Annotated in this window: 109 protein-coding genes, 3 tRNA genes and 1 other RNA gene (1 of these 113 only partly in view); 67 read left to right on the top strand and 46 right to left on the bottom strand. The window is 69.9% G+C overall.

Annotated features, from left to right (window positions below):
- A protein-coding gene (locus AC4FS1_RS16960) for an HAD-IC family P-type ATPase (protein ID WP_491156942.1) crosses the window boundary here: on the top strand, positions 1-933 show its 3' portion. Its footprint begins 1527 nt before the window's first position; 933 of the gene's 2460 nt are visible here — the last part of the coding sequence; the start codon falls outside the window, past its left edge; the stop codon is at positions 931-933.
- Here AC4FS1_RS16960 and AC4FS1_RS16955 read toward each other — a convergent pair.
- Genes AC4FS1_RS16955 through AC4FS1_RS16945 form a run of 3 tightly spaced genes read right to left on the bottom strand, consistent with a single transcriptional unit; the run spans position 878 to position 2683 of the window.
- Complete coding sequence (locus tag AC4FS1_RS16955; protein ID WP_491156941.1) at positions 878-1279, bottom strand: hypothetical protein; 402 nt, start codon at positions 1277-1279, stop codon at positions 878-880. The two genes, AC4FS1_RS16960 and AC4FS1_RS16955, sit on opposite strands and share 56 nt — an antisense overlap.
- Positions 1276-1959: a DUF305 domain-containing protein gene (locus AC4FS1_RS16950; protein ID WP_491156939.1), complete on the bottom strand. Its 684-nt coding sequence runs from the start codon at positions 1957-1959 to the stop codon at positions 1276-1278. The genes AC4FS1_RS16955 and AC4FS1_RS16950 overlap by 4 nt, the downstream gene beginning before the upstream one ends.
- A gap of 7 nt (positions 1960-1966) precedes the next feature.
- Positions 1967-2683 (bottom strand): thioredoxin-like domain-containing protein, encoded by a 717-nt coding sequence (locus AC4FS1_RS16945; RefSeq protein WP_491156938.1) that lies wholly within the window; start codon positions 2681-2683, stop codon positions 1967-1969.
- A gap of 209 nt (positions 2684-2892) precedes the next feature.
- Between AC4FS1_RS16945 and AC4FS1_RS16940 the strand changes: the two genes are divergently transcribed.
- On the top strand, positions 2893-4236 hold the full coding sequence (locus AC4FS1_RS16940) for a multidrug effflux MFS transporter (RefSeq protein WP_491156937.1): 1344 nt from the start codon (positions 2893-2895) through the stop codon (positions 4234-4236).
- Here AC4FS1_RS16940 and AC4FS1_RS16935 read toward each other — a convergent pair.
- Positions 4172-4714 (bottom strand): nitroreductase family deazaflavin-dependent oxidoreductase, encoded by a 543-nt coding sequence (locus tag AC4FS1_RS16935; RefSeq protein ID WP_491156936.1) that lies wholly within the window; start codon positions 4712-4714, stop codon positions 4172-4174. The genes AC4FS1_RS16940 and AC4FS1_RS16935 overlap by 65 nt on opposite strands.
- A gap of 77 nt (positions 4715-4791) precedes the next feature.
- Between AC4FS1_RS16935 and AC4FS1_RS16930 the strand changes: the two genes are divergently transcribed.
- The 4 genes from AC4FS1_RS16930 to AC4FS1_RS16915 are packed head-to-tail and all read left to right on the top strand — an operon-like array spanning position 4792 to position 7913.
- The gene (locus AC4FS1_RS16930; protein ID WP_491156933.1) at positions 4792-5454 is read left to right on the top strand and encodes a phosphatase PAP2 family protein; all 663 of its coding nucleotides are present in this window, start codon (positions 4792-4794) and stop codon (positions 5452-5454) included.
- Between the two features lie 9 nt (positions 5455-5463).
- Positions 5464-6993 carry an SDR family oxidoreductase gene (locus tag AC4FS1_RS16925; RefSeq protein ID WP_491156931.1) on the top strand — a complete coding sequence of 510 codons (1530 nt, stop codon included), beginning with the start codon at positions 5464-5466 and terminating at the stop codon, positions 6991-6993.
- A gap of 9 nt (positions 6994-7002) precedes the next feature.
- Complete coding sequence (locus AC4FS1_RS16920; protein ID WP_491156930.1) at positions 7003-7488, top strand: MogA/MoaB family molybdenum cofactor biosynthesis protein; 486 nt, start codon at positions 7003-7005, stop codon at positions 7486-7488.
- A complete protein-coding gene (locus AC4FS1_RS16915) occupies positions 7485-7913 on the top strand; it encodes a molybdenum cofactor biosynthesis protein MoaE (protein ID WP_491156928.1) in 429 nt (142 codons plus the stop codon). The genes AC4FS1_RS16920 and AC4FS1_RS16915 overlap by 4 nt, the downstream gene beginning before the upstream one ends.
- A 6-nt stretch (positions 7914-7919) precedes the next feature.
- Here the strand turns inward: AC4FS1_RS16915 and AC4FS1_RS16910 are convergent, their stop codons facing one another.
- Genes AC4FS1_RS16910 through AC4FS1_RS16895 form a run of 4 tightly spaced genes read right to left on the bottom strand, consistent with a single transcriptional unit; the run spans position 7920 to position 10637 of the window.
- Entirely contained in the window at positions 7920-8153 is a 234-nt protein-coding gene (locus AC4FS1_RS16910; protein ID WP_491156927.1) for a MoaD/ThiS family protein, read from the bottom strand.
- Entirely contained in the window at positions 8150-8632 is a 483-nt protein-coding gene (gene moaC / locus AC4FS1_RS16905; protein WP_491156925.1) for a cyclic pyranopterin monophosphate synthase MoaC, read from the bottom strand. The genes AC4FS1_RS16910 and moaC overlap by 4 nt, the downstream gene beginning before the upstream one ends.
- The gene (locus AC4FS1_RS16900; RefSeq protein ID WP_491156923.1) at positions 8629-9861 is read right to left on the bottom strand and encodes a molybdopterin molybdotransferase MoeA; all 1233 of its coding nucleotides are present in this window, start codon (positions 9859-9861) and stop codon (positions 8629-8631) included. The genes moaC and AC4FS1_RS16900 overlap by 4 nt, the downstream gene beginning before the upstream one ends.
- Positions 9858-10637, bottom strand: a complete 780-nt coding sequence (locus tag AC4FS1_RS16895) for a HesA/MoeB/ThiF family protein (protein ID WP_491156922.1) — start codon at positions 10635-10637, stop codon at positions 9858-9860. Before AC4FS1_RS16895 ends, AC4FS1_RS16900 begins: the two co-directional genes overlap by 4 nt.
- 93 nt (positions 10638-10730) lie before the next feature.
- Between AC4FS1_RS16895 and AC4FS1_RS16890 the strand changes: the two genes are divergently transcribed.
- The 5 genes from AC4FS1_RS16890 to AC4FS1_RS16870 are packed head-to-tail and all read left to right on the top strand — an operon-like array spanning position 10731 to position 14350.
- The gene (locus AC4FS1_RS16890) at positions 10731-11120 is read left to right on the top strand and encodes a TOBE domain-containing protein (RefSeq protein WP_491156920.1); all 390 of its coding nucleotides are present in this window, start codon (positions 10731-10733) and stop codon (positions 11118-11120) included.
- 1 nt (position 11121) lies between these two features.
- Complete coding sequence (modA, locus tag AC4FS1_RS16885) at positions 11122-11883, top strand: molybdate ABC transporter substrate-binding protein (RefSeq protein ID WP_491156918.1); 762 nt, start codon at positions 11122-11124, stop codon at positions 11881-11883.
- On the top strand, positions 11880-12662 hold the full coding sequence (gene modB, locus AC4FS1_RS16880; protein ID WP_491156917.1) for a molybdate ABC transporter permease subunit: 783 nt from the start codon (positions 11880-11882) through the stop codon (positions 12660-12662). The genes modA and modB overlap by 4 nt, the downstream gene beginning before the upstream one ends.
- Entirely contained in the window at positions 12638-13744 is a 1107-nt protein-coding gene (locus AC4FS1_RS16875) for a sulfate/molybdate ABC transporter ATP-binding protein (RefSeq protein WP_491156915.1), read from the top strand. The genes modB and AC4FS1_RS16875 overlap by 25 nt, the downstream gene beginning before the upstream one ends.
- 9 nt (positions 13745-13753) lie before the next feature.
- Positions 13754-14350 carry a GNAT family N-acetyltransferase gene (locus AC4FS1_RS16870; RefSeq protein ID WP_491156913.1) on the top strand — a complete coding sequence of 199 codons (597 nt, stop codon included), beginning with the start codon at positions 13754-13756 and terminating at the stop codon, positions 14348-14350.
- Positions 14351-14357: 7 nt separating this feature from the next.
- Here AC4FS1_RS16870 and AC4FS1_RS16865 read toward each other — a convergent pair whose 3' ends face one another.
- From AC4FS1_RS16865 to AC4FS1_RS16845, 5 genes are read right to left on the bottom strand one after another with little or no spacing between them, the layout of a single operon-like run.
- Positions 14358-14897, bottom strand: a complete 540-nt coding sequence (locus AC4FS1_RS16865) for a GNAT family N-acetyltransferase (protein WP_491156911.1) — start codon at positions 14895-14897, stop codon at positions 14358-14360.
- Between the two features lie 33 nt (positions 14898-14930).
- Positions 14931-16607, bottom strand: a complete 1677-nt coding sequence (gene cydC / locus AC4FS1_RS16860) for a thiol reductant ABC exporter subunit CydC (RefSeq protein ID WP_491156910.1) — start codon at positions 16605-16607, stop codon at positions 14931-14933.
- Positions 16604-18241: a thiol reductant ABC exporter subunit CydD gene (gene cydD, locus AC4FS1_RS16855; protein ID WP_491156908.1), complete on the bottom strand. Its 1638-nt coding sequence runs from the start codon at positions 18239-18241 to the stop codon at positions 16604-16606. The genes cydC and cydD overlap by 4 nt, the downstream gene beginning before the upstream one ends.
- Before the next feature lie 32 nt (positions 18242-18273).
- Positions 18274-19287, bottom strand: a complete 1014-nt coding sequence (gene cydB / locus AC4FS1_RS16850; RefSeq protein WP_491156906.1) for a cytochrome d ubiquinol oxidase subunit II — start codon at positions 19285-19287, stop codon at positions 18274-18276.
- 9 nt (positions 19288-19296) lie between these two features.
- Complete coding sequence (locus AC4FS1_RS16845; RefSeq protein WP_491156904.1) at positions 19297-20718, bottom strand: cytochrome ubiquinol oxidase subunit I; 1422 nt, start codon at positions 20716-20718, stop codon at positions 19297-19299.
- A 162-nt stretch (positions 20719-20880) separates the two neighbouring features.
- On the opposite strand from AC4FS1_RS16845, the gene moaA reads away from it, so the two are divergent.
- From moaA to AC4FS1_RS16830, 3 genes are all read left to right on the top strand, one after another.
- The gene (moaA, locus tag AC4FS1_RS16840; protein WP_491156902.1) at positions 20881-21942 is read left to right on the top strand and encodes a GTP 3',8-cyclase MoaA; all 1062 of its coding nucleotides are present in this window, start codon (positions 20881-20883) and stop codon (positions 21940-21942) included.
- A gap of 62 nt (positions 21943-22004) precedes the next feature.
- The gene (locus AC4FS1_RS16835) at positions 22005-22568 is read left to right on the top strand and encodes a PadR family transcriptional regulator (protein ID WP_491156901.1); all 564 of its coding nucleotides are present in this window, start codon (positions 22005-22007) and stop codon (positions 22566-22568) included.
- Between the two features lie 92 nt (positions 22569-22660).
- Entirely contained in the window at positions 22661-22912 is a 252-nt protein-coding gene (locus tag AC4FS1_RS16830) for a hypothetical protein (RefSeq protein ID WP_491156899.1), read from the top strand.
- An 18-nt stretch (positions 22913-22930) separates the two neighbouring features.
- Here the strand turns inward: AC4FS1_RS16830 and AC4FS1_RS16825 are convergent, their stop codons facing one another.
- Both AC4FS1_RS16825 and AC4FS1_RS16820 read right to left on the bottom strand, forming a co-directional pair.
- Entirely contained in the window at positions 22931-23254 is a 324-nt protein-coding gene (locus AC4FS1_RS16825; RefSeq protein ID WP_491156897.1) for a heavy-metal-associated domain-containing protein, read from the bottom strand.
- A 13-nt stretch (positions 23255-23267) separates the two neighbouring features.
- Positions 23268-23549 carry a metal-sensitive transcriptional regulator gene (locus tag AC4FS1_RS16820; protein ID WP_491156895.1) on the bottom strand — a complete coding sequence of 94 codons (282 nt, stop codon included), beginning with the start codon at positions 23547-23549 and terminating at the stop codon, positions 23268-23270.
- 73 nt (positions 23550-23622) lie between these two features.
- Here AC4FS1_RS16820 and AC4FS1_RS16815 point away from each other — a divergent pair, with 73 nt between their 5' ends.
- From AC4FS1_RS16815 to AC4FS1_RS16785, 7 genes are all read left to right on the top strand, one after another.
- Positions 23623-24120 carry a MarR family winged helix-turn-helix transcriptional regulator gene (locus AC4FS1_RS16815; protein WP_491156893.1) on the top strand — a complete coding sequence of 166 codons (498 nt, stop codon included), beginning with the start codon at positions 23623-23625 and terminating at the stop codon, positions 24118-24120.
- Positions 24121-24295: 175 nt separating this feature from the next.
- The gene (locus AC4FS1_RS16810) at positions 24296-24472 is read left to right on the top strand and encodes a hypothetical protein (RefSeq protein ID WP_491156891.1); all 177 of its coding nucleotides are present in this window, start codon (positions 24296-24298) and stop codon (positions 24470-24472) included.
- 292 nt (positions 24473-24764) lie between these two features.
- A complete protein-coding gene (locus AC4FS1_RS16805; RefSeq protein WP_491156889.1) occupies positions 24765-25238 on the top strand; it encodes a hypothetical protein in 474 nt (157 codons plus the stop codon).
- A gap of 11 nt (positions 25239-25249) precedes the next feature.
- Positions 25250-27754 carry a DEAD/DEAH box helicase gene (locus AC4FS1_RS16800; protein ID WP_491156887.1) on the top strand — a complete coding sequence of 835 codons (2505 nt, stop codon included), beginning with the start codon at positions 25250-25252 and terminating at the stop codon, positions 27752-27754.
- Between the two features lie 23 nt (positions 27755-27777).
- The gene (locus AC4FS1_RS16795) at positions 27778-27993 is read left to right on the top strand and encodes an SCO4848 family membrane protein (protein WP_491156886.1); all 216 of its coding nucleotides are present in this window, start codon (positions 27778-27780) and stop codon (positions 27991-27993) included.
- 113 nt (positions 27994-28106) lie between these two features.
- Complete coding sequence (gnd, locus tag AC4FS1_RS16790) at positions 28107-29168, top strand: phosphogluconate dehydrogenase (NAD(+)-dependent, decarboxylating) (protein WP_491156885.1); 1062 nt, start codon at positions 28107-28109, stop codon at positions 29166-29168.
- A gap of 102 nt (positions 29169-29270) precedes the next feature.
- On the top strand, positions 29271-29768 hold the full coding sequence (locus tag AC4FS1_RS16785; RefSeq protein WP_491156883.1) for a bifunctional nuclease family protein: 498 nt from the start codon (positions 29271-29273) through the stop codon (positions 29766-29768).
- Between the two features lie 102 nt (positions 29769-29870).
- On the opposite strand, the gene AC4FS1_RS16780 is transcribed toward AC4FS1_RS16785, so the two are convergent.
- The 3 genes from AC4FS1_RS16780 to AC4FS1_RS16770 form a co-directional block, all read right to left on the bottom strand.
- Complete coding sequence (locus AC4FS1_RS16780) at positions 29871-31268, bottom strand: DUF222 domain-containing protein (RefSeq protein ID WP_491156882.1); 1398 nt, start codon at positions 31266-31268, stop codon at positions 29871-29873.
- Between the two features lie 738 nt (positions 31269-32006).
- The gene (locus AC4FS1_RS16775) at positions 32007-33044 is read right to left on the bottom strand and encodes an LLM class flavin-dependent oxidoreductase (protein ID WP_491156880.1); all 1038 of its coding nucleotides are present in this window, start codon (positions 33042-33044) and stop codon (positions 32007-32009) included.
- A 69-nt stretch (positions 33045-33113) separates the two neighbouring features.
- Positions 33114-33299, bottom strand: coding sequence for a hypothetical protein (locus AC4FS1_RS16770; RefSeq protein ID WP_491156878.1), 186 nt, complete (start codon positions 33297-33299; stop codon positions 33114-33116).
- A gap of 234 nt (positions 33300-33533) precedes the next feature.
- On the opposite strand from AC4FS1_RS16770, the gene AC4FS1_RS16765 reads away from it, so the two are divergent.
- Positions 33534-34706, top strand: a complete 1173-nt coding sequence (locus AC4FS1_RS16765; protein ID WP_491156876.1) for an alcohol dehydrogenase catalytic domain-containing protein — start codon at positions 33534-33536, stop codon at positions 34704-34706.
- Here the strand turns inward: AC4FS1_RS16765 and AC4FS1_RS16760 are convergent.
- The 4 genes from AC4FS1_RS16760 to AC4FS1_RS16745 form a co-directional block, all read right to left on the bottom strand.
- Complete coding sequence (locus tag AC4FS1_RS16760; RefSeq protein ID WP_491156874.1) at positions 34684-35691, bottom strand: glycosyltransferase family 2 protein; 1008 nt, start codon at positions 35689-35691, stop codon at positions 34684-34686. The two genes, AC4FS1_RS16765 and AC4FS1_RS16760, sit on opposite strands and share 23 nt — an antisense overlap.
- Complete coding sequence (locus AC4FS1_RS16755) at positions 35688-35888, bottom strand: CDGSH iron-sulfur domain-containing protein (RefSeq protein ID WP_491156872.1); 201 nt, start codon at positions 35886-35888, stop codon at positions 35688-35690. Before AC4FS1_RS16755 ends, AC4FS1_RS16760 begins: the two co-directional genes overlap by 4 nt.
- Positions 35885-36925, bottom strand: coding sequence for an iron-containing redox enzyme family protein (locus AC4FS1_RS16750; RefSeq protein ID WP_491156871.1), 1041 nt, complete (start codon positions 36923-36925; stop codon positions 35885-35887). The genes AC4FS1_RS16755 and AC4FS1_RS16750 overlap by 4 nt, the downstream gene beginning before the upstream one ends.
- Before the next feature lie 114 nt (positions 36926-37039).
- Positions 37040-37978 carry an SDR family NAD(P)-dependent oxidoreductase gene (locus AC4FS1_RS16745; protein WP_491156869.1) on the bottom strand — a complete coding sequence of 313 codons (939 nt, stop codon included), beginning with the start codon at positions 37976-37978 and terminating at the stop codon, positions 37040-37042.
- Between the two features lie 189 nt (positions 37979-38167).
- Between AC4FS1_RS16745 and AC4FS1_RS16740 the strand changes: the two genes are divergently transcribed.
- Positions 38168-38926, top strand: a complete 759-nt coding sequence (locus AC4FS1_RS16740; RefSeq protein ID WP_491156867.1) for an MBL fold metallo-hydrolase — start codon at positions 38168-38170, stop codon at positions 38924-38926.
- Between the two features lie 33 nt (positions 38927-38959).
- Here the strand turns inward: AC4FS1_RS16740 and chrA are convergent, their stop codons facing one another.
- A complete protein-coding gene (gene chrA, locus AC4FS1_RS16735) occupies positions 38960-40156 on the bottom strand; it encodes a chromate efflux transporter (RefSeq protein WP_491156865.1) in 1197 nt (398 codons plus the stop codon).
- Positions 40157-40287: 131 nt separating this feature from the next.
- Here chrA and AC4FS1_RS16730 point away from each other — a divergent pair, with 131 nt between their 5' ends.
- Positions 40288-41295, top strand: coding sequence for an arsenic resistance protein (locus AC4FS1_RS16730; RefSeq protein WP_491156863.1), 1008 nt, complete (start codon positions 40288-40290; stop codon positions 41293-41295).
- Positions 41296-41342: 47 nt separating this feature from the next.
- A complete protein-coding gene (locus tag AC4FS1_RS16725; RefSeq protein ID WP_491156861.1) occupies positions 41343-41876 on the top strand; it encodes a pyridoxamine 5'-phosphate oxidase family protein in 534 nt (177 codons plus the stop codon).
- Between the two features lie 26 nt (positions 41877-41902).
- Here AC4FS1_RS16725 and AC4FS1_RS16720 read toward each other — a convergent pair whose 3' ends face one another.
- Both AC4FS1_RS16720 and AC4FS1_RS16715 read right to left on the bottom strand, forming a co-directional pair.
- Positions 41903-43423: a SulP family inorganic anion transporter gene (locus AC4FS1_RS16720; protein WP_491156859.1), complete on the bottom strand. Its 1521-nt coding sequence runs from the start codon at positions 43421-43423 to the stop codon at positions 41903-41905.
- 40 nt (positions 43424-43463) lie between these two features.
- Positions 43464-43862 carry an arsenate reductase ArsC gene (locus AC4FS1_RS16715; protein ID WP_491156857.1) on the bottom strand — a complete coding sequence of 133 codons (399 nt, stop codon included), beginning with the start codon at positions 43860-43862 and terminating at the stop codon, positions 43464-43466.
- Positions 43863-43890: 28 nt separating this feature from the next.
- Here AC4FS1_RS16715 and AC4FS1_RS16710 point away from each other — a divergent pair, with 28 nt between their 5' ends.
- From AC4FS1_RS16710 to bsh, 5 genes are all read left to right on the top strand, one after another.
- Positions 43891-44583 (top strand): hypothetical protein, encoded by a 693-nt coding sequence (locus AC4FS1_RS16710; RefSeq protein WP_491156855.1) that lies wholly within the window; start codon positions 43891-43893, stop codon positions 44581-44583.
- Between the two features lie 138 nt (positions 44584-44721).
- Complete coding sequence (locus AC4FS1_RS16705) at positions 44722-45234, top strand: hypothetical protein (RefSeq protein WP_491156853.1); 513 nt, start codon at positions 44722-44724, stop codon at positions 45232-45234.
- 167 nt (positions 45235-45401) lie between these two features.
- A complete protein-coding gene (locus tag AC4FS1_RS16700; RefSeq protein WP_491156851.1) occupies positions 45402-45839 on the top strand; it encodes a DUF2255 family protein in 438 nt (145 codons plus the stop codon).
- Positions 45840-45867: 28 nt separating this feature from the next.
- Complete coding sequence (locus AC4FS1_RS16695; RefSeq protein WP_491157084.1) at positions 45868-46884, top strand: aldo/keto reductase; 1017 nt, start codon at positions 45868-45870, stop codon at positions 46882-46884.
- A gap of 103 nt (positions 46885-46987) precedes the next feature.
- Positions 46988-47962 carry a choloylglycine hydrolase gene (gene bsh / locus AC4FS1_RS16690; RefSeq protein ID WP_491156850.1) on the top strand — a complete coding sequence of 325 codons (975 nt, stop codon included), beginning with the start codon at positions 46988-46990 and terminating at the stop codon, positions 47960-47962.
- A 71-nt stretch (positions 47963-48033) separates the two neighbouring features.
- Here bsh and AC4FS1_RS16685 read toward each other — a convergent pair.
- The 4 genes from AC4FS1_RS16685 to AC4FS1_RS16670 all read right to left on the bottom strand — a co-directional run bounded on the left by AC4FS1_RS16685 (position 48034) and on the right by AC4FS1_RS16670 (position 52747).
- Positions 48034-48121: transfer RNA gene (locus tag AC4FS1_RS16685), tRNA-Ser, on the bottom strand.
- 61 nt (positions 48122-48182) lie between these two features.
- On the bottom strand, positions 48183-50507 hold the full coding sequence (locus AC4FS1_RS16680) for a transglutaminase TgpA family protein (RefSeq protein WP_491156848.1): 2325 nt from the start codon (positions 50505-50507) through the stop codon (positions 48183-48185).
- Positions 50497-51741 (bottom strand): DUF58 domain-containing protein, encoded by a 1245-nt coding sequence (locus tag AC4FS1_RS16675; RefSeq protein WP_491156846.1) that lies wholly within the window; start codon positions 51739-51741, stop codon positions 50497-50499. Before AC4FS1_RS16675 ends, AC4FS1_RS16680 begins: the two co-directional genes overlap by 11 nt.
- Before the next feature lie 7 nt (positions 51742-51748).
- Positions 51749-52747: an AAA family ATPase gene (locus AC4FS1_RS16670; protein WP_491156844.1), complete on the bottom strand. Its 999-nt coding sequence runs from the start codon at positions 52745-52747 to the stop codon at positions 51749-51751.
- 145 nt (positions 52748-52892) lie between these two features.
- Here AC4FS1_RS16670 and ffs point away from each other — a divergent pair.
- The 12 genes from ffs to galE all read left to right on the top strand — a co-directional run bounded on the left by ffs (position 52893) and on the right by galE (position 69476).
- Positions 52893-52989, top strand: an RNA gene (gene ffs, locus AC4FS1_RS16665) — signal recognition particle sRNA small type.
- Between the two features lie 81 nt (positions 52990-53070).
- Complete coding sequence (pta, locus tag AC4FS1_RS16660; protein ID WP_491156842.1) at positions 53071-55260, top strand: phosphate acetyltransferase; 2190 nt, start codon at positions 53071-53073, stop codon at positions 55258-55260.
- Positions 55257-56498 carry an acetate/propionate family kinase gene (locus AC4FS1_RS16655; protein ID WP_491156841.1) on the top strand — a complete coding sequence of 414 codons (1242 nt, stop codon included), beginning with the start codon at positions 55257-55259 and terminating at the stop codon, positions 56496-56498. The genes pta and AC4FS1_RS16655 overlap by 4 nt, the downstream gene beginning before the upstream one ends.
- Positions 56499-56640: 142 nt before the next feature.
- Positions 56641-57381, top strand: coding sequence for an HAD family hydrolase (locus AC4FS1_RS16650; protein ID WP_491156840.1), 741 nt, complete (start codon positions 56641-56643; stop codon positions 57379-57381).
- A gap of 42 nt (positions 57382-57423) precedes the next feature.
- Positions 57424-59955 carry a glycoside hydrolase family 65 protein gene (locus AC4FS1_RS16645; protein ID WP_491156838.1) on the top strand — a complete coding sequence of 844 codons (2532 nt, stop codon included), beginning with the start codon at positions 57424-57426 and terminating at the stop codon, positions 59953-59955.
- A gap of 83 nt (positions 59956-60038) precedes the next feature.
- Positions 60039-62219, top strand: coding sequence for a DNA polymerase III subunit gamma and tau (locus AC4FS1_RS16640; protein ID WP_491156836.1), 2181 nt, complete (start codon positions 60039-60041; stop codon positions 62217-62219).
- A gap of 3 nt (positions 62220-62222) precedes the next feature.
- A complete protein-coding gene (recR, locus tag AC4FS1_RS16635; RefSeq protein ID WP_491156835.1) occupies positions 62223-62816 on the top strand; it encodes a recombination mediator RecR in 594 nt (197 codons plus the stop codon).
- A 312-nt stretch (positions 62817-63128) separates the two neighbouring features.
- Positions 63129-64415 (top strand): aspartate kinase, encoded by a 1287-nt coding sequence (locus AC4FS1_RS16630; RefSeq protein ID WP_491156833.1) that lies wholly within the window; start codon positions 63129-63131, stop codon positions 64413-64415.
- A 769-nt stretch (positions 64416-65184) separates the two neighbouring features.
- Positions 65185-66255 carry an aspartate-semialdehyde dehydrogenase gene (locus AC4FS1_RS16625; protein WP_491156831.1) on the top strand — a complete coding sequence of 357 codons (1071 nt, stop codon included), beginning with the start codon at positions 65185-65187 and terminating at the stop codon, positions 66253-66255.
- 70 nt (positions 66256-66325) lie between these two features.
- Positions 66326-67801: a malate:quinone oxidoreductase gene (locus tag AC4FS1_RS16620; RefSeq protein ID WP_491156830.1), complete on the top strand. Its 1476-nt coding sequence runs from the start codon at positions 66326-66328 to the stop codon at positions 67799-67801.
- Positions 67802-67808: 7 nt separating this feature from the next.
- The gene (locus AC4FS1_RS16615; protein ID WP_491156829.1) at positions 67809-68414 is read left to right on the top strand and encodes a thymidine kinase; all 606 of its coding nucleotides are present in this window, start codon (positions 67809-67811) and stop codon (positions 68412-68414) included.
- A 39-nt stretch (positions 68415-68453) separates the two neighbouring features.
- Positions 68454-69476, top strand: coding sequence for a UDP-glucose 4-epimerase GalE (galE, locus tag AC4FS1_RS16610; protein ID WP_491156828.1), 1023 nt, complete (start codon positions 68454-68456; stop codon positions 69474-69476).
- Between the two features lie 81 nt (positions 69477-69557).
- On the opposite strand, the gene AC4FS1_RS16605 is transcribed toward galE, so the two are convergent.
- The gene (locus AC4FS1_RS16605; protein ID WP_491156827.1) at positions 69558-70400 is read right to left on the bottom strand and encodes a DUF1295 domain-containing protein; all 843 of its coding nucleotides are present in this window, start codon (positions 70398-70400) and stop codon (positions 69558-69560) included.
- Between the two features lie 69 nt (positions 70401-70469).
- Between AC4FS1_RS16605 and AC4FS1_RS16600 the strand changes: the two genes are divergently transcribed.
- Both AC4FS1_RS16600 and AC4FS1_RS16595 read left to right on the top strand, forming a co-directional pair.
- Complete coding sequence (locus tag AC4FS1_RS16600) at positions 70470-71201, top strand: FadR/GntR family transcriptional regulator (RefSeq protein WP_491156826.1); 732 nt, start codon at positions 70470-70472, stop codon at positions 71199-71201.
- Positions 71195-72460, top strand: a complete 1266-nt coding sequence (locus AC4FS1_RS16595; RefSeq protein WP_491156825.1) for an alpha-hydroxy acid oxidase — start codon at positions 71195-71197, stop codon at positions 72458-72460. Before AC4FS1_RS16600 ends, AC4FS1_RS16595 begins: the two co-directional genes overlap by 7 nt.
- An 82-nt stretch (positions 72461-72542) precedes the next feature.
- Here AC4FS1_RS16595 and AC4FS1_RS16590 read toward each other — a convergent pair whose 3' ends face one another.
- The 5 genes from AC4FS1_RS16590 to AC4FS1_RS16570 form a co-directional block, all read right to left on the bottom strand.
- A complete protein-coding gene (locus tag AC4FS1_RS16590) occupies positions 72543-73313 on the bottom strand; it encodes an HAD-IIB family hydrolase (protein ID WP_491156824.1) in 771 nt (256 codons plus the stop codon).
- A 209-nt stretch (positions 73314-73522) separates the two neighbouring features.
- Positions 73523-73599 (bottom strand) — tRNA-Pro (locus AC4FS1_RS16585).
- Between the two features lie 56 nt (positions 73600-73655).
- Positions 73656-75131, bottom strand: a complete 1476-nt coding sequence (locus tag AC4FS1_RS16580; protein ID WP_491156823.1) for a hypothetical protein — start codon at positions 75129-75131, stop codon at positions 73656-73658.
- 177 nt (positions 75132-75308) lie between these two features.
- Positions 75309-76235, bottom strand: a complete 927-nt coding sequence (locus AC4FS1_RS16575; protein WP_491156822.1) for a metallophosphoesterase — start codon at positions 76233-76235, stop codon at positions 75309-75311.
- Positions 76236-78923 (bottom strand): transglycosylase domain-containing protein, encoded by a 2688-nt coding sequence (locus tag AC4FS1_RS16570; protein ID WP_491156821.1) that lies wholly within the window; start codon positions 78921-78923, stop codon positions 76236-76238.
- 94 nt (positions 78924-79017) lie between these two features.
- Here AC4FS1_RS16570 and sp36 point away from each other — a divergent pair, with 94 nt between their 5' ends.
- Positions 79018-79236 (top strand): Sp36 family protein, encoded by a 219-nt coding sequence (sp36, locus tag AC4FS1_RS16565; RefSeq protein ID WP_491156820.1) that lies wholly within the window; start codon positions 79018-79020, stop codon positions 79234-79236.
- Positions 79233-79700 (top strand): RidA family protein, encoded by a 468-nt coding sequence (locus AC4FS1_RS16560; protein WP_491156819.1) that lies wholly within the window; start codon positions 79233-79235, stop codon positions 79698-79700. Before sp36 ends, AC4FS1_RS16560 begins: the two co-directional genes overlap by 4 nt.
- 73 nt (positions 79701-79773) lie before the next feature.
- On the opposite strand, the gene acs is transcribed toward AC4FS1_RS16560, so the two are convergent.
- Both acs and AC4FS1_RS16550 read right to left on the bottom strand, forming a co-directional pair.
- The gene (gene acs / locus AC4FS1_RS16555; protein WP_491156818.1) at positions 79774-81744 is read right to left on the bottom strand and encodes an acetate--CoA ligase; all 1971 of its coding nucleotides are present in this window, start codon (positions 81742-81744) and stop codon (positions 79774-79776) included.
- Between the two features lie 298 nt (positions 81745-82042).
- A complete protein-coding gene (locus AC4FS1_RS16550; protein WP_491156817.1) occupies positions 82043-83011 on the bottom strand; it encodes an MsnO8 family LLM class oxidoreductase in 969 nt (322 codons plus the stop codon).
- A 216-nt stretch (positions 83012-83227) separates the two neighbouring features.
- Here AC4FS1_RS16550 and AC4FS1_RS16545 point away from each other — a divergent pair, with 216 nt between their 5' ends.
- From AC4FS1_RS16545 to AC4FS1_RS16480, 14 genes are all read left to right on the top strand, one after another.
- Positions 83228-84262 (top strand): TadA family conjugal transfer-associated ATPase, encoded by a 1035-nt coding sequence (locus AC4FS1_RS16545; RefSeq protein ID WP_491156816.1) that lies wholly within the window; start codon positions 83228-83230, stop codon positions 84260-84262.
- A complete protein-coding gene (locus AC4FS1_RS16540) occupies positions 84253-85146 on the top strand; it encodes a type II secretion system F family protein (RefSeq protein ID WP_491156815.1) in 894 nt (297 codons plus the stop codon). Before AC4FS1_RS16545 ends, AC4FS1_RS16540 begins: the two co-directional genes overlap by 10 nt.
- A 41-nt stretch (positions 85147-85187) precedes the next feature.
- Positions 85188-85424, top strand: a complete 237-nt coding sequence (locus tag AC4FS1_RS16535) for a DUF4244 domain-containing protein (RefSeq protein WP_491156814.1) — start codon at positions 85188-85190, stop codon at positions 85422-85424.
- Positions 85421-85765: a TadE family type IV pilus minor pilin gene (locus tag AC4FS1_RS16530; protein ID WP_491156813.1), complete on the top strand. Its 345-nt coding sequence runs from the start codon at positions 85421-85423 to the stop codon at positions 85763-85765. The genes AC4FS1_RS16535 and AC4FS1_RS16530 overlap by 4 nt, the downstream gene beginning before the upstream one ends.
- Positions 85765-86085, top strand: a complete 321-nt coding sequence (locus AC4FS1_RS16525; RefSeq protein WP_491156812.1) for a helicase — start codon at positions 85765-85767, stop codon at positions 86083-86085. Before AC4FS1_RS16530 ends, AC4FS1_RS16525 begins: the two co-directional genes overlap by 1 nt.
- A gap of 78 nt (positions 86086-86163) precedes the next feature.
- Positions 86164-88881: a type I DNA topoisomerase gene (gene topA, locus AC4FS1_RS16520; RefSeq protein ID WP_491156811.1), complete on the top strand. Its 2718-nt coding sequence runs from the start codon at positions 86164-86166 to the stop codon at positions 88879-88881.
- On the top strand, positions 88878-89513 hold the full coding sequence (tmk, locus tag AC4FS1_RS16515) for a dTMP kinase (RefSeq protein ID WP_491156810.1): 636 nt from the start codon (positions 88878-88880) through the stop codon (positions 89511-89513). Before topA ends, tmk begins: the two co-directional genes overlap by 4 nt.
- Positions 89514-89626: 113 nt before the next feature.
- Positions 89627-90781 (top strand): DNA polymerase III subunit delta', encoded by a 1155-nt coding sequence (locus AC4FS1_RS16510; RefSeq protein WP_491156809.1) that lies wholly within the window; start codon positions 89627-89629, stop codon positions 90779-90781.
- Positions 90778-92298: an alpha/beta hydrolase gene (locus AC4FS1_RS16505; protein WP_491156808.1), complete on the top strand. Its 1521-nt coding sequence runs from the start codon at positions 90778-90780 to the stop codon at positions 92296-92298. Before AC4FS1_RS16510 ends, AC4FS1_RS16505 begins: the two co-directional genes overlap by 4 nt.
- A gap of 71 nt (positions 92299-92369) precedes the next feature.
- A tRNA-Thr gene (locus AC4FS1_RS16500) sits at positions 92370-92445 on the top strand.
- 23 nt (positions 92446-92468) lie between these two features.
- Complete coding sequence (locus AC4FS1_RS16495) at positions 92469-92864, top strand: hypothetical protein (protein WP_491156807.1); 396 nt, start codon at positions 92469-92471, stop codon at positions 92862-92864.
- Between the two features lie 48 nt (positions 92865-92912).
- Complete coding sequence (locus AC4FS1_RS16490) at positions 92913-95207, top strand: MMPL family transporter (protein ID WP_491156806.1); 2295 nt, start codon at positions 92913-92915, stop codon at positions 95205-95207.
- Positions 95208-95320: 113 nt separating this feature from the next.
- Positions 95321-95902 carry an isochorismatase family protein gene (locus AC4FS1_RS16485; protein ID WP_491156805.1) on the top strand — a complete coding sequence of 194 codons (582 nt, stop codon included), beginning with the start codon at positions 95321-95323 and terminating at the stop codon, positions 95900-95902.
- 51 nt (positions 95903-95953) lie between these two features.
- The gene (locus AC4FS1_RS16480; protein ID WP_491156804.1) at positions 95954-97537 is read left to right on the top strand and encodes a hypothetical protein; all 1584 of its coding nucleotides are present in this window, start codon (positions 95954-95956) and stop codon (positions 97535-97537) included.
- Between the two features lie 5 nt (positions 97538-97542).
- Here AC4FS1_RS16480 and AC4FS1_RS16475 read toward each other — a convergent pair whose 3' ends face one another.
- Positions 97543-99210 (bottom strand): alpha-amylase family protein, encoded by a 1668-nt coding sequence (locus AC4FS1_RS16475; RefSeq protein ID WP_491156803.1) that lies wholly within the window; start codon positions 99208-99210, stop codon positions 97543-97545.
- Complete coding sequence (locus AC4FS1_RS16470; RefSeq protein WP_491156802.1) at positions 99207-100172, bottom strand: TIGR03885 family FMN-dependent LLM class oxidoreductase; 966 nt, start codon at positions 100170-100172, stop codon at positions 99207-99209. The genes AC4FS1_RS16475 and AC4FS1_RS16470 overlap by 4 nt, the downstream gene beginning before the upstream one ends.
- 104 nt (positions 100173-100276) lie before the next feature.
- Here AC4FS1_RS16470 and AC4FS1_RS16465 point away from each other — a divergent pair, with 104 nt between their 5' ends.
- Positions 100277-101167 (top strand): hypothetical protein, encoded by an 891-nt coding sequence (locus tag AC4FS1_RS16465; RefSeq protein ID WP_491156801.1) that lies wholly within the window; start codon positions 100277-100279, stop codon positions 101165-101167.
- Between the two features lie 23 nt (positions 101168-101190).
- On the opposite strand, the gene AC4FS1_RS16460 is transcribed toward AC4FS1_RS16465, so the two are convergent.
- The 4 genes from AC4FS1_RS16460 to AC4FS1_RS16445 all read right to left on the bottom strand — a co-directional run bounded on the left by AC4FS1_RS16460 (position 101191) and on the right by AC4FS1_RS16445 (position 104395).
- A complete protein-coding gene (locus AC4FS1_RS16460; protein ID WP_491156800.1) occupies positions 101191-101994 on the bottom strand; it encodes an MOSC domain-containing protein in 804 nt (267 codons plus the stop codon).
- An 88-nt stretch (positions 101995-102082) separates the two neighbouring features.
- Entirely contained in the window at positions 102083-102904 is an 822-nt protein-coding gene (locus AC4FS1_RS16455; protein ID WP_491156799.1) for a MetQ/NlpA family ABC transporter substrate-binding protein, read from the bottom strand.
- 43 nt (positions 102905-102947) lie between these two features.
- Positions 102948-103619 (bottom strand): methionine ABC transporter permease, encoded by a 672-nt coding sequence (locus AC4FS1_RS16450; protein WP_491156798.1) that lies wholly within the window; start codon positions 103617-103619, stop codon positions 102948-102950.
- The gene (locus AC4FS1_RS16445; protein WP_491156797.1) at positions 103616-104395 is read right to left on the bottom strand and encodes a methionine ABC transporter ATP-binding protein; all 780 of its coding nucleotides are present in this window, start codon (positions 104393-104395) and stop codon (positions 103616-103618) included. The genes AC4FS1_RS16450 and AC4FS1_RS16445 overlap by 4 nt, the downstream gene beginning before the upstream one ends.
- Before the next feature lie 76 nt (positions 104396-104471).
- Here AC4FS1_RS16445 and AC4FS1_RS16440 point away from each other — a divergent pair, with 76 nt between their 5' ends.
- Entirely contained in the window at positions 104472-104888 is a 417-nt protein-coding gene (locus AC4FS1_RS16440; protein ID WP_491156796.1) for an OsmC family protein, read from the top strand.
- Positions 104889-104907: 19 nt separating this feature from the next.
- Here AC4FS1_RS16440 and AC4FS1_RS16435 read toward each other — a convergent pair whose 3' ends face one another.
- Positions 104908-105300 carry an ester cyclase gene (locus tag AC4FS1_RS16435; protein WP_491156795.1) on the bottom strand — a complete coding sequence of 131 codons (393 nt, stop codon included), beginning with the start codon at positions 105298-105300 and terminating at the stop codon, positions 104908-104910.
- 292 nt (positions 105301-105592) lie between these two features.
- On the opposite strand from AC4FS1_RS16435, the gene AC4FS1_RS16430 reads away from it, so the two are divergent.
- Together AC4FS1_RS16430 and AC4FS1_RS16425 are read left to right on the top strand one after the other, a co-directional pair.
- Positions 105593-107740, top strand: a complete 2148-nt coding sequence (locus AC4FS1_RS16430) for a heavy metal translocating P-type ATPase (protein ID WP_491156794.1) — start codon at positions 105593-105595, stop codon at positions 107738-107740.
- 84 nt (positions 107741-107824) lie between these two features.
- Positions 107825-108325 carry a hypothetical protein gene (locus AC4FS1_RS16425; RefSeq protein ID WP_491156793.1) on the top strand — a complete coding sequence of 167 codons (501 nt, stop codon included), beginning with the start codon at positions 107825-107827 and terminating at the stop codon, positions 108323-108325.
- A gap of 28 nt (positions 108326-108353) precedes the next feature.
- Here the strand turns inward: AC4FS1_RS16425 and AC4FS1_RS16420 are convergent, their stop codons facing one another.
- Complete coding sequence (locus AC4FS1_RS16420; protein ID WP_491156792.1) at positions 108354-109082, bottom strand: phage baseplate assembly protein V; 729 nt, start codon at positions 109080-109082, stop codon at positions 108354-108356.
- A 53-nt stretch (positions 109083-109135) separates the two neighbouring features.
- Between AC4FS1_RS16420 and AC4FS1_RS16415 the strand changes: the two genes are divergently transcribed.
- The 3 genes from AC4FS1_RS16415 to AC4FS1_RS16405 all read left to right on the top strand — a co-directional run bounded on the left by AC4FS1_RS16415 (position 109136) and on the right by AC4FS1_RS16405 (position 111860).
- Positions 109136-109936 carry a lysophospholipid acyltransferase family protein gene (locus tag AC4FS1_RS16415; RefSeq protein ID WP_491156791.1) on the top strand — a complete coding sequence of 267 codons (801 nt, stop codon included), beginning with the start codon at positions 109136-109138 and terminating at the stop codon, positions 109934-109936.
- A 557-nt stretch (positions 109937-110493) separates the two neighbouring features.
- A complete protein-coding gene (locus AC4FS1_RS16410) occupies positions 110494-110988 on the top strand; it encodes a hypothetical protein (protein WP_491156790.1) in 495 nt (164 codons plus the stop codon).
- A gap of 185 nt (positions 110989-111173) precedes the next feature.
- On the top strand, positions 111174-111860 hold the full coding sequence (locus AC4FS1_RS16405) for a hypothetical protein (RefSeq protein WP_491156789.1): 687 nt from the start codon (positions 111174-111176) through the stop codon (positions 111858-111860).
- A gap of 232 nt (positions 111861-112092) precedes the next feature.
- Here AC4FS1_RS16405 and AC4FS1_RS16400 read toward each other — a convergent pair.
- A partial coding sequence (locus tag AC4FS1_RS16400) for an oxygenase MpaB family protein (RefSeq protein ID WP_491156788.1) occupies positions 112093-112554 on the bottom strand: 462 nt, incomplete at its 5' end.

Below are 112554 nucleotides of genomic sequence, written 5' to 3'. Positions count from 1 at the left end.
CGGCATCTCCCCGACGACCAGGCCGCGCTGGCCGACGTTCTCGAGGACCACATCGTGTTCGGCCGCGTGACGCCGGACCAGAAGAAGCGCATCGTCCTCGCCCTCCAGAGCCGTGGGCACACGGTGGCGATGACCGGCGACGGCGTCAACGACGCGCTGGCCATCAAGACGGCCGACATCGGCATCGCCATGAACTCGGGAGCGGCGGCGACGAAGGCGGTGGCCCGCCTCGTTCTGCTGGACGGTCGGTTCTCGCATCTGCCTGCCGTTGTGGCCGAAGGCCGGCAGGTCATCGCGAACATCGAGCGGGTCTCGATGCTGTTCCTCACCAAGACCGCCTACGCCACCGGGTTGGCGCTCCTTTTCGGTGTTCTGGTGATGGAATTCCCCTTCCTTCCGCGGCAGCTATCCATCACGGACGGCCTCACCATCGGGATCCCGGCCTTCTTCCTGGCGCTGATGCCCAACACGCAGCGGTACGTACCGGGCTTCCTGCGACGATCCCTCACGTTCGCGATCCCCGCGGGCGTTCTCATCGCGGTGGCCCTCACTGTCTACGCGCGGATGGCGGCGACCTTCGGGGTGACGCAGGAGCAGATCCGCACCGGGGCGACGATCATCCTGGCCGTCGTCGGCATCTGGGTCCTGGCGGTGCTGTCGCGACCGATCCATCGGGTCGTGGCCCTCGTCATCGGCGGCATGTTCGTCGCGCTGCTCGCCATCTTCACCGTGCCGCTCACGAGTGCCTTCTTCCAGCTCGCCGATCCGGGGGAGGAGACGTCGACGCTCGTGGCGATCGTGTCGGTGTCCACGATCGCCGGCATCGAGGTCGTGCGCTGGGTGCACCGGAGAATCGTCGCGCAGGCGCTGAACGCTCCTACGACGCCTGCCGGGCGAAGAAGCGAGAGCCCGGCGGAACCCACAGTGCGGTGAGGACGAACGCCTGGACCACGATCTGTGCGATCGCGGCGCCGTCCCACTCGGTCGTGGCGATCGCGGTCACCTGAAGCGCGGCTAGCGCGGCGATCACGACGGACGCCAGCGCCCGGGCGAGCCGGCTTCCGCGCCCGGTGGCCCCGGCAACGGCGAGCGCCAGCAGACCGGCGAGGATGATCGCCACGCCGAGGAGTGAGATCGTCAGCACCGCGTCGGCGGCCGCCTCGTACCGGCTGAGAAGCACGACGATCCCGATGGCGGCATTCAGCAGCCCGCTCCCGTAGAGGAGCACGACCGCAATGGTCACGATGACCGGGCGTCGCCCGGGCGGGGGGCTGGTCACCGGAGCGAGGCGGTGCAGCCCAGGCGGGAAGCGATGGACTCCATCGCGCCGATCTCGCCCGTCTGTGCGGCGATCATCCCCTCCGCGACGGTGTCGACCCGCGGGTCGGAGCCCAGCTCGACGACGGCCTCCGCCATCGGAATGGCGCCGCGGTGGTGGCGGATCATCAGGTCGAGGAACAGGCAGTCCGCGTCCGCCCCCGTGGCGTTCCGGAGCTGGGCGAGCTGCTCCGGCGTGGCCATCCCCATCTCGGCCTCGAGCTCTTCCTCGGTCACGGCTGCGGCGTCATGCCCGTGCTCGGCGGAGTCCGCCATCCAGGACATCAGCGGACCGCCCGACTGGGGGAGCCCCCACTGGACGAGCCAGCCGTACATCTCGCCCCGCTGGCCGGCCTGCGCGGTGGCGATGTCGTACGCGAGTACCCGCAGCTCCGGATCTTCGGTCTTGCGGTAGATCTCCATGGCCATCTCGATGGCCTGCCCGTGATGAACCTGCATGTCGCGCGCGAAGCCGGCCTCCGCCGACGACGTGCTGGGGTGCACCGGCGCGGCGCTCGCGCCGAAGGCGGTGAACCGGCCGACCGCGAACGCCGTGGCGGCGACCGCGATCGCGACGAGCAGAACGGCGACCCACGGCGCGGCGCGCCGGACGGGTGCGGCGTCGCCGGTGCCTCCGCTCATCGTCAGGTCAGGACTTCCCGGGGCCGTCGGTGGCGCCGGAGCAGCTCGCGTTGGGCTCGGGGACGTCTTGGCTGCGCCAGTACTCCTCGAAGAACTCCGGGATGCGCTCGTCGGACGCGGAATCCAGCTTCAGCTGATGGTTCCACGAGCTGAGGACGATCGGGGAGTCCAGGCCCTCGAACGGGGAGAGGATGACGTAGGTCGAGGGAAGGTGGGTCTTGAGGGTGTCCAGGTCTTCGCCCGACACCGCTGCGGCGTCGTAGGTGACCCAGACCGCCCCGTGCTCCATGGAGTGCACGGCGTTCTCGTTGACCTGCGGCTCGGTGTAGATCCCGCAGTTCAGCCAGATGGAGCTGTGCGGGCCGCCCGCCGGGGGCGACTGGGCGTAGTCCACCGCACCCTCCACGTGTGTGGTCTCGTTGTCGAAGGTCTCGACCCCCTCGATCTCGAGCCCTTCGCTGTCGAGGGCACCGTAGGTCGGGGCGCTGCGGGGAGCGAAGACGAAGGATGCGACGACCAGGGCGAGGATCGCCACGGCAGCGGTGGAGCCCACGACCCACCAGACGATCTTCCCGCGCCGCCGCTTGGCGAGCTGGCGCTGGTACTCCGCCAGCTTTTCTTGGCGTTTCTGCTCGCGCTGCTGCTTGACGGTCTGATTGATGGTCGCCTGGGCGGCGGGGTTCCCGCTCGCGCGGCGGTCGGACGGGCTTGACGAAGGAGTCATGTGCGGCGTGTGCGTTCCGTTGGTGAGCGAGGACACGTCGGACGGGCGCCGACAGGTACAGCCTATTCGCGCGCATGCGGGGGAGGCTGTGAGGCTCCCCATACGCCGCTATCATGGATGCGTTCCGAATCGATTCGGAACGTCCCCTCCCCTCTGTGAGACGCGGACCTTCTCCGGGTCTTGTCGCTGACTCTCCGAACGAAGGCTTCGTGCTCGACACCGCATCCAACCCGATCGTCCCTCCGGCCGCCGGAACCCGTCCGGAGCGGCCGGCCACGGGCGCGATCCGCACCCTGGGAAAGAACCCGGCGACCGCGCCGATCATGCTGCACCCGGGGGACTCGCTCCCCATGGGTCGTCGCGTGGTGTACATCATCCTGCTCGGCGCGTTGACGGCGCTCGGGCCGTTCACGATCGACCTCTACCTGCCGGCGTTCCCCGCGCTGGAGAGCGACTTCCGCACCACGGCCACGGCTATCCAGCTCACCCTCACCGGCACGATGGTCGGATTCGCGCTGGGTCAGCTCATCGTCGGCCCCCTCAGCGACAAGGTCGGCAGGCGCATGCCGCTCCTCGCCGTCACCGCGTTGCACGTCGTGGCCAGTACGGCCGCGGCACTGGCCCCCTCGCTCGAGCTGCTCTCGGTCGCACGCGTCCTCATGGGCGCGGGAGCGGCAGCCGGGGGCGTCGTCGCCGCGGCGATCGTGCGGGATCTCTTCGGCGGGCGGCGTCTCGTGGTGATGCTCTCGCGCCTGGCGCTGGTCTCGGGCGTCGCGCCGGTGCTCGCGCCGCTGGTGGGGTCGGGGCTCCTGCTGGTGACGTCGTGGCGCGGGATCTTCGTCGTCCTCGCGGTGTACGGCGCCGTCATGCTCGTCTCGGCGATCTTCCTCCTCCCCGAGACGCTTCCCCGGGAGCGGCGGGCCGAGCAGGCCAGCACAACCATCTGGGCCCGGTACCGCAGCGTCCTGACCGACCGGGTCTTCCTCGGGGTCCTGGTCATCGGCGGGATGACCTTCAGCGGCATGTTCTCCTACCTCTCGTCGTCGTCGTTCCTCTTCCAGGGCGCCTACGGGCTGGATCCGCAGCAGTACGGGATGCTGTTCGCGGTCAATTCGCTCGGCGTCATCGTCGGCGTGCAGTCGGCGTCGCGGCTGGCGGCGCGGTTCGGTCCCCAGTGGGTGATGGCGTGGTCCACCGCCTTCCTCCTCATCGCCAGCATCGGCATCATCGTCACCGACCAACTGGGCCTCGGCATGTGGGGCACCATCGTGCCGTTGTTCTTCTTCATCACCGCGTGCGGGTTCACCTTCCCGTGCGTGCAGGTGCTGGCCCTCGACCGGCACGGCAAGGCGGCCGGCACCGCACAGTCCCTCATCGGGGCGACCAACTTCGGCGTCGCCGGTTTCATCTCTCCGGCGGTGGGGTGGATCTCCGGTTCCGCCGGCATCACCGCCACGACGATGGCTTCCGTGATGGTCGGATGCGCCGTTATCGGCGTCCTCGGGCTATGGCTCCTGGTGCGGCCGAAGACGGTGGGCCTTCTGGCGCCCTGACGGGCTGCAGCCGGAACAGCCGCACCACGCGACCGGATTCGCGCTCGTAGGTGCGGTACCCCGGCCACTGCCGTTCGATGCGCGCCCAGACGGCGTCGCGTTCGTCGTCGCCGATGAGGGTGGCGTGCACGGGCATCCGGCGGCCGCGAACCGTGATCTCCGCGTCGGGGTGCGCGAGCAGGTTCGTCGTCCAGGCGGGATGCTGCGACCCGGCGAAGTTCGAGCCGGCCACGATCGCCCGGCCGTGACCGTCGGGCGTGTACATCAGCGGCACGTCGCGGGGCTGTCCGGAGCGGGCACCGACGGTGTGGAGGACGAGCGAAGGCACGAGGAGCCCGCTGATCTGCACGCGCCCCTTCGTCGCACGAGCGATCGCGCGCTCGACAGGCGGAAGCGCGGTCGGGGCGAAGCGGCGGAACACCCGCGTGCGGGTGAAGGGCGCAATGGCGCGGCGCACGACGTCGACGGCACGACTCATCCCGACATTCTTGCGGGATCGTCGTCGCTGCACGCAACCCCCGGCGCAAATCGGTGACTCCCGGAGACAATGGCGTGATGGAGATCGCAACCGTGCGGGCGTGGCGTCTGCAGGCCCTGATCGGTGCGGTGCTGGTCGCGCTCGCCTGCGGACTGGGAGCGTGGGTGCTCGCCCGCGGCAATGAGCCCTTCGTCGTCGACGTGTGGTGGAACAGCCTGTGGGCGGACTCGGCGGGAAACAGCGTCCTGTTCACCTTCGCGCTGGTGATGAACCGGCTCGGGGGGACATGGGTGGGGGTCTACCTGATCCCGATCGCCTCGGCGGTCGGGCTGCTGCTCCTCCGACGGCCGTGGGGAGCCGCGTACTTCCTGGCCGCCTCGATCCTCAGTGCCGCCGCCGTCCAGGTGCTCAAACGTACTTTCGGGCGTGCGAGGCCCGAAGACATCCTCATCACGAGCGACTATGGGTCGTATCCGTCCGGTCACGCCGCGAATGCGGCGACCATCGCGGTGGTCGCTGCGGTGCTCTTCGCCCGGGCCTGGGTTCTCATCGTGGGGGCGGCATGGGTGGTGCTGATGGCCTTCAGTCGCACGTATCTGCACGCGCACTGGCTGAGTGACACGATCGGCGGCGCTCTGGCCGGCGCCGGGGTCGCCCTCCTGGTCGCCGCGGCCTTCTCCGCCCTGCTCGCCCGGGACCGTGCGCGTCAAGCCCTCCGCGCGACGCCCGGGCGCACCTAGCGTCAGAGAGTGAGCGCGCTGACCACCCCCACCGGCCGGGAGGCGGCGTTGCGCGCCCGCCCGCGATCCGATGGCTCGGCCCCCCGCGCCCTCGTGATCGGTGCGACCGGGTATATCGGCGGAAGGCTGGTGCCGCGGCTGGGCGCCGCCGGGTATCGCGTGCGCGTCCTGGTGCGCTCGCCCGAACGCGCACGCGCCTTCGATTGGGGCGAAGACGTCGAGATCGTCGAGGGTGACGCGACGGACGCCGCTGCCATGGCGCGGGCCGTGGCCGACGTCGACGTGCTGTACTACCTGGTCCACTCCATGTCGGCAGGACGGGATTTCGAGGATTCCGACCGGCGAGCGGCACAGACCGTGGCCGATGCCGCGTTGGCCGCCGGCGTTCGTCGGATCGTGTACCTGGGCGGGCTGCATCCCTCTGGCACGGAACTCTCGCCGCATCTGCGATCGCGGGTGGAAGTGGGCCGGATTCTCCTCGACAGCGGCGTGCCGACACTCGTCCTGCAGGCGGGAATCGTCATCGGATCGGGATCGGCGTCGTTCGAGATGGTCCGTCACCTCACCGAGGTGCTGCCGTACATGCCGGCGCCCCGGTGGGTGCGCAACCGCATCCAGCCGATCGCCGTCCGCGACGTGCTGCACTACCTCCTGGGGGCGGCACGGGTGGGCGAGGATGTCAATCGCACGCTCGACATCGGTGGACCCGACGTGCTGCGGTACGGGCAGATGATGAACGGGTATGCGGTGGAAGCCGGCCTCCGCCAGCGCGCGATCGCCGCTCTGCCTGTCCTGACGCCCCGGCTGGCGTCGCACTGGGTGAACCTGGTCACGCCCATTCCGCGGGCGATCGCCCGGCCGCTCGTGGAGTCGCTGCAGAACGACTGCATCGTCAAGGACGGTGCCGTGGACGATTTCATCCCGCCCCCGGAGGCCGGTCTCACCCCCTACCGGCAGGCCGTCGCGCTGGCCCTCGGCCGCCTTCGAGCGGACGAGGTAGAGACGAGCTGGCAGGATGCCGATCTCTCCGGGGTGCCGAGCGACCCCCTGCCGAGCGACCCGGACTGGGCGGGCCGGACGGCGTTCACCGACGTTCGGACGGCGTTCACGTCGGCACCGCCGGAGCGCCTCTGGGCCGTTGTCGAAGGGATCGGCGGGGAGAACGGGTGGTACTCCTCGCCGATCCTCTGGGCGATTCGCGGGTGGATGGATCGTCTCGTGGGGGGAGTGGGCCTGGCCCGCGGACGCCGCAGTCGTGGGCGGATCGCGGTGGGGGACGCACTGGACTTCTGGCGTGTCGAGGCACTCGAGCGTGGGCGGCTTCTGCGGTTGCGCGCGGAGATGAAGGTGCCGGGGCAGGCCTGGCTGGAGCTTCGGGTGACCCCGCACGACGGTGGGGCGCGCTTCGACCAGCGCGCGGTGTTCTTCCCGCGCGGGCTCGGCGGCAGGCTCTACTGGCTGGGGGTGCTCCCCTTCCACGGGTTCATCTTCCGCGGGATGGCCAACCGGATCACCGCAGCGGCCGCGCGTGCCTCGTAGGCTGGGCGGATGCAGCGCATCGCCCGGGTGATCACGGTGTCCGACCGATCGGCTGCGGGGGAGCGCGAGGACCGCGGTGGTCCGCTGGCCGTCGGGATGCTGCGCGACGCCGGCTGGGACTGCGCCGACGCCGAGATCGTCCCCGATGGTGCCGACAGCGTCGAGGAGGCCTTGCGGCGCTCGCTTTCCGGGCCCCCGGTGCTGATCGTGACCACGGGCGGCACCGGTGTCGGACCGCGGGATGCCACGCCCGAGGGCACCGCGCGGGTCCTCACGCGCGAGCTCCCGGGGATCGCGGAAGAGATTCGCCGCGGAGGGCTCGCAGACACTCCGCTGGCCGTCCTCTCCCGTGGGCTTGCCGGGGTCGTCGACCCGGCGGGTGGTTTCGTGGTGAACCTTCCCGGCTCCCCGCGCGCCGTGGTGGCCGGCATCCCCGTCGTGCTGTCGGTTGCTGCCCATGTGCTCGACCAGCTGGCGGGGAGGGACCACGCGTGAACCCGGTGCGGATCGCAGCGATCTCCGATGCGCCCCTCGACGTGGCGGCCCACCTCGATGCCGTCGACGACCCGCGCTTCGGCGCGACGACGAGCTTCGTGGGACGCGTGCGCGATCATGACCCGGATGCCGCCGGCGCCGTGGTGGCGCTCGAGTACAGCGCGCACCCGGACGCTCCCGACACGCTCCGGCGGCTCGCCGAGCAGGCCGCCGACGGGCTCGATGCCGTCGTGGCGGTGAGTCACCGCGTCGGCCGGCTGTCGGTGGGTGACGCGGCGGTCGTGATCGCCGTGGCCTCGGGGCACCGGGCGGTCGCCTTCGACGTGTGCCGCGCTCTGATCGAGGCGATCAAGACCGACCTCCCGGTGTGGAAACGTCAGGTCGAAGCCGACGGCACCACGGCCTGGAAGGGCCTCGGCGGCTGATCCGGCTCAGCCGCCGGCGAACGGGGGCAGAACATCCACGAGGGACGCCGCGGTGAGATCGGCGTCGCCGTCCGTGCGGACGCCGTCGACGAGGATCGCGCAGCGAGGCAGGATGTCCGCCAGGGCGGGATGCTCGGCGAGAACCGCGTTGCGCAACGCCGTCAGCGTCGGCTCGGTGCGGTCCTCCGCATCCGCACCTGCGGCCTCGGCTGCGGCCGCGAAGTAGCGGACGTGGGTCACGCCGACGCCTCCCCGGGGCGCGTCCAGTCGCCGGAGCGCCCACCCGATTTCGCCACGATGCGCACGTTCTCGATCAGCGCGCTCCGGTCCAGTCCCTTGATCATGTCCACGATCGCCAGGGCGGCGACGGAGACCGCGGTGAGAGCCTCCATCTCCACGCCCGTGCGGTCCGCCGTCCCCACGGTGGCCTCGATCGCGACGCCGTCCGCCGTGATCTCCAGGTCGACCGATGCGCGGTGCACGCCGATGACGTGGGCAAGGGGAAGGAGGGAGGAAGCCGACTTGGCGCCCTGGATGCCGGCGATCCGGGCCACCGCCAGCACGTCGCCCTTCGGGGCCGTGCCGTCGATCAGCGCCGCCACGACCTCGGGCGCACAGCGGACGAAGCCGCGGGCGGTGGCCGTCCGCACGGTCGGCTGCTTCGCCGTCACGTCGACCATGTGCGCCTGTCCGGCCGCGTTCAGGTGGGGAAAGCTCATCCCACCAGCATGACATCGACGCCGTCGCCGGGTGCGACGGCGTCGACCTCGGCGGCGACCACGGCGAACGCCGAGGCGCGGGCCAGGCCCCCCGCGAGGTGGGATCCCGAGCCCCCGGCAGTCGCGGGGCGCACGGCGCCGCCGGCGAGGTCGACGGCGGCGGGCAGGTATTGGCGCCGTCCCACCGGCGTACGCCACCCTTCGCTGGCGAGGAGCGTCGCGTGCGGCCGGGCGAGGTCGTTCCGGCCCTGCAGGCGAAGCAGTGCCGGGCGCACGAAGACCTCGAAGGACACCGCCACACTCACCGGGTTGCCGGGCAGCCCGAAGACGAGGCAGCCCGAGGGGAGCACGCCGAACGCCTGCGGCTTCCCGGGTTGCATGGCCACCCCCACGAACTCGATGTCGCCGCCGCCGTCGAAGGCGCCACGTACCGGCTCGTAGGCACCGGCGCTGACCCCGCCGGTGAAGACGATGACGTCGGCACCGACGGCCTGCGCCTCGGTCGTCACGCGTGAGACGGCGGCGGGATCATCTCCCACCCGCGCGAGGAGCACCACGTCGGCGTCGGTGGCGGCCACCAGCGCCTCCAGGAGCGGCCCGTTGGAATCGGGGATGCGGCCACGGCTCGGGATCTCCCCGGGGCCGGTCAACTCGCTGCCCGTGGAGACCACGGCCACGCGCGGCGCCCGGGTCACGGAGACCGAGTCGACGCCGGCGGCCACGGACGCGGCGATCTGGAAGGCGCCCATTCGCGTGCCGGCGGCAACCACCTCGTCGCCCGCGCGGAGGTCGCTCCCACGGCGGCGGATGAAGCTCCCCGGCTTCGGTGCCCGCGTGACTCGGATTCCGCCGAGCGAGTCGGCGAGTCCTCCGGCGGTGTCTTCGAACGGCACGACCGCGTCGGCGGCGGAGGGGACCGCCGACCCCGTCATGATCCGCGCGGCCTCCCCGGGCGCGAGGGCCGGGTCCGTGTCGGTGCCGGCAGGAAGGTCGGCGACGACGCGGAGGAGGGCGGGATGCTCCGCCGAGGCGTCCGCGACGTCGCTCGCGTGCACGGCGAACCCGTCCATCGCGGAGTTGTCGAAGAGCGGGATGTCGAAGGTCGCCCGCACCGGCGCCGCAAGGGCGCGGCCGGCTGCGGCACGCACAGGGCGCGACTCGGCGCGGACCGGGCGCACGGCGGCCAGCACCCGGGTGAGCTGATCCTCGACGCTGCGGAGCGCCGTCACGCGACGATTCCCGTCGGAGCGGCCCGCAGGGGCACCTCGGCCACGCGGGCCCGGAGCGCATCGACGGTGATCATGCGACCGAGGAGCGGCTCTCCTGCTCCCGTCACGAGCTTCACCACCTCGGTGGCCAGCATGCCCCCGACCTGCACGCAGAGCGCGCCGAGCACACCGACCTGTGCGCATGTGGGCGGCTCGCCCTCACTGCCTTCCGGGAACAGATCGCCCAGGCGCACGGCGTCGACGCCCACAGGGGGCCGCGACCAGAACACCGTCACCTGCGCGTGCCATTCCTGAACCGCGCCCCAGACGAGGGGCACGCCGAGCGCGTCGGTCGCATCGGCGACAGTGCGGCGGGTCGGAAACGCGTCGCTGCCGTCGACCACGATGTCGGCGCCGCGGAGGATGTCCCGAGCGTTGTCGGTCGTCAGTCGCTCACTCACCGTGACCACCCGGGTTCCGGGGGCGAGGTCGGCGATCGCGCGGGCCGCAGACGCGGTTTTCGGGGAGCCGACGTCGCCGACGCGGTGGAGGATCTGACGCTGGAGGTTCGTCAGTTCCACCACGTCGTCGTCGATGACGACGAGTTCGCCGACACCGGCGGCGGCCAGAGCGAGGATCGTGGGGGAGCCCAGCCCCCCGGCGCCCACGACGGCGACACGTGCGGCGGCGAGTCGCCGCTGCCCCTCCTCGCCGATCCCGGCCAGCACCGCGTGCCGGGCGGTGCGGATGAGCTCGGTGGGGGCGAGGCTGTCGATCGGTTCGACCAGCGGCTTCATCCCCTCAGGCTACGGCCTCGGGATCATCGGCGAGGGATCCGCGGAAGCGGGGATTTTATAGGTCATGAGCCGCATCTGCGGTAACTTACTGCGATGACGAGCTATCGGATCTCCCAAGCCGCCCGTCTGCTGGGGGTCAGCGACGACACCGTGCGGCGGTGGATCGATGCGGAACAGCTCCCGGCCGGCGGATCGCCCGCGGAGATCCCCGGCGCGGCGCTCGCCGACCGTGCCGTTCGGCTCGCTGCCGAGGCCGACGACCCGACCGACGTGCTCTCCAGCGCGCGGAACCGGTTCGTGGGCATCGTCACGCGCGTCCAGGTGGACGGCGTCATGGCGCAGGTCGACCTGCAGAGCGGGCCGCACCGGGTGGTCTCGTTGCTGTCCGCCGAAGCCGTGCGCGAACTGCAGCTGGAGGTCGGTTCGCTCGCGGTGGCATCGGTCAAGGCCACGCACGTCGTGGTCGAGACACCGCGGGATTGACGTGGCTCGGCGCATCGCGGCCCTCGTCGCCGCATTGGTCGTGGCCGTCCTTCCCCTCGGGGGATGCTCCACCGCCGACCGCGCCTCGTCTCCCGGCCACGGCCTCACCGGCACGGTGACGGTCTACGCCGCCGCATCCCTGAGCCGCGCCTTCGATGAGATCGCGGAACGAGTGGAATCCGACAATCCGGGCGTGCGCGTCCGCGCGGTGTACGACGGCTCGAGCACCCTCGCCGCCCAGATCCTCGAGGGGGCACCCGCCGACGTCTTCGCCTCCGCGGACGAAGCGAGCATGGCGAGCCTCGCCGGCGTGGCGACCGACCCGGCCGTCTTCGCCACGAACACGCTCGTGATCGCCACCCCGGCGGACAACCCCGCGGGCATCGAGACGCTCGCCGACCTGACTCGCGCGACCGTGGTGCTGTGCGCCCCCGAGGTCCCTTGCGGCGCGGCATCCGAGGCCCTTCTGGAACGCGCCGGTGTGACGGTGACGCCCGCGAGTCTGGAGCAGAACGTCACCGCGGTCCTCACGAAGGTCGCCGCCGGGGAGGCCGACGCGGGGCTGGTGTACGCCACTGACGTGAGAGGGATGGATGGGGTCGCAGCGACCGTGCCCGAGGGAGCCGAGGAGATCGTGAACCGGTACCCCATCGCCACGATCGACGGCGCCTCGCATCCGGATGCGGCGGCCACGTTCGTCGCGTTCGTCCGATCGGCGGAGGGCGAACGCATCCTTGCGCGCCATGGATTCGGGGCGCCGTGAGCACTCCGGATGGATATGCGCCGCGCTGGCTCGCCCTCCCCGCCGGCGTGGGCCTGGTCTTCCTCGTGCTCCCGCTCATCGCCCTGGTCGCACGGGTCCAGTGGGACACCCTCTGGAGCGACGTCACGTCTCCGGCGGCGCTGTCGGCGCTGGGGTTGTCGTTGCAGACCGGTCTGACCGCGACGGCCGCGTGCATCGTCGTCGGCGTTCCCCTGGCACTGCTGATCGCCCGGAGCACGGCACGGACGGCCGCGCTGCTGCGCGCGGTCGTCACCGTGCCGCTCGTGCTGCCGCCGATGGTCGGCGGGGTCGCGCTGCTGTACCTCTTCGGACGCAACGGCTGGCTGGGAGCTGCGGGGCTGCCGTTCACGACCACCGCTGTCGTGCTGGCGCAGACCTTCGTCGCGCTCCCCTTCCTCGTGCTGGCCGTGGAAGGGGCTCTGCGCACCTCCGGCGTAGCGTACGAGCGCACCGCCGCAGCGCTGGGGGCCGGGCGCTGGACGATCCTCCGCCGGGTCACCTTGCCGCTGGCGGCGCCGGGGATCGTGGCCGGCGTCGTCCTGTGCTTCGCCCGCGCCATCGGGGAGTTCGGGGCGACCGCCCTGTTCGCCGGCAACGCCCCCGGGGTGACGCAGACCATGCCGCTGGCGATCTACACGGCATTCAACGGTGCCGGGGTGACGCAGGGCACCGCCGTCGCGCTGTCGCTGCTGCTCCTGGTCACCGCCATCGCCGTCCTGCTTCTGGTCCGCGGATGGCGACCGGGGGCAGCGCGATGACCCAGCTGTCGGCGCGGGTGGTCGTGCAGCGCGCCCGGTTCGCCGTCGACGTGTCGCTCGATGTTTCCGCGGGGGAGACGGTGGCGGTCATGGGTCCCAGCGGAGCGGGGAAGTCCACCCTCCTGGGCGCGCTCGCCGGGCTCGTGCCGCTGGACGACGGCGAGATCCGGGCCGGCGACCGGGTCCTCGAGCGCACGGCCCGCCCCCGTGTCCGCATCGCCCCGATGGGGCGCGGGATCGTGCTGCTCGGCCAGGAGCCGCGGCTCTTCCCGCATCTGACCGCGCGCGAGAACGTCGCGTTCGGACCTCGCGCGGGGAGGATGCCGCGCGCGCAGGCCCGCGCGGAGGCGGACGCGTGGCTGGACCGCGTCGGGTTACCCGGCGCCGGCGACCGGCGTCCTGCCGACCTCTCCGGCGGCGAGCAGCAGCGGGTCGCGGTCGCCCGCGCGCTGGCTGCGTCGCCCCGCGCGGTGCTGCTCGACGAGCCCCTGGTCGCGCTCGATCCCGACACGGCCGCCGGCATCCGGGCGATGCTGCGCGCCCAGCTGGCCGGAACGACGACCGTCGCGGTCACCCACGACGCGGTGGATGCCGCGGCCCTGGCCGGACGCCTCGTCGTGATCGAGGACGGTCGCGTCACCCAGTCCGGACCCGTACGCGACGTGCTGTCCCAGCCCGGAACCCGCTTCGTGGCGGCGATCGCGGGGCTCAACCGCGTCGAGGGGCGTGGGTCCGGCGGCGCCTGGCAGCGCGACGGAGTGCGGCTGGACTCCGAGGATGCACCGTCCCGCGCGATCGCGGCATCCGAGGGTGGGCCCCTCGCGGCCGTTTTCCGGCCGTCGTCCGTCCGGGTTGTTCCGGACACCGCCTCGCCCGCCCCGGGCGGCAACACCTGGACGGCACGGGTCGACCGGCTCGAGCCCACGCCGTCGGGTGTGCGGGTGCAGGCGGGATGGTGCGCCGTGGACGTCGATGCGGCGGCCGCCGCATCCCTTTCCCCCGGCGCGTCGGTGTCGTTGACGGTCGCTGCGGCCGACGTGCGATTCCTGCCGGCGGGGGAACCGGGCAAACGACGCGGATAGGCTCGGGGAATGGGCGGGATACGACCATTCCGGGCCGGCGACGAACCGGCGCTCGCCGAGATCTGCCTACGGACCGCCGATGCCGGGGGTGATGCCACGGGGATCCTCGAGGACGACGCGATCTGGGCGGAGATCTTCGTCCTCCCGTACGTGGCGCGCCATCCCGAGTTCGCTTTCGTCGTGGAGGCGGGGGAGGGGCGCGTCGTGGGGTATGTGGTCGGCGCCCCGGACACCCGCGCGTTCGAGGCATGGTTCCGCGACGAGTGGTGGCCGCAGTTCGGCGGTCGCTGGCCGCAGCCGCCGCAGGAGCGCACCCGGCAGGACGGGGTCCTCCGGTACGCCTACGATCGGGCGCCGGGTCGCGAGCCGTATGGCGACACCTATCCCGCGCACCTGCACATCGACCTGCTTCCCGAAGCGCAAGGGCAGGGGTGGGGGCGACGGCTGATCGACACGCTCACCGACGCCCTGCGGGCGGCGGGTGTGCCGGGCGTGCACCTCGTCGCCGGCGACGCCAACACCGGCGCACTGGCGTTCTACCGCCGGCTCGGCTTCACCCCTCTGCCTTCGCATGAGGGTGCGCAGGCATTCGCCCGCGACCTCTGACGCGCGCTCAGGCGAGTTGACGGGTGCGGCGGCGCTCGCGCAGCACATAAGCCGGACGAGAGGCGGTCGCGGGCCAGGCGTCATCGCGCGCCGCACCGTCCTCGCGCCAGCCGTGGGCTTCGTAGAACCTGGCGGCGCGGTCGTTCCCCTCGAGGACCCAGAGGTACGCAGCCGTCGACCCGGTCGCGCGCAGCCATTGCTCGACCGCTTCCATGAGCGCGTGACCGACCCCGCGCGACCAGGAGGTCGGGACGGCGTAGATCGCGCGCAGTTCTCCCCACTGCGCCCACTCCTCTTCGCGCGCCGGTCCCACGTTCGCCCATCCCACGACGGCGTCGTCGTCGACGCTCGCCAGCAGGTCGACGGACCCGTCGCGGTGATCCGTCGTCCACCGATCGGCGCGCAGCACGCTCTCGCGGTCGACGTCCATCGCGCCGAGGACATTGTCGGGGATCAGTCCGGCGTAGGCCGTTTGCCACGACTCCACGCGGATGCGGGCGATCGCTGCCGCATCCGACCGCGTCGCGACCCGCACATTCACACCCATCCTGGAACTGTGCCACACCGCGTCGCGTGGTCGTCAGCCGACGAGCCGGCCGGATTCCAGGCGCACGGTGCGGTCCACAAGCGCATTCGGCACCTCTACATGCGAGATGAGCACGACCGCCCGGTCGCCCGGTACGGCTCCGAGGAGGTCGCGCAGGAGGGCGTCGGATGCGGCCGGATCCACCCCCGCGGTGGGTTCGTCGAGCACGAGCACAGGGAAGTCGCGGAGCAGGGCGCGGGCCACCGCGATCCGCTGCGCCTGCCCGCCCGACACGAGCGCGCCGCGGTCACCGACACGCGCGTCCAGGCCGCCGCGCTCGCGCACCCAGGTGCCCAGACCCACCCGATCCAGCGCCGCGAGCAGCTCGGCGTCGTCCGCGGTGTCGCGGGCGAACAGGATGTTCTGGCGGATCGATTCGTCGAAGAGGTACGGGCTCTGCTCGCACAGGCCGATCGCGCGGCGGAGGTCCTCCCCGGCGATCTCCCGCGCCTCGACCCCACCCACGGTGTACGAGCCGGCGTAGTCGAGGAAACGCACGAGCACATGGGCGAGGGTCGTCTTGCCGGCCCCGCTCGGACCGGTCACGAGCACGCGCTCACCGGCCCCGATCCGCAGATTCAGGTCGGTGAGGCGCCCCGCGTCTGCGCCCGACCGCTCGGGCCAGCGTGCGCCGAGCCCGGTCAGGACGATGCCTTCGCCCAGCGCCGGAGCTGCCCCGGTGGCGCGGGGCTCGTCCGAGGGGAGCCCTGGGGGGATGCGGTCGGGTACCGCGGCGGCAATGCGCTCGGCCGCCGCACGCACCTGCCGCCAGGACGCCAGGGCCAGCGGCACCGGCCCGAAGATCTCGAACACGGCCATCGGGAGGAGCACGACGACGGCGAGGCCCGGACCGCTGAGCGTGCCCTCGACCACGCCGGGCGCGGCCACGATGAGGGCGAGCAGCCCGGCGATTCCGGCGAGGAGGGAGACGGCCGCCGCGGTGGCGCCTTGCGCCACGCCGCGGCGCACCACGGCGCGGCGTAACCGCTCGTCGGCTCCGCGCAGACGTGCGTGCGCAGCATCCAGCCCGCCGAAGGCCGTCAGCACGTCGAGGGAGACGAGGAGGTCGTACACGGCGTCGGCCACGGCCGCACGCAGCGGCGCGATCGCCCGTTCCGCCCGCGCACCTGCCGCCCAGCCCAGACCCACCGCCAGAACGAAGGCGACCGCGAGGCACACCAGGAGCGAAAGCGCGGCGGGCACCGACACGAAGGCGACGAACACCACGCTCGCGAGCGACGCGAGCGCGGCCACCGCGAGAGGGTGGACGACCCGGAGCGGAAGGTTCTGCAGCTCCTCCACGTCGTCGACGAGGCTCGAGAGCATCTCACCGCGGCGGGCGCGACCGAGTCCATCCGGTGCCAGCGGCACGATGTCGCGCACGAGCCCCGCGCGCACGGTCGCCAGCTGGCCGAGCGCGGCGTCGTGCCCTGCGAGGCGCTCGAGGTAGCGGAAGACCCCTCGCCCCAGCGCGAAGGCGCGCACCGCGACGACGGCGGCCGAGAGGTAGAGGAGCAGCGGCTGCTCCGCCGCGCGGGCGATGAGCCATGCGCTGGCGGCGAGGAGCGCGATCGCGCTGGCGGCCGTGCCCACCCCCGCCAGTACCGACGGCGCGAACCGTCGCGTGCTCGGCTGCGCGGCCCGCAGCATCTCCCGCGTCCTCCGGTTCATGCGGCACCCACGCCGATGGCCAGGGGGAGCGTCACGACGTCGTCGGCGATGGCCGCAGCCGACGCGCGGTGCGAGACCAGCAGCACGCCGGCACCGCTGTCGGCCACGCGGCGGATGCTGCGCCACAGCGCGGCCTCGATCTCGGTGTCCAGGGCGCTCGAGGGTTCGTCGAGCACGAGCAGGCGCGCACTGCCGGAGCGGAGGCGGTACAGCGCCCGGGCGATCGCGACCCGCTGCGCCTGTCCGCCTGACAGCCCGGAGCCGCCCGCACCGAGATCCCGGCCGGGATCGACATCTCCCGCCTGCGCGTCGGCGAGGCAGGTGCGGACGAGGGCGGCGTCGGCCTCGGCGGCGCCGAGAGCGACGTTGGCGGCGACCGTTCCGGCGACCAGGCCCGGCCGCTGCCCGACCCACGCGATCGACTCACGGGCATCGACGGCGGGGGACCCGTCCACGAGGATCGTGCCTTCGTAGGGTGCGAAGCCCAGCAGGGCCGCGACAACGCTGGACTTTCCCGCACCGCTCGGACCCTGCATCCACACCACGCGCCCCGGTTCCAGCGCGAGGTCGACCGGCGGCAGCATCCGCTCGCCCCGGCGCACCGAGAGCCCGCGCGCGTGGACCCGCGACCCGGGGGCACGGTGCGCCGGAGCCACCGGGGCGGATGCGGCGGCGTCGAGCACGCCGAAGATCTCCTCGGTGGCGGCCACGCCCTCTGCGGCGGCGTGGAATTGCACGCCGACCTGGCGCAGCGGCAGGTACGCTTCCGGCGCCAGCAGCAGCACGAAGAGTCCGACGAGCAGGTCCATCTCGCCGGCGAGCAGGCGGAATCCGATCGTCACGGCGACGATGGCGACCGAGATCGACGCGAGGAATTCCAGCGCGAATCCCGAGAGGAACGACACCCGCAGCACCGACATGGTCTCGCGCTGATACCGGTGCGTGACCTCCCCGATCGCGTCGGCAGCGCGGTGCTCGCGCCCGAAGGCCTTGAGGGTTCCGAGGCCATCCACGGTATCGGCCAAGCGTGCGGCGAGGCGCCCGAGCGTGTCGTACTGGCGACGCTGCACGGAGCGCGTGGCCAGGCCGATGAGCACCATGAAGAGCGGGATGAGGGGGATCGTGAGGATGACGGTCAGCCCCGACAGGGGATCGGCGAGCGCGATCGCCCCGATCAGGATCGGCGTGGTCACGGCCGTTGCGACCAGCTGCGGGAGGTACCGGCCGAAGTACGCGTCGAGCGCTTCCAGTCCGTGACCGGCGGTGACGGCGAGGGATGCGGCGTTCCGGCTGCCCAGCCATCCCGGTCCGAGCTTGCCGACGGCGCGCACCAGCGCGTCGCGCAATTGCAGAGACGCCGCCGCACCCCCTCGGGCGCTCACGCGCTCGGAGACGAGGACGAGGACCGCGCGCAGGACCACGAGGCCTGTGGCGGTGCCGACCAGCGGCCACAGCTCCGACACGGGAACCCCGTCGATCGCGCCTCCCAGCGCCGCGGTGAGGGTCCACGCGAATCCCACGATCACGCCGGTCTGGGCGAGCACGATCGCCGCGGTGATGGCGAGGAATCCGCGAGAGGCGCGCGCGTACGTGAGCAGCCGGGGGTCCACCGGCCCGCGCCGGCCCCCGCTCACCGCAGCGACTTTCTCATCCGAACGCACGTCGGTCAGTGCGCGGACAGCGCGGCCTTCTCGATGTGCGAGCGCGTGACGCGGCGCCGGAAGACCCAGTACGTCCACCCCTGGTACGCCAGCACGAGCGGGAGGAAGATCAGCGCCGCCCAGCTCATGATCGTCAACGTGTAATCGGTGCTCGACGCGTTCTCGATCGTCAGGGTGTTCGCCGGGTCGGTGGAGGAGGGCATCACGTTGGGGAAGAGGGCGAACCACAGCATGAGCACGCTCGAGATGATCGTGACTGCGCCGAATCCGAATGCCCGTCCTTCCCGGTCGCGCAGGTTGGACACGACGGAGGCGATCAGCGCGACAGCCGCGACCGCGCCCAGCACCAGCACCGGGATCGACATGTGCACGAGCACCGTCCAGCTCACGAACACGGCTGCCACCGCGACGGCGAGGAGCCCCGCGCGGGTGGCCAGGCGCCGCGCATCCGCATGCACCGGACCGTCCGTCTTCAGGGCGACGAAATACACCCCGTGCACGAAGAAGAGCAGCAGGGTCGTCAGTCCGCCGAGGAGCCCGTACGGGTTCAGCAGGGTGAGGAGCGACCCGGTGAATTCGAAGTCGGCGTCGATCGGCACGCCCTGCACGATATTGGCCACCGCCACGCCCCACAGGAACGCCGGCAGGGCCGAACCGATGACGATCATGCGGTCGAAGCCGCGCCGCCACCGGAGCGAGTCGCGTTGATGCCGGTACTCGAACGACACACCGCGGGCGATGAGGGCCAGGAGGATGAGCAGCAGCGGCAGGTAGAAGCCGCTGAACAGCGTGGCGTACCACTCCGGGAACGCCGCGAACAGGCACGCCCCGGCGACGATGACCCACGTCTCGTTGAGGTCCCAGACCGGACCGATGGTGTTGATGATCTGGCGGCGCGAGATGTCGTCCTTGCCGAGGAAGGGCAGCGACATCCCGACGCCGAAGTCGAACCCGTCGAGGACGAAGTAGCCGACGAACAAGAACCCGACGATCCAGAACCAGAGGTAGGCGAGATCCATTTTCCGCTCCTAATAAACCGTCGTCGGGGTGTTCTCGATGGAGTCGGGCTCGGCCGGCGCATCCGGATCGGGAAGCGGGTCGGGGCCCTTCTGCGCGTACTTGAGGATCAGGCCCAGCTCCACCACCGCCAGGGCGGCGTAGATCGCCGTGAAGGACACCAGCGAGATGAGGACGTTCCAGCCCGGGACACTGGGCGACACCCCGTCTTCGGTCAGCATGAGGCTGAAGACGATCCAGGGCTGACGGCCCATCTCGGTGAAGACCCACCCGACGAGGCTGCCCAGGAGCGGAAGGGGCGCCGACCAGATGAGTACACGCCACATCCACGGGCGCATCTGGACGGTGGACTTCTTGCGCGTGAGCCACAGCCCGGCCACCGAGAGGAGAGCCGCGACCCCGCCCAGACCCATCATCCAGCGGAACGCCCAGTACGTGATCCAGATGACGGGGGCGTAGTCGCCCGGGCCGAACTGCTCGGTGTACAACGCCTGCAGGTCGTTGATTCCCTCGACGCAGCCGTCCAGGGTGTGCGTCGACAGCAGTGACAGCAGGAAGGGCACACGCAGCGACCAGACCTCCTGAGAGCCGTCCGGCGTTCCGATGGAGAAGAGCGAGAAGGAGGCATCGGCCCCGCACGCGGTGTCGTAGATCGCTTCGGCCGCGGCCATCTTCATCGGTTGCGTGGCGACCATCGTGAGGCTCAGCTGGTCGCCGGAGAGCGCGACCCCGGCGAAGGAGATCACCATGAACCACATCCCGAACCGCAGCGATGTGCGCATGGTCTCGATGTTCTGCTTGCGCAGGAGATGCCAGGCGGACACGGCGATGAGTACGGCGGCGGCGAACATCCACGCCGACGTGATCGTATGCGGAAAGGCGGCCAGGGCGACGGGATTCGTAAGCAGCGCCCCGAAGTCCACGAGCTCCGCCCGTGAGCCGTCCGCGGCCATCTCGTAGCCGACCGGATTCTGCATGTACGCGTTCGCGGCGAGGATGAAGTAGGCCGACAGTGTCGCGCCGATCGCCGCCATCCAGATACTCGCGAGGTGCGCGAGGCGCGGCAGGCGGTCCCAGCCGAAGATCCACACGCCGATGAACGTGGCCTCGAGGAAGAACGCCAGGAGACCTTCGAAGGCCAGCGGGGCGCCGAACACGTCGCCGACGAAGCGGGAGTACGCCGACCAGTTCATCCCGAACTGGAACTCCTGGACGATGCCGGTCACCACGCCCATGGCGAAGTTGATCAGGAAGATCCGGCCGAAGAAGCGGGTGAGGTGGAGCCACTTCACCGACCCGGTCCGGTACCAGACCGTCTGGAAGATCGCCGTGACCAGCGCCATACCGAGCGTCAGCGGAACGAAGAGGTAGTGGTAGAGCGTCGTGAGACCGAACTGCCATCGGGCGAGAAGTAGCGGGTCGAGCAGCTCCACGGGGTCCTCCGATTCCGCGCCACCGGCTGTGGTCTGACCACAAGCTAACACCCGGGATCAGTGCCGCGGCCGGCGATCTCTCGTCATCGAATCAACCCCGGCCCGCCGCTGCGCCGGTGTGAGCCCGTACGCTCGGAACATGTGCGATCCGGTGGTGGTGGGATGACCGCGGTGCCGGTCGTGCTGCGCCTCCCCGGGCATGCTCCCGTCGCGGACACCGGCGCGCTCATCGACACGCATGGACGCGTGCACCGTGATCTGCGGATCTCCCTCACCGACCGTTGCTCCCTGCGGTGCACCTACTGCATGCCGGAACAGGGCAACGAGTGGCTCGCGCGGTCCAGCATCCTCACCGCCGACGAGATCGTCGAGGTCGCGACCGCCGCCGCGGCGCTGGGCGTGACCACCTTCCGGCTGACCGGCGGTGAGCCGCTCCTGCGCGCCGACATCGTGGAGGTCGTCGGCCGTCTCGCCGCGCTCCGCGGCCCGGCCGGTCCGGTCGAGATCGCGATGACCACGAACGGGATCAGCCTGCCGAAGTTCCTCCCCGGCCTCGTGGCAGCGGGGCTGACGCGACTGAACATCAGCATCGACACGATCCGCCGAGACCGCTTCGCCGCGCTCACGCGCCGTGATCGACTCGATGACGTGCTGGCCGGCATCGCCGCGGCCGCCGCCTCCCCGCTTCGGCCACTGAAGCTCAACGCTGTGGCGATGCGGGGGGTCAACGACGACGAGCTCGTCGACCTCGTGCAGTTCGCCGTCGACGCGGGTGCGCAGATGCGCTTCATCGAGCAGATGCCTCTCGACGCCGGACACACCTGGGATCGCACCACCATGGTCACCCGCGGAGAGATCCTCGCCGCGCTCGGCGAGCGGTGGAGCCTGACCCCCGTGCCGGGCCGCGGGGGCGCGCCGGCGGAGACCTGGGTGTTGGACGAAGGCCCGCACCGGGTCGGGGTGATCGCATCGGTGACGGCGCCGTTCTGCGGCGCGTGCGACCGCCTGCGCCTCACCGCGGACGGTCAACTGCGCAATTGCCTCTTCTCGGTCGCCGAGTACGACCTCCTCCCCGCCCTGCGCACGACCGGGTCCTCGGCCGCGCGCGCCGCGGGCATCGGCGAGGTCCTCCGGGCCTGCGTGCACGGCAAGCTGGCCGGCCACGCGATCGACGACCCCGGGTTCCTCCAGCCGCCGCGGGGAATGAACGCGATCGGCGGCTGACCGTCGCGGCCTCCACTCTCCCTATACTCGGTAATACATACTCGATATTCATTGGGGGTCGCATGTCGGTACGTCGGGGGCTGCTGGCGATCCTCGATCAGGACGCGTGCTACGGCTACCAACTCCGCGCGGAATACGCCCGGCGTACCGGCGCGGCGCTGAACGTCGGGCAGATCTACACGACGCTGGACCGGCTCGAGCGCGACGGTCTGGTCGAGAAACGCGGTACCGACGAGCGCGGCCAGACCTACTGGGGGATCACCTCCGCGGGACGGGACGAGACGCAGCGGTGGTTCTCGGAGGCGGAGCTGCCCGCCGGACGCGACGAGCGGGCATTCAAAGTTGCGCTGGCCGCGACGCTGCCGGGCGTGGATGCAGCCGGGCTGGTCGCGGCCGAACGGCGCGCGGCCGTGACCCGCCTGCATGCGATCGACGACGACGAGCAGGACGACGTCGCCGTCGCCATCCTGCGGGAGGCCGAGCGTTCCCGCGTGGCCGCGGAGATCGCGTGGCTGGATGCCGTCGCACCACTGGTCGCCGGGGTCGACGACGAGCGCGCTTTCGCGCTGTCATCCGAGCGGCCCCGCCGGGGTCGGCCGGCGCGCGCCGACGCCTCGGCCGGCTAAGGCATTTACCGCCCGTAAACGCTTACCGTCAAGCCCTACGCGCTTCCGCGATTTCCGGCGCACCCTGTACCTAGGAGCGAAAGGGGCCGGCGGTGGTGATGGAAGCACGTCACATCGAGTCCACCCCTCTGGCGGCACCGCAGCCGTGGACGCGCATCGACCTCGACCTGTACGAGATCGCGTGGGACGGCGACGTCGCGGGATACATCGAGGTCGTCGGGCACGTGTTCGTGGCGCTCTCCGGATCCCGGTACCACCGGGCCGTCGAAGTGTGCCAGGCACTCACCTTCCCGGATGCGGTCGATGCGCTGCGTCGCGCGACCGGTCATTCCGCCGCGGTGTAGCGCCGGTGCAGCAGGGTCTCAGCGGGCGAGGGTGTAACCGGCCTCGACGACGGCGGTGCTGAGGGCCTCGGCCGGTACGGGCACGGTGCCGCGCACCGTGACACGCGATGTCCCGCCGGCCACGAGCTCGACCTCCACGCCGCTCACCCCGTCGAGGGCGCTGATCTCGTCGGTCACGGCGCGCACGCAGTGGCTGCACGTCATGCCCTCCACGCCGAGTTCCGCGACGACTGCGGAGGGGGATGACGCCCCGGTCGTCGCGGGCGAACCGCACATGCACGAATCACCGCCGCATCCGGCAGCGGGGGCGGTCAGTCCGAGGTCGAGGCGCTGAACGGTCATGGTCTTCTCCTTCTCAGGAGCGGACGAGGCGCGCGATCGCCTCGTTCGCTTCGCGGATCTTCTCTTCGGCGACAGGCCCGCCCTGGGCAGTGGCCTCGGCCACGCAGTGGCTGAGGTGATCGCTCAGCAGTGACAGGGCGACGGTCTCGAGCGCCTTGGTGGCGGCAGAGACCTGGGTGAGGATGTCGATGCAGTACTTGTCGTCTTCGACCATCCGGCCGATGCCGCGCACTTGGCCTTCGGCGCGGCGGAGGCGCGTGAGGAGGTCCTCCTTGCTGCCTTCGTACCCGTGCATGGTGGCCATGATACCCCCGGTGGGTATGGCGCGCCCGAGGCCTGTGCGGCGCCGGAAGCGTTACGGTCGGAGCATGACTTCCTTCGACCGCGACGACGAGGTCGATCTGCTGATCGACGCCTGGTCGCGCCGACTCCCCGAGGTGGATCTCACCCCGCTGGATGTCATGTCGCGGTTGCGTCGCGCGTCGCACCGGCTGGGACGACTGCGGGCGGGGGCGTTCGCGCATGCCGGCCTGTCGGCATGGGAGTTCGACGTGCTCGCGGCGCTCCGCCGGGCCGAAGATCCTCACGAGATGAACCCTGCCCAGCTGATCGACGCCACCATGATCGGCTCGGCCGCGATGACCAACCGCCTGGAGAAGCTCACGGCACGCCACCTCGTCGAGCGTCGCCCGAACGAGCTCGACCGGCGCAGCATCCTGGTGCGCCTGACCGCGGAAGGGTCAGCGCGCGTGGATGCGGCGATGACCGAGCTCGTGCGCCGGGAAGCAGAGGAGCTGCAGACACTCAGCCGCGCCGACCAGGCCGCGCTGGCCCGCATCCTCCGGCTCCTCGTGGAGCCGTCCTGAGACCGTGACAACTCCGTCGCCGAACGGCGCGGGGCCGTGCCTGAGCCGGCGCGGCGGTGAGATCTGCACGCGGGAGGCGGGTCATCGTGGCCTGCATCACCGGATCGGAACGGGACTCCTGTGGAGTGACCGTGACGCCGATCCACCGCGATGCCCCGGGAGCGGCCGACCGGCCGTGCCCGCCCCGACGCTCCCCGACGGGTACCCCGGGGGACGCGCACTGTGCGACGCGTGCTGGGGGTTCGTCCGGCTCGTGGCCGGCGCGCTCGCCGAGCACGACTCGTGGCGCGGGGACGCCACCCGCGCGGAGTTCGACCGCCGCCAGGAGTGGTTCAACACCCACGGCTGGTGACCACGAGTGCCCTGACCGGAGATCGACCCATGGACGACGAAGACGAACTCAGGATGCTGCGCTCACGCGCGTACGGCCCCGCATCCGACATCCACACCGACCCGCAGGCGCTGGCGCGCCTGGAGGAGCTGAGCGTGAGCAGCGCCAGGCAGAGATGCCGGACGCCGAGGCCCCGGCCACTCCGGACGCGGGTGCTTCCGGCGATGCCTCGGAGCCCCGTCAACCGGACGCGCCCGACCGGGAGCCTCGCGAGTCGGATCCGCCGCCCGCGGCCCAGCGGTCGCGCCGGTGGGTGGCGATCCTCTGGTTCGTCTCGGTGCTCGCCGCGCTCGCCGTGGGTGCCGCCATCGCTTCGGCTCTGATGCCGTTGGTCTCGCGGGGGGCCGGGGCGGTACAGGTGGCCACGCTTCAGCCGCACCCGGCATTCCCGTGGCCGGAGAACTTCCTGGGTCCCGAAACCGAGGACGCCACCGGATATCAGGATTTCTTCGGCCTGACGGCGATCACGGCGAAGAGCGGGCCATGGCTGCCCGACGGCACCGACACCTGCATCCTGGTGATGCCCACGACCGACCTCCGCGACGGCGGCGCGCTCACCGGCGGCTCGCAGTACGGCTGCGGCGCGGGCGCCTTCCCCGCCACGGTCGTGGTGACGGTGGGCACGGAACTCCCGGAGGAGCTGCGCGGGCGCTTCCCGCTCGGCAGTGCCCTGCAGTTCGTCTTCGACGGCGAGCGGGTGGGGGTCTTCACCGACGCTCCGGAGTGAGAGGGTGGAGTGTGCCCCCCACCCTGCTCGACCTCATCCCGGTCGGCGCCGACGACGACGCCGTGTACGCCGGGTTCGTGCAGTGGGCGGGCGATCGCGGACTGACGCTGTACCCGGCTCAGGACGAGGCGGTCATCGAGCTCGTGTCCGGGGCGAACGTCATCCTCTCCACCCCGACGGGGACTGGCAAGTCGCTGGTCGCCGTCGCCGCCCATGCCGCCTGTCTGGTGAGGGGCGGACGCACCTACTACACGGCCCCGATCAAGGCGCTCGTGAGCGAGAAGTTCTTCGCGCTCGTGGATGTCTTCGGCGCCGAGAACGTCGGGATGGTGACGGGCGACTCGTCCGTCAACGCCGACGCGCCGATCGTCTGCTGCACGGCGGAGATCATCGCGAACCTCGCCCTCCGGCAAGGATCCGCCGCCGCCGTCGACCAGGTCGTGATGGACGAGTTCCACTACTACGGCGACACCGAACGCGGGTGGGCATGGCAGGTGCCCCTCCTGCTGCTGCCGCGTGCGCAATTCCTCCTGATGTCGGCGACCCTCGGCGATGTCACGCCCATCGCGGACGACCTCGCCCGGCGGACCGGTCGCCCCACGGCCCGCGTGACCGGCGTGGACCGGCCCGTCCCGCTGCACTTCTCGTACGCCCGCACGCCCGCTCACGAGACCGTGCAGGAGCTGCTCGACACTCGTCAGGCGCCGATCTACATCGTGCACTTCTCCCAGGCGGCGGCCATGGAGCAGGCCCAGGCGCTGTCCAGCATCCGTGTGATCGCCCGCGAGCAGCGCGACGAGATCGCCGACGCCATCGGCGGCTTCCGCTTCACGACCGGGTTCGGGCGCACCCTCTCCCGGCTCGTGCGCTCGGGCATTGGTGTGCATCACGCGGGCATGCTGCCCCGCTACCGCCGGCTGGTCGAAACGCTCGCCCAGCGCGGACTGCTCCGGGTCATCTGCGGCACCGACACCCTCGGCGTCGGGATCAACGTCCCCATCCGCACGGTGCTGCTCACGGCGCTGTCGAAGTTCGACGGGCAGCGGATGCGGCACCTCTCGGCCCGCGAGTTCCATCAGATCGCCGGTCGTGCCGGGCGGGCCGGGTTCGACACGGCCGGGACCGTGGTCGTCCTCGCGCCCGAGCACGAGATCGAGAACGCCGCTGCCGTCACCAAGGCGGGCGACGACCCCAAGAAGCTTCGGAAGATCGTGCGGAAGAAGCCGCCGCAGGGCTTCGTCAACTGGAGCGAAGCGACGTTCGAGCGGCTCGTGTCCGCGGAGCCCGAGCCGTTGGTGCCGCATCTGCACATGAGCGCGGCCATCCTCATCAACCTCATCGCGCGGGGCGGCGACGTGTTCGCCAACGTCCGCGCGCTCGTGTTCGACAACCACGAGCCGCGTGCCCGGCAGCGTGACCTGGCCCGGCGGGCTCTGGCGATCTACCGCACCCTGGTCACGGCGGGGATCGTCGAGGTCGTCGAGGGACAGGTGCGGCTCACCGTCGATCTGCAGCCGAACTTCGCACTCAACCAGCCGCTGTCGCCGTTCGCGCTCGCCGCGATCGAGCTGCTCGACCCCGACGATGGTCCCGGTGCCATCGGCTCCGGGCACTACGCGCTCGACGTCGTCAGCATCATCGAAGCCACCCTCGACGACCCCCGGCCCGTCCTCTCCCAGCAGGAGTTCCTCGCCCGCGGCGAGGCGGTCGCGGCCATGAAGCGCGAGGGGCTCGACTACGACCAGCGCATGGAGGCGCTCGAGGACGTCACGTATCCGAAACCGCTCGCTGAGCTGCTCGCGCAGACGTACGAGGTCTTCGCATCCACTCAGCCCTGGGTGCGCGACTTCGCGCTGTCTCCGAAATCGGTCGTCCGCGACATGTTCGAGCGGGCTCTGTCGTTCGGCGAGTTCGTGTCGCTGTACTCGCTCGCGCGGAGCGAGGGACTCGTGCTCCGTTACCTCAGTGACGCGTATCGTGCCATCCGCCAGACCGTCCCCACCGAGGCGCAGACCCCCGACCTGCTCGACCTCATCGAGTGGCTCGGCGAACTCGTCCGGCAGGTCGACTCCAGCCTCATCGACGAGTGGGCGGCGCTCATCGCCCCTCCGCTGGACGAGGATGCACCGGTGGTGCCGCCGGCGCCGCCGTCGGTGCTCACGAACCGACGCGCCTTCGGTGTGCTGGTGCGCAACGAGATGTTCCGCCGCGTTCAGCTGGCGGCTCTCCAGCGCGACGACGACCTGGCGGCACTGGATCCGGACGTCGACTGGTCGGCGGCGTTGGACGCGTACTACGCCGAGCATGACGAGATCCTCACGGGTGGTGCCGCCCGTTCCGCCGCGCTCGTCACGATCGATGAGACGGATGCGGCGACCGGCACCTGGCGGGTGGAGCAGACCCTCGATGACCCGGCCGGCGATCACGATTGGCGGATCCGGGCGGTCGTCGACCTTGCCGCATCCGAGGAGGAGGGCACCGCCATCGTGCGCGCCACCGAGGTCGTCCGGCTGTAGCCGGCGCCTCTAGGCTCGGACCCGTGGAAGTTGCCCTCGCCGTCCTCCTGTTCGTGAACGCCGCCTTCAATGTGATCGTGTGGCCTCGGTTCTACGGCCGGGTCGCCAAGGACCCTCGATCGCGGGATGCCGCCGGCAAGCCCACGCGCTTCCTGATCGTGCATGCCGTGCTGATCGCGGTCGCCCTCGTGCTGGCGCTCGTCTCGGCTCTCGCCGGCATCGCGGCGTTGATGAGCTGAGTTGCGATGGCGCCGGTGCGGGTGGGCGTGATTCCGGGTCCTGGGGTATCGGGGACTGCCTAGACTCGCGGTGGAGGCGTCCGTCTCCGCACGACCCCTCGGAGGAGCACAAGATGCAACTGGCCATGGTGGGACTCGGGAGAATGGGCGCCAACATCGTGCGCCGCCTCATGCGCGACGGACACGAGACCATCGTCTACGACGTGAATCCGCAGGCCGTGGCGACTCTCACCGGCGAGGGCGCGGTCGGCGTGAACGACTTCGCCGACCTGGTCGCCAAGATGACGGCGCCTCGCGCCGTGTGGCTGATGATCCCCGCGGGCCTGACCGGCGGTGTCGTCGAAGAGCTCGCTGCTGTGCTCGAGCCGGGCGACATCATCATCGACGGCGGGAACTCGAACTACCGTGACGACGTGCGCCGCGCGAAGGCCATGAAGGAGCGGGGCATCCACTATGTCGACGTCGGCACGAGCGGCGGTGTCTTCGGCCTCGACCGCGGATACTCCCTCATGGTGGGTGGCCCGGATGAGGCGTTCGCGCACATCGAGCCGGTGCTGCGCACGATCGCACCCGGGCCGGGGAACATCCCGCGTACGCCCGGACGCGAGGGTGACTACGCGCCCGAGGAACGCGGCTACCTGCACTGCGGGCCGTCGGGAGCGGGTCACTTCGTGAAGATGGTCCACAACGGCATCGAGTACGGCATCATGGCGGCGCTCGCCGAGGGTCTGAACGTCCTGCACAACGCCGACGCCGGCCTGCGCGAGACCTCGCACTCCGCCGAGGTCGCGCCGTTGGAGGAGCCGGAGTACTACCAGTTCAACATCGCGACGCCGAAGGTGGCCGAGCTCTGGAGACGCGGCTCGGTCATCTCCTCGTGGCTCCTCGATCTCACCGCCGCAGCGTTGCAGGAAACCCCGACCCTCGACGGCCTGGCCGGTCGGGTGTCGGACTCCGGCGAAGGCCGCTGGACCGTCAAGGCCGCCGTCGATATCGGCGTGCCCGTCCCGGTCCTGGCCGCATCGCTGTTCGAACGATTCGCGTCGCGTGACGAAGACCACTTCGCCAACCAGGTCCTTTCGGCGATGCGCCTGCAGTTCGGCGGACACCAGGAGCTTCCTGCCGGTGACGTGCTGGAGGCGGGCGGCGCGACCGCCGACAGCGCCGGCTCCTGAGCGGTTTCCGCGCACGCTTTCGCGACGTCCCGCTCCGCACCCCGTGACGGATGCGGAGGCCGGTCGTAGGCTGAGTCGCATCTCACCGCACGGGGGGCCAGCATGGTTCGAGTACACGTCGCCGGCGTCGCACTCGACGCCGCGCAGCAGCATGTGATTCTGCTGAAGCCCATCGGTCCGTCAGAGGCGGCCGGATCGGTGCTGTGGATCGGGGCACAGGAGGCCACGGCCATCCTGGTCGCCGTCGAAGGGGTGGTTCCGCCTCGCCCGCTCGCGCACGATCTCATGGTGCGACTGCTGGCGGCGCTGGACGGCACGGTCGACCGTGTCGAGGTGACGCGGGTGGATGGCGGAACGTTCTACGCAGAGGTCACCCTGCTCACCCCGCACGGATTGCGCGCCATCGACGCGCGACCCTCGGATGCGATCGCGTTGGCGTCTCGAGTGAACGCGCCGATCTGGGTGGCGGATGCCGTCTTCGCTGAGGCCGGCGTGCCCGAGTCGCTGACCGAACCGGCGGAGGAAGTGGACGAGGAGGAGAAGGTGGACGAGTTCCGCCGATTCCTCGACGACGTCGACCCCGACGACTTCGTCCCCTGACGCTTCGTCTCGCTGCGCCCGCTCCCTGTCCGGGGTTCCGCTTTCGGACCCTGAGCGAGGAGCGCAGCGACGAGACGAAGGGTCGGCCCGGTCGGCTCGGCATCAGAACGGCGGTGGGTCGCCGTCGGGCAGGAACACGACCCGTTTGGGTGGTTCGTCGGTGTACCTGTTGCCGAGCGGGCTGGTGAATTCGAGGACCCCGTCGGGGAGCTGCTTCACGGTCCATTCCGTTTCCGTCTTCAGTGTGTGATGTCGGAGACAGAAATGGGACAGGTTGCAGATGGCGGTGGGTCCGCCCTCATGGTGTTCGTGGTTGTGGTCGAGTTGGCAGCGGTGGGCCGGGGCGCGGCATCCGAACCCGCGGCAGTGTTGGTCGCGGGCTTGGAGGAAGCGCTTCTGGTCGGGTCGAGGAGTGTACCGGTCGACCTCGAGCACGGTTCCGGTGATCGGGTCGCACATGACCCGGTCCCATCCCGGGGCGTCACCCGCGAAGCGGCGGGCCGTGGCCGGGTCGATGGGGATCTGCCCGTGCAGGCTGGCTCCGGCGTCAGTCGTTCCGGTGAGGGTGGTCACCGGCACGAGGATCTGCACGTGGGCGCGGATCGCCCCCAGGCCGCCGGGACTCTTATCCGCGATGGGATCGATGGCCGGGGTGCCCGTGAGGATCATGTCGGCGACGAGATCCGCAGAGATCTGCGCGAGCGTACGCGTGTCATCCACCACGTCGCATCCCGCGTGCTCGGGGCCGGCCCCCGGAGTGCCCTCGTCGGCCAAGCCACCCGAGGTCGCTTCGTTGGTGGCGAACTCTCCCGATGCTCGGCGGGCACGTTCGGTCGTGGCGGCGTCGCGGATGAGGCGGGCCTGCTGGGTGATCCGGTCGCGCGCCCCGTGCGCGAGGGTCGCCGGAAGAAGGATCTGAAGGAGTGCCATTCCGTCGTCGAGGTCGAGCACACTGACACCTCGCGCCTCACAGGCGCGGGCGTGGCGCTCGGTCATGCCGAGGGGGTTGACGCGCTCGGCCAGTTCCCGCGCACACCCTTCGGTGCGCCCTGGGGTTTCCCGCTCTGCGTACGCGAGGACCGTCTTCTCCCAGGCGCCCCGCACGTCGTCATCGTCGATCGGGGTGCCGGTCTGCAGGATCACGTCGACGTGGCGCTTGGATATCCGCGCGTCCTCCAACGCGTCCACCGTCGCGGGGAACCGGGTGACCAGGACGTACGCGTCGTTGAGGTCTTTCTGCACGGTCCGGTCATGCGCGTGGGTCGCGAACGCGACCTCCGCCGCGATCGACCGCATCGGCATCTCCCGCTTCCGCGACAACTGGGCGGATGCTCGGCCGATCTGTTCCACGGCGACCTCGGCGAGGGCCGCCTGGTGACGGATGAGACCCGCCTGGGCTTTGGCGATGATCGCTTTCTGTTCGAGCACCCCGGCCAGACGCGCACGCAACCGCGCGGTGTCATCGGGCCCGTTTTCCCCAGGCCGGGAGCTGTTTTCCATGACCCAAACCTACTCCGGGCCTCCGACATTGCTCTGGCGCGGCCCTGGGTCCCTGAGCGAGGAACGGAGCGACGACACGAAGGGTAAGAGCCCGCGCGGTTGGACACTTCGTCTCGCTGCGCTCGCTCAGCGTCCGAGGGTCCGCTTCCGGACCCTGAGCGAGGAGCGGAGCGACGAGACGAAGGGTCGCGGGTCGGGCGGGTGGACGCTTCGTCTCGCTGCGCTCGCTCAGCGTCCGGGTGTTCGCTGCGCTCGCTCGATGCCCGGGGGTCCGCTTCCGGACCCTGAGCGAGGAGCGGAGCGAAACGAAGGGTAAGAGCCCGCGCGATCGGGCACTTCTTCTCGCCGCGCTCGCTCGGTGTCCGGGTGTGCGTTGCGGTCGCTCAGCGTCCGGGGGTCCGCTTCCGACCCTGAGCGAGGAGCGCAGCGACGAGACGAAGGGTGAGAACCCGCGCGGTCGGACACTTCGTCTCGCTGCGCTCGCTCGGTGTCCGGGTGTGCGTTGCGCTCGCTCAGTGTCCGGGTGTTCGCTTCCGGACCCTGAGCGAGGAGCGGAGCGACGAGACGAAGGGTCGCGGGTCGGGCGGGTGGACGCTTCGTCTCGCTGCGCTCGCTCAGCGTCCGGGGGAGTGCTGCGCTCGCTCAGTGTCCGGGAGGTCGCTGCGCTCGCTCAGTGTCCCGGGGGAGTACTCCGATCGGCCCGGCGCGGCAGCGCGCTCCGGTTGGTCAGCGCCGGGCTCAGACCGTGGGGGCCAGGGTGCTCTTCCAGCCGAGCGCGGGAGCGACATACCGCGCGAACGACTCCATGAGCCGCAGGTTCCACTCCACCCCGAGCTGGCTCGGAATGGTCAGGACGAGCGTGTCGGCGCTGCGGATGGCGGCGTCGGCGAGGAGCTGCTCGATGAGCACGTCGGGTTCGTCAGCGTAGGTGCGCCCGAACGTCGAGCGCATGCCGTCGATGATGCCGACCTGATCGGAGTCCTGGCCGCCGCGCAGGAGCATCGCGTCGCGCTCCGACGTAATCGGGAAGATGCTGCGACTCACCGATACGCGAGGCTCGCCGGCGTGACCTGCCTCGCGCCACGCCGCGCGGAAGGCGTCGATCTGCTGTGCCTGCAGTTCATCGAAGGGGATGCCGAGGTCCTCGCTGATGAGCGTCGACGACATGAGGTTCACCCCGATGCGTCCCGCCCACTCTGCTGTGGCGATGGTGCCCGCGCCCCACCACACGCGGGAGCGGAGTCCCGGCGAGTACGGTTCGATCCGCTGCATCCCGCGGCCTCCGCCGAAGGGGCTGGAGTCATCGCGCTCGGCGAGCCCTTCGCCGTCGATCGCCCGGAGGAAAAGGTCGAAGTGCTCGCGGGCGATGTCCGCCCCGCGCGGGTCGTGCGACCCGGTGTAACCGAACGCTTCGTACCCGCGGACGACCGTCTCCGGTGACCCTCGGCTCACGCCGAGCGCGAGCCGGCCGTCGCTGAGCAGGTCGACGGCGGCCGCTTCCTCCGCGAGGTACAGGGGGTTCTCGTACCGCATGTCGATGACGCCCGTACCGATCTCGATGCGCTGGGTGCGGGCCGCGATCGCAGCGAGCAGCGGCATCGGCGAGGAGTGCTGGCGGGCGAAGTGGTGCACCCGGAAGTACGTGCCGTTGACGCCGAGGTCGTCCAATCCCTGGGCAAGGTCGACCGCCTGGATCAGCGTGTCGCCCGCGGTGAGCTCACGCCCGCCGCCCAGGGGACCGTAGTGCCCGAAGGAGAGGGTTCCGAATCGCTGCATGTCAGGCGCAACCCGTCGACCGTCGCATCCATTCCCGTGAATGCAGGAGGCGGCGGCCGATGGGTCGACTCACTGCGCCGCGGTGGGGTCGTCGTGGTCGTCGGGGTCGTCGCCTTCGGCGAGGTGTTCGGCGATCGCTTCGTCGTCGGCCAGCGCCGGCGCCTGGTCGGCGAGGTCTGCGCGGTCACGGTTCGGGTACCCGGAGTCCGTGCGGAGTTCGCTCTCGGGGTTCTGCGGTGCGGCGGGATCGGACATTCCGCTTTCCTTTCGTCGGGATTCCATCGCACCGCAGGTCACCGGCGGGAAGGACGGGGTTGACAGCATCCCCAACCCTGGACAGGCGCGCGCTCGCCGCCGGCTGAAGCAGCATCCGCGTACTGCCTCTGTTCGAACGCTGTCAATCCCCGCGCCCCACACCGGCATGCCCGCGAAGCTCAGCATGACGGGGCGCGCCGGATCGCGCCCCGCGAGTCAAGGGAGCGGAACGGCATGAGAGCACTGACGTGGCAGGGCAAGCGCAAGGTCTCCGTGCAGGATGCACCTGACCCCCGCATCCAGGAACCCACCGATGCGATCGTGCGCATCACCTCGACGGCGATCTGCGGGTCGGACCTCCACCTGTATGAAGTGTTCGGGCCGTTCCTGGACGCGGGCGACATTCTCGGCCACGAGGCGATGGGCATCGTGGAAGAAGTCGGCGCGGATGTGACCACCCTCGTCCCCGGCGATCGGGTGGTGGTGCCGTTCAACATTTCCTGCGGGCACTGCTTCATGTGCCGTCGCGGGCTGCAGTCGCAGTGCGAGACGACGCAGGTCACGGAGTACGGTTCGGGTGCATCCCTCTTCGGCTATACGAAGCTCTACGGACAGGTCCCAGGGGGACAGGCGGGGATGCTGCGGGTGCCGCTCGCCGAGTACAACACCGTGCTCGTGGGCAAGGAGCTCCCCGACGATCGGTACCTCTTCCTCAGTGACATCCTCCCGACGGCCTGGCAGGGCGTCGAGTACGCGAACCTGCCGGAGAACGGCACGCTCGTCGTGATGGGCCTCGGCCCGGTCGGGCAGTTCGCCTCGCGGATCGGCGTGTACCGGGGGCACCGGGTGATCGGCATCGACCCCGTACCGGAGCGGCGCGAGATGGCAGCGCGGTTCGGGGTGGAGGCGTGGGGGGATGAGGCGGCGGTCGAGCGCATCCGCGAGGCCACCGAAGGACGCGGCGCGGACGCCGTCATCGACGCGGTGGGCCTCGAGGCGCACGGAAGTCCCGGCGTTCACCTTGCCCACCAGGCCATCGGGGTGCTTCCCGACGTCCTGGCGCGGCCGCTCATGGAGAAGGCAGGCATTGATCGGCTGGCGGCGCTGCACTCCTCCATCGACATGGTGCGCCGTGGCGGCACCGTGTCCATCAGCGGCGTGTATGCCGGTGACGCCGACATCCTTCCCATGAAGACGATGTTCGACAAGCAACTGACGCTCCGGATGGGGCAGTGCAACGTCAAGCGCTGGATCGACGACCTGCTTCCGCTGGTCGAAGATCCCGCCGACCCGCTCGGCACCGAACGCCTGGTCACGCACCGGGCGCCGCTGGAGGACGCGGCTGCGCTCTACGACACCTTCCAGCGCAAGGCCGACGGCTGCATCAAGGTCGTGCTGGAGCCGTAGGGTCCTCTCCCGGGGTGATCGCATTCCCGTGCCGTGCCCGGAGCACGCGCGCGGGGGTTGCGGCGCGCGAGAGGCGCCGGCCCGAGTAACGCACGCCGCCTCCGACGCGCAGGAGCAACGCGAGCCACGCCGTGACGCCCCGCTCCACCGCCCACAGGGGAGCCCATAACGCGCTCGATGCCGGGAACACCGCGCGCCCCCCGCGCCGACGGCGGCCGAACTCGGCCAGGGCCACGAGCGCTGTCGCTCCCGCGACCAGGCGCAGCGGCCGCCTCGCGGCGGAGAGCAGCGCGGGGAGGATGGCGAGTTCCGCGGCGAAGCGTCCGGGCTGAGCGAGGCTGTCATAGGCCTGGCGCACGCGCTGCGACAGGAAGAGCCGCGAAGACGGCGGCCGCCGGACGACGAAGATGTCGTCGCGGGCGGCGACGCGTCCCCCCGCCGCGCGGATGGTGCGCTCCATCTCCAGATTCTCGAAGAGGACGTCGCCGTCATAGCCGCCGGTGGCGAGCAACGCCGACTGGCGCACCCCGTAGGTCCCCGGGTAGTCGGCACCCAGCGCGCGGTTCAGGAGAGTGCGAGCGGTGTCCCAGCGAGCGTGCCACGGCAGAGGACGGAAGTGGTTCTGCGGCTTCACCAGTTCCGCGTGATCAAGCGACCCGACGACTGCCGCGAGGACCGCCTGGTCGTACCGGACGTCGTCGTCGGCGAGCACGATGCGCTCGTGTCGAGCGGCGCGCACCCCGGTGAGAACCCCGCGCACCTTGCCGTTCGCCCCCGAGCGTTCGCTGACGGGCAGATGGCGCACCATCCCACCCCACGCGGCGGCGTGCGCGGAGAAGCTCGACGGATCCGACCCGTCGACCACGGTGACATCCACCGCCGCGCTGAGCCCCCGCAGATACGCGGTCAGCTCGTCCAGCGCGGCATCGTCATTCCACTTGAGTGGAAGGACATACTCCGCGGTCAGCCGCGGGGAGCGGTTCATTCGTCCGTGCGGAATCCAGCGGCCTTGTGGGTCCCGTCGCAGAATGGCTTGATCGCCGACAGCCCGCACCGGCACAGTGCCACCGTCCGGCGCTTGCGGGGGATGGGGTGGCCTTCGGCGGTGCGCAGGTCGACGTCGCCGCGCAGCAGCAGCGGGCCGTCGGGGTAGGCGGTGATGGTGACTCGGTCGTCGGTCATTCCGGGCCTCGCAGGGAGGTCTCCGACCGGGACCACGCCTCCATCATGTGGGCGCCGACCCACTCGTCTGCGACCATACAGGCGGCGGCACCGAAGAGGATGTCGGGAAGCAGGTCGGGACGGTCCTCCGCCAGCGCGCCGGCCATGTCGCGTCCGGCGATCTGCTCGTGCACGGCGTCGGCTTCGACGTGCTCGTCGAAGTAGTCGGTCACCTCTGCCCCGTATCCCAGCCGGCGCAGTCCGTCGGCGTACTTGGCGTTCGGGATGGACGACGTCATCTCGAACGCGGCGAGGTGGCCCACCACGGCGCCCAGAAGGCGGCGGTTGAGCCCGAACATCGACATCACGTTGTGGGAGGCGAGCGTGACCGCCGGCACGCGGTCGACGTAGGTACCGTACGTGTCGTCGAGGCCGGCTCCCCGCATCGCCGCCGCGAAGATGGCGGCGTGGACGCGCTCCGGCCGGCCGCCGCCGTACTCGTCCGACTGAATCTCGACGAGTGCGGCCTTCGGGCGTCCGGTCAGCCGCGGGATGGCCCACGAGTGCGGATCGGCTTCGCGCAGCGTGTAGATCGAGCGCTGGATCAGGAACTCCTGGGCCTGCTCCTTCGTAGCCTTCTTGTAGAGGTACCGCGAGAGGCTCGGGCCGGCGTCGGCCGACGTCATCTCGAACAGCAGCCGGGCCACGGCATCCGCTGACGCTTCCGGGGTCACCGGAACGTCGACGGTCGAGCGCAGCTCCGCTTCGAACGCCTCCTCCAGCAGCCGCCGTGTGCGGACGAGCTCGGGATCCCACTCGAGGTCGGCGGAGAACCCGTCGATCGAGCCGTAAGCGGACGCGTACAGGGCGAACAGGGCGAGCTGGATGTCATCGTCCTGGGCGATCACGGTCGAGCGGGCGAGCGCCTCGGCCGCGCGATCGGTGTGCTCGTTCCCCGCATCCTCGCCGGTGAGGCGGCGCAGCACCGCTTCGCTGAGGGGGCCCCGTGCGGAGAACGGGACGGCGAGGGTGGAGGGGGCGAATTCGACGACGGACACAGATTCTCCGTTCGGACGTGGACGCGACATCCTCACTCTCTCCCGCGGAGGGCAGAGGCCGGGGGCCCTTGACAACGGACGCCCGTCCCGAGACACGAAGCGGGGGTGTGGGCGTCAGCCGCGGCGCCGTCGTCCCCACAGTGCGGCGGCGCCGAGCGCTGCGCTCGCCGCGAGCATCGCCCGCCGGCGCGGAGAGCGCCACCCACCCGTGACGGTGCTGGGGCCCGGCTGGGCCGACTGCAGTGCCCCGAGCGAGTCGGGAGCCGGATCCCGCGAGAGGCCGAGCGTTTCCACGAGGACGAGGATGACGCGGTCGTACACCCGGGGGAGCGCCCTGGCGAGGAGGATCATGGATGACTGCACCCGCCCCACCGTGGCTACGCGGGGACCGAGGCCGCGCGAGGACCGCTCGATCACGCGCGCCACGCGGTAGGGAGACGTGACAGGTGGCAGCGGCCGCGGCGCGCGACCGGTGAAGTTGCTCGCCCGCTGATAGATCGGCGTATCGATGCTGGCGGGAAGCACCATGCGCACCTCGATGCCGGGCGACCCGAGGAGCTCCTGCTGCAGCGAGCGCGTGAACCCCAGCAGCGCGAACTTGCTCGCCGCGTAGGCGGATGCGTAGGGAGCGGTCACCACGGAGAACAGGGACCCGATGAGGATGATCCGGCCCGATCCTTGTGCCCGCAGCTGCGGGAGCACCGCGCGAACGCCGTCGATCTGCGCAACGACATTCGTCTCGAAGACCCGCCGATAGACGTCGGTGGGGGTCTGCTCGACACGTCCGTAGACCAGCGCCCCGACGGCGCCGATCCACACATCGACGCAACCGAAGCGCTCGACCGCGCGGGTGACCACCTCGGCGGCGGTGCCTTCCACCGTGACGTCTCCGGGGATGACGAGGACCTGAGCACCGAGCGCGCGGCATTCCGCGGCCGCCTCGAGAAGGGCGGCTTCGTCGCGGGCGACGAGAACCAGACGCGCCGATCGGCGCGCGAACCGGTACGCCGCGGCGCGCCCCATGCCGCGCGACGCACCGACGATGACAACCACCCGACCGCTTCTGCGCATACGCCGATGCACCTCCTCGTTCGGGGTGACGCTAAGGCGCGGGTCCCCGCCGTCCGAGAGGCTTGACACGAGGGGGAGGGGACACGCCTGCCGCGCGTCGTCGCTACCAGGACGTCCCGATGCTGGCAACCCCGTCCGCGCGGCACACTCCGGTGGCGCACAGTGTCCGGCATGGCTCGAAACCCCGATGGCGTGTTCCCTGTCGCCGACGGCGTCGTCCGCATCAGCCGCGCCGCAGTCAACTGTTATGTGGTCGAAACCGGCGACGGTCCGGTGCTGATAGACGCGGGCCTGCCGAGAAGCTGGCCGCTCCTGCGCCAGGCGCTGCAGTCGCTGGGGCTGACCCCCGACGACCTCGCCTCGGTCTACCTGACCCATGGGCACTTCGACCACGTCGGGATGTGCGACCGCCTGTTGCACGATCATCACGTGCCCCTGCACATCCACGAGAAAGACGTGCGTCTGGCTCGGCATCCGTACCGCTACGCCCACGAGCGGCCGCGATTCCTCTACCCCGCTCGTCACCCCGGTGCCCTCCCCGTTCTCGCGCGGATGGTGGGTGCCGGCGCCCTCGGAGTGCATGGTGTCGACGCGCACGGCGACGTCCTCCCGGGCGAGGGCGCGTCTACGCCGGGGGGCCTCGTCCCCGTCTGGTCGCCCGGCCACACGTACGGCCACTGTGCGTTCTTCCTGCCCGATCGAGGCATCCTGTTCTCCGGCGATGCGCTGGTGACGTACGACCCCTATACCGGCGAGACCGGTCCGCGCGTCGTCGCCCGTGCCGCGACGGCCGACGGAGCTTCCGCTCTCGCTGCTTTGCGCGCCCTCGGTGCCACCGATGCGCGGCTGGTCCTTCCGGGCCACGGTGACCCGTTCGACGGCGGGGCACGCGAGGCGGCGTCGCGCGCGACGGAGGTCGGGATCGCCTAGAGAGGGGTACCGGCCCGTCACAGGCCGCCGCCGTCAGTGGGGGAGCAGACCGAGGATCACGCCGCCCCCGGCCCCTCCGAACACCACCACCGCCCAGGGTGGGAGCCGGCACACGGTGAGCAGTACGAAGCAGAGCAGGGCGAGCGCGAACTCGGAGACACCGGTGATCGCGGTGGTGAACACCGGTGTGTACAGGGCAGCCGCGAGAATCCCCACGACCGCCGCATTCGCGCCTCGCAGCGACGGCTCCGCCCACCACCGCCGGCGTAGCGCGTTCCAGAACGGCAGCACCCCGGTCAGGAGCAGGAAGCCCGGAAGGAAGATCCCCACCGTGGCGATCGCGGCGCCGGGGATGCCGCCGGGGCCGCCATCGGCGAGCGCCCCCAGGTATGCGGCGAAGGTGAACAGCGGACCCGGAACGGCCTGGACGGCCCCGTACCCCGTCAGGAGCTGGTCCACGCTCACCTGTTCGGTCTGCACCATGGCCGACTCGAGGAGAGGCAGGACGACGTGTCCACCGCCGAAGACCAGCGCGCCCGCCTGGAAGAAGGCCGCGAACAAACCCACGTCGGCACCTCTCGTGAACGAGGCGACGAGAGGCAGCCCGATCAGCAGGACCCCGAAGGCAGCCAGGCACACGATGCCCGCCGCGCGCGACACGGGAAACCGCACACCGGGCGTTCCCGCTGATGCGCCGTCGTGCCGGCAGAACAGCAGCCCGGCTGCTGCGCCGAGGATGATCGCGAGGATCTGCCCGATCGAACCACCCAGCAGGAGCGCGAGGACGGCCGCGCCCAAAGCGATCGTGGCGCGCGGCCGGTCCGGCGTCAGCGTGCGCGCCATCCCCCACACCGCGTGCGCGACGATGGCAACCGCCACGATCGTGAGTCCCTCGACCACGCCCGCCGCGACCACCCCGGTCAGAGAGGTCGCGCCTGCCGCGACCGCCACCATGAGCGCCGCCGAGGGCAGGGTGAAGCCCACGAATGCCGCCAGGGCGCCCAGCCACCCGGCCCGCAGCATCCCGAGGGCGAATCCGACCTGGCTGGAGGCCGGGCCCGGCAGGAACTGCCCGAGCGCCACGACGTCGGCGTACTGCTCGTCGGTGACCCATCCCCGACGCGTCACGAGTTCGTCGCGGAAGTACCCCAGGTGGGCGATCGGACCGCCGAAAGAAGTGAGGCCCAGCTTCAGAAAGGCGCCGAACACCTCGCCTACGGGATGGTGCACGTCACGACCTCATCATCGAGCGGTGAACGGCGTGTGAACCGCCGCGCCGGCACACCGACATGCCGGAGTCCGAGACCGCCCACGTCCCGCCGCATTCGCACGAGGAGCCCCGGAGCGGTGAGGATGGGGCCATGCGGCGGGTGATCGAGTGGATGGGCGCGCGTCAAGTCGCGCTCTCCCTGCTCGCGATCGCCCTCGGGGCCGTACTGGGCCTCGCGCTGCCGGCGGCGGCTTCGCCCCTCGAGCATGCGATCACACCGGTGCTCGCGGCGCTCTTGTATGTCACGTTCCTCTCGGTCCCGTTCGGACGAGTCGCCCGCAGCTTCGCCGACCTCCGTTTCCTCGGTGTCCTCCTCATCGTGAACTTCGTCGTCGTGCCGGCCGTTGTCTTCGGGCTCAGCAGGTTCGTCGCGGCCGACCCGGCCCTGCTCGTGGGCGTCCTCCTCGTCCTCCTCACCCCCTGCGTCGACTACGTCATCGTGTTCGCCGGCCTCGCCGGAGGTGATCGCGAGCGGCTTCTGGCGGCCACGCCGCTGCTCATGGTGGCCCAGCTCGCGCTTCTCCCGGCTTACCTGTGGCTCATGGCCGGACCGGCGGCGGCAGCCGCGATCGAGGTGGCCCCCTTCGTTGCGGCGTTCGTCGGTCTCATCGTCGTGCCCCTCGTCCTGGCCGTTCTCTCCCAGGTCACCGCCGTCCGCTTCGGCCCGGCGCGGCGCCTTTCCGCCGGCGCCATCCACCTGATGGTGCCGCTGATGATGCTCACGCTCGTGGTCGTGATCGGTTCACAGATCGCTCGGGTGGGGGGAGCTTTCGCTTCGGTGGTCGCTGCCGTGCCGATCTTCGTCGCATTCATCGTCGTGATGGCGCCTGTGGGAGCACTCGCCGGCCGCGCGGTCGGACTGGAGAGGCCCGGCCGCACGGCCATTGTCTTCGGTGGTGTGACCCGCAACTCCCTCGTGGTGCTTCCGCTTGCTCTCGCCCTGCCGTCGGCATTGCAGCTCGCTCCGCTCGTGGTGGTGACGCAGACCGTGGTGGAGCTGGTGGCGATGGTCGCTCTGGTGGCGTTCTTCCGGCGTCGGTTGCGGGACGGAAGGATGCCGCGGGCGCAAGCGGTGGCGGGACGGAGCGAGGCGACGTAGATTTCCCCCAGGGACCACAGCCGAGAGCAGCGATGAAGGAGGCGGACATGGTCAATTTCCTCCCCGTACCGGCCGACGGCGCCGTCGAGAAACTGAGCGCGGCGCAGTGCTGGGGCCATCTCGAAGGGACGCGCATGGGGCGACTGGCTCTGCTCGACGCGTCAGGCGAGCCGGAATTGTTTCCCGTGAACTTCCTCACCAGCGAGGGACTGCTCTACATCCGCACTGCCAACGACAGCAAGCTGCGCCACATCCGGGCGCGCCCGACCGTCGCCTTCGAAGCCGACGGCAATGAGCACGACCTTCACTGGAGCGTTCTGGTGCGAGGCGATGCGGTCCAGGTGGTCATCGATGAGGAGATCCGCCGCAGCGGCGTTGCGCAGCTGAGCACGGCGAGCCCGGCGGCGAAGCCGTTCTACATCCGCGTCACACCATCGTCGATCACCGGGCGGCGGTTTCGTGAAGGCATCGACGTGCGAACCCGGTTCCCGTTGCCCACCGGCCCGGTGGATCGTCCGGCCGTCGTGCCGCGGTCGACGCGGCCGAACCCCATCCCGCACCTTCCCCCGTTCGAGGAATGACGAGGGTGTGCCTTCGCATCCGCGGGTCAGTGCTCGGCGCCGAGCCCACCGGTGAGTCGCCCGTGGAATCCGCTCGTCGCGGCGTTCATCCCCTCGAAGGTGACGGTCGTCCCCAAGCGTTCGTACTTCGTCTGGATGGCGTCGAGCGCAGCAACGGTCGACGCGTCCCACACGTGTGAACGGGAGAGATCGATGATCACGCGGTCGGGATCGCGGGTGTAGTCGAACTGGGTTGTGAGGTCGTTGCTGGAGGCGAAGAAGAGCTCGCCGTCGACGGTGTAGCGCGCCGTCGGTCGATCTCCGTCGGTGACGTCGCGCGTGACCGTGGTGAAGTGCGCGACCCGCCGGGCGAACAGCAGCATGGCCGCCACGACGCCCGCGCCCACCCCGAGGGCGAGATTGTGCGTCCAGACGGTGACCGCGACCGTCACCACCATCACGGCGGTCTCGCTCTTCGGCAGGCGGCGAAGCGTGGAGGGGCGGATGCTGTGCCAGTCGAAGGTGGCCGCGGAGACGACGATCATGACGGCCACCAGCGCCGCCATCGGGATGATCGCCACGATGTCACCGAGGGCCACGACCAGGATCAGCAGGAAGACCCCGGCGAGGAACGTCGATATGCGGGTCCGGGCACCGGACGCCTTCACGTTGATCATCGTCTGACCGATCATCGCGCAACCGCCCATGCCGCCGAACAGGCCGGAGAGGATGTTGGCGGTGCCTTGGCCGAGCGCCTCGCGGGTCTTGCGCGAATGCGTGTCGGTGATGTCATCGACGAGCTTCGCGGTCATCAGAGACTCCAGGAGACCGACGATCGCCATCGCCGCAGCGAACGGGCCGATGATGCCCAGCGTCTCCCAGGTGAGCGGGACATCGGGGAGGAACAGAGAGGGCAGGCTCGTGGGGAGCTCCCCCTGATCGCCGACGGTCGGCACGCTCCAGCCCAGGAGCACCACCGCGCCGGTCAGCAGCACGATCGCCACGAGCGGCGCCGGCACCGCCTTCGTCACGCGCGGCATGAGGTACATGATCGCCAGGCCCGCGGCCACGAGCGGGTAGACCAGCCACGGCACGTCGATGAGGTGGGGCACCTGGGAGACGAAGATGAGGATCGCCAGCGCGTTGACGAAGCCGACCATGACGCTGCGGGGGATGAACCGCATGAGCCTCGCCACACCGAGCGCGGCGAGCACGAGCTGGATGACACCTCCCAGCAGAACCGTCGCGATGAAGTAGTCGATGCCGTACTCGCGCGCCACAGGCGCGATGACCAGAGCGACGGCGCCGGTCGCTGCGGTGATCATCGCCGGGCGTCCACCGAGGAAGGCGATGGCGACGGCCATGACGAACGAAGAGAACAGCCCGTACCGCGGGTCCACCCCCGCGATGATCGAGAAGGCGATCGCCTCCGGGATCAGGGCGATGGCGACCACGAGCCCCGCCAGCACCTCGCGGGTGAGCAGGCGAGGGCTCCGCACGGCCTGCCACACCGTGGGTTCGATGCGGTACCGGGCGGCAGCATCCTGCGCCGGAACGACAGCGGTCATCGTGCTCCTGGAAGGGGGGAGGGGCCGGGGGTCCGGCGGGTCAGGCCGTCAGGTCGCCGATCAGGGCCTCGACGCGGGAGCGGATGTCGTCGCGGATGCGGCGCACCGCGTCGAGTTCCTGGCCTGCCGGGTCGTCGAGTACCCAGTCTTCGTATCGCTTGCCGGGAAAGATCGGGCAGGCGTCGCCGCATCCCATGGTGATCACGACATCGGATTCGCGTACGGCGTCGACCGTGAGGATCTTCGGGGCGTTCGCTGCGATGTCGATCCCTTCCTCCGCCATCGCCTGAACGGCGGTCGGGTTGACCGCGTCCTTCGGTTCGGACCCGGCCGATCGCACGTCGATCCGGTCGCCGGCGAGTGCTTCGAGGTAGCCCGCGGCCATCTGCGAGCGTCCGGCGTTGTGCACGCACACGAACAGCACGGTGGGTCGGGACATGGGGTTTCCCTTGATCGGCGGAGGTGTCATGACAATCATGCTCGATGTGGAGGGGCTGCGCACTCCGGTGGCGGTGCAGCGCTACCCTGGCCGCATGCGAAGCCGCCGCCGGACATGGGTCGTCGGCGGGGCGGGCCTCCTCGCCTGCGGGGTCCTCGGCGCGCTCCGCTCCAGCCTGGCGGGGTCTCCGGGAGCGGTGTGGGGCGTCGCCATGACGGCCGACGTCATCTACGCGGCGGCTGTCCTGCTCTTCGCCGTCGGTGCCTCACAGGCGGCGAGCGTTGTGGCGCGCGGCCCGCTCGGCGTCACAGCCCTGTCCATCGTCGCGGTGTGGCCGCTCGCGGACACCCTGGTGGGCGGGCTGCTGTCGACGCAACTCTCCTCAGAGACCGGCAGCTGGGCCGTCTACGGTTACATCTCGCTGATCGTGCCGGTCGGGGCCGGCCTGATCGCCGCGATGCGGATCGCGCGGGCCGGCACCGTGCCGTCGCCGTGGTGCTGGGCGCCGCTGGCCGTGCTTCTCCTTCAGGCGGCGGTGTGGGCGATCCCGCAGATCCTGTTCACCGCCACCGGCGCCGCCGGGATCCAGGCCTTCTACGCTCCTTTCGCCGCCCTCGGGATGCTGGGATTCCTGGCGCACACCCTGGGGCTCGGTATCCTCGCGGTCGTGCTCGCCGCACGCGAGCGACCGGACAGCGTGGAGGTTTACCGTTCCGCGTGAAGAGCGCGTGGGTCGCGGCATCCTCGCGAACCGGGAGTAGGCTCGCCCTCCGTCAGCAGCGTTGCGCCGGACAGTCCGGCCGACGGCGATCCTCCGGGGTCGTCCCGCCCACGGAGAGAGCCCGACATGGTCCGCCCGATGATCTTGATGGGAGACGTGCTCGACACGCTCCGCGAGTGTTCCGCCGGCGACGGCGTGGCCTATCTCACCGGCGGCGCTCCCGAGAGCCGCGTTCCCGCCGATGCCCGTACGGTCGTCGTCGGGGTGGACCTGCGCGATGTCGCCTCGCGAGGGGTGGCGAAAGCCCGGCTGAAGATCGCCGGGCAGCTCGCGGCCGAAACGGTCCGGCACGGCGGCGCCGTCCGCCACGCGGTGATCGCTACCACCTTGGATCCGCACATGGTGCGCTACTTCGACCGCCTCGCCTCCGCCCTGGCCACTCGTCTTCACTCCGAACTCGAGCGCGCGGCCGGTCGCGACGTGGAGGTCACTCTGCTGGATGTCTCGCGCTGCGAAAACGGGCGTGCACTGTTCGATCGGCTGCGCGAGCGCTCCGACGACCCGTCCGGCTCGCACGGAGTGGTCGTCCTCAACTGGGATGACATCCGCTCGCGCTCCATCGCCCGTGCCGCGACCCTCCAGTACGTCTGAGCCGTTCGTCTCCTCGCACCCGCACACCGCGGTGCCCTTTCGGCCTGCTCCCCACGCGCCCTCGCGCGGGAGATGCGCGGGCAGAGGTCGCGCTACCCCTTCCCGATCACCGACCGTACGCCCTAGCGTGAACGCGTCCCGCCACTTCACATCCCGAGAGGACCCCCATGAGCAACTGGAGCGCTGACGAGCTCGACCTCATCGGTCGGGCGGACGAGCTGCGGGTCTCCTCGCGGCGTCCCGACGGCACCGACCGGCCGTACGTGACCATCTGGTCGGTCCGCGCGGGGGACAGCATCTACGTCCGCTCCGCCTACGGCACCGGGAACCCCTGGTATCGGCGCGCCGTCCGATCGGGCACCGGTCGCATCCAGGCGGGTGGAATCGAACGGGCCGTGGCATTCACGCCGATCGATCCTGGCGACTCCGTTCTTCAGAAGGCGGTGGACGACGCTTACCACGCGAAGTACGACCGGTACGGGCCGCGGACCGTCGGGCCGGTCGTCGGCCCGAACGCCCACGGGTCGACTCTTCGCCTCGATGCCCGGACGGAAACGGACACACCGCCTGGACCAGCGGACGGACGGGGCGACGGCGAGCCGTGACCCCGGCATCGCAGAAGGAGACCACGTGATGGACTATCGCCCGCTCGGACGCACCGGCGTGCAGGTCAGCCCCCTGTGTCTGGGCACGATGATGTTCGGCCCCTGGGGGAACGACGATGAGGCCGACTGCATCCGCATCATCCACCGTGCCCTGGACGCCGGCATCACGTTCGTCGACACCGCCGACGTGTACTCCGCCGGCGTCTCCGAGGAGATCACCGGTAAGGCGCTGCGGGGCCGTCGCGACGACGTCGTCCTCGCCACGAAGTTCTTCATGCCGATGGGGGACGAGCCGAATCACCGCGGCGGGTCTCGGCGGTGGATCATCCGGGAGGTCGAGGATTCCCTCCGTCGCCTCGGCACCGATTGGATCGACCTCTACCAGGTGCACCGCCCCGACCCGACGGTCGACATCGAGGAGACGCTCGGTGCGCTCAGCGACCTGGTCCATCAGGGCAAGATCCGCTACATCGGCTCGTCGTCGTTCTCCGGCGCCCAGATCGTCGAAGCCCAATGGGCGTCGCGGGAACGCAACCTCGAACGTTTCGTCACCGAGCAGCCGCCGTACTCGATCCTCGTCCGTGGCATCGAAGAGGACATCCTCCCCACCACCCAGCGGTACGGGATGGGCACGCTCACGTACAGTCCGCTGTCGGGCGGTTGGCTGTCGGGGAAGTGGCGGAAGAGCGCCCCGGGCTCGCCGACATCGTCGGCGCGGCCCGGCGCCCGGTTCGACATGAGCAGCCCGGCGAATCAGCGCAAGCTCGATATCGTCGAAGAGCTCGCCCAGCTGGCCGAGCGCAACGACATGACGCTGATCGAGCTGGCGATCGCCTTCGCGATCAACCACCCGGGGGTCACTGCCGCCATCGTCGGACCGCGGACGAGAGAGCAGCTGGAGTCGTACCTGCCCGCCGCGGACAGGCGACTGCCGACCGAGGTCCTCGACCGTATCGACGAGCTCGTCGCGCCCGGGGTCACGATTAATCCCGACGACAACAGCTACGGCACCCACGAGCTGCAACCCGCATCGCGCCGGCGCTGAGCGGCTTCCGTGTGTTTGTCACCGGGGTAGCCAGCGGCCGCTCATCGGCATAGCGTCGGCCTCCCGTTCCCCAGACGGACAACGCCGCATCGGAGGCAGTCACATGTGCACAGGAGCGAACTACACCACGCGCGATCATTACTTCGGTCGCAATCTCGACCTGGAGTTCTCTTACAACGAGACGGTCACCGTCACGCCTCGGAATTTCCCTTTCGAGTTCCGAAAGGCGCCGTCGCTTGCGACACACCACGCCATCATCGGGATCGCGACCATCGCGGACGGCTATCCGCTGTACTACGACGCGACCAACGAGAAGGGCCTCAGCATGGCGGGGCTCAACTTCCCCGGGAACGCCGACTACAAACCCGAGGCGGAAGGCAAGACGAACGTCACACCCTTCGAGTTCATCCCCTGGGTTCTCGGGCAGTTCGAGACCGTGGATGAAGTGAGGACGGCGCTGGCGGAGCTGAACCTCGTGGAGATCAACTTCAGCGAGACCTTCCCCCTGTCGCCGCTGCACTGGATCATCTCCGACCGGGATCAGTCCCTCACGGTGGAGAGCGTGAAGGAGGGGCTCAAGGTGTACGACAACCCGATCGGAGTCCTCACCAACAACCCCACCTTCGACATCCAGTCCTGGAACCTGAACAACTTCATGCATCTGTCGAAGAACCCCCCGGAGAACAACTTCTCCGACGACCTCGAGTTCGACGTCTACAGCCGCGGAATGGGTGCGATCGGCCTTCCGGGCGATCTGTCGTCCGCGTCCCGTTTCGTCAAGGCCGCCTTCACGAAGATGAACTCCGTCTCGGGCGACTCCGAGTCGGAATCGATCAGCCAGTTCTTCCAGATCCTGGGTTCCGTCGCGCAGCAGCGCGGATGCGTGGAGGTCTCGCCGGGCAAATTCGAGATCACGATCTACTCCTCCTGCTGCAATACCGACAAGGGGATCTACTACTACACGACCTACGAGAACAGCCAGGTGACCGGCGTCGACATGCACAAGGAAGACCTGGACGGGAGCGGGCTGGCGGACTACCCGCTGATCAAAGGCCAGCAGATCCACATGCAGAAGTGACCGAGCGCAGCCCGGAATGGGAAGAGCCGCCGATGCGGGACGAAAAGTCCAGGTCGGCGGCTTATTCCGTGTGGCGGAGGATGGGGGATTCGAACCCCCGAGGGCTTGCACCCAACACGCTTTCCAAGCGTGCGCCATAGGCCACTAGGCGAATCCTCCTCGGCCCCGGAGGGCCGCCGACCATCCTACCTGCAACCGCGACGCGGCCCGCACCGCGGGTTCACCGGGCCGTCGCGGGCTCCGGCGGATGCGCATACGCAGAGCCGGGGCGGATGACGAGAGATCGCGGCACGACGGCGGCAAGGATGCGGCGCCACGGGGCGACACCTCCGGCCAGCGCCCGCCGGACGGAGGTCAGCGCGGCGCTCAGATCGTCCCCGGATCCCGGTCTCGAGGAAGGTCCGGCATAACTGGCCCGTTCGATCGCCGCGACGAGCACGTCGATCGCCGGGGCCGGGGCGCGGTGGTCCGCCACCAGGCGCGCACCGAACGCACGCGGAGACTCCGCACCGGGCACGGGGATGGCGAGGTCTATCGCCGACTCTTGGACGGCGAGCCATGTCGCCCCGGCCTGGCCTGAGCGGGCAGCGGCCAGGAGGCGGCGACGGCGGATCTCCCGGAGCACGCCCGGGAGCGCGAGCACGGCCAGAACAAGCAACGCCGTCCCGATTCCGGGCCACGCGCTGCCGCCGTCGTTCCCCCCGAGACTCCCGGCGCCGGCCTCCAGGTCCTCGTCGAGGCGCGTGCCGGGTGCGGATGTCGCCGACGGACCCGTCGTCGGCTGTGCGGCCTCCTGCGGCGCTCGGTCCGCGGGCGTCGCGCCGCCAGGGGTGAGGGCGGACGTGAAGCTCGTCGGCACTCCGAGACTGTTGGTCGGCTCGAACGGCACCCAGCCGATCCCCTCGAAATGCACCTCCGGCCAGGCGTGCAGTTGGCTGCTGGAGACGGTGTAGATCGTCTGCCCCTGCGTTGCCGCACTCGTGTTCACGCCCGGGAGGTACCCGACGACGATCCGTGACGGCATCCCCAGGGTGCGCGCCATCAGCGCGAAGGCGGACGCGAAGTGGACGCAGTACCCCTCCCGCGCGACGAGGAACTCCGCGACGGCAGCGGCCCCCGAGCCGTCGAACCCATCCTCCACCGGAGCCTCGAGCGAGTACGCGAAGCCCGACCCGCGGAACCATGCCTGTAGCGACTGCAGGGCGTCGAAGTCGTTCACGGTGCCGCTGGTCACCTCGCGCGCCGTCGCCTCGATCACCGGAGGCATGCCCTCGGGGAGGGCGAGCGACTCTTCGCGCACCTCACCGCCGGATCCGCGCGCGCGGATCTGCTCGAGAGTGGGCCGGGGAACCGAGGTGACGACCTCGTAAACCTGCCCCTGGGAGGAGCCCGTGCGGGAGACGACGGTCCGGTTCTGCGAGAGAGCGCCCCAGGTGCCGTCCAGGCCCGTGACGGAGACGGCGGGGTACGGCACCGGAAGCCACGGCGAGTTGAGGTCGGTGATCTCCACGGTCGTGCGGTACTCGGATACGGCTACCTCGGAATCGACCTCGACGGCCGGGAGCGCCGCATCCTCCTCGGAGATCGGCAGTGTGCGCCCTGCATCGGGCTCCCACACCGCGCCGTCGAACTCGGAGAGCGTGACCGCCCGCAGGTAGGGCGGGCTCGGGGCGGTCGACCGGACCGACAGCACCTCGGTATCGCGTGGCTGTCGAAGATCATCACCGAGCTCGAGGGTGGGGTCGATCGTGGCCCCCGTACCGATGCCGCTGCCTCCGGCCCGCGCGACGGGCGAGGGAAGCAGGGGGCTCGCCACGAGCGCCACCACGACGGCGATCGCACCGATCGCCGTCGCCGTGGCTGTGGCGCCGCTGGCGCGCGGGGGGCGTTCGCCGGAGAAGTCCGGGCCAGGGTCGCGCGGGGGAGCCTCGGGTCGGCGCTGCCGTGCGCGCGTGTCGACCCGCAGGAGGAAGAGGATGCTGGCCGACAGGATCACGAACCCGACGATGTCGATCTCGTCCGGGACGGCGATCGAGGGGATCAGGGAGATCGCGACCAGACCGACGCCGGCCAGCAGGGGCATCCGTGCGGTGAGTACGACATGGTCGATCGCCAGGGCGACGAGCCCGATGGCGGCGATCAGGATGAAGGCGAGGGCGGTACCGGCTTCCAGAGGCGCTGCGCCCAGCACGATCTCGTCGATTCCTGCGGATACCAGCACAGGCACCATCGCGAAGGAGTCCGGCGTGGGGATGACCCACACGAACGCGGTCGACCGGCCGAACATGGCGGTGAGGGCGAGTACCCAGACGGCGGCTTCCAAGGCTGCCACGGCGACACCGGGGAGCCGGAACCACCGCGCGACGACTCCGGTGGCGAGGACCGCTGCGGCCAGCACGAAGGCCCCGAGCACCCACGGCCCGCGGTCGATGACGCGCAGCAACGGGGTACTGGCGCCCACGAGAGCCGTCAGCACCCCGGCGGCGAGCAGGATGTCGGTGCGCCGGCGCCCGGGGAGCGCGCGGCCCCACGGGTCAGTGGACACGGGCGCCTCCCCGCGCGATGGTGGTCTCCCACGCCCGCGGAAGGTCGGCATCCGGCGCGATGGAGCCCGCCGACCATCCGAACCCGCGGAGGCGATCGACGGCGTCGGCCGCCGCACCGACGGCGAGCAGCACCGGGAGGGAGGAATGATGAGCCAGGGGCGCCAACGTCTCAGCGTCGGCGGGGGAGAGGCGGCCGGTCACGACGACGACGGGGCCGGTGAGGATGCCGGCGAACAGCCCCGACACGCCACCGAGGTCGTCTCCCTTCCGGGTGGTGAGCGTGGCCAGCTGCGCGGCGAGGGCCTCGACGTCGAACACCTCGCCCCCGGCCAGCGGATCGGACAGGGGCGAGCCGTCGGAGTCGAGGATGGTGACGGTGTACCCCTCGCGGACGAGCTGCATGACCGCCGACACCGCCGCGGAGACGCCGGTCTCGAAGGCGGGGTCCTTCCCCGGCGCGAGCAGGGCCTCGGTACCCCACCGCAGCGCGCCCCGATCGAGCACGACGGTGGCTTCCGGGCTCGCTTCCTGTTCCTCCTGCCGGACCATGAGGGTGTCGCGGTGGGCGGTGGCCCGCCAATGGATGCGCCGCATCGAGTCACCCGACGCGTACGGACGCGCCACGAGGTTGTCTGCGCCCTGCCCGAGCTGCGCGGTCGCCGTCTGCAGCATCCCGCCGGATTCTCCCGGAGCCGTCGGCAGCAGGGACAGCTCGACGATCGCGGGGGCCACCGTCACGCGTGTGCGCCCCCCGAGGGAGAACCGACGCCGGGCCAATCCGAACGGGTCGGTGGCCGTGACGATCAGCGGACCGAGCGTGTGGATGCCTCGGGTGCGGCCCTCGACGGTGTACCGCAGTTCGATCGTGCCATCGCCGCCGCGCAACCCCGATCCCATCGCCGGGAAGATGCCGCGGGCACGCCCGGCCAGACCCGAGGGCAGCGTGTCTGCCCACGTCCCCGGCGCCGTGGGGAGTGCCGACCGCATGCCCACCCGCACGCGGACGGCCGTCGCCCGCCCGACGGAGGCGACATCGGGCACGAGGGAGCGTGCCACCGCCTGGGTGCGCCGTGCGGCGAAGAGCGACACGACGCTCCCGGCGACGACCGCGAGCAGCAGCACCCCGAAATACACCAGCTCTTGCAGCCCGGCCTCGGCGGCGATCACGAAGGACAGGAGCGCCAGGACCACCGCGCCGGTACCCCGGGCGGTCAGCGGCCACAGGCGTTTCATGTTCGTGTCACACGCGCGCCGCGAGAGGGACCCGCACCGACGCGGCGATCCGGTCGAGCGCGGCGGAGATGACCTCCACCGACGGGCGACCGCCGGCGGCGGCGCGGCTGGGAATCAGGCGGTGGGCGAAGACCGGGCCGAGCAGCGCCGTCACGTCATCGGGGATGACGAAGGCGCGGCCGTCCAGCGCTGCCCAGACCTTCGCCGCGCGCACCAGCTGCAAGGTCGCGCGGGGGCTTGCGCCCAGCCGCAGATCCGGGTGCGAACGGGTCGCATGGGCCAGGGCGACGGCGTAGTCCTCGACGGCCGGTGACACGTGGACCGCGCGGGCCCACGCGATCAGCTCCGTGACGCGCGCGGCGGTGACCACCGGCCGGATGGCTTCGAGTGGATTGACGGTGTCGCGCTGGCGCAGCATGAGGGCTTCGCTGCGGGCATCCGGGTACCCCATCGAAATGCGCATCATGAACCGGTCGCGTTGCGCCTCGGGAAGCGCGTAGGTGCCCTCCATCTCGAGCGGGTTCTGCGTGGCGACCACCAGGAACGGGTCGGGGAGGAGGTGGGTCCGTCCGTCGACCGTGACCTGCTTCTCCTCCATGGCCTCCAGCAGTGCCGACTGCGTCTTGGGGGAGGACCGGTTGATCTCGTCGGCGATGACCACGTTGGCGAAGATCGCCCCCGGCTTGAACTCGAATTCGCGGTCGACCGGGTTGAACACCGACACACCGGTGACGTCTCCGGGGAGAAGGTCGGGGGTGAACTGGATGCGGCGGACGCTCGCGTCGATCGAGGCGGCCAGGGCGCGGGCGAGCATGGTCTTGCCCACACCGGGGACGTCTTCGATGAGGAGGTGTCCCTCGGCGAGAAGGGTGACGAGAGCCGAGCGCACCGCATCCGGTTTCCCGTCGATGACGCGCGAGACCGAGGCCAGGATGCTGCCGGTGACCTGTCCGAAGTCCTCGGGAGTCAGCGGCTGCAGAGAGGGGGCGGTCACGGTGTCGTTCATGGTTCCCTCGGGTCGGGGGGAGGGGCACCATCGCCCGTCGTTACCCGATCGTAACCCCGGTTTCCGGGCCTGGGGCTGGGAAAAGCCTGCCGCTTGCGGTGACCCGTCGAAGTCGACGTGTCACCGCTCGGCCGGTTAGAGTGGAGGTGGCTCTCCGCGTGGCGGCATCCAGGCCAACTCCCCCAGGACGGAAACGTAGCAAGGGTAACCAGGCTCTGCTGGGTGCGCGGAGAGTCTTTCTTTGCCCCGGTGGCGCCGTGGGGGATGTCTCGACGGTGGTGCAACCCCGCGAAGAACAGGCCCGACCGTCCTAGGGTGGAGCCGTGGCGCAGAGCATCTACATCACCTCCGCAGAAGGCCACTCCGGAAAGTCCACCGTGGCGCTCGGAGTGCTCGACGCGCTCAGCCACGCCACGCCCCGTGTGGGGGTGTTCCGGCCCATCGCCCGCTCCACCGCTGAGCGCGACTACGTGCTCGAGATGCTGCTCGACCATGACGGCGTCGACCTGGACTACGACGAGTGCGTGGGTGTCGGGTACGACGACGTGCGCGCCGACCCGGATGCGGCGCTCGGACGCATCGTCGAGCGGTACAAGGCGGTCGAGGCGCAGTGCGACGCCGTGGTGGTGATCGGCAGCGATTTCACCGATGTGTCCAGCCCCGCCGAGCTCGGCTACAACGCGCGCATCGCCGCGAACCTCGGCGCACCGGTCCTTCTCGTCGTCGGTGGCCGCGCGGGACAGGGACAGGGGGAGCAGCTCGGCACCAGCACCGCCCGCAGCGCCGAGGAAGTGGGACAGGCGGCTTCCCTTGCCCTCGTCGAGCTCGCTCACGAGCGCGCCGAACTCTTCGCCGTGGTCGTCAACCGCGCCGACCCCTCACAACTGGACGAGGTCGTCGCCGTGGTGCACGGCGTCGTCGACACGGAGAGCGCCCGCACGGTCCCCGGCGGGAACATTCCGGTGTGGGCGCTGCCCGAAGACCGCTTCCTCGTCGCACCCTCGGTGCGGGGGGTGATGCGGTCGGTGGGGGGAGAGCTCGTCAAGGGCGACCCTGCCCTTCTCACGCGCGAGGTGCTCGGGGTGGTCGTCGCCGGGATGTCGATGGTGAACGTCCTGCCCCGGCTCACCGAGTCGGCGATCGTGGTGATCCCCGCGGACCGGACAGAGGTCCTTCTGGCGACCCTGCTCGCCAACTCCTCGGGGACGTTCCCGTCGCTGGCCGGCATCGTGCTCAACGGCCCGTTCCCGCTTCCCGAGGCGATCGATCGACTCATCGACGGGCTGGGGTCATCGCTGCCGATCGTTGCCACCGACCTCGGCACCTACGACACCGCGGTGCGGGTCATGAACACACGAGGGCGCCTCGCCGCCGACTCGCAGCGCCGCTACGACACCGCGCTGGCGATGTTCGAGCAGTACGTCGACACGGCCGAGCTCACCCGCGCACTCGGGGTCGCCCAGCCCAGCGTGGTCACGCCGCTGATGTTCGAGTACGGCCTCGTCGAACGCGCGCGCCACGATCGCCGCCACATCGTGCTGCCGGAGGGGAACGACGACCGGGTCCTGCGTGCGGCGGCGACCGTTCTCGCGCGCGGCATCGCCGATCTCACGATCCTGGGCGAGGAGGCCGAGGTGCGAAACCGGGCGGTCGAGCTGGGCATCGACCTGGGGGCGGCGAACGTCGTCAGCCCGTTCGATGCGGCGTATGTCGACCGCTTCGCGCACGAGTACGAGAGGCTCCGTGCGCACAAGGGCATGACCTACGCCCGCGCCGCCGACACGGTCACCGATGTGTCGTATTTCGGCACGCTCATGGTGCATCTGGGGTTGGCGGACGGGATGGTGTCGGGCGCCGCGCACACCACCGCCCACACCATCCGGCCCGCGTTCGAGATCATCAAGACCCGCCCGGGCGTCTCCGTCGTCTCCAGCGTCTTCCTCATGGCCCTTGCCGATCGCGTGCTCGTGTACGGCGACTGCGCGGTCATCCCCGACCCCACGAGTGAGCAGCTCGCCGACATCGCCATCTCCTCGGCCGCGACCGCCGACCAGTTCGGGATTCCGCCGCGGGTGGCGATGCTGTCCTACTCCACCGGCGAATCCGGCACCGGTGCCGACGTCGAGAAGGTGCGTGCGGCGACCGCGCTCGTCCGGGAGCGGGCGCCCCAGCTCCTCGTGGAGGGACCCCTCCAGTACGACGCGGCGGCCGATGCGGCGGTGGCCGCCGCGAAGATGCCGGGGTCGGATGTCGCCGGCCGCGCGACGGTGTTCATCTTCCCCGACCTCAACACCGGCAACAACACCTACAAGGCTGTTCAACGCTCGGCCGGCGCGGTGGCGATCGGCCCCGTGCTGCAGGGGCTGAACAAACCCATCAACGACCTCTCGCGCGGTGCGCTCGTCGATGACATCGTCAACACCATCGCGATCACCGCGATCCAGGCGCAGGCCGACGCATCCGACCTTCTCGACCCGCCGGATTCCCGCAGGTCGGGGGAGGACCGGTCATGACCGCGGTGCTCGTGATCAACTCGGGGTCATCCTCGTTCAAGTACCAGCTGCTCGACCCCGAATCGGAGCACGTCCTGGCGATGGGGCTCGTCGAGCGCATCGGCGAAGCATCCGGCGTCGCCAGCCACACCGTCACGGCCGCGGCACTCACCGGCGGTGGGGGCAGCGGGCCCGCGCTCACCGTGACGGATGCGACGTACCGGATCGAGCGCGCGATACCCGACCACACCGCGGGCTTCCAGGCGATGCTGGACGCGCTGGCGCAGCACGGGCCGTCGCTGACGGAGCATCCGCTCGTCGCCGTCGGGCACCGTGTCGTGCACGGCGGGGCGCGCTTCTACGAGCCGACGCTCATCACTTCGCTGGTCGAGATCAACATCGACGAGCTCTCCGTCCTCGCGCCGCTGCACAACCCGGCGAACCTCGCCGGGATCGTCGCTGCCCGCAAGACCTTCCCCGATGTGCCGCACGTCGCCGTCTTCGACACAGCCTTCCATCAGACCCTCCCGGCGCCGGCGTACACCTACGCGATCGATGCGGCGCTCGCCGAGGCTCACCGCATCCGCCGGTACGGGTTCCACGGGACGAGTCACAAGTTCGTCAGCGAGGTGGCCGCCGGCTTCCTCGGCAGGCCGCTGGGAGATCTCAAGCAGATCGTCTTCCACCTGGGCAACGGCGCATCCGTCACCGCGATCGACGGAGGACGCTCGGTCGACACGTCGATGGGCCTCACACCGTTGGAGGGGCTGGTCATGGGCACCCGTTCGGGTGACCTCGACCCGGCCGTCCTGTTGCAGCTCGGGCGGCGCGCGGGGATGTCCATCGACGACCTCGACACTCTTCTCAACAAGAGGTCGGGGCTCCTGGGCCTCGCCGGAGTGAGCGACATGCGCGACATCCATGCCGGCATCGAGCGCGGCGACGCCAGGGCCACCCTCGCGTGGGATGTGTATATCCACAGACTCCGCGCCTATGCCGGGGCGTATCTGGCCCAGCTGGGCGGTGTGGATGTCATCTCCTTCACCGCCGGCGTCGGCGAGAAGGATCCCGCCGTGCGGGCGGCGTCCCTCGCCACGCTCGGGTTCGCCGGCATCGAGATCGACGCCGAGCGCAATGCCGCCCCCGATCGCGGCGTCCGCATCATCTCGACCGATGCCTCCGCGGTGACCGTCCTCGTCGTCCCCACGAACGAGGAGCTCGAGATCGCGCGTCAGACGCTCCGCGTCGCGGTGTCCTGACCCACCCCCGGACCGCGAAACTGCACCTCCGCCACGAAACAGCGTCCCTCGGCGGCGGTCTCGTGGCGGAGATGGAGTCTCACTGCCCGATTAGCCCGCAACCCCGCGACGCTGCCCGGCGCGGCGCAACTACGCTGGACCCGTGCCCGCCGGAACCTCCACGCCGCTGCCCGACCTGACCACCTACGACGCCGTCCTGTTCGACCTCGACGGCGTGCTGACCCCCACCGCCGAGGTGCACATGCACGCCTGGCGAACGATGTTCGAGCAGCTGTTCGCGCAGTGGAACATCCAGCCGCCATACACCGAGCGCGACTACTACGAGTACCTCGACGGCAAGAAGCGGTACGACGGCGTCGCGAGCCTTCTGCGCAGTCGCGACGTCGAGGTGCCGTGGGGCGACCCGTCGGACCCGTCGACGGCCGACACGGTCTGCGGCATCGGCAATCGCAAGAACGACGTGTTCGCGGCGGTGCTGCGGTCGGAGGGGATCGCGCCCTACCCCGGGTCGGTTCGGCTCGTCGACAAGCTCCGGGCTGCCGGCGTGCCCATCGCCGTGGTGTCGAGCTCGAAGAATGCCGAGGAAGTGCTCGCCGCGGCGGGAATCCGCGATCTCTTCCCGGTCGTCATGGACGGTGTCATCGCCGAGCGCGACCATCTCGCATCCAAGCCCGCGCCGGACGTCTTCGTCGAAGCCGCCCGGATGCTGGGTGTCGATCCCGCGCGTTCGGTCGCCGTCGAAGACGCGCTCAGCGGCGTCCAGTCGGCCGCCGCGGGGGGCTTCGCGGTCGTCGTCGGGGTCAATCGCGGCGCCGGCGGCGAGGATCTTTCCGAAGCCGGGGCCACCGTCGTCGTCGATGACCTCGCGGCGTTCGTAGACTGACCTTCCGAGACATCCCGAATCTCCGGCAGTGGAAGGCAGCACATGATCGATCGCGGTCGGTTCCCCGTCGACGAGTGGCGCCTCATCGAGACCGAGGGTTCCCTCGACGACGCCGGTGTCACTGAGACGCTGTTCGCGGTCGGCAACGGCTACCTCGGCTTGCGGGGCAACTACCCCGAGGGCCGCTTCGCGCAGGAACAGGGCACCTTCATCAACGGGTTCCACGAGGTCTTCCCCATCCGTCACGCGGAGCAGGCGTACGGCTTCGCCGAGGTGGGGCAGACGATCATCAACGCGCCCGACGCGAAGGTCATGCGCGTGTACGTCGATGATGAGCCGCTGTCGTTCGACGTCGCCGACGTCCGCCACTACGAGCGTGTTCTGGACATGCGTGACGGTGTGCTGCGTCGCCGCCTCCTGTGGGTCACCCCGTCGGGCAAGCATGTCGAGATCGAGGACGAGCGGCTGGTGTCGTTCGAGGAGAAGCACCTCGCCGTGATGCGGCTGACCGTGACCGTCCTCGACTCGGACGCCGCGGTGACGATCAGCTCGCAGCTGATCAACCGGCAGGACGGCGAAGGCATCTACGGCGGCTCCTCGATGCCGGGCAAGAAGGGCGGCTTCGACCCGCGCAAGACCGAGAAGCTGCAGGAGCGGGTGCTGCAGCCGCAGGAGTACTGGCAGGACGGTGACCGTTCCGCACTGACGTACCGCGTCGCCGAGTCGGGGATGACGTTGGCCGTCATCGCCGACCATCTCCTTGAGACCGACAACGACTACACGGCCCGGCGCCTCATCGAACCCGATATCGCCAAGAACGTCTTCCGTGTCGAGGCCCGCGCGGGGGTTTCGATGACGCTGACCAAGCTCGTGAGCTATCACACGTCGCGCGGTGTGCCCACCGGTGAGCTCATCGACCGCTGCCGCCGGGGTCTGGATCGCGCGGAGACGCTCGGCGTCGACGAGCTGTTCGTTCGTCAGCGGGCGTGGCTCGACGGGTTCTGGGAGCGCTCCGATGTGCGGATCGAGGGTCACCCCGACCTGCAGCAGGCAACGCGGTGGTGCCTGTTCCAGCTCGCGCAGGCCTCCGCCCGTGCCGACGGGCAGGGCGTGCCGGCCAAGGGCGTAACGGGGTCGGGGTACTCGGGCCACTACTTCTGGGACACCGAGATCTACGTGCTGCCGTTCCTGGCGTACACGACCCCGCTGTGGGCGCGCAACGCGCTGCGGATGCGGTACCTGATGCTTCCGGCGGCACGCAAGCGTGCGCACCAGTTGAACGAGGCCGGGGCGCTCTTCCCGTGGCGCACGATCAACGGCGAGGAGGCATCGGCCTATTACGCCGCCGGCACCGCGCAGTACCACATCAACGCCGACGTCAGCTATGCCGTCGCCAAGTACGTCCGCGCCACGGGTGATGTGGACTTCCTCGACTCGGAGGGCGTGGACATCGCCGTGGACACGGCGCGGCTGTGGGCGACGCTGGGGTTCTGGCGCTCCAACGACGGTGTCATCGACGGGGAGGGGGAGTCGTTCCACATCCACGGCGTCACCGGCCCCGACGAATACACGACCGTCGTCAACGACAACCTCTTCACGAACGTCATGGCGCGGTTCAACCTCCGCTTCGCCGCGCGCACGGTGCGCGACATGGAGGAGGCCGACCACGACGCGTACCTGCGGATGGTCGCCCGGATGAACCTCGATCCGTCGGAGCCGGAGATGTGGGAGCGGGCCGCCGAGGCCATGCACATCCCCTACAGCGAAGCTCTCGGCATCCACCCCCAGGATGCGGTGTTCCTGGAGAAGGAGATCTGGGACCTCGAACACACCCCGGCCGACCAGCGGCCCCTGCTCCTGAACTTCCACCCGCTCGTCATCTACCGGTACCAGGTGCTCAAGCAGGCCGACGTCGTGCTGGCGCTGTTCCTCCAGGGCAATCACTTCACCGCTGACGAGAAACTCGCCGACTTCGAGTACTACGACCCGCTGACCACGGGCGACTCGACGCTGTCGGCCGTGGTGCAGTCGATCCTCGCCGCGGAGGTCGGGTACCAGAACCTCGCGCTGGAGTACTTCCGTGATGCGCTGTTCGTCGACCTCGGCGACCTGCACCACAACGCCGCCGACGGTGTGCACGTCGCCTCGGCCGGCGGGGTGTGGACCGCGCTCGTGTCCGGATTCGGCGGGATGCGCGACCACTTCGGCGAGCTGACCTTCGACCCCCGCCTGCCGGCGGAGTGGCCGTCGCTGTCGTACGTGCTGCACTGGCATGGCACTCGGCTCGACATCGCTCTCACGCGCAACCTCCTGACGGTCGAGGCGGGGGAGGGTGACCCCGTCCAGTTTTCGGTGCGCGGCGTCGGGTACACCGTGCACGGGGGCGACCGTGTCGAGGTTCCGCTGCTCGGCCAGGGTCCCGTCCGGCCGGGAAAGCCCTCGCTCCGTCAGTTCGCCGACGCTCGCCGCGAGGACGGAACGCTGCTGTCGGTGTCGTTCCCGACGGTGTCGGCGACGATCCCCACCGTCAACGACGGCGCCGACGCGGATGACTCCGTCCGCGTCGAGAGCTGACCCACCCCCGGGATGGGCGGGTGGGCCCTCAGGGTGGGCGCTCGCTCAGCGCGAGTGTCGGCGGCACACCGTAGGCTTGTGGCGTGACGACCGCCCTGTACCGCCGCTACCGCCCCGAGGCGTTCGGCGAGATGATCGGGCAGTCGCAGGTCACTGAACCGCTGATGACGGCCCTGCGCAGCGACCGCGTCGGCCACGCGTACCTGTTCTCCGGTCCTCGTGGATGCGGAAAGACCACGTCGGCGCGCATCCTCGCCCGCTGCCTGAACTGCGCGGCGGGTCCGACCGACACCCCGTGCGGCACCTGCGACAGCTGCGTCGAGCTGGGTCGCGGCGGCGGAGGCTCGCTCGACGTCGTGGAGATCGACGCGGCCAGCCACAACGGCGTCGACGACGCGCGCGACCTCCGCGAACGCGCGATCTTCGCCCCCGCGCGAGACCGCTTCAAGATCTTCATCCTCGACGAGGCGCACATGGTGACGCAGCAGGGCTTCAATGCTCTGCTCAAACTCGTCGAAGAGCCGCCCGACCACGTGAAGTTCATCTTCGCGACCACCGAGCCGGAGAAGGTGCTCGGCACCATCCGCTCGCGCACGCACCACTACCCGTTCCGCCTGGTGCCGCCGGCGGCGATGCTCGAGTACGTCCAAGAGCTGTGCGAAACCGAGGGTGTGGCCGTCGAGCCCGGGGTGCTGCCCCTGGTCGTCCGCGCCGGGGGCGGCTCGCCGCGCGACACGCTGTCGCTCCTCGACCAGCTCATCGCCGGTTCCGAGGATGCCACGGTGCGGTACGAGCGCGCCGTCGCCCTCCTCGGCTACACGCACGCCGAGCTGTTGGACGAGGTCGTCGACGCCTTCGGTTCGGGCGATGCCGCCGGGGCCTTCGCGGCCGTCGACCGTGTCATCCAGACGGGGCAGGATCCTCGGCGATTCGTCGATGACCTGCTGGAGCGGCTCCGCGATCTCATCGTCATCGCCGCGACCGGTCAGGGCGCATCGGCGGTTCTCCGCGGCGTACCTGCCGAGGAGCTCGAGCGGATGGGCCGACAGGCGACGCTCTTCGGCGCCGGCCGTCTGTCCCGCACGGCCGACCTCGTCGTCGCCGCGCTCGACGAGATGACCGGAGCGACCTCCCCGCGTCTGCAGCTCGAACTGCTCGTCGCACGCGTGCTCGCCCGCACGGGCGCGCCGGCCGCATCCGCTCCGGCTGCGTCCGCTCCGCCCGCCCCTGCTCCGCCCGCCCCGGCAGCGGCTGCATCCGCTCCGCCCGCCGCTGCTCCGCCCGCCACCGCGGCGCCTCAGCCGGCGCCGGTCCCGCCCGCGCCCGCTGCGGCCCCGAGTGCGGATCGCGTCGCCGAGGGTTCGCCGGATCCGGCGCCGGTGCGGCGCGACGATGTGCCGGCGACCCCCATCGAGGCGCCGACGCCCATCGCCGAGCCCCCCGCCGCTTCGCCGCCCGAGCCGGAGTTCGCGCAGCCCGCGGCGGCCGGCGCGTACACCGCCCAGCGCATGCGCGACGCCTGGCCCGAGGTGCTGGCACGCCTGCAGGAACTCAGTCGGTCGTCGTGGCTTCTCGCATCCGGCGCACGGGTGATCGACCTCGACGACGACGTCCTCACGCTGTCCTTCGCCAGCGAGCGCGACCTCGCCTCGTTCAAGAAGCGCGGGGCGGGCACCGGTCCGAGCGAAGACCTGCGTCAGGCGATCCTCGGGGTCCTCGGCATCCGGGTGAAGTTCATCGCCCGGCATGACGGCGACGGTCCCGGCGGTGAGCGCCCCGCGCCCCCGGATGCTGCGCCGCCGGCCCCCGAGCAGCGTTCCACGCCGCCCGAGAGCCGCCCGGCGGCCGCCTCTGCCGCGCCGGTGACCGAATGGGCCGTCGCATCCATCCCGTCCACCCCCGACGAGGTCGACGCGCCCGCGCCGCCCGCTGCGGCTGCCCGCTCTCTGGGGCAGTTCGCCGTCGACGACGAACCCGAAGACGCCGCGCCGGCCGCGCGACCGATCGCCACGCTCGCACGCGTGCGCGAGGGCGACGTGCTCCCGGATGAGTACCCGACGGATGCTCCGCCCGAGGACGAGGCAGATGATCTGCCCGCGCCCGAAGAACTGCGCGATGCCCCGGTGCCGCCCGTGGTGGCGCCACGCATCACGCCGCCGCGCGGCGGAGTGCAGCGATACGGCGAGGCCGTGGTTCGCCAGGTGCTCGGCGCGACGTTCGTCCGCGAGGAGCCCCACCAGTCGCCGACGACGAGGTTCAGTTAAGCCATGTACGACGGCATCGTTCAAGACCTCATCGACGAATTCGGCCGGCTCCCCGGAATCGGTCCGAAGTCGGCGCAGCGCATCACGTTCCACATCCTGCAGTCGCCCTCCTTCGATGTGTCGCATCTGGCCCAGCTGCTCGCCGAAGTTCGCGAGAAAGTGCGGTTCTGCGAGATCTGCGGCAACGTGTCGGAGCAGGATCGGTGCTCCATCTGCCGTGATCCGCGTCGCAACGCCTCACTGATCTGCGTCGTCGAGGACGCCAAGGACGTCGCGGCGATCGAGCGCACGCGGGAATTCCGGGGCCTCTACCACGTGCTCGGTGGCGCGATCAGCCCGATCGCGGGCGTCGGTCCCGACGACCTGCGGATCACGCAGCTCATGCAGCGCCTCGCCGACAGCACGGTGCAGGAAGTCATCCTGGCCACCAACCCCAACCTCGAGGGCGAGGCGACGGCGACCTACCTCAGCCGTCTGCTGCACACGCTGGAGATCCGCGTCACGCGCCTCGCGTCGGGGCTGCCGGTCGGCGGCGACCTGGAGTACGCGGATGAAGTGACCCTGGGCCGCGCGTTCGAGGGTCGACGCACCCTCTAACCCGGGTCGACTCGCCATAAAATGTCCGGGTTTCGGCCAGACTCCCGCGTTTTGTGGCGAGTCGACCGGGGTGGGGGCACCTGGAGCGAACCCGGGGCGAAGGCGACGAACCCGTGCGGCGGCCCGTAGCATCCCGCCACGACGGTAAGCGAGCGCTGACCATCCCTCCGTGCGTCCCTGGCCCGATGCCCTCGCCCAACCGCGGGCGTATGTCGGTCGCGGCATCCCCGCGTCCGTAAGATGGTGCGTCGGGCGTGGCATCCGCGCGCTCAGTGTCGCCTGCACCAGGCGACAAGTTTCGGGAGTACGAACGTGGCGCTGATCGTCCAGAAGTACGGCGGTTCGTCGGTCGCCGACGCCGAGAGCATCAAGCGCGTCGCCAAGCGCATCGTCGACACCCGCCGGGCCGGCCACGAGGTCGTCGTCGCCGTGAGCGCCATGGGAGACACCACGGACGAGCTCCTCGAACTCGCCGGCGAGGTGGCGCCCATCCCCGCGCCACGCGAGCTCGACATGCTGCTCTCCAGCGGTGAACGCATCGCTATGGCGCTCCTCGCGATGGCGATCCACTCGATGGGCTTCGAGGCCCGCTCGTTCACCGGCAGTCAGGCGGGCATGATCACGGATGCGACGCACGGCGCTGCACGCATCATCGATGTGACCCCCATTCGCCTGCGCGAGGCGCTGGACGAGGGTGCCATCGTCATCGTGGCGGGTTTCCAAGGCTTCAACCGCGACACGCGCGACATCACGACCCTCGGTCGAGGCGGCTCCGACACCACGGCAGTCGCGCTGGCGGCCGCCCTCCAGGCCGACGTCTGCGAGATCTACAGCGACGTCGACGGCATCTTCACCGCCGACCCCCGTGTCGTTCCCCGTGCGCGCAAGCTCGACCGCATCTCGAGCGAGGAGATGCTGGAGCTCGCCGCGAACGGCGCGAAGGTGCTCTACATCCGCGCCGTCGAGTATGCCCGCCGCCACGGCGTGATCATCCACGCGCGTTCGACCTTCAGTTCGGGTGAGGGCACGTGGGTGCTCGACCCCTCCCGCACGTCCCACCTCATCCCCGAGGGAGCCCCCATGGAAGAGCCCATCGTCGCCGGTGTCGCCACCGACCTCAGCCAGGCGAAGATCACGGTCATCGGCGTGCCCGACGTCCCGGGCAAGGCCGCGGAGATCTTCAAGATCGTCGCGAAGTCCGGCGCCAACGTCGACATGATCGTGCAGAACGTCTCGGCTGCGGCCACCGGCCGCACCGATATCTCCTTCACCCTGCCCAAGACGGATGCGGCGACCGCTCTCAAGGCACTGGCCGCCGACCAGTCCGCGGTGGGCTTCGAAAGCCTCGTGCACGACGACCAGATCGGCAAGCTCTCCGTCGTCGGTGCGGGCATGCGCACGCATTCGGGTGTCTCCGCGACCCTGTTCGAGGCGCTGAGCGTCGCGGGCGTCAACATCGAGATGATCTCGACGTCGGAGATTCGGATCTCTGTCGTGCTGCGCGGCGACGACCTCGCCGATGCGGCCCGCGTCGTGCACAGCGCCTACGGCCTGGACGGCGACGTCGAGGCCACCGTCTACGCCGGCTCCGGGCGCTGACCGCGCGCTGACGGCCCGACCGGCGCTGACCGCGCGCCGACCGGGCGCCGACCGCGGCCTGCTCGTCCGCCGCATCCGGATCAGGCGTTTTCGCGGACGCAGGACGATTCCGGGCGCAATGGCCTGTCCTCGCCGCATCACCTGATCTCGGCACGGGGCGGCCTCCGGGCGCGACCGCGCGCTGCTCGACCGGCGCCGCCGCCGACCCCGGCCCCCGCCCGCCGACCCCGGCCCGCCGCCGCGCCCCCAGCGCCGAGCCCGGCCCGTGGGTCGACCGCAGCCGAATGCCCCGCCGCATCCGGATCAGGCGTTTTCGCGGACGCAGGACGATTCCGGATGCAGCCGCCTGTGCTCGCCGCATCACCTGATCTCGGCACGGGGGCGGACCCCGGGCGCGACCGCCCGTTCCTCGACAGGCCCACCGCCGCCCCGGCCCTTCCGGCCCCGCCCCGCCCCGCCCCAGCGCCGAGCCCGGCCCGTGCGTTGACCGCGGCCGAACGCCCCACCGCATCCGGATCAGGCGTTTTCGCCGACGCAGGACGATTCAGGGCGCAGCGGCCTGTCCTCGCCGCATCACCTGATCTCGGCACGGGGGCGGACCTCCGGACGACGACCGTGCGCTGCCACGATCCGGCGGGGACGCGCCACATCGGGGCCACCGGGGGAGTGCCTGGCTCACCCGCCGGTAGAATCGGGCCACCGCGATTCCGCGGCATCCCGACCCGCGCGGCCCTGAAGCCGACGCATCCGAGGCTCCCGAGGTATCGCCATGACCCGCATCTCCGATTCCGGAATCTCCCTCGCCGTCGTCGGCGCCACCGGCCAGGTCGGCGGGGCGATGCTCGACATCCTCGAGGAGCGCGGATTCCCCGTACGCGAGCTGCGCGCCTTCGCCACGGCTCGCTCGGCCGGGTCGGACGTCATCTTCCAGGGGAAGGCCGTGATCGTCGAGGATGTCGCCACCGCCGACCTCGAGGGGATCGACATCGCCCTGTTCTCGGCCGGCGCGACCGGTTCACGGGAGCATGCCCCGCGCTTCGCCGAGGCCGGCGCCACCGTCATCGACAACTCCAGCGCATGGCGGATGGACCCCGATGTGCCGCTCGTGGTGAGCGAGGTCAACCCGCACGCCATCGACGAGGCGCGCAAAGGCATCATCGCCAATCCCAACTGCACGACGATGGCGGCGATGCCGGTGCTGAAGGTTCTGGATGCCGAGGCAGGTCTCGAGCGCCTCATCGTGAGCACGTATCAGGCCGTCAGCGGGTCGGGGATCTCCGGCGTGCAGGAGCTCCTCGGCCAGATCGAGGGTGTGATGGCGCAGGGCGATGTGGAGCGTCTCGCGCGCGACGGCTCGGCCCTGGACTTCCCGCAGCCGGACAACTACATCGCGCCGATCGCCTTCGATGTCATCCCGTTCGCCGGCAACCTCGTCGACGACGGGACCAACGAGACCGACGAGGAGAAGAAGCTCCGCAACGAGAGCCGCAAGATCCTCGAGCTCCCCGACCTGCGCGTCGCCGGCACGTGCGTGCGCGTGCCGGTGTTCACGGGCCACTCGCTCAGCATCAACGCCGAGTTCGCCCGCGACATCACCCCCGACCGCGCCCGCGAACTGCTGGCGTCGGCCCCGGGCGTCGCGCTCGAAGAGGTGCCCACCCCGCTCCAGGCCGCCGGCCACGACCCCAGCTATGTCGGCCGCATCCGCGCCGACCAGTCCGCTCCCGAAGGCAAGGGGCTCGTCCTCTTCATCAGCAACGACAACCTGCGCAAGGGTGCGGCGCTGAACGCGGTGCAGATCGCGGAGATCGTCGTCGCGCGCCTGGGTGCGACCGCCTGAGTCTCTCGATATCGAGCGGTCGAATATCTCGATGTCAAGAGAGCGGGGTCTGCCCGCCTAAGATTGTCGGGTGAGCGAAAACGTCGACGTCCTGCTCATCGGTGGCGGGATCATGAGCGCCACCCTGGGGACGCTGTTGAAGGAACTCCAGCCCGATTGGAAGATCGTGGTGTGCGAGCGGCTGAGCCAGGTCGCCCAGGAGAGTTCCAACGCGTGGAACAACGCGGGCACCGGTCACGCCGCCCTGTGCGAGCTGAACTACATGCCCGAGGGCCCGAACGGCGCACTCGACCCCGCCAAGGCGGTGGCCATCAACGAGCAGTTCCAGCAGAGTCGCGAGCTGTGGTCGTCTCTCGTGCAGGAGGGGGTGCTGGATGCTCCGTCCACGTTCATCAACTCCACCCCGCACATGACGTTCGTCCGCGGCGAGAAAGACGTCGCCTACCTCCGCAAGCGCTACGAGGTGCTGAAGAAGGAGCCGCTGTTCGCCGGCATCGAGTACAGCGAGGATTCGCGGGTCATCCACCAGTGGGCACCGCTGCTCATGAAGAACCGCCTGAAGACCGACGAGCCGTTCGCTGCGACACGCGTCCCCTCGGGCACGGATGTGGACTTCGGCGCGCTCACGCGCCAGCTCTTCGATCACCTGGAAGAGGCCGGCGCCGATGTCGTCACCAACTGCGAGGTGCGAAAGCTCAAGCGCCAGAAGGATGGCACGTGGCTGGCCACCTACCGGGGGACGGTGGGCAACACGCCGGGCACCATCCGCGCACGGTTCGTCTTCGTCGGAGCCGGCGGGTGGGCGCTGAAGCTCCTGCAGCGCTCCGGCATCCCCGAGATCAAGGGCTACGGCGTGTTCCCCATCGGGGGCCAGTGGCTCAAGACCTCCAACCCCGCGCTCGTCGCGCAGCACCGGGCGAAGGTGTATTCGCAGGCATCCGTCGGCGCGCCGCCCATGTCGGTGCCGCACCTGGACACCCGGGTGGTGGATGGGGAGACGTCGCTGCTGTTCGGCCCTTTCGCGACGTTCAGCCCGAAGTTCCTGAAGAACGGCTCCGTCCTCGACATCGTGACGCAGGTGCGGGCTCACAACCTCTGGCCGATGCTCAAGGTCGCCATCGACAACCCGAGCCTCATCCAGTACCTCGTGGGTGAGCTGCTGAAGAACCACGCGAAGAAGGTCGACAGCCTCCGCACGTTCGTGCCCACGGCGAAGGACGAGGACTGGGAGCTGTTGAACGCCGGTCAGCGCGCGCAGGTGATGAAGCGCGACCCGAAGAAGGGTGGCGTCCTGCAGTTCGGTACCGAGGTCGTCACGGCGGAGGATGGCTCGATCGCCGGCCTCCTCGGCGCATCGCCCGGCGCCTCGACGGCCGTCTCGATCATGCTGGGACTGCTGAAGACGTGCTTCCCCGACCGGATGCCCGGGTGGGAGGGGCGGCTGAAGGAGCTCATCCCCACCTACGGCGAGACCCTCAATTCGCGGCCGGAGGTCGCGGGCGCGGTCACCGCTGAGACCGCACGGACTCTCGCGCTCACGGCCTGAACCTCGCATGGCGAAGCTGTACTTCCGCTACGGCGCGATGAACTCCGGGAAGTCGACCGGACTGCTGCAGGCGGCGTACAACTACGAGGAGCGCGGGCTGCAGGTGCTGCTGGCCAAGCCCACCGTCGACACCAAGGGCGCTGAGCAGATCGAGAGCCGCCTCGGGGTCGCCCGGCGGGCGGACTTCCTCCTCGCCCCGGAAGACGACGCGCGGGCCGTGTTCGCCGCCGTCGCGGGCGACCGACCGATCGCCTGCCTGCTCGTGGATGAGGCGCAGTTCCTCACGCCCACCCAGGTCGACGACCTCCTGCGCGTCGCCGTGCTCGATGACATCCCCGTGATCGCGTACGGCATCCGGACCGACTTCCGCACCGAGGCCTTCCCCGGCTCGCGGCGGCTCCTCGAACTGGCACACAGCCTCGAGGAGCTGAAGACGATCTGCCGCTGTGGGCGGAAGGCGATCTTCAACGCGCGCCTGGTCGACGGCCGGTTCGTCTTCGACGGCGACCAGGTGGCGATCGACGAGGGGGCGGCGGCCGGGGTCGTGACCTACGAATCGATGTGCGCGGTGGACTACCTCCGTGAGTCGGGCGGGCGCCTCGACGGCCGCTGACCGCCGACCACGCGGCGCCCCGACGGATACGCTGGATGCATGCGAGTACTCCTGGCCGGCGGCGCCGGATATATCGGCGCGCACACCGCGGTGGCGCTCTTGGATGCCGGACACGACGTGGTGCTCCTCGACGATCTGTCGGGCACCTCTGCGGTCGCGGCCGATCGTGTCGCGCAGATCACCGGTAAGCCCGCGCCGCTGGTGGTGGGGGATGCTGCCGACCGCGACGTGGTGGAGGCTGTGTTCGCCGAACACGGCCCGATCGACGCGATCATCCACCTGGCCGCCTTCAAGGCGGTGGGGGAGTCGACCCAGATCCCGCTGGAGTATTACCGGAACAACCTCGACACCACATTCGCCCTCGTCGAGGTGGGCGTGCGGCACGGCATCCGCTCCTTCGTGTTCTCCAGCACGGGCACGGTGTACTCCGATCCCGCGGACCTTCCGTTCACCGAGGAGTCGACCACGAGCGTCGACCTCTCGAATGCCTACAGCAAGTCCAAGCGCATGAACGAGGTGGTTCTCGCCGACGTTGCCCGCGTGAACCCCGACCTCAACGTGACCGTTCTGCGGTACTTCAACCCGGTGGGGGCACACCCGAGTGGTCTGATCGGGGAGGGCCCCACCGGCATCCCGAACAATCTCATGCCGTATGTCTCACGCGTGGCGATCGGGGCGCTGGACGAGATCGGCGTGTTCGGCGACGATTACGACACCCCCGACGGCACCGGCTTGCGCGATTACATCCACGTCGTCGACCTCGCCGAAGGGCATGTCGTCGCGCTGGAGAAGGCCCAGCCCGGGCACGCGGTCTACAACCTCGGCACGGGATCGCCGGTGAGCGTGCTGGAGCTCATCGCCTCGTTCGAGAAGGCCGTCGGACGGGAGCTTCCCCGGAAGATGCTGCCGCGGCGTCCCGGGGATGTGGCGGCGACGTACTGCGACCCGTCGAAGGCGGCACGGGAGCTGGGCTGGCGCACACGGCTGACCATCGACGACGCGAGCCGCGACTACTGGAACTGGCAGAGCCGCAACCCGGCCGGTTACGCCACTCGCCCCTAGCCCTCGTCCCTCCCCGTCGACTCGCCACAATCCGGCGCGTTTTCGCACGGAACCCGACGTTTGCTGGCGACTCGAAGGGGACTAGGCGCGGGCGGTCGCAGCGGAGCTCCGCGGCGGCCACGGGATCAGCATCGACGTGCGGCGCTGGTAATCGGCGTATGCGGGGTACTTGGATGCGCTGAGGGACTCGGTGAAGATCGTCGAGCCGATGAACAGGACCGTCAGCAGCGCCGGTCCCACGATCGTCCAGTTCAGCAGGCCGCCCCACGCGCCCAGTCCCGCGGTGACGGCCGCGACAGCCCCGATGAGGTAGAACACCCACCACTGAGCCTGCTCGAAGAAGAAGTTCGGGTGTCGGCTGACGCGGAACAGCCCGGTCGTGACGAAGCCGGGTTCGAGCGTGCCGCCGGCGCGCTTCTTGGCCTGGTGGAAATCCCACTGCTGCTGATCGGCGGCGAACTCCCCGCCGAGGAACGCGACGAACAGCACCGCCAAGGCCGCATCCCACCCGGTCAGGGGCGCGGGATGCTGCCACGCGATGAGGGCCGGCAGGGAGATGAGGACGAGCAGCGCGTTCTGATAGAGCACGATGAACAGCAGGTTGAAGATCTGGAACTGCGCCGGCGTCATCCGCTTCCGCAGGACCCCCCACCGGTAGTCCTCCATGCCGGTGTAGCCGCCCTTGCGGGCGAAGTTGAACGTCAGCCGCGCCCCCCACGCCGTGACGAGGAGGGCCATGAGGATCAGCCGGCCCGCGTCCCGGCCGTCCGTGATGGCAGCGATCGCAAAGATCCACACGTAGGCGATCGGCACGATCGACCAGATACGGTCCACCCAGGACGTGTCCTTGGTGATCAGCGAGAGAACCCAGCACGCGGCGGAGACCGCGGCCGCGAGGAGCAGGACGATCAGGAGCGGGTCCATGCGCCTCAGGCTAGTCCGGTTGCCCGCGCTGTCGGCAGGCGGTACTGTGGTCCGACCACAGGAGGTCGCATGGAATCACCGCCGACGCCGCGCGCGTGGCAGCTCGTGCTGGAGCGCATCGAGGGAGATCTCCGCGAGGGGCGCCTGGCTCCGGGCGACCGACTGACCCCCGAGCGGGAGCTCGCGGTGCAGCTGGGCGTGGGCCGCTCGAGCGTTCGTGAGGCGCTGCGTGTTCTCGAGGTCCTGGGGCTCATCCGCACGGCCACAGGCTCCGGCCCCACGGCGGGCGCGATGATCGTGGCGACGCCCCGCGGGGGACTCTCGGCGCTCCTGCGGCTGCAGGTGGCCGCCAACGGCTTTCCGGTCGGCGACGTCGTCCGCACCCGCCTCGTCCTCGAGACCGCTGCCGTTGAAGCTCTGGCCGGCGCTCGCGAGCGGGACACCGCATCCGCCCATGCCGTCCTTGAGGCGATGGATGCCGCCGGCCTCAGCCCCGCCGAGTTCCTCGCCCTCGACGCCCGACTGCACCTCTCGCTGGTGGAGGCGTCCGGCAACGTCGTGGTGGCGGCGATGATGGAGGGCCTTCGCACGGCCATCGAGTCGTACGTCCTCACAGGCGCGACCGGCCTGACCGACTGGGACGCGACCGCCGACCGCCTCCGCTCCGAGCATCGAGCGATCGTCGCCGCGGTCGATGCGGGCGACGGTGACACCGCACGGCGGCTGGTCCGTGACCACATTTCCCGCTACTACGCCGAGGCAGGCCTCGCACACCCCCGAGAAGGAGACAGCGCATGGTGAACCGCCAGCTGCCCAAACCCGCCGAGATCTTCGAGCTGATGAAGTTCAAGGCACCCGAACTGAACGCGAAGAAGCGGCGCCTGGAAAACGCGCTCACGATCGCCGACCTGCGGAAGATCGCCCAGCGTCGGACGCCCAAAGCGGCCTTCGACTACACCGACGGCGCCGCCGAGGGTGAGCTGTCGTTGGCTCGAGCCCGGCAGGCGTTCGAAGACATCGAGTTCCACCCGAGCGTGTTGCGCCCGGCGGAGAACGTGGACACCGCCACGACGATCCTCGGTGGTCCGAGCGCCCTGCCGTTCGGGATCGCGCCGACCGGCTTCACCCGTCTGATGCAGACCGAGGGGGAGACCGCGGGCGCCTCCGCGGCCGCGGCCGCCGGCATCCCGTTCACCCTCTCGACGCTCGGCACCACCTCGATCGAGGGGGTCACGGCGGCCAACCCGCACGGGCGGAACTGGTTCCAGCTGTACGTCATGCGGCAGCGGGAGATCTCCTACGAGCTCGTGCGCCGTGCCGGCGACGCCGGCTTCGACACGCTGATGTTCACCGTGGATACCCCGATCGCCGGGGCGCGGCTGCGCGACAAGCGCAACGGGTTCTCGATTCCGCCGCAGCTGACCCTCGGCACGATCGTCAATGCGATCCCGCGGCCGTGGTGGTGGATCGACTTCCTCACCACCCCCAAGCTCGAATTCGCCTCCCTCACGGAGACGGGCGGCACGGTCGGCGACCTGCTCAACGCCGCCATGGACCCCACGATCAGCTTCGAAGACCTCGATGTCATCCGTGGCATGTGGCCAGGGAAGATCGTCATCAAGGGCGTGCAGAACGTCGACGACAGCGTGCGGCTGATCGATGCCGGCGTGGATGGCATCATCCTCTCCAACCACGGTGGTCGCCAGCTCGACCGGGCACCGATCCCGTTCCACCTCCTGCCTCAGGTGGTGCGGGAGGTGGGGAAGGATGCCACGGTGATGATCGACACCGGCATCATGAACGGCGCCGACATCGTCGCATCCATCGCCCTCGGGGCGAAGTTCACGCTGATCGGGCGCGCCTACCTGTACGGGCTCATGGCCGGCGGGCGCGCAGGGGTCGACCGGACGATCCAGATCCTGCGCTCGGAGATCGAACGCACGATGGCGCTGCTGGGTGTCGCGTCACTGGCCGAACTCGAGCCGAAGCACGTCACGCAGCTGTCGCGGCTCGTGCCGCTCGCCTCCTCCGCTCCCGCTCCCGCTCCCGCCCAGCTGTAGCGCCGGATTCGCCGAAAACGACGTGCCGGCCGAGAAACGACGCGCCGCGTCATGTCTCGCCCGGAATATCGTTTCTCGCGCGTCAGCGGAGGGGGAGCGTCGGGATGAGCGTGTCCAGGAACGCAGCCGTGTCGGGCCAGCCCTCGACCGCGTGGCAGGGAACGCCCAGAGCGAGCACCGGGTAGTCGTTGCCGTCGGGGTCGAGGCGGTCGCCGACGAACAGCATGTCGTCGAGCGGGATGCCGGTGACCTCGGCGAGCTGGCGCATGCCGTAGGCCTTGTCTATGCCGCGGTGGGTGATGTCCACGGAGGTCGAGCCGCCCGAGCGCACCTCCAGATCGGGGATGCGGGCCGCCACCGCCTCGCGGAGGGCGTTCTTCTTCGCGCCTGTGGGGTCCCACGCGATCTTGGCCTCGAGCGGAGCCTTCTGGCCGAGGGCGGAGTACGTGATCTGCGAGCCGCGGTCTTCGAGGATGTCACCCCACGTCTGCGACTCCCACAGCCCCAGGCGGCGCGCCTCCTCCTCGACGGCGGCGAGGGCGCGTGCCTTCTCGTCGTCGGTGAGGGAGTGGGCGTAGACCGTCTCGATACGGCCCTCGGCGAGCCGGTAGTACTGCGTGCCGCACGTCGGCATCAGGTGGATGTGGCTGAGCGTCTCTGCCGACGCCGCCGGCAGCCGGTCGACGACCTGAGCGCGGAACTGCGCGAGCTGCCCGCCGGAGATGATCGCGACCTCCACGCGCTCGGCCAGCGCGATCAGTTGCTCACCGATGCGCGGGTCGATGGCGCTCTTCGACGGGGCGAGCGTGTCGTCGAGGTCGAAGGCGACGAGGCGGGGAGTGGATGCGGGCACGATGCTCCTGTCGATGCCGAACGTGAAGATGGCCCCGTATGGCGACGGAGCCGCTTCCATCGTATTCGCAGCGGCTGAGCATCCCCGCGGGCCGCCCACCAGCGCTCACGGGCGGACCCCCTGCGCGCCTCCCGCCCACGGGTGCGGGCGAGCGCCGGAGCGAGGAGAAAAGCGAAAGGCCGACCCGTGTGGGCCGGCCTTTCGCCTGTTGGTCGGGGTGACAGGATTTGAACCTGCGGCCTCTTCGTCCCGAACGAAGCGCGCTACCAAGCTGCGCCACACCCCGTGGCAACCCCCCGAGTCTACCCCGAATGGAGGGATGCTTCGAACCGGGGCGGCTCCTCAGCCGGCCGTGAATCGGCGCCGCTGGGCCACGTGTGCGAGCAATGCGAGCCCGGCGAGGAGCGCGGCGATGCCGCCCGCTCCCACGCGCGGGCCTGCGCCCTCCCAGAGCCCGGTCGCGGCCAGTGCGCGCGGGGTGTCCTCCGGTGCGGGCGCGGCGGGGGGAGTCGGGACGTGCACGATCTGCGTGGGCGCGGCGAAGTCTTCCGCCCAGCGGTAGTCGCGTTCGAGGTGGCGAGCCACCTCCGGCGCCTGGGCCGAGGCGGCGATCTCCCACACCGCGGTGTAGTACCCGGGCCCGGGCAGCTCCCACCCGGAGGTCACCCGATACGTGCCGCCGCCCTGTGCCGGGTCGGTGATCAGCTCGAGCTCGCCCACCGGGACCGCGTCGGCCGGGATCTCGGGACCCGTCGGGGCGCCCTCGGTTCGGTAGACGATCGCTGTTGCGCGGAGCGCGATGAAGCCGCCGTCGGCGCTCCGCGGCCACACGCCCTCGACCGGGGCGAGCGTCACGTCGTCGACGAAGGGTCCTCCCGTCGCCTCCGGCGCTGCCACCTGAGTCGTGATGCCGGGCGAGAAGACGACAGGCCTCGGCGTGGCATCCGCCGCCTCGACGAAGTACTGCACCGACCCGCCCGGACCCGCGGTGTGCTGCTGACCCTCGGTCGTGAAATATCGGACCGCGGGTGCGATGGTGGCCGACAGAGTCGCAGCCGCTCGCACGGTGAACGGGGCGCCGGTGTCATCCGGCGAGCTCGCGCTGATCGGGTGCGCACTGCCGGGAGTCACACCGGCGAGCTCCGCCGTCCCCGACTCGATGAAGACGGCGTTCTCGAGCGTCACCACGGCGGTTGTGCCCGCGCCGCCGTCGAGCCGGACGGTGCCGCCGCGTGGGTCGGCCTCGTCGGTGGTGAGCGTGAGCGCCGCATCCGAACCGGGCACGATCACCGCCATCCCCTCGGCATAGTAAGCCTCGGCCTTCTGCTGCACTGCGGCGGAATGCTCCGGCGCGAGACGCGCGAAGACCCAGTCGACGGCGCCGGCCAGAGAATCGCCCGGGTACCCCCACGAGTGAAGGGTGGTATCGAGGTCGGCGATCGCTTTCACCGCCCAGCCGACGCCGGCCGCTTGCACGGGGTCGTTCGTCTGGCCATAGGTGGTGATCAGGTGGTTGATCCCCGCGAGTTGTTGCGGCGACAGGCCTGCCGCATCGCCTCGAACCCCGTGGTCGGTGCTCGGGCCGGTCGGGGCGGGGAGCCCCGGGACGATGCAGTACGTGTGCACCCCGTCGATCAGCATCGAGCCGTGCCACCCGTAGGCGGACACCGGCGCCCACGTGCCGAATCCGACGCCCTGGGATGCGGCGGAGGCCGGCGGCGCGGAGAGGAGGGTTGCAGCCAGAACGAGCAGAGCCGCCGCAACCGCACCGATCACGTTTCGACGGCGGCGCGGGTGGGAAGCGGGCACGGAGGTCATGTGGCATCCTTTCGACGGGGTCTCTCCGTCGATGGTGAGGTGCCTCGGGATGCCGCGGTGCCGGGAACGACCCGGTTGTGGACGGTGCCCCACCGGACGCGCCTGGGGAGGAAGAGTGCCGCCGCCGGCGCCCGCCGGCGCACGCCCGCTCGGCGCGAGAGTGGGGGCGGCGCGGGATCAGCGGGGGAGGAGCGTGATCAGCGAGACCTCGGGCCGGCAGGCGAACCGCACGGGCGCGTAGATCGAGTGGCCGATTCCGGCGCTGACGTTCAGCGGCACGGAGCGGCCACCGTGCGTCCATTCGCTCAGGCCGCGCGCCTGGTCGAGCGGGATGTCGCAATTCGCGACCAGCGCGTTACGGCTCCCCGGGATGCGGACCTGGCCTCCGTGCGTGTGCCCGGCGAGCAAGAGGTCGGCCCCGAGATCCGTGAAGGCGTCCAGGACCCGGCGGTACGGTGCATGCGTGACCCCGAGCGAGAGGTCCGCTTCGTCGAGCCGCTCGAGCGCCGCAGTGGTGGCCGGCAGGTCGTCCCAGTCGCGATGGGCGTCGTCGACGCCGAATCCGCGGATGCGGAGACCGCCGACGTTCAGTTCGGCCGCGGTGTTGTCCAGATCCACCCACCCCAGCTCGTCCGCCAGATACCGGTCGAGGGCATCGACGTCGATCTTCTCTGCGGTCGGCTTCCGCTTGGACGGGCCGGAGAAGTAGCGCAGCGGGTTGCGCGGCGAGGGCGCCTGGGTGTCGTTCGATCCGTGCACGAAAACCCCGGGGATTCCGGCGAACGGCGCGAACGCGGAGCGGACGCCATCCAAGCCCTCCACGTGGCCGAGATTGTCACCCGTGTTCACGATGAAGTCGGGCCGGAGGTCGGCGAGCCCCGCGATCCACTCCTGTTTGCGGTGCTGCCACGGCGCCAAGTGGGCGTCGGACAGGTGAAGCACCCGCAGGGGTGAGGCGGTGGGCGGGAGGATGCGAAGCGCGGCATACCTGACCGTGAAGAGGTACCGCTCGATGCCGATTCCCCACACCGCGGCGGACGCGCCGACCGCCCCCACAGCCCCGAGGGCCGTGAGGGCGGTTCGAGCGATCGGACCGGCTACCACTCAGCATTCCCTGGCGGTGACGGCCAGGGTGACGGCAGCGGTTCGTGATGTCAAGGTTCCGGCGGCCGGGGTGGTGCCGGTGGCGACGCCTTCCGCGGGAGCGTTCGGATCAGCAGTGCAACTCGCGGACAGGTTGGTGAAACCCGCACTGCGGAGAGCTCCAGCCGCCTCTTGCGCGTCCATGTTCGCGACCGAGGGGATCGCCGTCGCCTGCCCGTTGCTGGGACTGATGGTGATCGGCGTGCCACCGGGAGCCGACCCCGTGGGATTCTGCGCCGCGATGATGTCGGTCGGCTGATCGGAGTCCACTGGATCGCCCACGACGACTTCCCACCCGGCTTCGGTCAGTGTGGCCCGGGCTTGATCGACGGTCTGCCCGACAACATTCGGCACATCCTTGGTCACGCGGCGGGTCAGATTGTTGTCGGCTGGGGGGAACCGGTCGCCCCCGTAGAACTCGTTGGCGACGCGCTGCACGGCGCGAGCCATCGGGTACCGGATGTCGGCAAGGCGTCGCCCATTGTGCCAATTCCGGAAGATCTCACCCGGGCCTTCGACGGTGCCCGCCCAGGCGGCGGTGGCCACGTTCGTGGAGGATTCCACCATCCAGGACTGCAGTCCTTCGTGCGTCCCAGTCTTGCCGATCAGCGGGGTTCCGTCGTAGGTGTTGCCCTGTGAGCCGGTGCCGCCGTTCATGACGCCGGCCAGCGCCGTCGCTGCGGTAGCGGCGACCTCGGGGGACAGCACCGGCGTGCAGGCGCGTACCGGCACGAGCTCGGGGCGGTCGGTGCCCTCGCTGTCCGTGACGCGGTCGATGACCTTCGGCTGGCAGTAGGTGCCGCCGTTCGCCACGGTCGCGTAGGCGCCCGCCATTGCCAGAGGCGAGACCGCGTCGCTGCCGATGACATTGTTGCCATAACGCATCTCGATGTCGTTGCCGTTGGCGAGGGTGACTCCCATTTTCTTCGCGACCTTCGCGATGTCGCAGAGGTCGAGCTCGGCCGCCATCCCGAGGAACCCGGTGTTCAACGACTGCCGGGTGAACTGCATGGGCGTCCCGGTGTACCCGGCCTGATTGTTGAAGTTTCGGATGCGGTCCTTGGACACGTTGACCCAGTTGCCGTAACACGAGTTCGTCATGTCCGGCACCGGTCGGTCGCGGCCGTTCACGATCTCGTTGAGCGACTTCCCCTGCTCGAGCCAGTCGATGAGAGTGAAGAGCTTGAAGGTCGATCCGGCGTTGAAACCGTCCGAGTTACCGAACTGCCGGTCGCCGGCGTAGACGAGGCTGCTGTAGTTCGGGTCGGTCGCGAGAGCAGCATCTTCGCTGAACAGGGTGTTCTGTGCGATACCGAGCACGCGTCCGGTCTTCGCTTCGACACTGACGATCGCGGCGCCGAACTTCATGCTGGCGACAGAGGTGGGCGCGTAGTCGGTCATCGCCTGTTGGGCGGCGTTCTGGACGTTCCAGTCCAGGGTCGTGTAGATGTTCAAGCCATCCTGACGCAGCGAGCGGAGGCGCTCTTCAGCGGTCGGTCCGAACGACGGGTCCTTGCGGATCACCGAGACGACGTACTGGCAGAAGTACGGAGCGGCGGATGCGGCACATCCCTGTGAGGCCGGCGTGATCTGCGGCGTGATCGGTTCGATGGCAGCGGCCACGTACTGCTCGCGCGTGATCTTGCCGTCGTCCAGCAGCCGGCTCAGCACGTAGAGCTGGCGGCCCTTCGTGGCGCTGTACCCGTCGGCCGCAGCCAGCAGCTGCTCCTGGGTGATGGTGCCGTCCTCGACAAGGGTGTGGAGCCCCTGGATAGTGGTGGGATTGACGTCCTCGATGGAGCCGTCCGGCGCCTTGTTGTACGACACCTCGCCCTCGACGATGCTGCCGCCGGCGCGGTCGATGCGGTACGTGTTGGGGTTCTGCACGATGCCGGCGAGGGTTGCCGCCTGGCTGACGCTGAGCTGCGCCGCGGGGACGTTGAAGTAGTACTTCGAGGCGGCTTCGATCCCGTAGTTCGTGCCGCCGAAGTTCGCGATGTTGAGGTAACCGAGGAGGATGTCGTTCTTGGAATATTCCTTCTCGAGCTGGATGGCGTAGCGCATTTCCTGCAGCTTGCGCTCATAACCTTCGATGCCCGATGCGGTGGTGGCGTCGGTCCAGCAGCTCTGGAGCACCTCGCCGCGCGACTTCGTTTCCACGCCGTCCGCGTCGACCTCGGGGACCGCGTCGCGCTCGCACTTCTGGATGAGCACGTTCTTGACGTACTGCTGGCTGATGGATGAGCCACCCTGCGTCGCGCCGCCGGAGGCGTTGCTCAGCAGCGCGCGCGTCGTTCCGATGAGGTCCACGCCGCCGTGCTGGTAATACCGCGGGTCTTCCGACGACAGGATCGCGTCGTACATGACCGGGGAGACCTGTTCGAACTCGACCGGCTGCCGGTTCTGGTCGTAGAACTGCGCGAGGATCTGGTCGCCGGTCCAGATTGTCGTCGGCTGCATGAGCTTGTCGATCTTCAGGATGCTCGGCATGTTGTCGAAGATCGAGATGGCGCTGGAGGCAGCGGCACCCGAAACGGCGATGGCCGGGGTGATCGTCGCAGTGACGAGCACGCCCGCGACGGCGCTCAGGCCGACGAGGCCGGCGAGACCGCCGAGCACTCCGGACGTCGTCCGTTTCGTATCAGGCATAGGCTTGATGCTAAGCCAAATACCTGGGCGAAGCCTTGATAGGCAGGCGTTCTGGACGCTGTCGTCAGGCATCCTCTCGACGACCGGAGCTGCGATGACCACGTGGGAATACCTCACGGCACCCCTTCTCATCCATAACACCGCCGCGATCCTCAACAACTGGGGAAAGCAGGGGTGGGAGCTGGTGCAGGTGGTGACCGGCCCCGAGGGCGGCCTCGTCGGCTACTTCAAGCGGCCCTCCGGGGGCGGCGGCACCAACGCGGGACTGGGCGCTGCGGCGCAGGCGTCCCAGCAGTTCGGGGAGGGCGCATGAGCATCGCGGCCCGCCTCGACGAACTCGGCCTCGAGCTTCCGCCGGTCTCCGCTCCGGCCGGCGCCTACGTGCCCGCCAAGGTGCACGGCGACCTCGTCTACACCGCCGGCCAGCTGCCGTTCGTTTCGGGCGCCCTCCCGGCGACCGGCAAGGTCGGCGATGGCCACCGCCTCGTTCCCGCCTCGGACGCGTACCAGTACGCCCGCCTGTGCGCGTTGAACGCGATCGCCGCCGCCGCCGACGCGGCGGGAGGGATCGACCGACTCGGCGGCGTCCTCAAGGTCACCGGGTTCGTGGCATCCGTGCCGGAGTTCACCGGACAGCCGGGCGTCATCAACGGCGCGAGCGAGCTCCTGGGCGAGGTCTTCGGCGAGGCTGGCCGCCACGCTCGTTCGGCTGTCGGCGTGCCGGTCCTGCCGATGGACAGCCCCGTCGAGGTCGAGGTGGTCTTCAGCCTCGCCTGACCGCCGCCGCATCCCGCGCCCCACCCGTCCGCCGCCCCGACGCCGACGTGCGGCGCCGGGGCGACGGCGGGCGCTACTTCACCTGCTTGCTGATCACGCTCATCACGGCGGTGTCGGCGAGGGTCGTGGTGTCACCCACCTCGCGGCCTTCCGCCACGTCGCGGAGCAGGCGCCGCATAATCTTGCCCGAGCGCGTCTTGGGGAGCTCGCCCACGATGTAGATGTCGCGGGGCCGGGCGATCGGGCCGATCTGCTCGCCCACCCAGCTGCGCAGCGTCCCGGCGAGGCCTTCGGGGGAGTGCGCCTTGAGGAAGCTCTGCTTCACGATGACGAACGCGACGACCGCCTGGCCGGTGGTCTCATCGGATGCTCCGACCACGGCCGCCTCGGCCGTGGACTCGTGAGCGACCAGCGCCGACTCGATCTCAGCGGTCGACAGGCGGTGCCCCGACACGTTCATCACGTCGTCGACCCGGCCGAGGAGCCACACGTCGCCGTCCTCATCCAGGCGTGCCCCGTCGCCGGCGAAGTAGTAGCCCTTGTCGGCGAACTTGTCCCAGTACGTCTCCTTGTACCGATCCGGGTCGCCCCAGATGCCGCGCAGCATGCTGGGCCACGGCTCGGTGACGACGAGGAGCCCGCCGTTGCCGTTGCCGACGTGCTCACCGGCGTCATCGACCACGTCGATCGAGATACCCGGGAGGGGCACCTGGGCCGAGCCGGGCTTGGTCTCGGTGATGCCGGGGAGGGCCGAGATCATGATCGCGCCCGTCTCGGTCTGCCACCAGGTGTCCACCACCGGTGTCGACTGGCCGCCGATGATGTTGCGGTACCAGACCCACGCCTCCGGGTTGATCGGCTCACCGACCGAACCCAGCAGCCGGAGCGATGACAGGTCGAAGCTCTGCGGCACCTCGCGACCGATCTTCATGAACGAGCGGATCGCCGTCGGCGCGGTGTAGAAGATCGTCACGCCGTACTTCTGGATGATCTCCCACCAGCGGCCGGGATGCGGCGCATCCGGTGTCCCTTCGTACAGCACCTGCGTGGCCCCGTTGGCGAGCGGTCCGTAGGTCACGTAGGTGTGGCCGGTGATCCAGCCGATGTCGGCGGTGCACCAGTACACGTCGGACTCGGGGTGGATGTCGTGCACGACGCGGTTCGTGAACGCCGACTGCGTCAGGTAGCCGCCGGAGGTGTGCAGGATGCCCTTCGGCTTCCCGGTCGTGCCCGAGGTGTAGAGGATGAACAGGGGGTTCTCGGCGGGGAAGGCCTGCGCTTCATGCTCGGCGGATGCCGCGGGCACGGCCTCGTGCCACCACACATCGCGATCGGCGTTCCACTCGACGTCGTTCTCCCCACGGCGGACGACCAGGACGTGCTCCACGGTCTCCTGTGGTCCGCTGCCGTTGCGGTCGGCGAGGGCCATGTCCACCGCGGGCTTCAGCGGCGACACCTTGCCCTTCCGGTACCCGCCGTCGGCGGTGATGACGAGCTTCGCCCCGGCATCGTCGATGCGGGCGCGCAGGCTGTCGGCGGAGAATCCACCGAACACGACCGAGTGGATGGCGCCGATCCGAGCCACCGCGAGCATCGCGGCCACCGCCTCCGGGATCATCGGAAGGTAGATCGCGACGCGGTCGCCGTGACCGACGCCGAGCCCTTCGAGGACGTTGGCGACGCGCTTGACCTCGTCGGTCAGCTCCGCATAGGTGATGCGGCGTTCGTCTCCCGGCTCGCCTTCCCATAGCAGGGCCACCCGATCCCCGTTGCCCGCCTCGACGTGACGGTCGAGGCAGTTGTAGGCGACGTTGAGCTCTCCGTCGGCGAACCATCGGGCAAACGGCGGGTTGGTCCAGTCCAGCACCTCGGTGAACGGCTTGTGCCAGTGCAGCAGCTCGCGGGCCTGGTCTGCCCAGAAGCCTTCGCTGTCCGCGGCGGCGCGTTCGTACAGCTCCGCCGTGGCCACGGCCTCCGCCGCGAACTCCGCCGACGGTGCGAAGCGTCGGGTTTCCGAGAGAAGGTGGTCGATCTGGCTGCTCATGCGCGCTCCTTTGCGGAAGAGTCGCCCGCCGGTGACGAGGATGGCGGCGCGACACGGGCCAATCTAGTTCCGGGGTCTAGCCGCGACTACCTCCGATAGTTGGGTCGGCCGCGCCACGGCGTGTGCGGATTTGCTCCCCCGGGCGATCTGCGTAAGGTGGATGCGGCCCGAACATCGTTCGGCAGACGTGACCAGCGAGCCCCCCAAATATCGCTCGTCGCGTGGCGGCATCCCGTTCCCCCCATGGGATGCCGCCTTCTCTCTTTTCAGCGGTCGGGCGCGACCCTCTGCCGGCGCGTCACGTCTGGAGCGACGCGAGGAACTCATCGGTCGCGCGGACGTCGTCGCGATCATAGGTACTCACACTCGCGAGGAGTTCGGAGGCGCCGGTCCGCTCGAGGAGACCCTCCAGCGCTGCGGCCACCTCATCGGGAGTGCCGCTGATCGCCGCATCCAGCGACGCTTGCACGGCGTCGAGCTTCTTCGGAGCGCTCGTGGACTCGAGCATCCGTCGCACCGTGTCCACCGGCTCGAGGGCACGGAACTCCCCGACCTCACGCGTCATGGCAAACGCCCACGCCTCCGGCAGCAGGAGGTTACGAGCGCGCTCCGCCGTTTCTGCGACAGCGACCTCGATGCTCACCATGAGGTAGGGATCCGGCTGTGTCGAGGTCGGTCGGAAGTCGCGGAAGTAGGCATCGATCGCCAGCGCGTTCTGCAGGATCGGCCCGCCGATCACTGCGGGCAACCCCAGCTCCGCGGCCAGAGTCAGCCCGCCCTTGATCGCGAGCAAGAACACAGGCGGCGGGTCGACGGAGGGTCGGACCGTCATGTCCGCTCGCCTGTCCAAGTACGAGCGGATCTGCTCGACCTCGGCGGCGTACTCGCCGTCGCTCACGGTCATCCGGCCCAGTGCTCGCCGGACCGCAGCGGTGAACCCGAGGGAGCCGCCGAGGCCGATGTCGACCCGCCCCGGGAACAGCGCCTCGAGCAGCAACGCCTGTTCCGCGATCACCAGCGGATTGTGGTTGGGCACCATGATCCCGCCGGTGCCGACGCGGATGCTGCGGGTGCGGGCACCGATCGCGGCGACCAGCACCGTGGGGGCTGCGCTGGCGATGCCGGGAACGGCGTGGTGCTCCGCGGTCCAGAACCGGCGGAATCCGAGCGCGTCGGCGCGCACGGCTCGTTCGACGGTCGTGGAGACGGCGTCGGCGTCGGACTCGCCGCTGCGCGTCCGCGACCTGTCGAGTAAAGAGACGCGCATCGGTCACTTCCTCCGCTTCGAGCGGTGCATTGCATCGTGTTCGGGCGGACGTTGGTTCGCTCCCTTTCGAGAACGCGCCTCCCGTCGCCGCCATTCCTCGCGCGACACCTGGATGTCGCGTCCGGCCGTTTCTCCCCAGGAGATCGTTCGCCGATGCTTTCCACCGATCGTCACGTCGCCCGGACGAGGTTGCTCGGCGGGCCGTAGCGTCGCCGCATGCCCGATGCCTTCGTCGTCTCGCCTCGACGCCCGCGGCCGGCATCCGCGATCCCGGGGCCCGTGCCCCCGGCCGCGCCGGCCGCCCCGGTGTCTCCCGACGCTCGGGATGCCGCGCTGGCGCCCTTCGCGCGGTTTCTGGCGGATTCCGACGTCACCGATCTCTTCGTCAACGGCGCCGACGGCCTCTTCGTCGATCGGGGTGACGGGCCGCGGCCCGTGCGGGAGTGGCGGGCGGCGGAATCCGACGTGCGCGACCTGGCCGTCGCCCTCATCGGTGCGGGAGGGCGCCATATCGACGACGCCACGCCCTGCGTCGACGTCCGCCTGGCCGGCGGGGTGCGCGTTCATGCGGTGCTGCCGCCGATCGCGTCTGCGGGCACGACGATCTCGGTGCGGGTGCCTCGCGTCGTCGCGCCGGACCTGGATGAGCTGCTCGCCCGCGGGCTCACGGACGAGAAAGGCGCGGAAAGGCTGGAGGGGCTGGTGCGCGACCGCGTCAACCTGCTCATCACCGGGGCCGCGGGCTCGGGGAAGACCACTCTCCTTGCCGCGCTGTTGTCGCGGGCGCCTGTCACCGAGCGGATCGTGACGATCGAGGATGTCGCGGAGCTGAGGCTGCAGCATCCGCATCATGTCGCGCTGGAAGCCCGCCAACCGAACCTCGAGGGTGCCGGGGGCGTCGATCTGGCGCGACTGGTGCGTGAAGCGCTGCGGATGCGGCCTGATCGGCTCGTCATCGGTGAGTGCCGTGGGGTGGAGGTGCGGGAGCTCCTCTCTGCATTGAACACCGGCCACGACGGGGGCGCCGGGACGTTGCACGCGAGCAGCCTCACCGACGTTCCCGCCCGGCTGGAGGCGCTCGGTGCGCTGGCGGGGCTGGATGACACCGCCCTCGCGCGGCAGGTGGTGAGCGCCATCGGCTGCGTCGTCCATCTGGCGCGCGACGCCGGCGGGCGGAGGCGCATCGTGGGCACCGGCCGTCCGGTCCTGGACGCCGGACGACTCCGGATGGCGGAGATGCCGTGGACCTGAGACGACGACGCGCGCCCGCCCCGCCGGATGCGGCCGCCACGGCCGACACCGTGCTGCGGCTCGCGGTGCTGCTGCGTTCGGGAATCGCGCCATCCCGGGCATGGACGGTGCTGGAGGATCGCGGCGACCCCGTCGCGGGGCGGGTCCGGGCGGCGGTGCTGCGCGTAGGCGACGTGCCCGGCGCGCTCGCCGCCGAAGGCGGCGCCTGGCGTGAGGTGGCCGCGGCGTGGTCGATCGCGAGCATCGTGGGGGCGCCGCTGTCCGAGAGTCTCCGCGACGTGGCCGCCGCGCTGCGGGACGGTCAGCAGACGGCCGACGACGTGCGCATCGCGCTTGCCGAACCGGCCTCGACGGCGAAACTCCTCGGCTGGTTGCCCCTCGTCGCGGTGGGCCTGGGCATCGCCCTGGGCTTCGACACCGCGGTGGTGCTCACGACGACCCCGTTCGGTATCGGATGCCTCGTCGCGGGAGTCCTGCTGCTGATCGCCGCGCGCCGATGGAACGCCGCACTCGTGTCCCGCGCGGCGGCAAAGCCCGGGATCCCGGGGATGGCCGCGGAGCTCACGGCCATCGCGCTGTCGGGGGGTGCATCCGTCGAGCGGGCGCGAGACCTCGTCGGCGAGGCACGCCCCGACGCCTCGGACCCGGAGGTGGACGACGTCCTCGCGCTCTCCCGGGCGGCAGGGGTACCTGCGGTGGAGCTCCTGCGCTCATCCGCCTGGCTCGCGCGCCACCGCGCCCGCACCGACGGCCGACTCCGTGCCGCTCGGTTGTCGTCGCGACTGCTCATCCCGCTCGGCGTCTGCACGCTGCCGTCTTTCCTGCTGCTCGGCGTCGCGCCGATGATGCTGAGCATCCTCTCCTCCGGCGTACTGACGCTGTGAGGTCCGTCGTGCCCACCGACACCGATTCGAGGAGGATCACCATGTCACTGCCGCCCCTGCCCCCGCCCGCACGAGAACCCACGGTTCCGCTCCGCCCGCTGACGCGTTCCTGGGCGCGGCGGCTCTTCGCCGACGAGGCCGGCGCTGCCACCGCCGAATACGCCATTGCCACGATGGCGGCGGTGGCCTTCGCCGGTCTCCTGGTCGTCATCATGAGGTCCGATGAGGTGCGTGGCATCCTCACCGACCTCATCCGCCGCGCGCTGACGGTCGAATGAGCGCGTGCCGCCCCCGCTCGCTGCTGGGCGAGCGGGGGTCGGTCGCGGCCGAGTTCGCCGTGGTCCTCCCTGCCGTGATCCTCGTCGTCCTTTTCGGCGTGGGCGCGCTGGGCGCCGGTGCCCGCCAGGTGCGGATGCAGGATGCCGCCGCCGACGCCGCACGCCTGGTCGCCCGGGGGGAGGACGCCGGCCGCGCGGCGGCGGTGGTCGCCGCCGCGGGCGGAACGGTCTCGATCGAACCGCGCGGTGATCTCGTGTGCGTCGTCGCTACGGCGCCGTCGCCCCTTCCCGGGCTTCCCGCGGCGTCGGCGACCTCGTGCGCACTGGCGGGAGGCCTCTGATGCCCGGTGTCGCCGCGTCCGTCGGCGTCGTCGGGGTCGCGGCCGTGCTCACCGTGTCGCTGTGTGCGGCGGCTGCCGCATCCGCCCATGCGCAGCGGGTGGCGTCGGCCGCGGATGCTGCCGCACTGGCGGCCGCGGACGCCGCCAGTGGCGCGGTTCCGGGCGTTCCGTGCGAGCGCGCCGCCGAGGTGAGCGCGGCCGTCGGAGTCGCCGTGATCGCGTGCGACCTCGACGTTCTGGTGGCCACGGTCACGGTCTCCGCGCCCTTCGGAATCCTCCCGGCGACGGCCTCCGCGCGGGCGGGGCCGCCGCCGGAATGACCCCCCGCGGCGAGACGGGGCGGATCCGCACCCAGGAAGTCGTGTGTATGGTGTGCAACGAAGAAAGGACGCCCCCACGTGCCAAAGGCAGCGCCACACGGCAAGAAGCTTGTCATCGTCGAATCCCCGACCAAGATGCGGTCGATCCAGGGTTACCTCGGCGACGACTACGAGGTGTTGAGCTCTGTCGGGCACATCCGTGATCTCGCCAGCAAGAAGGAGATCCCGGCCGACAAGAAGGAGGCGTACGGCAAGTACTCGATCGACGTCGACAACGACTTCGACCCGTACTACGTCGTCAACGATCGCAAGACGAAGACCGTTGCCGAGCTCAAACGTGCCCTCAAGACGGCCGACGAGGTCCTGCTGGCCACGGATGGTGACCGCGAGGGTGAGGCCATCGCGTGGCACCTCCTCGAGGTGCTCAAGCCCAAGGTTCCGGTCAAGCGCATGGTGTTCCACGAGATCACCCAGGACGCCATCCGCGAAGCCGTCCAGCACACCCGCGAACTGGACACGTCGCTGGTGGACGCCCAGGAGACCCGCCGTGTGCTCGACCGCCTGTACGGCTGGGACGTATCGCCCGTGCTGTGGCGCAAGGTCGGCTCGGGTCGCGAAGGCACGGCGCTCAGCGCCGGCCGCGTGCAGTCCGCCGCGACCCGCCTGGTCGTTGACCGCGAGCGGGAGCGCATGGCCTTCATCTCGGCCTCGTACTGGGATGTCGAAGCATCCGCGGTCAAGGGCGCCGAAGCGTTCACGACGCGTCTCGCACGCGTGGACGGGGCGCCACTGGCGCGTGGCACCGACTTCGATGACCGCGGCGCGCTGAAGAAGGCCGTCGTCGCGCTGGACGAGACCGCTGCCCGGGAGCTCGCCGACGCGATCGCCGCCGCGGGAGCCGCCTCCGTCACGAGCGTCGAGGCGAAGCCGGGCACGCGCAGCCCCAAGCCTCCGTTCACGACGTCCACCCTTCAGCAGGAGGCAGGTCGGAAGCTCTCGATGAGCGCCAAGCACGCGATGAGCGTCGCCCAGCGGCTCTACGAAAAGGGCTACATCACCTATATGCGTACCGACTCGACCGCGCTGTCCGCGCAGGCGGTCAAAGCGGCGCGCGCGCAGGCCGTCTCCCTCTACGGTGACCGTGCCGTGCCGCCGAACCCGCGCGTGTACCGCAACAACTCCAAGAACGCGCAGGAAGCGCATGAGGCCATCCGGCCGTCGGGTGAGGTCTTCCGCACCCCGGCATCGGTGGCCGGCGGACTCGACCGCGACGAGCAGCGCATGTACGACCTCGTGTGGAAGCGCACGGTCGCCAGCCAGATGTCCGATGCGAAATACGAGACCACCACCGTCATCCTCAGCGTCCAGGCCGGGGAACGCGTCGCCGAATTCACCGCATCGGGCACTGTCTACACCTTCAAGGGCTTCCTCGAGGCGTACGAAGAGGGCCGTGACGAGAAGCGCAGCGACGCCGACAAGGCCGATGACCAGTCGCTGCCGGCGCTCGCCGTCGGCGATTCCCTCCAGATGCGCGACGTCGAGCCGAAGGGCCACGCGACATCGCCCAAGCCCCGCTACACCGAGGCGAGCCTCGTCAAGGCGCTCGAGGAGAAGGGCATCGGACGCCCCTCCACCTTCGCGAGCATCATCGATGTCATCCTCGACCGCGGGTACGTCACCAAGCGCGGACAGGCCCTCGTACCGAGCTGGCTGGCGTTCAGCGTCGTGCGCCTCCTCGAGGAGCACTTCGCAGACCTCGTCGACTACGACTTCACCGCCGCGCTCGAGGACGACCTCGATGCGATCGCCCGCGGCGAGCAGAAGCGCACCGAGTGGCTGCGTTCCTTCTACTTCGGCTCCGACGAGCAGGTGGGGCTCCGCAACGTCGTGGACAACCTCGGCGAGATCGACGCGCGCGAGCTGAACTCCACGCGCATCACGGACTCGGCGACGCTCCGCTTCGGCAAGTACGGCCCGTATCTCGAGGTGCCCGACGCGACGAACCCCGAGGCGCGGCGCATCGTCAACATCCCCGAGGACCTGGCGCCCGACGAGCTCACCCCCGCAAAGGTGCAGGAGCTCATCGACGCGCCGGTCGCCGGAGACCGCGTCCTGGGGGAGAACCCTGAGAACGGCAAGCTCATCGTCGTGAAGGACGGCCGGTACGGACCGTACGTCCAGGAGGTCGACCCCGAAGACCCCGACAACGTCGACGAAGCCACCGGCGAAGTCGTCGAAGCGCCGAAGAAGGGGAAGACGAAGAAGGATGCGGCGCCCAAGCCCCGCACCGCCTCGCTGTTCCGCTCGATGTCGGTCGAGACCATCGACCTCGACACGGCCCTGAGACTCCTCACCCTCCCGCGCATCGTCGGGGCCGATCCCGAGGCCGGTGAGGAGATCACGGCTCAGAACGGTCGCTTCGGCCCGTACCTGAAGAAGGGCACCGACTCGCGGTCGCTGGACAACGAGCAGCAGATCTTCGACATCACGCTCGAGGAGGCCCTGGCCAAGTACGCCGAGCCGAAGTACGGGGCACGCAAGGCGTCGAGCGCACTCAAGGAGTTCGACAACGACCCCACCAGCGGCAAGCCCATTCGCCTCCGCGACGGCCGGTTCGGCCCGTACGTGACCGACGGGGAGACGAACGCGACCATCCCCAAGGGCGAGAACGCGATGGACGTCACCTTCGAGCGTGCCGTCGAGCTGATCGCCGACAAGCGTGCGAAGGGACCTGCGCCCAAGCGGACGACGCGGAAGGCGACCACGACGCGGAAGGCTCCGGCCAAGAAGTCGTGACCGAGCACGCCGCATCCGGCCTCTTCGTCACGCTCGAGGGTGGTGACGGGGTCGGCAAGACCACGCAGGCTCGTCTGCTCGAGGACTGGCTGACGGGGGAGGGGCGGACGGTCGTGCGCACCCGGGAGCCCGGCGGCACCGAGGTGGGCGTCCTCATCCGCGACATCGTCCTCCACCACCGCGGTGACATCGCGCCGCGCGCCGAGGCGCTGCTGTACGCAGCCGACCGCGCCCATCACGTGTCCACCGTGGTGCGCCCCGCTCTCGAGCGCGGGGATGTCGTGCTCCAGGACCGGTACCTGGACTCTTCGGTGGCGTACCAGGGCGCCGGGCGCGTGCTCGATGGCGAAGAGATCCGCAACCTCTCCCTGTGGGCGGCCGGGGAACTCCTCCCGGATCTGACCGTTCTGCTGGACCTCGACCCCGCCGCCGCCCGCGCGCGCCTGAACGCCGCCGACAAACCGTTCGACCGGCTCGAAGCCGAGCGCGAGGAATTCCACGTCCGCGTACGCGAGGCCTTCCTCGGGCTCGCCCGCGCCGAACCCGAGCGCTTCCTCGTGCTGGACGCGGCCCGCCCGCCCGGCGAGATCGCGGCGGCCATCCGAGAGCGCGTCGGCTCCCTCCTGCCGTGACGCCGAACGTGCACGGTCCCGCCCCCACGGCGGGAAATGCGGGCGATTGAACCCCGGCGATCCCCACTCCGGAGGCGACGGCAGGGTCGGTGGCCGCGGATAGGCTGGAGCGCATGCCCGCCCTCTCCACCGTCGCCGTCCCGTGGGACGCCGTGTGGGGACAGGATGAGGCGGTCCAGGCGCTTCGCGCCGCGGCCGAAGATCCCGCGCAGATGACCCACGCGTGGCTGCTCGTCGGCCCGCCCGGCTCGGGACGCTCGACCCTTGCCCGCGCCTTCGCGGCCGCTCTCATCGCCGAGCCCGGGGACGACGCCGCCGTGCAGCAGGTGCTGGCGGGCACCCACCCCGACCTCACTGCGCTCCGCACCGAGCAGGTGGTCATCCGCATCGACGAGGCTCGACGCCTGGTGGAGCGGGCGTACTTCGCCCCTTCGCTCGGGCGTCATCGCGTGATCGTGGTCGAAGACGCCGACCGGATGACCGAGCGCACCTCGAACGTGCTGCTCAAGGCGCTGGAAGAACCGCCCGAGCACACCGTGTGGGTGCTCTGCGCGCCCAGCGACGCCGACCTGCTTCCCACGATCCGCTCGCGCGTGCGGGTGCTGCGTCTGCGGGAACCGGAGGTCGCCGACGTCGCGGCGCTCATCGCCCAGCGGACGGGGGTGCCGCTCGATGTCGCCGAGCAGTCGGCCCGGCACGCCCAGCGGCACATCGGGATGGCGCAGCGTCTGGCCACGGATGCGGACGCGCGGGCTCGGCGGGCGGAGACCGTCGAAGCGGTCCTCCGGGTGCGAGGCGTCGGAGACGCGGTCGACGTTGCCGGGCACGTGGTGCGCGTCGCCACCGAGGATGCGAAGGCTCTCTCCGCACAGCGCGACGAGGAGGAGCGCGCGGCCCTGCTGCGCACGATGGGCGTCGCGCCGGGAGCGCCCGTGCCCGCGGCGGTCCGCAGCCAGCTGACGGGGCTCGAAGACGACCAGAAGCGACGTGCCACACGCAGCCTTCGCGATGGCATCGACCGCGTGCTCACCGACCTGCAGTCGCTGTATCGCGACGTGGTGGTGATGCAGTTCGGCCGCGACGGCGATCTCATCAACCGGGAGTACGAGGCCGAGCTGCGGGCCATCGCCGCGGACTGGACCCCCGAGCGGACGCTCGGAGTCCTCGACCGCATCGCCGAGACCCGCCGCAACCTGCCACAGAACGTCGCCCCGCTTCTCGCGCTGGAGAGCATGCTGATCACGGTCGCCACGGGGACCACCCCGTGACGCGCGTCCGGCGGACGATCGCCCTCACGGTGGCGGTCGCATTCGCCGCCGTGTTGTCCGGCTGCTTCCTCGCCCCCACCCCCATCCCCACCCGGTCACCGGACACCAGCGGTGTGGCAGCCGAACTCGTGCCGTACTACGGCCAAGAGCTCGACTGGAACCGTTGCGAGGGCGACCGCTTCGACTGCACCACCGTGCGAGCGCCCCGAGACTGGGCAGACCCCGCCGCCGGCGACCTGGAGCTCGCCGTCATCCGTCAGCGCGCCACCGGCGGTGACCCCCTCGGGTCGCTCCTCACCAACCCGGGCGGACCAGGCGTCAGCGGGTACGACTACGTGCGCAACGCGGCATCCGCGCTGGCCACCCCGGAGGTCGCCGCCGCGTACGACCTCGTCGGCTTCGACCCCCGCGGGGTTGCCCGATCCACACCCGTGACCTGCCTCGATGACGCCGAGATGGATGACTTCCTCTACGGCATCCCCGCGGGCAGGCGCGGCACGCCGGAGTGGGACGAAAGCCTGGGGGAGAAGGCCGAGGCCTTCGCCGACGCGTGCGAGGAGAACAGCGACGGGATCCTGCCGTACATCTCCACGGCGAACGCGGCGCGCGACCTGGACCTGCTGCGCGCCGTGCTCGGAGACCCCGCGCTGAACTACCTCGGCTACTCGTGGGGAACGGCGCTCGGCGCTGCCTACGCTGAATTCTTCCCCGACCGCGTCGGACGCATGGTCCTCGACGGCGCGGTGGATCCGTCCCTTCCCGGGTCGATCATCGGAGCCGAGCAGGCCGTGGGCTTCGAAGAGAGCCTGCGCGCCTTCTTCGCCGACTGCGCGCGGCAGGACGACTGCCCCTACGCCGGCACCGTCGATGACATGCTCGCCGACCTCGGTGCCCTCCTCGCCCGCGTGGACCGCTCGCCCGTGCCCGGCGCCGACGGCCGGCAGCTCGGCGCCGATACGCTGCTGACCGGGATCATCCAGAGCCTGTACACGCCCGGCAGCTGGGCCTGGCTGCGTCTCAGCCTGAGCGAGCTCGAAGACGGCGACCCCACCTCGATCTTCACGGCCGCCGACGCGTACAACGGCCGGGCCGACGGAGCCTACCCCGACAACCTCACCGACGCGTTCACCGCGTACAACTGCATGGACTACCCGGTGGAGACGGCCGAGTCGGAGCAGGCCGCCGAAGACCTGGTCCGCAGCCAGGCGCCCACGACAGCGGACTACTGGTTCGGCGCGGATGTCTGCGAGTTCTGGCCGGCGGAGCCCACGGGAACACGCGAGCCCGTCACCGCGGCCGGGGCGGCTCCGATTCTCGTCATCGGTACGACAGGTGACCCGGCGACCCCCTACGCGTGGGCGGTGTCTCTCGCGGGGCAGCTGGCCTCCGGCATCCTCGTCACTCGCGTGGGCGAGGGCCACACGGGGTACACCGAGGGCAACAGCTGCGTGGACGAGATCGTGGACACCTATCTGCTGGACGGCGTTGCGCCCACCGGCGACGTCCGCTGCGAGTGATCGGGTGCGTGTTCGCGGCACCGGCAGCAAGCAGGTAGGATCGATGATCGTGCAACGCGCGAGCGAAGCGCGCCACCTTAGCTCAGTCGGCAGAGCGATTCACTCGTAATGAATAGGTCAAGGGTTCGATTCCCTTAGGTGGCTCCACTACCCCCGACCGGAGTGGGCCCATGACGAACCCGATCGAGGCGATCGTCGAGATCCTCAGCTGGGTGTGCCTGGGTGCGGGGGTCCTCGTCGCCGGTGCGGCGTTCATCGCCTACCTCGTGGACGGCACGTGGATGCCCGTCCGGGGGTTCGTCGAACACGAGCCCGACGGCCTCGTCGTCCGATGGATCGGCGACGATGACGCGGTGAATGAGGCGCCGCTGTCTGAGGCGGTGTGGCACGAGCTCGGCGGGAAGGACACCGTCGAGATGTTCGCCCGGCAAGGCCTCCGCAACCGGATGCGCGCGACGCGGCGGTCGGGTGCGGTGCGGGGGCTCGCGCTCCTGGCGACGATCCTGCTCGGCGTCGGAGCACTGTTGCTGATCGTCTCGGGCATCCTGCTCTTCGTCCCCGAGTGACCGAGCGGCCGGATGGCGCCGAACCAGGTAGCTAGATAAGCTAGCGATATGTCTGCGTCGCACCGCACCTCCTCCCGCCCGGCTCGCTGGCTCCGCATCCTCCTTCCCAGCGTGCTCGTGCTGGTGTGGCTGGTGGGCGGATCGATCGGTGGACCGTACTTCGGCAAGGTCAGCGAGGTGGCCACGAACGATCAGTCGAGCTTCCTCCCCGAATCGGCGGATGCGACGCAGGTCAGCGAGCGGCTTCCCGACTTCCTGGGCGAGGGCACCATCCCGGCCGTGGTCGTCGTGGAAGGCGAGGGCGAACTCACCGCGGACCAACTCGCCGACATCCAGACCCTGGCCGACGACCTCGCGACCGTGGAGGGTGTCCAGGATGGGATCTCCCCGCCTCTCCCGAGTGAGGACGGACAGGCGGTGCAGATCTTCGTGCCGCTGGACAGCTCGGGGGAGGTGAGCGACGCCGTCTCCGAGCTCCGCGACGTGGTCTCCGGCGACCTGCCCGAGGGAGTGGAGGCGTGGGTCACCGGCCCCGCCGGGTTCACCGCCGACCTCACGAACGGCTTCCTGGGGATCGACGGGCTGCTGCTTCTCGTCGCGCTCGGGGCCGTGTTCGTGATCCTGATCATCGTCTACCGTTCGCCGCTGCTCCCGATCCTCGTGCTGTTGACGTCGCTGTTCGCGCTCTGCGTCGCGCTGCTCACGGTGTGGTGGCTCGCCAAGGCAGAGGTGTTCGTCCTCAACGGGCAGGTGCAGGGCATCCTGTTCATCCTGGTGATCGGTGCCGCCACCGACTACGCCCTGTTGTACGTCGCCCGATTCCGAGAGGCGACCGCCAACGGTCTGCCCCGGTGGGACGCCATGGTGCGGGCGTGGCGGGGCGCGTTCGAGCCGATCCTCGCTTCGGGTGGCACGGTCATCGCCGGCCTCCTCTGCCTGCTCCTCTCCGACTTGGCCAGCAACCGGGCCCTAGGGCCCATCGCCTCGATCGGCATCGTCTTCTCGATGCTGTCGGCGCTGACGTTCCTGCCGGCGCTGCTCGCGCTTGTGGGTCGCGCAGCCTTCTGGCCGTTCATCCCGAAGAAGCCCGACGCCGAGGTCTCCGACGATCTCTCGCAGCCCGTGCGCGGCGTGTGGGCACGGCTGGCCCGTTTCGTCAGCCGGCATGCCCGGCCGGTGTGGATCGTCAGCACCCTCGTCCTCCTCGTCGGATGCGTGGGAGTCACTCAGCTGAAGGCGGAGGGCGTGCCGACGAGCGAATTCGTCCTCGGCGCCTCCGAGTCGCGCGACGGCCAGGCGCAGCTGGCGGAGCACTTCCCGGCCGGCTCCGGCAGCCCCACGTACGTTCTCGTGGGCGAGGATGACGCCGCCGACGCGCTCGCGATCATCGAAGACACCGACGGCGTCGACAGTGCCTCCGTGATCGTGGAGGATTCCGCCACCGGCCAGGCGCCGGTCGCGCTCGAGAGCGGCGAGCTCGTGGTCACCGCCATCGGTCCGCCCGGAACGCCCGCCCCGACCCCGACCGTTTCCGACGGCGACCTGCTGTTCGCGGTCACCCTGGCGGACGCGGCCGACTCCGACGACGCCGAAACCACCGTCCGCGATCTCCGTGCGAGCCTCGACAGCGAGTTCGGGGAGGGAGCAGTCCTCGTGGGCGGGGAGACGGCCATCGACGTCGACACCAACGACACCTCGATCCGTGACCGCACCGTCATCATCCCGGTCATCCTCGTCGTGGTGCTGATCATCCTCATGCTGCTTCTGCGGGCGATCCTCGCGCCGGTGCTGCTGATCCTCAGCACCGTGCTGTCGTTCGGAACCGCCCTGGGCGTGAGTGCGCTGGTGTTCAACCACGTCTTCCACTTCCCGGGGGCGGACCCTGCCGTGCCGTTGTACGGGTTCGTGTTCCTCGTCGCGCTGGGCATCGACTACAACATCTTCCTGATGTCCCGCGTGCGGGAGGAGTCTCTGCAGCACGGCACGCGCTCGGGCATCAGGCGAGGCCTGATCTCTACGGGCGGCGTCATCACCTCGGCCGGTCTCGTCCTGGCCGCCACGTTCGCCGCCCTCGGGGTCATCCCCATCCTGTTCCTCGCTCAGATCGCGTTCATCGTGGCGTTCGGGGTGCTGCTGGACACCTTCGTGGTCCGCTCCCTCCTCGTGCCGGCGCTCGGCATCGACATCGGGCGCGCGATCTGGTGGCCGTCGAAGAAGCTCTGGCGTGAGGGCCCGGAGACCCGCCAGGCTGCCGGGACTGCTCCGGCCGCCCCTCTCCCCGGACCTAACTCAGGCTCGATCCCCGCGCAGGCCCCGACACGCCGGTCGCTGCGGCGCCGGTGACGCGCTCGGCCTGAGTACGGTCCGGCGCCGCGCGGCGCCCCGCACCCCACCCCACCGCGCCCCGGCGCCCCCGTCCGGCGCCGGGGACCGCCCAGGCGTCGTACGCTCGAATCATGAGTAAGGCGCTGTTCATCGTCGACGTCCAGAACGACTTCACCGAGCGCGGTGCGCTGGGAGTGGAGGGTGGGGATGCGGTGGCCGAACGCATCTCGCGATTCCTCGAGGGGCACGCCGACGACTATGCGATCGTCGTGGCCTCGCGAGACTGGCACGACGGCGACAACGACAACGGCGGGCACTTCTCCGACACCCCCGACTTCATCGACACGTGGCCGGTGCACTGCGTCGCCGGGACGTACGGGGCCGATTACGACGAGGTCTTCGACACCTCGCGGGTGACCCACCACCTGAAGAAGGGTCAGGGCAAACCGGCCTACTCGCTGTTCGAGGGTGTGTCGGATGACGGCGCCACGGCGACGCAGCTGCTCGACGAGCACGGCATCCGCGATATCGATCTCGTGGGGATCGCGACGGACTACTGCGTCCGCGCGTCGACCCTGGATGCGCTCGCGGCCGGGCGACGGGTCCGGGTGTTCACCGACCTCGTCGCCGGCGTGCATCCCGACTCCAGCGCGGCCGCGCTCGCCGAGGTCTCCGCGGCGGGAGCGGAACTGACGGAGTCCCCGAAGGCGTGAGCCGCTGAGTCACCCCGACTCGCCTCCCGCCGGCGATAGGGTGCATCGACGATGGGCGAGCGGATGACGGCGGAGCAGCACGGGGCGACACGCTCCGCCCGCCGGCGCCCCCTTCCTGACGTCGCCGTCGAGCTGGCGGGATGGACCGCCGCTCTGGTCCTCAGCCTCATCGTGGTGGCGGTGGTCGCCTCGGTCAGCGACGAACTCCTCTTCACCGACGGCGATTCGGTGATCGTCCCGCTGATCGTGCGGTCGATCGCCCTCGGGCAACCCCAGGACTGGGCGATGTCGCCCGTCCTCTTCCTGCCCGAGACGCTGGGGTACGGAATGCTCTCGCTGCTCGGGTGGGGGATGCGCGCGACGCTCGTTCTCAACGCGGTCGTGAACATCCTTGCGCTCTACGGGGTGCTGCGCCTGGTGGCCGGCCGCCGTCGCCCCGGGTCGACGCCTGTCGCCGGCGCGCTCGCCGCGCTCGCGGTCTTCGCGGTGCTGGCGCTGCTCGAAGGCGCCGCAACCCGGGATGGCGCGCAGTTCGCCACGATGCTGGCGACGACGTCGTACTACTCGGCAACGGTGATCGCGACGCTCGCCGTCATCGGCGTGGTGCGGCGCGCTCTCGATCGCGGGTCGCCTCGGCCGTGGATGCCGGCCGCGGTGCTGGCGAGCGTGGCGGCCGTGTCGGTGCTGACGAATCCGCTGTTCGCGGCATGGGTGTCCGTGCCGGTCGTGGGGATGCTGGGGATCCTGGCTCTCGCGCGACGCCTACCCGCCGCACCCTCTGCGTACCTCGGCGGGGGGCTCGTGGTCGGCAGCGGTCTCGGGTACGTGCTGCGCGGCCTGTTCTCGGCCTCGATCGTCGCCGACAGCGGCAACTACTTTCGTCCGGATCGCTGGCTCTTCTCGGTGGAGCGTTACGGCGGTCTCGTCGGCGGCATCGCCGCCACTCCGAACGGCATCGCGTGGCTGCTGGCGATCCTCGCCATGTGGGTCGGCGCACTGCTGCTGTTGCGGTCGGCGTGGCGCTCGCGGGATGCGGCGCTCGCGGCGGTGGCCGGAATCGGGGCCGCCTGGCCTCCGCTTCTCACCGTCGGTGCGATCCTCCTTGGCACCGACGCGGTGCGGTACCTCCAGCCGTGGATGTACCTGCCGCTCGCGGCCGTCGCCGCTGGCGCCGCCTCCCCGGTGTGGCGCCCCCGCATCTCGCCGCGAGCGCGCCATGCGGTCGCGGCCACCGGCGCGGTCGTGGCGGTGGCCGCGGGCGTTGTGGCGATCCCGGGGGTCGTCGCCGCCGCATCCCGCACCGATGCCGACCTCGTGTGCGTCGTCGAGTGGGTCGAGGATTCCGGACGCACCGGGGCGGGCCAGTTCTGGGCGGTGCGCGCGCCGAAGGCGAATCTCGGCAACCCGGCCCGGCTCATCCAGGTGGATCACACGTTGCGCGTCTACACCTGGCTCACCAACCGCACCGATGCCGCGGCCGCGGAGGTCACCTTCCTCGTGCAGGACGCGAGCACCTACCCGTTCGACCTGCCGGACGGGTTCTCGATCGACCAGGCGCAGGCGATCGGATGCGGTCGCTACACGATCCTCGATTTCGGGAACCGCGCGCTGCCGCTGGGTCCGCCGCGGAACTGAACGCCTCAGGTCACCCGGCCATCACCGGGCCGTGAGACCCGCAGCCAGCGATATCCGTACGCCGCGATCTCCAGTTCCACCTCGCCGCGCGCCCCGAGCGGGAGCCGGTCGGAGTCGAAGAGGTCGACGAGGGTCGTGCCCTCCGGCTCATCCGCCAGAGCGAACGCCACCATCGCCGGAGTGTCGGCGAAGTTGTGCACCGCGACCATCCGTCCGACATCGGCGCGCAGCGAGTGGACCAGAACACCCGGCGCGTCGTGCTCCATCAGCTCGAACGTGCCCCAACCCAGCTCGGGCGAGATGCGGTAGCGGGAGGTGAGATCACGGAAGAAGTGCAGCAGCGATGCGCGATCCTCGATCTGGTCGGCGACATTGATATGCGCCGGGGCGTATCCGTCTCCGGGCGGGGCCGCCACGATGCGCGCAGGGGCGGCGGGGGAGAACCCGCCGTTGCGGTCGGACGACCACTGCATCGGTGTGCGCACAGCGTGGCGCTTGTCGAGTTCGGCGTTCTCACCCATGCCGATCTCCTCGCCGTAGAAGATCACGGGCGTCCCGGGGAGGGTGAAGAGCAGGCTGTAGGCCATGCGGATGCGGCGGGGATCGCCGCCGAGCATCGTCGGCAGGCGTTTGGTGATCCCGCGCCCGTAGACGCGCTGGCGTTCGTCGGGGGCGAAAGCGTCGAACACCTCCTGACGTTCATCGTCGCTCAGCTGGTCGAGGGTGAGTTCGTCGTGGTTGCGGAGGAAGTTCGCCCACTGGGCTTCCACGGGCAGCGCGGGCCGGGAGGAGAGCGCGGCCGCCAGGGGTGCGGGATCCCCCCGGACGAGCGACAGGTAGAAGGCCTGCATTCCGGTGAAGTCGAACTGCATCGTCAGTTCCTGGCCGTCGTTGCCCAGGCCGAAGTACGCCACCTGCTGTTCGTACGGCAGGTTCACTTCGCCCAGGAGCACCGCCTCACTCGAGCGTCGCTGCAGGAACCGGCGGATGTCGCGGAGCATGTCATGCGGATCACCCATCTCCTCGCCCTCGGGAACTTCGAGGAAGAACGGCACGGCGTCGACGCGGAACCCGGTGATCCCCAGCTGCAGCCAGAATCCGATCGTCTTGGCGATCTCGTCCCGGACGGCGGGATTCGCGATGTTCAGATCCGGCTGGTGGGGGTAGAAGCTGTGCAGGTACCACTCGCCCGACTTCTCGTCCTTCGTCCACAGTCCGCCGGCTTCGCCCGGGAACACCGGATTCGTCTGCCCTTTCGGTGGGGCATCGCTGCGCCACACGTAGTACTCCCGGTACGGGGACGACGTGCTGCGCTTGGCTGCCTGGAACCACGGATGGCGGTCGGAGGTGTGGTTGACGACGAGATCGACGATCACCCGCATCCCGCGGTCGCGGGCGGTGCGGATGACCTCGACGAGGTCACCGTGTGTGCCCAGGCGCGAGTCCACGCCGTAGAAGTCGGTGACGTCGTATCCGTCGTCGCGGTCGGGAGTCGGGTAGAAGGGCATGAGCCAGAGGCACGTGACCCCGAGCTGGGCGAGGTAGTCGATGCGGGAGGCGAGGCCCTGCAGGTCTCCGATGCCGTCGCCGTCGGAGTCCAGGAACGTCTCCACGTCGAGGCAGTAGATGATCGCCGACTTCCACCACAGGTCGCTCGTGTCGGTGATCCTCACAGCAGCTCCCGCAGGCGGGGGAGGAGCCGCGTCTCCGCCGCGTGCAGGAAGGCGGATTGATCCTTTCCGACGTGGTGAAGGTAAACGCGGTCGAACCCGATGCGGGCGTGCTCGGCGATCCGGTCGGCGAGTTCGTCGAGGTCGGCCGAGATGAACACCGCCTCACGCAGCGCGTCCTCGTCCGGATCGCCGGCGGCGGCGTCGAACTGTTCGGGCTGCTCGATGTTCCAGGTCGCCGGCGGCGACACCACGCCGTTGCTCCACTGATCCCGCGCGATCGCGAGGGCTTCCGCATCCGTCTCCGCGAAACTGAGATGCACCTGGAGGATGCGGGGGCCCCTGCCGCCGGCCGAGCCATATGCCGAGACGACCTCGCGCAGCGCGTCGGGCGCTTGCAAGACCGTGGCGAGGCCGTCGGCCCAGGATGCGGCCCACCCGGCGGTCTCCGGGCTCACCGCGGTGGCGAAGAGGGGTGGTGGAACTTCCGGAAGGGTCCACAGCCGCGCCTCGTGGACGCGGACGAGTCCGTCGTGGTCGACCATCTCGCCGTTCAAGAGCCGCCGGATCACCGACACGCTCTCCGCGAGCCGCTCGTTGCGCTCGTGTTTGGGTGGCCACGGCTGCCCCGTGACGTGCTCGTTCATCGCCTCGCCGCTGCCGAGCGCCGCCCAGAAACGGCCCGGGAACATCTCCTCCAGCGTCGCGTAGGCCTGCGCGACCACCACCGGGTGGTATCGCTGGCCGGGGGCGTTGACGAACCCGATCGAGAAGCGGGTGCGTGCGAGCGCCGCACCCAGCCAGCTCAGGGCGAAGCCCGACTCGCCCTGCCGCACGCCCCACGGCGCGATGTGATCCGAGCACATGGCGCCGTCGAATCCGGCCGCTTCGGCGGCGATGACGTCTTCGAGCAGTCGACTGGGGGGAATCTGTTCATGCGAGGCGTGGAATCCGATAAAGACCATGAATCGAGTCTTGCGGGACGGTCGGCCCGAAGGGAACGCGTTGCCCCGCGCGCTTGTGTGCGATATCGGGCATATTGGGCTGGTCCCCTGTGATACTGAGTCCCATGAGACCACCCCACCTGATCGCCGCAGGGATGATCATCATCGCCGCGCTGGCAACTCCGACATCCGCGATGGCCGCCCCCGCCCCGCCGCCGGTTGACTTCCTCACTGAGGGCGAGGTGGAGTTGCACACCGCCACCGAGAGCGACGAGGACTTCGATCCCGGCACGGTGTATTGGGAGGTGCAGCTCCAGTGGAGCGACGGGACCTACCCGTATGTCGCCACGTGGGAGCGTTCTGAGGGTTCGTGGGCGTCGGAGGACGAGGCGAAAGCGCATTTCGCCGACGCCGGCATAATCGACGCGATCACCGCGAGTCGTCAGTGCGAGAGATCCCGCATTCAGGAGATCGCCGCGGGAACGTCCTCATACAACGAGTTCCATGCACTGTCGGGGGACCCCGGCGAGGAATGGACAATCGCCCCTGAAACCTGGGAGGAGATCGAAGAGGCGTGCGGCTACGAGCTTCAGGAAGAGTGGGAATGGGCGTGGGAGCACACCCCGTCGGTGCACGACGAGGAGGGGACCGGGATCGTGACCGTACGGATCCCGATCGATGTGCTCGGGCCTGGCGAGCACGAGTTGTTCGCCACGCCCTACGGGTTCGTCTACGAGCCCTCCTCTGAGCTCGATGAACTCTGCCGCGTGCACACGTGGCCAAACGGCTACTGGGTGAGTCGGGCGTGCCGGTTTGAGTGGCTGGGGTCGGCGACGACCACGGTGATCGTGCCCGAGCCGCCGAGCGCTGCCCCGACGGACGCTCCGGCGGACGCGCAGGAGTCATCGGCCGGTCTGTCTGCGACGCCCCTGCTGGTGGGCGCCGGAGTCGGTCTCGTGGTTGTGGTCGGCGTGGTCGTCCTCATCGTCCTGATGCGGCGTCGCACCCGGTCTTAGGCCGCGAAACCGGGGCTGCCGGCTCACCGCGTGCTGTCGAGGGTGATCGCATCACCGACGCGGACAGTGCCGCCGCCTTCGAGGGGGAGCAGCAGGATCCCGAGGGTCGGCTCCGCCTGGTCGAACTGCGTTGTGAGGATGCGGAGGAGGCGAGCGTCGCGCTCGCCGGTGTCGGGGTTGGCCATGATGGCCGCGCAGCGTCCGATGGGTCGCTGCACCTCGAACCGCACCTCGCCGATGCGCACATGCCCGGCCCAGCCGAGCTCCTCCCACGGGGCCGTCCCATCGATCACGATGTTGGAGCGGAACCGGCGGTCATCGATGGGGGCGGGCACCGCCGCATCCACCGCCGCCACGGACGCCGTGCCATGCAGCGACACGAAGCCGCGGGGACGGTCCTGGAACCGCGAGGTCATCCCGTCGCCGACCAGCCGAAGGGGCAGGATGCTGTCGCCTGTCAGCCGCGCTCCGTCCGGAGTCCCGGCGAGGAGTGACGTGACGGCGTCCTCGAGCTCCCGCCGCCCCTCGGGCGTGAGGTCGGCTTCGGCGAGGACGCGGTCGCCGACCGAGATGCGCACGCGACGAGCGTCGTCGTCGTAGTGCAGCCGGAGGAGCGCGAGGGAGGGGAACTCCATCAACGAGAGGCCGCGGTTTTTCGGCCAGTAGTCCAGACCGTCGCGCTGCTCGGGCTCGAAGGCGTCCGCGAAGCGGAAGGCGAGCACGCGGTCACCGGCCACCCGCCCGTCCGCTTGCGCCGAGAGGTCATTCCGCGGCTCCGGGGTGAAACCCTTCACCGGGTATCGGTAGAGTGCGGCGACGGAAGGCACGCCCCATCCTTTCACCGCGTGCGACGGGCGACGCGGCTGCGCCGAGTCGGGGAGCCCGGCGGGCGCGCGCCCCGCCGGGCTCCCTTCCTCAGAACGCGACCTCGATCGTCTCGTTCGACTCGATCACGTCGCGGACCGCATCGCTCGTGAACGCCTTCATCAGCGCGGCGGTCGCTTCGGAATCGGCATCTTCTTCGCGGACCACGAGGTGGAGCGCGAAGGTGTCGTCGAGCTCGGTGATGAGCCCGTCGTCCTGCGGGGTGAGCCCGAGGGCGGCGATGTGTGACGGCCACTGGAAGACGAGGTCGGCTTCGTCGTAGGCCGCGTTGAGCGAGCTGATCGGCACCTGCAGGAACTCGACCTCCTTCGGGTTCTCGACGACGTCCTCCACGGTCGCCTCGTACGGATCCACCGCGGGGTCGAGCGTGATGATGCCCTCCGCGGCCAAGAGCTTGAGCGCGCGTCCGGTGTTGGAGGGGTCATCCGGGATCGCCACCGTGGCTCCCGACGGCAGGTCGGCGATGTCGGCGAGCGTCTTGGAATAGAACGCGATGACGAAGTTGTAGACCGGCTGCACCCCCACAAGCGACCCGTCGTTGCCGGCGTTGAACGACTCCATGTAGGGCACGTGCTGCGAGAAGTTCGCGTCCACGTCGCCGTCGTTCAGGATCGTGTTGGCCGTGATGTAGTCGGAGACCTCGACGAGCTCGATTTCGTAGCCATCCTCGATGGCCTCCGCCGCCGCCTCCACGACATCCGTCATCGGCGAGGTGACCGCGGCGACCTGGATCGTCACCGGAGCGCTCTCGTCGCCCGCGCCCGCGCCCTCGTCTGCACCGCCGGCGCAGCCGGCGAGGACCAGCACTGCCCCCAGTGCCGCTGCGACGATGCTGATTCGAGACGATCTCATGTGTTCCTTCTTTCCTGTGGTGGCCGGGTACGCGAGCCGAGGATCAACGGTGATCCAGCCGCACAGAGGTGCGCTGGCCGATCGCCTGGATGGCGAGGACGCACGCGATGATGATGACGATGGTGATGTACATGAGGGCGTCGTTGTACTCCTGATAGCCGTAGCGCATCGCGAAGTCGCCGATGCCGCCGCCGCCGACCACACCGAGGACGGTGGAGTACGACAACAGGCTGATCGCGGCTGACGTCAGGGCGTAGACGAGCCCTGATCGCGCCTCGGGCAGCAGGACCCGGAACACCGCCCGCGGCAGCGTCGCGCCCATGGCCAGGGCGACGCGGGAGACGCCGGGCGGGATCTCGCGGAGGATCTGCTCGACCAGGCGCGCATAGATCGCCACGGCCACGAAGCACAGCGGCAGCGTCGCTGCTTGCGTGCCGAAGCTCGTGCCGACCACGAGTCGTGTGAACGGAATGAGGAAGACGACGAGGAGGAGGAACGGGAAGGAGCGGACGATGTTGATGTACATGTTGGCCGCCGACCAGATGGGCCGGTTCTCGGCGATGCCGCCGCGCCGGGTGAGGAAGACGACCATCCCCAGCGGCAGCCCGATGAGGACGGCCGCGAGGAGCGAGACCACCAGCATGTAACCGGTCTCGCCCAGGGCCTCCAGGATCTCGTCGCCGTACTCGGAGAGAAGTTCGCCGACCCCGTTCACGGCATCAGCTCGCGCTTGACCTGCTCGTGATAGGTCGGCAGAGTGCGGTAGTCGGTCTTGGCAACCTGGAACAGCTCGATCAGTCGCCCCTGTTCCAGCAGCGCCGCCCGGTCGCAGATCGCCTTGACGACATCGAGGTCGTGCGTGATGACGACCACGGTGGTGCCGAGCTTGTCGCGAGCATCCGACAGCACCCGCAGGACGTCGGACGTCGTCGATGCATCCAATGAGGACGTCGGCTCGTCGCAGAGGAGGAGCGCGGGGCGAGCCACGAGCGCCCGGGCGAGCCCCACGCGCTGCTGTTCGCCGCCGCTGAGCTGCGCTGGGAAGTGGTCGGCCCGGTGCGACAGCCCGACGAACGCGAGGATCTCGTCGACGGCCTGGTTCTCCTCGGCGCGGGTGAGAACGGGGCCGCCCTGCCCCCGGGCGAGCTGCAGCGGCAGCGTGACATTGGACCGCACCGTGCGGTTGCTCAGCAGGTGGACACCCTGGAACAGCACCCCGATGCCCTGCCGGAGCTGGCGCAGCCCGCGGCGGTGGAGCGCCGTGACGTCGACGCCCTGCACCATGAGGGATCCGGAGGTCGGGGTGACCAGCCCGTTGATGAGCTCCAGGAGGGTGGTCTTGCCGGCGCCGCTCTCCCCGATGACCCCGAAGATCTCTCCTTGGCGGATGCTGAGCGTGATTCCATCCAGCGCGGGGCGGGCGTCGGAGCTCGCGTCGTGGCGCTTGGTGATGTCCTGGAACTCCACGATCGCGCTGGGGGGAGAGACCATCGCGTCGCGTCGTCCTTTCATGCCCGGCAGCCACCCGGTTCGGAGTTTCTGTATCGGATCCAATTATAGTTGTCTTGTGAGTGCGAGGTATCGGACGGCCGCTGTCAATCGCGATGGCGGGAATGGTGTCAGCAGTGTGGTCGGTGGGCTCGAGGTGGCGGTCTCCTCACCGCTGGCGGCGGAGGTCGACCCCACGGCGTCGAACCCCGAGCAGCTCCTCGCGCTGGCCTGGGTCACCTGCTTGAATGCCACCGCGCAGGCGGTGGTGGCGCGGCAGCGGCGCACAGCGGTGCGTGTGGAGGTCGAACTCCACCCGGCGTCCTCCGGGTCGGGGTACGAGTTCCATGTCGACGCCTACCTCTCGGCGGACGGCGCCTCGATCGAGGAGACCGCGGACATCCTCACTGCTGCCCACGCGCGGTGCCCGGTGTCGAAGCTGCTGGCCGCCTCATCCACGGTCCACGTGCATCCTGAGGTCTACGGCGAGGGCTGACGCGCGTGGGCGGCGGTCTCTAGCCCTGGAGCTGGCCGAGCAGCTTGTGAACGTCGATCAGGCCGGAGAACTCGGTGATCCGCCCCTCCGCGACGCGATACATGGCGAATTCCGCGACGTTCACGTGCCGGCGAGTCGGAGCGATGCCCCGGAAGGTTCCGAGGTGCGTGCCGCTTCCGCGGAGGTGTGCGGCGAGGCGGTCGTCCTCGACGATGAGTTGGATGCGGCGCCACCGCCAGTCCGGAAATGCGGAGAAGAGGTCGGCTAAGGCAGCGACCCACGCGTCTGCGCCGCCCGGGAGGTGCGCACGCCGGACTGACGAATCGACGAAGGTGCGGATCGCGTCCAGGTCGTGCCGGTTGCAGGCGTCGAGGTAGTCGCCGAACCACTCACGCATCTGCCACGGCTCCACCGTCTCATTATCCGTGGGATTCGACGGGCGGGTCTGGGCGATCCCGCCGACGACAGCGACGAGAGCCCGGCGCCGTGCGCACAAGAAGCGAAGGACGCGGTCTTCGTCCTACTTCTGAACAACGAGCTTCTGGGGAATGCGATCAGTGTCGTATCCGCTAAATACCCTAGGGGGGTATGGTACGCGTGTGAATCGATCGGTACCTCCGCGCTGAGGCGGCCGTAGAAGAGGCCGGATAGACCCTGGCCGACAGCACGTGTGAGCGTCCCCGCACGCAACGAAGGAGGCTCTGATGAGCCAGCACGATCACTCCCCGAACCCGGCGGACCGCAACGCGCATGCTGGCGCAGCGACGGCCATGGCGCACGATCACGGGGCGACGGGCCACCCCGGTCACGACGATGCCCAGATGCCGGCAGCGGGGCACTCCGGGCACGGGCATTCCGACCATGGCGGTCACGCTGGTCACGGCGATCACGTGGCCCGGTTCCGCCGACTGTTCTGGATCATGCTGGTCCTCGCGGTCCCCGTCGTCGGGTTCTCCATGATGTTCTCGATGCTGATCGGCTACCCGTTGCCGGACGCCGCATGGGTCGGATGGGTCTCCCCGGTCCTGGGCACGGTCATGTACGTGTGGGGTGGTGCCCCGTTCCTGACCGGTGCCATCAGCGAGCTTCGCGCCCGCACACCCGGGATGATGCTGCTGATCGCCCTCGCGATCACGGTCGCGTTCGTCGCCTCCTGGGGTGCGAGTCTCGGGCTCCTGCACCACGAATTGGACTTCTGGTGGGAGCTGGCGCTGCTGATCGTCATCATGCTCCTGGGCCACTGGATCGAGATGCGCTCCCTCGCCCAAACCACCTCCGCGCTGGACTCCCTCGCCGCCCTCCTGCCGGATGAGGCGGAAAAGGTCAGCGGCGACACCACCGTCACCGTCGCACCCGCCGACCTGCAGGTCGGTGACGTCGTGGTTGTCCGCCCCGGTGGGCGGGTGCCCGCGGACGGTCGGGTCGTGCAGGGCTCGGCCAGCATGGACGAGTCCATGATCACCGGAGAGTCCCGCCCGGTGCCCCGCAGCGACGGCGACCCGGTCATCGCCGGGACCGTCGCCACCGACTCCGGGGTCCGGGTGGAGATCACCGCGGTCGGTGAGGGCACCGCCCTCGCCGGCATCCAGAAGCTCGTCACCGAAGCGCAGAACTCTTCCTCCCGCGTACAGCGACTCGCGGACCGCGCCGCCGGTTGGCTGTTCTGGTTCGCGCTCGGCGCCGCCGCCGTCACCGCCATCGTGTGGACTGTCGTGGGGCTACCCGATACTGCTATCGCGCGCACCATCACGGTGCTGGTGATCGCGTGCCCGCACGCACTCGGGTTGGCGATCCCGCTGGTGGTGTCCATCGCCACCGAACGCGCCGCCCGCGCCGGCGTGCTCGTCAAGGACCGGCTGGCGCTGGAGAGCATGCGGACCGTGGACACGGTCCTGTTCGACAAGACCGGCACACTCACCAAGGGCGCCCCCGCAGTGACCGCCATCGACCCCATCGACGGCACCGACCCCGACGAGCTGCTCGCTCTGGCAGCCGCCGCCGAGACCGACTCCGAGCATCCCCTGGCCCGTGCCATCGTCAACGCCGCCCGCGAGAAGCAGCTCACCATCCCTCGCGCCACCGACTTCGAGTCTTCCCCCGCGGTCGGCGTCCGCGCCCTCGTGGACGGGCGCACCGTGCGGGTCGGCGGTCCGTACCTGCTCGAGCAGGAGGGGGTGAACGAGCTGCCCGTCGCGGACGAGTGGCGCGGAGAAGGCGCGATCATCCTGCACGTTCTGGTCGACGGGACGGTGGCGGGTGCGTTGCGGCTCGCGGACGAGATCCGCCCTGAATCACGAGAGGCCGTGACCGCGTTGCAGGGACGGGGCATGCAGGTGGTCATGATCACGGGGGACGCGGAAGCGGTTGCCGCGTCCGTGGCTGCCGAGCTCGGCATCGACCGGTACTTCGCCGGGGTCCGCCCCGAGGACAAGGCTTCCAAGGTCAAGCAGCTCCAGAGCGAAGGCCGGAAGGTCGCGATGGTCGGCGACGGGGTGAACGACGCCCCCGCCCTCGCCCAGGCGGATGTCGGTATCGCGATCGGCGCCGGCACCGACGTTGCGATCGCCTCCGCCGGGGTGATTCTTGCCAGCGACGACCCCCGGTCGGTGGTCTCGGTGATCGAGCTGTCCCGGGCGAGCTACCGAAAGATGACGCAGAACCTGTGGTGGGCCGCGGGCTACAACCTCATCTCTGTACCGCTCGCGGCGGGGGTGCTCGCCCCGATCGGATTCGTGCTGCCGATGTCGGTGGGCGCGATCCTCATGTCGCTGTCCACGATCGTGGTCGCCCTCAACGCCCAACTGCTGCGGCGACTGGACCTCCGCCCGGACGTCCTCATCGGTCGCCGCTGAGCGCGTGCCCTCCCGTGGGAGGACGAGGGAGGTGACAGCTGCGATTGTCCGGTCGGATGAAGGGCGCGGCGCTAGGCTCCGGTCATGATCGGGTTCTCTGCCGGGGTCCCGGCGAGTCGCACCGTTCTGGCGGCGTGCGCCCTCGCAGTCACCGCGGTGATCGCCGGGTGCGCTCCGGCAGAGCCCGCCGCCTCGACGCCCGAAACCACAACTCCGGCCATCGCCGCTTCCCCCGCCGCGACCACTTCGACCGTGACGGATGTCGAAACGTGCGAGGCGTTCACTGACGTCTCGACCATCCTCCAGAACGCGGGGGTGGCCCTTTACGAGGGGCGCATGTCACAGAAGGAGTACGACGGCTGGATGCGACTCGCAACGCGGGTCCTCGACCGGGTTCCCACTCGGGGCGAGGGCGCCGTCAGCGAAGCCATCGCAGCGCTGAAAAGGGAAAACCCTCCCATTCCCTCGGGAACGTACGGCGCAACCAGCCTCGGCAACCCGGGGCCGAACACAGGCTCCTCTCCTGTCGACGCCTGTGAGGCAGCCGGCTATCAGCTCTTCGCTGAGGGTTTCACGGGCGGATAGCGCCTTGACGAACATCCAGGTCAGGTTGTCACGCAGCCGATCTCGCATGGTTTCCCAGGTTCCGCCATCCCAGTCGGGAGAAGGGATCGCGGCGGCATGAAGCGAGTAGCCCCGCGGGGCTCGAACCCTTTTCCGTGCGGCCGGGAGGGGCAAAACCCGCGTGACTACGCCCGAAGTGGGCTCTGACTTCGCTCGCCTGCTCTGGCGTGAGCAGCCACCGCTGATTTGGACGATGGTCTGGGTAGCGTTCGCGAAGGAAGCGCCGCACTCTTCGCCCTGGACGTTCGCCATCTTCGTGGCCGAGCTCCGCGGCAAGCTCGACCGGCGTGATAGAGCCGACGGATGGCAGCAGCCCAAGCACGACGGGATAGCCGAAGTCGTCATCCTCGAAGGCCACCCACACGGCTGCACCTATGGGAGTCGGCGCGGCAGGCGGGGGAGCGCCCAGTGGGAGAACCGGTGAAGCCCACGACAAGGCGTCGCCGCTCACGGATGGGACCAGGACCTGAAGCCGTCCTCGGAGCGCCGGATCCACAATGTTGATGACCGTTCCCCTATGAATCGACACCGCGCCAGCGTACGCGCACGGCCGCAGGCACGGAGCGAATCGGATCGTTGGTCGGACGGTGCGGAGCGTTACGGTGTGTCGCGTATCCCATGAGGGCCGCTTCGGGAAGGGGCAACGCGATATCCAGCTCGGGGCGGTAACGATGACGTATGGACACGATTGACGACGCCGACCCTTCCGTCGATTCATCAGAGCGGCACGTTGTTCCGTCTCCTCCGGAGCGGATTCGAAAGGCTCGGTCGATGGCGCGCGTGCCGGGCGCGAGGCGCCGCTTCGAGCCCGTCTATTCGTCCGCAGTCGCTGTAGGACGATTCTTCTTCGGCGGAATTCTTCAACTGCGGCCGACCGTTTCAGGGGCGGAGCGGATCCCTTCATCGGGTGCGGCCGTGTTGGCGATCACGCATTTCGGCTACATGGACTTCGCGTTGGTCGAGTGGGTCGCCTGGTTACGAACGCGGCGTCGGATCCGGTTCATGGTGACGAGGCGGGCGGCCGACAAACCCGTCATCGGCTCGCTTCTGCGCCAGATGCGGCACATTCCCGTGGAGATGGGAGCCGGTCGCGACGCGTACGCACACGCGGTCCGCGCCCTGCAAGATGGCGAGCTTGTCGGAGTATTCCCGGAGGCGGGAGTGAGCGCGTCGTTCACCGTGCGTGAACTCAAGACCGGCGCGGTGCGTATGGCCGCTGCCGCCGGTGTAACCGTGATCCCCGTCGTGGTCTGGGGTGGGCAGCTATTGCGAACCAAGAATCATCGAGCGCGGGTCCGGGAGGCCTTCAAAGCGCCGATCCGCGTCTCGGTGGGCGTCCCCATCGAGGTTGAGCCGTCGGACGATGCCGCGGAGAAGACAGCTGAGCTTCGTTCGCACCTGCAGGCCCTTCTCGAGGACGCACAGAGGACTTATCCGATGTCGGGGGCGGGCCAGTGGTGGCAACCAGCCCATCTCGGCGGCTCTGCACCCACCCCCGCCGCCGCCGCAGTCGCAGAAGCGGAGCGCCAGCGGCGAAGGTTGGCTGACCGCGGAGAGAGAACCAGCGACTGAGCCCTGACCATTTCGGCGAGAAGTGAAACCCCGCGATCCCAGTCCGGAGAGGGGATCGCGGCGGCATGAAGCGAGTGGGCCCCGTGGGGCTCGAACCCGCCTCAGACCCTTTTCGGGGTCGCGACGAAGGCCAAAATGCCGCGTGATTCCGCCTTTGTCGGGCTGTCAGCGATTTCCCAGGGTTGCTCTAATTTCAGCCGGATGTTGTCATTTTGTTGTCACGCGGCATCGCCGTCGACCTCCGCGTATGCCAGAGTTGCTCGCCCCGTCGTCACGTTCAGGCGATGCCGGGGAGCAGCCACCGCCCCGCACGTGAGTCCACACCGAGGGTACCCGTCCCGCTTCGACGGTTCCCGGCGGCGCCCTCACCGCGAGTGTCGCCGTCGGTCGCAGCCAGAGAGATGGTCGCGCTGACGTCAGACCGGATGCCCTGCAAACCCGGCGGCTGCGGAAGTTCACCTCTGCACCCTTGCCCGATTGCCGATCCGATACGCACGCTGCCCGTTAGCGGATCCGTCTACGGGCCCCGCGTCGAACCGGTAACGATCGTCGATCGCATGATGGAACTGGTCAACTATGAGGGCATGCCCCTCGCCCGCCGCGCTGCGATCGCTGCCACTTTGTTCGTCGCAGGGTCCGTGATGACCGGGTGCGTGCAGTCGCACGGATGTCCAGGGTGGGCTGGCTACGAAACGCCCGAAGACGCGTCGGACGCCGCGGATGCCGTCGCCGTGGGACATGTTGACGAGCTTGTGTCTACGGTGCAGCTGTACGGCGCAACCGCGAACGTCTGGTCCTTCGAAGTGGACGACTGGCTCACAGGACGCGGACCAGATCGCATCGAGATACTGTCTCCGCCGTCAGCATGCGGCCAGAGCGACGACCCGTACTTCGGCGTTGATCCGTTCCAGTCCGCGAGGGATCACGCGACCTCTGTTGCGTTTCTTAGTGGTCACGATGGCGAGTGGATGGCGATCAATCCGAGCCAAGGGGTGATTGAGGTATCCGGGAATCTCGAGTTGCCTGCAGCCTGGCCCCGGCCTGCAGACTGACTCGCGCGATCGCACGCTGGCCATCCCTGACCGGGCACCGAACGTTAGCGGAACGTCGCGCACGCCGTAGCAAAGGTGACCGTGGATCTACAGGGGCATGGTAGCTTCACGTAGCTCCGCCCATCGGGAGCCCAAATAGGCGGCCGACCGTCGGACTGCACCGATAAATCGAACGAGGAACCGACATGGTTGAGCAGATCCCGCCACTATCTCTGCCTGAGACGGGCGGTGGCGACGTAGCGGAGGTGCTCGTCGCTGGCGCGCTCAGTCTGGTTCCTGGCGTCGGTGGCTGGCTTTCGTCGGGTGTCCAGAAGGTCTTTGCCCAGCAGGAGCAGCAGCGAGTCTATGCATACCTCAATGAGATAACGGAGGTTGTCAACGCACTCATCGAAGATCGCGACGATCTCTCGCCGGAGCGACTTGCCGAGACGCCGGAGTTCTACGATGCGGCTGCGAAAGCGGTGCGCATCGCCTCGATGACCTCATCGCAGGAGAAGCATCGAATGCTTCAGAATGCGCTCTTCAATATTGGCCTGGCTAACGCAAACGACGTTGGAGCTGACCTCCGCTCAGTGTTCTTGCGATGTATTGACGATCTCACTGACACGCATGTTCGCATGCTCCGCGCGTTCGCGCAGCAAGGGGGCGTGTACATGGATATTGAGAATCTTGCGCCAATCGCGGACGGAGAGGCCGAAGCTCACCTTTTCGCCGCTGACCTCCAGGTGCGCGGCCTGATCGAGGAGCGACCGATTTTCACGCGTCAGCCTGGCGGCAGCATGGCTGTGTTCGCTGACGCTGTGAAGGGTGGCAGTCGGATCTCGGCGCTTGGTACCGAGTTCCTGCGCTTCATCGCGGGCCCTTTCGGGTAACAGCACCCAGTCCCTGCTTCGCCAGATGAGGACCTCCGCAACCGGGGCGCCAGCGACGCCAGGCTTAAGGGAGATCGCAGATCGTTAGCGCGGGCCGTAAACCGCGGAATTCGGTGCGAGGCGCTCGATCTCTTGTGAGGTCGTCAAACGGACGCTCCCTGTACGCTGTGATGCCGCGTGGCGTGGTTCCTTGATGGGGAGCGGGGCGATTCAATGCCCGGGGAGCGAAGCCTCACTCTGTGGGATGGGCCGCGGCTTGTTGGTGCGCGAGGCGGCGATGCCGCTCTCGAGCGAAATCCTGTGCGCGGGGGCCGGCGCCGAGCGCGCGCTGCGATACCGCGAGCACGATGCGAGTCGCCGTCACGACGGGCAGGACAGTGCGACGCACACCGAGGATTTTGCGGTACGGCCGCGGCAGGCTCGCGACAGCGGCGGCGAACAGCACGCGATAGGCAAGTCGCATCGAGCCGGTGAAGGGCACGTCACGCAAGAACCGCACGACCTCGTCCACGCGCTCGTCGCGGCGGAGCTCTCCACGGTCGAGGAACCCCCGCAGCCTCTCCCTCAGGTCGGCCTCCGTCTCGGGCGGATTCTCCACATGCATGAGACGCCCAGCCGTCGCCCACTCGCGCACGTATCCGTCGGCACCTCCAGGAATCGGACCGCCCCACCGCTCGTGCGCGCCCAGAAACGC

It is taken from the genome of Microbacterium sp. Z12_35, from assembly GCF_058310475.1.
The sequence above is the reverse complement of the archived record's forward strand: the minus strand, read 5'-3'. Positions and strand labels throughout refer to the sequence as shown.

Bases quoted from the DNA above. Each gene is read 5' to 3' on its own strand.
- AC4FS1_RS16720 (WP_491156859.1), bottom strand. From the start codon at position 43,423: ATGACCGCTGTCGTTCCGGCGCAGGATGCTGCCGCCCGGTACCGCATC.
- AC4FS1_RS16595 (WP_491156825.1), top strand. From the start codon at position 71,195: ATGGTGAACCGCCAGCTGCCCAAACCCGCCGAGATCTTCGAGCTGATG.
- AC4FS1_RS16820 (WP_491156895.1), bottom strand. From the start codon at position 23,549: ATGCACGGGTACGAAGGCAGCAAGGAGGACCTCCTCACGCGCCTCCGC.
- AC4FS1_RS16725 (WP_491156861.1), top strand. From the start codon at position 41,343: ATGGTCAATTTCCTCCCCGTACCGGCCGACGGCGCCGTCGAGAAACTG.
- AC4FS1_RS16835 (WP_491156901.1), top strand. From the start codon at position 22,005: ATGTCGGTACGTCGGGGGCTGCTGGCGATCCTCGATCAGGACGCGTGC.
- AC4FS1_RS16730 (WP_491156863.1), top strand. From the start codon at position 40,288: ATGCGGCGGGTGATCGAGTGGATGGGCGCGCGTCAAGTCGCGCTCTCC.
- AC4FS1_RS16945 (WP_491156938.1), bottom strand. From the start codon at position 2,683: ATGACTCCTTCGTCAAGCCCGTCCGACCGCCGCGCGAGCGGGAACCCC.
- AC4FS1_RS16785 (WP_491156883.1), top strand. From the start codon at position 29,271: ATGGTTCGAGTACACGTCGCCGGCGTCGCACTCGACGCCGCGCAGCAG.
- AC4FS1_RS16530 (WP_491156813.1), top strand. From the start codon at position 85,421: ATGAGCGCGTGCCGCCCCCGCTCGCTGCTGGGCGAGCGGGGGTCGGTC.
- AC4FS1_RS16425 (WP_491156793.1), top strand. From the start codon at position 107,825: ATGATCGGGTTCTCTGCCGGGGTCCCGGCGAGTCGCACCGTTCTGGCG.
- AC4FS1_RS16645 (WP_491156838.1), top strand. From the start codon at position 57,424: ATGATCGATCGCGGTCGGTTCCCCGTCGACGAGTGGCGCCTCATCGAG.
- AC4FS1_RS16465 (WP_491156801.1), top strand. From the start codon at position 100,277: ATGAGACCACCCCACCTGATCGCCGCAGGGATGATCATCATCGCCGCG.
- AC4FS1_RS16495 (WP_491156807.1), top strand. From the start codon at position 92,469: ATGACGAACCCGATCGAGGCGATCGTCGAGATCCTCAGCTGGGTGTGC.
- galE (WP_491156828.1), top strand. From the start codon at position 68,454: ATGCGAGTACTCCTGGCCGGCGGCGCCGGATATATCGGCGCGCACACC.
- AC4FS1_RS16920 (WP_491156930.1), top strand. From the start codon at position 7,003: ATGCAGCGCATCGCCCGGGTGATCACGGTGTCCGACCGATCGGCTGCG.
- AC4FS1_RS16455 (WP_491156799.1), bottom strand. From the start codon at position 102,904: ATGAGATCGTCTCGAATCAGCATCGTCGCAGCGGCACTGGGGGCAGTG.
- AC4FS1_RS16870 (WP_491156913.1), top strand. From the start codon at position 13,754: ATGGGCGGGATACGACCATTCCGGGCCGGCGACGAACCGGCGCTCGCC.
- AC4FS1_RS16775 (WP_491156880.1), bottom strand. From the start codon at position 33,044: ATGCAGCGATTCGGAACCCTCTCCTTCGGGCACTACGGTCCCCTGGGC.
- AC4FS1_RS16405 (WP_491156789.1), top strand. From the start codon at position 111,174: ATGGTTGAGCAGATCCCGCCACTATCTCTGCCTGAGACGGGCGGTGGC.
- AC4FS1_RS16490 (WP_491156806.1), top strand. From the start codon at position 92,913: ATGTCTGCGTCGCACCGCACCTCCTCCCGCCCGGCTCGCTGGCTCCGC.
- AC4FS1_RS16815 (WP_491156893.1), top strand. From the start codon at position 23,623: ATGACTTCCTTCGACCGCGACGACGAGGTCGATCTGCTGATCGACGCC.
- AC4FS1_RS16825 (WP_491156897.1), bottom strand. From the start codon at position 23,254: ATGACCGTTCAGCGCCTCGACCTCGGACTGACCGCCCCCGCTGCCGGA.
- AC4FS1_RS16560 (WP_491156819.1), top strand. From the start codon at position 79,233: ATGAGCATCGCGGCCCGCCTCGACGAACTCGGCCTCGAGCTTCCGCCG.
- AC4FS1_RS16935 (WP_491156936.1), bottom strand. From the start codon at position 4,714: ATGAGTCGTGCCGTCGACGTCGTGCGCCGCGCCATTGCGCCCTTCACC.
- AC4FS1_RS16700 (WP_491156851.1), top strand. From the start codon at position 45,402: ATGAGCAACTGGAGCGCTGACGAGCTCGACCTCATCGGTCGGGCGGAC.
- AC4FS1_RS16740 (WP_491156867.1), top strand. From the start codon at position 38,168: ATGGCTCGAAACCCCGATGGCGTGTTCCCTGTCGCCGACGGCGTCGTC.
- AC4FS1_RS16675 (WP_491156846.1), bottom strand. From the start codon at position 51,741: ATGAAACGCCTGTGGCCGCTGACCGCCCGGGGTACCGGCGCGGTGGTC.
- AC4FS1_RS16605 (WP_491156827.1), bottom strand. From the start codon at position 70,400: ATGGACCCGCTCCTGATCGTCCTGCTCCTCGCGGCCGCGGTCTCCGCC.
- AC4FS1_RS16760 (WP_491156874.1), bottom strand. From the start codon at position 35,691: ATGAACCGCTCCCCGCGGCTGACCGCGGAGTATGTCCTTCCACTCAAG.
- sp36 (WP_491156820.1), top strand. From the start codon at position 79,018: ATGACCACGTGGGAATACCTCACGGCACCCCTTCTCATCCATAACACC.
- AC4FS1_RS16535 (WP_491156814.1), top strand. From the start codon at position 85,188: ATGTCACTGCCGCCCCTGCCCCCGCCCGCACGAGAACCCACGGTTCCG.
- gnd (WP_491156885.1), top strand. From the start codon at position 28,107: ATGCAACTGGCCATGGTGGGACTCGGGAGAATGGGCGCCAACATCGTG.
- AC4FS1_RS16755 (WP_491156872.1), bottom strand. From the start codon at position 35,888: ATGACCGACGACCGAGTCACCATCACCGCCTACCCCGACGGCCCGCTG.
- AC4FS1_RS16765 (WP_491156876.1), top strand. From the start codon at position 33,534: ATGAGAGCACTGACGTGGCAGGGCAAGCGCAAGGTCTCCGTGCAGGAT.
- AC4FS1_RS16670 (WP_491156844.1), bottom strand. From the start codon at position 52,747: ATGAACGACACCGTGACCGCCCCCTCTCTGCAGCCGCTGACTCCCGAG.
- AC4FS1_RS16615 (WP_491156829.1), top strand. From the start codon at position 67,809: ATGGCGAAGCTGTACTTCCGCTACGGCGCGATGAACTCCGGGAAGTCG.
- AC4FS1_RS16625 (WP_491156831.1), top strand. From the start codon at position 65,185: ATGACCCGCATCTCCGATTCCGGAATCTCCCTCGCCGTCGTCGGCGCC.
- AC4FS1_RS16470 (WP_491156802.1), bottom strand. From the start codon at position 100,172: ATGGTCTTTATCGGATTCCACGCCTCGCATGAACAGATTCCCCCCAGT.
- AC4FS1_RS16715 (WP_491156857.1), bottom strand. From the start codon at position 43,862: ATGTCCCGACCCACCGTGCTGTTCGTGTGCGTGCACAACGCCGGACGC.
- AC4FS1_RS16705 (WP_491156853.1), top strand. From the start codon at position 44,722: ATGATCTTGATGGGAGACGTGCTCGACACGCTCCGCGAGTGTTCCGCC.
- AC4FS1_RS16550 (WP_491156817.1), bottom strand. From the start codon at position 83,011: ATGCGCGTCTCTTTACTCGACAGGTCGCGGACGCGCAGCGGCGAGTCC.
- AC4FS1_RS16410 (WP_491156790.1), top strand. From the start codon at position 110,494: ATGATGGAACTGGTCAACTATGAGGGCATGCCCCTCGCCCGCCGCGCT.
- AC4FS1_RS16710 (WP_491156855.1), top strand. From the start codon at position 43,891: ATGACAATCATGCTCGATGTGGAGGGGCTGCGCACTCCGGTGGCGGTG.
- AC4FS1_RS16430 (WP_491156794.1), top strand. From the start codon at position 105,593: ATGAGCCAGCACGATCACTCCCCGAACCCGGCGGACCGCAACGCGCAT.
- recR (WP_491156835.1), top strand. From the start codon at position 62,223: ATGTACGACGGCATCGTTCAAGACCTCATCGACGAATTCGGCCGGCTC.
- AC4FS1_RS16510 (WP_491156809.1), top strand. From the start codon at position 89,627: ATGCCCGCCCTCTCCACCGTCGCCGTCCCGTGGGACGCCGTGTGGGGA.
- AC4FS1_RS16415 (WP_491156791.1), top strand. From the start codon at position 109,136: ATGGCGCGCGTGCCGGGCGCGAGGCGCCGCTTCGAGCCCGTCTATTCG.
- cydC (WP_491156910.1), bottom strand. From the start codon at position 16,607: ATGAACCGGAGGACGCGGGAGATGCTGCGGGCCGCGCAGCCGAGCACG.
- AC4FS1_RS16890 (WP_491156920.1), top strand. From the start codon at position 10,731: ATGACGAGCTATCGGATCTCCCAAGCCGCCCGTCTGCTGGGGGTCAGC.
- AC4FS1_RS16545 (WP_491156816.1), top strand. From the start codon at position 83,228: ATGCCCGATGCCTTCGTCGTCTCGCCTCGACGCCCGCGGCCGGCATCC.
- acs (WP_491156818.1), bottom strand. From the start codon at position 81,744: ATGAGCAGCCAGATCGACCACCTTCTCTCGGAAACCCGACGCTTCGCA.
- AC4FS1_RS16950 (WP_491156939.1), bottom strand. From the start codon at position 1,959: ATGAGCGGAGGCACCGGCGACGCCGCACCCGTCCGGCGCGCCGCGCCG.
- AC4FS1_RS16600 (WP_491156826.1), top strand. From the start codon at position 70,470: ATGGAATCACCGCCGACGCCGCGCGCGTGGCAGCTCGTGCTGGAGCGC.
- AC4FS1_RS16875 (WP_491156915.1), top strand. From the start codon at position 12,638: ATGGCGACCGGGGGCAGCGCGATGACCCAGCTGTCGGCGCGGGTGGTC.
- moaA (WP_491156902.1), top strand. From the start codon at position 20,881: ATGACCGCGGTGCCGGTCGTGCTGCGCCTCCCCGGGCATGCTCCCGTC.
- AC4FS1_RS16580 (WP_491156823.1), bottom strand. From the start codon at position 75,131: ATGACCTCCGTGCCCGCTTCCCACCCGCGCCGCCGTCGAAACGTGATC.
- AC4FS1_RS16480 (WP_491156804.1), top strand. From the start codon at position 95,954: ATGGGCGAGCGGATGACGGCGGAGCAGCACGGGGCGACACGCTCCGCC.
- AC4FS1_RS16695 (WP_491157084.1), top strand. From the start codon at position 45,868: ATGGACTATCGCCCGCTCGGACGCACCGGCGTGCAGGTCAGCCCCCTG.
- AC4FS1_RS16420 (WP_491156792.1), bottom strand. From the start codon at position 109,082: ATGAATCGACGGAAGGGTCGGCGTCGTCAATCGTGTCCATACGTCATC.
- bsh (WP_491156850.1), top strand. From the start codon at position 46,988: ATGTGCACAGGAGCGAACTACACCACGCGCGATCATTACTTCGGTCGC.
- AC4FS1_RS16930 (WP_491156933.1), top strand. From the start codon at position 4,792: ATGGAGATCGCAACCGTGCGGGCGTGGCGTCTGCAGGCCCTGATCGGT.
- cydB (WP_491156906.1), bottom strand. From the start codon at position 19,287: ATGGATCTCGCCTACCTCTGGTTCTGGATCGTCGGGTTCTTGTTCGTC.
- AC4FS1_RS16655 (WP_491156841.1), top strand. From the start codon at position 55,257: ATGACCGCGGTGCTCGTGATCAACTCGGGGTCATCCTCGTTCAAGTAC.
- AC4FS1_RS16865 (WP_491156911.1), bottom strand. From the start codon at position 14,897: ATGGGTGTGAATGTGCGGGTCGCGACGCGGTCGGATGCGGCAGCGATC.
- AC4FS1_RS16445 (WP_491156797.1), bottom strand. From the start codon at position 104,395: ATGGTCTCTCCCCCCAGCGCGATCGTGGAGTTCCAGGACATCACCAAG.
- AC4FS1_RS16570 (WP_491156821.1), bottom strand. From the start codon at position 78,923: ATGCCTGATACGAAACGGACGACGTCCGGAGTGCTCGGCGGTCTCGCC.
- AC4FS1_RS16525 (WP_491156812.1), top strand. From the start codon at position 85,765: ATGCCCGGTGTCGCCGCGTCCGTCGGCGTCGTCGGGGTCGCGGCCGTG.
- AC4FS1_RS16770 (WP_491156878.1), bottom strand. From the start codon at position 33,299: ATGTCCGATCCCGCCGCACCGCAGAACCCCGAGAGCGAACTCCGCACG.
- AC4FS1_RS16780 (WP_491156882.1), bottom strand. From the start codon at position 31,268: ATGGAAAACAGCTCCCGGCCTGGGGAAAACGGGCCCGATGACACCGCG.
- moaC (WP_491156925.1), bottom strand. From the start codon at position 8,632: ATGAGCTTTCCCCACCTGAACGCGGCCGGACAGGCGCACATGGTCGAC.
- AC4FS1_RS16485 (WP_491156805.1), top strand. From the start codon at position 95,321: ATGAGTAAGGCGCTGTTCATCGTCGACGTCCAGAACGACTTCACCGAG.
- AC4FS1_RS16895 (WP_491156922.1), bottom strand. From the start codon at position 10,637: ATGAAGCCGCTGGTCGAACCGATCGACAGCCTCGCCCCCACCGAGCTC.